The sequence below is a fragment of the Coleofasciculus sp. D1-CHI-01 genome, from assembly GCF_040218875.1.
Classification (GTDB): domain Bacteria; phylum Cyanobacteriota; class Cyanobacteriia; order Cyanobacteriales; family Coleofasciculaceae; genus Coleofasciculus.
In genome coordinates this window covers 1-108,232 of sequence record NZ_JAVJQP010000076.1, presented here as the reverse complement: position 1 = coordinate 108,232, position 108,232 = coordinate 1, and the positions used below count along the sequence as shown (strand labels likewise).

The 108,232-nt window shown below is 45.7% G+C and carries 93 protein-coding genes, 1 tRNA gene and 1 pseudogene; 33 read left to right on the top strand and 62 right to left on the bottom strand.

What is annotated here, in order from left to right; all coding sequences use genetic code 11:
• Positions 1-238: 238 nt before the first annotated feature.
• The 8 genes from RIB93_RS14110 to RIB93_RS14075 form a co-directional block, all read right to left on the bottom strand.
• Positions 239-823, bottom strand: a complete 585-nt coding sequence (locus RIB93_RS14110) for a thioredoxin family protein (protein WP_446373389.1) — start codon at positions 821-823, stop codon at positions 239-241.
• 211 nt (positions 824-1,034) lie between these two features.
• Positions 1,035-1,784 carry a response regulator transcription factor gene (locus RIB93_RS14105; RefSeq protein ID WP_446373388.1) on the bottom strand — a complete coding sequence of 250 codons (750 nt, stop codon included), beginning with the start codon at positions 1,782-1,784 and terminating at the stop codon, positions 1,035-1,037.
• A 372-nt stretch (positions 1,785-2,156) separates the two neighbouring features.
• The gene (locus RIB93_RS14100) at positions 2,157-4,280 is read right to left on the bottom strand and encodes a tetratricopeptide repeat protein (protein ID WP_446373387.1); all 2,124 of its coding nucleotides are present in this window, start codon (positions 4,278-4,280) and stop codon (positions 2,157-2,159) included.
• A 150-nt stretch (positions 4,281-4,430) separates the two neighbouring features.
• Positions 4,431-5,303: a pentapeptide repeat-containing protein gene (locus tag RIB93_RS14095; RefSeq protein WP_446373386.1), complete on the bottom strand. Its 873-nt coding sequence runs from the start codon at positions 5,301-5,303 to the stop codon at positions 4,431-4,433.
• Positions 5,304-5,699: 396 nt separating this feature from the next.
• The gene (locus tag RIB93_RS14090) at positions 5,700-6,305 is read right to left on the bottom strand and encodes a glutathione S-transferase family protein (RefSeq protein ID WP_446373385.1); all 606 of its coding nucleotides are present in this window, start codon (positions 6,303-6,305) and stop codon (positions 5,700-5,702) included.
• Entirely contained in the window at positions 6,302-6,670 is a 369-nt protein-coding gene (locus RIB93_RS14085) for a type II toxin-antitoxin system VapC family toxin (RefSeq protein ID WP_446373384.1), read from the bottom strand. The genes RIB93_RS14090 and RIB93_RS14085 overlap by 4 nt, the downstream gene beginning before the upstream one ends.
• Positions 6,654-6,932: a hypothetical protein gene (locus tag RIB93_RS14080; protein WP_446373383.1), complete on the bottom strand. Its 279-nt coding sequence runs from the start codon at positions 6,930-6,932 to the stop codon at positions 6,654-6,656. Before RIB93_RS14080 ends, RIB93_RS14085 begins: the two co-directional genes overlap by 17 nt.
• Positions 6,933-6,957: 25 nt before the next feature.
• Entirely contained in the window at positions 6,958-7,113 is a 156-nt protein-coding gene (locus tag RIB93_RS14075; RefSeq protein ID WP_446373382.1) for a hypothetical protein, read from the bottom strand.
• Between the two features lie 284 nt (positions 7,114-7,397).
• Here RIB93_RS14075 and RIB93_RS14070 point away from each other — a divergent pair, with 284 nt between their 5' ends.
• Complete coding sequence (locus RIB93_RS14070) at positions 7,398-9,017, top strand: Nif11-like leader peptide family natural product precursor (protein WP_446373381.1); 1,620 nt, start codon at positions 7,398-7,400, stop codon at positions 9,015-9,017.
• 205 nt (positions 9,018-9,222) lie between these two features.
• Here RIB93_RS14070 and RIB93_RS14065 read toward each other — a convergent pair whose 3' ends face one another.
• The 3 genes from RIB93_RS14065 to RIB93_RS14055 form a co-directional block, all read right to left on the bottom strand.
• A complete protein-coding gene (locus tag RIB93_RS14065; RefSeq protein ID WP_446373380.1) occupies positions 9,223-9,396 on the bottom strand; it encodes a hypothetical protein in 174 nt (57 codons plus the stop codon).
• Positions 9,397-9,553: 157 nt separating this feature from the next.
• Positions 9,554-11,236: a dihydroxy-acid dehydratase gene (gene ilvD / locus RIB93_RS14060; protein WP_446373391.1), complete on the bottom strand. Its 1,683-nt coding sequence runs from the start codon at positions 11,234-11,236 to the stop codon at positions 9,554-9,556.
• A 52-nt stretch (positions 11,237-11,288) separates the two neighbouring features.
• Positions 11,289-11,537, bottom strand: coding sequence for a hypothetical protein (locus RIB93_RS14055; protein WP_446373379.1), 249 nt, complete (start codon positions 11,535-11,537; stop codon positions 11,289-11,291).
• Between the two features lie 53 nt (positions 11,538-11,590).
• Between RIB93_RS14055 and RIB93_RS14050 the strand changes: the two genes are divergently transcribed.
• On the top strand, positions 11,591-12,472 hold the full coding sequence (locus RIB93_RS14050; protein WP_446373378.1) for a pentapeptide repeat-containing protein: 882 nt from the start codon (positions 11,591-11,593) through the stop codon (positions 12,470-12,472).
• Between the two features lie 217 nt (positions 12,473-12,689).
• A complete protein-coding gene (locus RIB93_RS14045) occupies positions 12,690-13,970 on the top strand; it encodes an ABC transporter substrate-binding protein (protein ID WP_446373377.1) in 1,281 nt (426 codons plus the stop codon).
• 334 nt (positions 13,971-14,304) lie between these two features.
• Here RIB93_RS14045 and RIB93_RS14040 read toward each other — a convergent pair whose 3' ends face one another.
• The 8 genes from RIB93_RS14040 to htpG all read right to left on the bottom strand — a co-directional run bounded on the left by RIB93_RS14040 (position 14,305) and on the right by htpG (position 28,345).
• Positions 14,305-15,633, bottom strand: a complete 1,329-nt coding sequence (locus tag RIB93_RS14040) for a bifunctional folylpolyglutamate synthase/dihydrofolate synthase (protein ID WP_446373376.1) — start codon at positions 15,631-15,633, stop codon at positions 14,305-14,307.
• Between the two features lie 194 nt (positions 15,634-15,827).
• Positions 15,828-16,469, bottom strand: coding sequence for a pilus assembly FimT family protein (locus RIB93_RS14035; protein ID WP_446373375.1), 642 nt, complete (start codon positions 16,467-16,469; stop codon positions 15,828-15,830).
• Between the two features lie 461 nt (positions 16,470-16,930).
• The gene (locus RIB93_RS14030; protein ID WP_446373374.1) at positions 16,931-17,617 is read right to left on the bottom strand and encodes a prepilin-type N-terminal cleavage/methylation domain-containing protein; all 687 of its coding nucleotides are present in this window, start codon (positions 17,615-17,617) and stop codon (positions 16,931-16,933) included.
• Positions 17,618-17,665: 48 nt separating this feature from the next.
• Positions 17,666-18,724, bottom strand: a complete 1,059-nt coding sequence (gene hpsC, locus RIB93_RS14025) for a hormogonium polysaccharide secretion pseudopilin HpsC (RefSeq protein ID WP_446373373.1) — start codon at positions 18,722-18,724, stop codon at positions 17,666-17,668.
• Positions 18,725-18,787: 63 nt separating this feature from the next.
• Positions 18,788-19,480 carry a hormogonium polysaccharide secretion pseudopilin HpsB gene (hpsB, locus tag RIB93_RS14020; RefSeq protein WP_446373372.1) on the bottom strand — a complete coding sequence of 231 codons (693 nt, stop codon included), beginning with the start codon at positions 19,478-19,480 and terminating at the stop codon, positions 18,788-18,790.
• 43 nt (positions 19,481-19,523) lie between these two features.
• Positions 19,524-25,397, bottom strand: a complete 5,874-nt coding sequence (hpsA, locus tag RIB93_RS14015) for a hormogonium polysaccharide biosynthesis protein HpsA (protein WP_446373371.1) — start codon at positions 25,395-25,397, stop codon at positions 19,524-19,526.
• Between the two features lie 520 nt (positions 25,398-25,917).
• On the bottom strand, positions 25,918-26,154 hold the full coding sequence (gene rpmB, locus RIB93_RS14010; protein WP_446373370.1) for a 50S ribosomal protein L28: 237 nt from the start codon (positions 26,152-26,154) through the stop codon (positions 25,918-25,920).
• A 199-nt stretch (positions 26,155-26,353) separates the two neighbouring features.
• Positions 26,354-28,345, bottom strand: coding sequence for a molecular chaperone HtpG (htpG, locus tag RIB93_RS14005; RefSeq protein ID WP_446373369.1), 1,992 nt, complete (start codon positions 28,343-28,345; stop codon positions 26,354-26,356).
• A 121-nt stretch (positions 28,346-28,466) separates the two neighbouring features.
• Here htpG and RIB93_RS14000 point away from each other — a divergent pair, with 121 nt between their 5' ends.
• On the top strand, positions 28,467-28,649 hold the full coding sequence (locus RIB93_RS14000) for a hypothetical protein (protein ID WP_446373368.1): 183 nt from the start codon (positions 28,467-28,469) through the stop codon (positions 28,647-28,649).
• 662 nt (positions 28,650-29,311) lie between these two features.
• On the opposite strand, the gene RIB93_RS13995 is transcribed toward RIB93_RS14000, so the two are convergent.
• The gene (locus RIB93_RS13995) at positions 29,312-30,220 is read right to left on the bottom strand and encodes a sulfotransferase family protein (RefSeq protein ID WP_446373367.1); all 909 of its coding nucleotides are present in this window, start codon (positions 30,218-30,220) and stop codon (positions 29,312-29,314) included.
• Positions 30,165-30,416 (bottom strand): hypothetical protein, encoded by a 252-nt coding sequence (locus RIB93_RS13990; protein WP_446373366.1) that lies wholly within the window; start codon positions 30,414-30,416, stop codon positions 30,165-30,167. Before RIB93_RS13990 ends, RIB93_RS13995 begins: the two co-directional genes overlap by 56 nt.
• Here RIB93_RS13990 and RIB93_RS13985 point away from each other — a divergent pair.
• Entirely contained in the window at positions 30,403-31,563 is a 1,161-nt protein-coding gene (locus tag RIB93_RS13985; RefSeq protein WP_446373365.1) for a glycosyltransferase, read from the top strand. The genes RIB93_RS13990 and RIB93_RS13985 overlap by 14 nt on opposite strands.
• A 40-nt stretch (positions 31,564-31,603) precedes the next feature.
• Here the strand turns inward: RIB93_RS13985 and RIB93_RS13980 are convergent, their stop codons facing one another.
• From RIB93_RS13980 to RIB93_RS13925, 12 genes are all read right to left on the bottom strand, one after another.
• Complete coding sequence (locus RIB93_RS13980) at positions 31,604-32,545, bottom strand: glycosyltransferase (protein WP_446373364.1); 942 nt, start codon at positions 32,543-32,545, stop codon at positions 31,604-31,606.
• Between the two features lie 35 nt (positions 32,546-32,580).
• A complete protein-coding gene (locus tag RIB93_RS13975; protein ID WP_446373363.1) occupies positions 32,581-33,573 on the bottom strand; it encodes a glycosyltransferase in 993 nt (330 codons plus the stop codon).
• A gap of 12 nt (positions 33,574-33,585) precedes the next feature.
• A complete protein-coding gene (gene hpsE / locus RIB93_RS13970) occupies positions 33,586-34,536 on the bottom strand; it encodes a hormogonium polysaccharide biosynthesis glycosyltransferase HpsE (protein ID WP_446373362.1) in 951 nt (316 codons plus the stop codon).
• Positions 34,537-35,042: 506 nt separating this feature from the next.
• A complete protein-coding gene (locus RIB93_RS13965; RefSeq protein WP_446373361.1) occupies positions 35,043-35,969 on the bottom strand; it encodes a sulfotransferase family protein in 927 nt (308 codons plus the stop codon).
• 18 nt (positions 35,970-35,987) lie between these two features.
• Positions 35,988-37,094 carry a glycosyltransferase family 4 protein gene (locus RIB93_RS13960; protein ID WP_446373360.1) on the bottom strand — a complete coding sequence of 369 codons (1,107 nt, stop codon included), beginning with the start codon at positions 37,092-37,094 and terminating at the stop codon, positions 35,988-35,990.
• Between the two features lie 42 nt (positions 37,095-37,136).
• Positions 37,137-38,108, bottom strand: a complete 972-nt coding sequence (locus RIB93_RS13955; RefSeq protein WP_446373359.1) for a glycosyltransferase — start codon at positions 38,106-38,108, stop codon at positions 37,137-37,139.
• Between the two features lie 33 nt (positions 38,109-38,141).
• Entirely contained in the window at positions 38,142-39,122 is a 981-nt protein-coding gene (locus RIB93_RS13950) for a glycosyltransferase (protein WP_446373358.1), read from the bottom strand.
• A 40-nt stretch (positions 39,123-39,162) separates the two neighbouring features.
• A complete protein-coding gene (locus RIB93_RS13945; protein WP_446373357.1) occupies positions 39,163-40,293 on the bottom strand; it encodes a glycosyltransferase family 4 protein in 1,131 nt (376 codons plus the stop codon).
• Between the two features lie 14 nt (positions 40,294-40,307).
• Positions 40,308-41,255 carry a hormogonium polysaccharide biosynthesis glycosyltransferase HpsE gene (gene hpsE, locus RIB93_RS13940; RefSeq protein ID WP_446373390.1) on the bottom strand — a complete coding sequence of 316 codons (948 nt, stop codon included), beginning with the start codon at positions 41,253-41,255 and terminating at the stop codon, positions 40,308-40,310.
• 199 nt (positions 41,256-41,454) lie between these two features.
• Positions 41,455-42,438: a hormogonium polysaccharide biosynthesis glycosyltransferase HpsE gene (gene hpsE, locus RIB93_RS13935; RefSeq protein WP_446373356.1), complete on the bottom strand. Its 984-nt coding sequence runs from the start codon at positions 42,436-42,438 to the stop codon at positions 41,455-41,457.
• Between the two features lie 235 nt (positions 42,439-42,673).
• Positions 42,674-45,337 (bottom strand): ATP-dependent chaperone ClpB, encoded by a 2,664-nt coding sequence (gene clpB, locus RIB93_RS13930; RefSeq protein WP_446373355.1) that lies wholly within the window; start codon positions 45,335-45,337, stop codon positions 42,674-42,676.
• Between the two features lie 280 nt (positions 45,338-45,617).
• Positions 45,618-46,892, bottom strand: a complete 1,275-nt coding sequence (locus RIB93_RS13925) for a dihydroorotase (protein ID WP_446373354.1) — start codon at positions 46,890-46,892, stop codon at positions 45,618-45,620.
• Positions 46,893-47,283: 391 nt separating this feature from the next.
• On the opposite strand from RIB93_RS13925, the gene RIB93_RS13920 reads away from it, so the two are divergent.
• Positions 47,284-47,481 carry a hypothetical protein gene (locus RIB93_RS13920; RefSeq protein WP_446373353.1) on the top strand — a complete coding sequence of 66 codons (198 nt, stop codon included), beginning with the start codon at positions 47,284-47,286 and terminating at the stop codon, positions 47,479-47,481.
• 11 nt (positions 47,482-47,492) lie between these two features.
• Here RIB93_RS13920 and RIB93_RS13915 read toward each other — a convergent pair whose 3' ends face one another.
• The 3 genes from RIB93_RS13915 to RIB93_RS13905 all read right to left on the bottom strand — a co-directional run bounded on the left by RIB93_RS13915 (position 47,493) and on the right by RIB93_RS13905 (position 50,614).
• On the bottom strand, positions 47,493-47,819 hold the full coding sequence (locus RIB93_RS13915) for a hypothetical protein (RefSeq protein WP_446373352.1): 327 nt from the start codon (positions 47,817-47,819) through the stop codon (positions 47,493-47,495).
• The gene (locus tag RIB93_RS13910) at positions 47,764-49,344 is read right to left on the bottom strand and encodes an NAD(P)H-hydrate dehydratase (protein ID WP_446373351.1); all 1,581 of its coding nucleotides are present in this window, start codon (positions 49,342-49,344) and stop codon (positions 47,764-47,766) included. The genes RIB93_RS13915 and RIB93_RS13910 overlap by 56 nt, the downstream gene beginning before the upstream one ends.
• 163 nt (positions 49,345-49,507) lie before the next feature.
• A complete protein-coding gene (locus RIB93_RS13905; RefSeq protein ID WP_446373350.1) occupies positions 49,508-50,614 on the bottom strand; it encodes a DNA methyltransferase in 1,107 nt (368 codons plus the stop codon).
• A 102-nt stretch (positions 50,615-50,716) separates the two neighbouring features.
• Between RIB93_RS13905 and RIB93_RS13900 the strand changes: the two genes are divergently transcribed.
• Together RIB93_RS13900 and RIB93_RS13895 are read left to right on the top strand one after the other, a co-directional pair.
• Entirely contained in the window at positions 50,717-50,971 is a 255-nt protein-coding gene (locus tag RIB93_RS13900) for a helix-turn-helix domain-containing protein (protein WP_446373349.1), read from the top strand.
• On the top strand, positions 50,971-51,867 hold the full coding sequence (locus RIB93_RS13895) for a hypothetical protein (RefSeq protein ID WP_446373348.1): 897 nt from the start codon (positions 50,971-50,973) through the stop codon (positions 51,865-51,867). Before RIB93_RS13900 ends, RIB93_RS13895 begins: the two co-directional genes overlap by 1 nt.
• A gap of 196 nt (positions 51,868-52,063) precedes the next feature.
• Here the strand turns inward: RIB93_RS13895 and RIB93_RS13890 are convergent, their stop codons facing one another.
• The gene (locus RIB93_RS13890; RefSeq protein WP_446373347.1) at positions 52,064-53,203 is read right to left on the bottom strand and encodes a glycosyltransferase WbsX family protein; all 1,140 of its coding nucleotides are present in this window, start codon (positions 53,201-53,203) and stop codon (positions 52,064-52,066) included.
• 123 nt (positions 53,204-53,326) lie between these two features.
• Here RIB93_RS13890 and RIB93_RS13885 point away from each other — a divergent pair, with 123 nt between their 5' ends.
• Entirely contained in the window at positions 53,327-54,355 is a 1,029-nt protein-coding gene (locus tag RIB93_RS13885; protein WP_446373346.1) for a permease, read from the top strand.
• A gap of 50 nt (positions 54,356-54,405) precedes the next feature.
• On the opposite strand, the gene RIB93_RS13880 is transcribed toward RIB93_RS13885, so the two are convergent.
• A complete protein-coding gene (locus RIB93_RS13880; protein ID WP_446373345.1) occupies positions 54,406-54,567 on the bottom strand; it encodes a hypothetical protein in 162 nt (53 codons plus the stop codon).
• On the opposite strand from RIB93_RS13880, the gene RIB93_RS13875 reads away from it, so the two are divergent.
• A complete protein-coding gene (locus tag RIB93_RS13875) occupies positions 54,553-55,314 on the top strand; it encodes a TIGR03943 family putative permease subunit (RefSeq protein ID WP_446373344.1) in 762 nt (253 codons plus the stop codon). The genes RIB93_RS13880 and RIB93_RS13875 overlap by 15 nt on opposite strands.
• A 175-nt stretch (positions 55,315-55,489) precedes the next feature.
• The gene (locus RIB93_RS13870) at positions 55,490-56,521 is read left to right on the top strand and encodes a sodium:calcium antiporter (protein ID WP_446373343.1); all 1,032 of its coding nucleotides are present in this window, start codon (positions 55,490-55,492) and stop codon (positions 56,519-56,521) included.
• Positions 56,522-56,609: 88 nt separating this feature from the next.
• Here the strand turns inward: RIB93_RS13870 and RIB93_RS13865 are convergent, their stop codons facing one another.
• Complete coding sequence (locus RIB93_RS13865; RefSeq protein WP_446373342.1) at positions 56,610-57,212, bottom strand: superoxide dismutase family protein; 603 nt, start codon at positions 57,210-57,212, stop codon at positions 56,610-56,612.
• Between the two features lie 77 nt (positions 57,213-57,289).
• A complete protein-coding gene (locus RIB93_RS13860; RefSeq protein ID WP_446373341.1) occupies positions 57,290-58,249 on the bottom strand; it encodes an outer-membrane lipoprotein carrier protein LolA in 960 nt (319 codons plus the stop codon).
• A gap of 113 nt (positions 58,250-58,362) precedes the next feature.
• Between RIB93_RS13860 and uvrB the strand changes: the two genes are divergently transcribed.
• The 6 genes and pseudogenes from uvrB (at position 58,363) to RIB93_RS13830 (ending at position 66,501) form a co-directional block, all read left to right on the top strand.
• Complete coding sequence (uvrB, locus tag RIB93_RS13855) at positions 58,363-60,360, top strand: excinuclease ABC subunit UvrB (protein WP_446373340.1); 1,998 nt, start codon at positions 58,363-58,365, stop codon at positions 60,358-60,360.
• Positions 60,361-60,961: 601 nt separating this feature from the next.
• A complete protein-coding gene (locus tag RIB93_RS13850; RefSeq protein WP_446373339.1) occupies positions 60,962-63,673 on the top strand; it encodes an AAA domain-containing protein in 2,712 nt (903 codons plus the stop codon).
• A gap of 23 nt (positions 63,674-63,696) precedes the next feature.
• Positions 63,697-64,077, top strand: coding sequence for an AAA domain-containing protein (locus RIB93_RS13845; RefSeq protein WP_446373338.1), 381 nt, complete (start codon positions 63,697-63,699; stop codon positions 64,075-64,077).
• Positions 64,078-64,108: 31 nt separating this feature from the next.
• Positions 64,109-65,566 (top strand): phospholipase D-like domain-containing protein, encoded by a 1,458-nt coding sequence (locus tag RIB93_RS13840; protein ID WP_446373337.1) that lies wholly within the window; start codon positions 64,109-64,111, stop codon positions 65,564-65,566.
• Positions 65,567-65,613: 47 nt separating this feature from the next.
• A pseudogene (locus tag RIB93_RS13835) lies at positions 65,614-65,748 on the top strand (transposase); the annotation flags it as partial.
• 297 nt (positions 65,749-66,045) lie between these two features.
• A complete protein-coding gene (locus tag RIB93_RS13830) occupies positions 66,046-66,501 on the top strand; it encodes a pentapeptide repeat-containing protein (RefSeq protein ID WP_446373336.1) in 456 nt (151 codons plus the stop codon).
• A gap of 55 nt (positions 66,502-66,556) precedes the next feature.
• On the opposite strand, the gene RIB93_RS13825 is transcribed toward RIB93_RS13830, so the two are convergent.
• The 5 genes from RIB93_RS13825 to RIB93_RS13805 all read right to left on the bottom strand — a co-directional run bounded on the left by RIB93_RS13825 (position 66,557) and on the right by RIB93_RS13805 (position 70,492).
• Complete coding sequence (locus RIB93_RS13825; protein WP_446373335.1) at positions 66,557-67,417, bottom strand: class I SAM-dependent methyltransferase; 861 nt, start codon at positions 67,415-67,417, stop codon at positions 66,557-66,559.
• A gap of 47 nt (positions 67,418-67,464) precedes the next feature.
• Positions 67,465-67,812 carry an aspartate 1-decarboxylase gene (panD, locus tag RIB93_RS13820; protein ID WP_446373334.1) on the bottom strand — a complete coding sequence of 116 codons (348 nt, stop codon included), beginning with the start codon at positions 67,810-67,812 and terminating at the stop codon, positions 67,465-67,467.
• Between the two features lie 177 nt (positions 67,813-67,989).
• Positions 67,990-68,352 (bottom strand): response regulator, encoded by a 363-nt coding sequence (locus RIB93_RS13815; protein ID WP_446346262.1) that lies wholly within the window; start codon positions 68,350-68,352, stop codon positions 67,990-67,992.
• 442 nt (positions 68,353-68,794) lie between these two features.
• Positions 68,795-69,349 (bottom strand): hypothetical protein, encoded by a 555-nt coding sequence (locus tag RIB93_RS13810; RefSeq protein WP_446373333.1) that lies wholly within the window; start codon positions 69,347-69,349, stop codon positions 68,795-68,797.
• A 153-nt stretch (positions 69,350-69,502) separates the two neighbouring features.
• Complete coding sequence (locus RIB93_RS13805) at positions 69,503-70,492, bottom strand: hypothetical protein (RefSeq protein WP_446373332.1); 990 nt, start codon at positions 70,490-70,492, stop codon at positions 69,503-69,505.
• Positions 70,493-71,104: 612 nt separating this feature from the next.
• Here RIB93_RS13805 and RIB93_RS13800 point away from each other — a divergent pair.
• Positions 71,105-72,511, top strand: a complete 1,407-nt coding sequence (locus tag RIB93_RS13800) for a hypothetical protein (protein WP_446373331.1) — start codon at positions 71,105-71,107, stop codon at positions 72,509-72,511.
• A gap of 91 nt (positions 72,512-72,602) precedes the next feature.
• Here the strand turns inward: RIB93_RS13800 and thrS are convergent, their stop codons facing one another.
• On the bottom strand, positions 72,603-74,432 hold the full coding sequence (thrS, locus tag RIB93_RS13795) for a threonine--tRNA ligase (RefSeq protein ID WP_446373330.1): 1,830 nt from the start codon (positions 74,430-74,432) through the stop codon (positions 72,603-72,605).
• 162 nt (positions 74,433-74,594) lie between these two features.
• On the opposite strand from thrS, the gene RIB93_RS13790 reads away from it, so the two are divergent.
• Both RIB93_RS13790 and RIB93_RS13785 read left to right on the top strand, forming a co-directional pair.
• Positions 74,595-74,960, top strand: coding sequence for a DUF2605 domain-containing protein (locus RIB93_RS13790; protein ID WP_446373329.1), 366 nt, complete (start codon positions 74,595-74,597; stop codon positions 74,958-74,960).
• Between the two features lie 117 nt (positions 74,961-75,077).
• Positions 75,078-75,392 (top strand): DUF2973 domain-containing protein, encoded by a 315-nt coding sequence (locus RIB93_RS13785; RefSeq protein ID WP_446373328.1) that lies wholly within the window; start codon positions 75,078-75,080, stop codon positions 75,390-75,392.
• A 229-nt stretch (positions 75,393-75,621) separates the two neighbouring features.
• Here the strand turns inward: RIB93_RS13785 and RIB93_RS13780 are convergent, their stop codons facing one another.
• The 3 genes from RIB93_RS13780 to cofG all read right to left on the bottom strand — a co-directional run bounded on the left by RIB93_RS13780 (position 75,622) and on the right by cofG (position 78,566).
• Positions 75,622-75,996: a zf-TFIIB domain-containing protein gene (locus RIB93_RS13780; protein WP_446373327.1), complete on the bottom strand. Its 375-nt coding sequence runs from the start codon at positions 75,994-75,996 to the stop codon at positions 75,622-75,624.
• 506 nt (positions 75,997-76,502) lie between these two features.
• Entirely contained in the window at positions 76,503-77,417 is a 915-nt protein-coding gene (locus RIB93_RS13775; protein WP_446373326.1) for a hypothetical protein, read from the bottom strand.
• Between the two features lie 141 nt (positions 77,418-77,558).
• Complete coding sequence (gene cofG, locus RIB93_RS13770) at positions 77,559-78,566, bottom strand: 7,8-didemethyl-8-hydroxy-5-deazariboflavin synthase subunit CofG (RefSeq protein WP_446373325.1); 1,008 nt, start codon at positions 78,564-78,566, stop codon at positions 77,559-77,561.
• A gap of 121 nt (positions 78,567-78,687) precedes the next feature.
• Here cofG and RIB93_RS13765 point away from each other — a divergent pair, with 121 nt between their 5' ends.
• Positions 78,688-79,176: a hypothetical protein gene (locus tag RIB93_RS13765; RefSeq protein WP_446373324.1), complete on the top strand. Its 489-nt coding sequence runs from the start codon at positions 78,688-78,690 to the stop codon at positions 79,174-79,176.
• A 403-nt stretch (positions 79,177-79,579) separates the two neighbouring features.
• Here the strand turns inward: RIB93_RS13765 and RIB93_RS13760 are convergent, their stop codons facing one another.
• The 4 genes from RIB93_RS13760 to RIB93_RS13745 all read right to left on the bottom strand — a co-directional run bounded on the left by RIB93_RS13760 (position 79,580) and on the right by RIB93_RS13745 (position 84,396).
• Positions 79,580-80,242: an HAD-IA family hydrolase gene (locus RIB93_RS13760; RefSeq protein ID WP_446373323.1), complete on the bottom strand. Its 663-nt coding sequence runs from the start codon at positions 80,240-80,242 to the stop codon at positions 79,580-79,582.
• Between the two features lie 158 nt (positions 80,243-80,400).
• Positions 80,401-81,600 carry an NAD(P)/FAD-dependent oxidoreductase gene (locus RIB93_RS13755; protein WP_446373322.1) on the bottom strand — a complete coding sequence of 400 codons (1,200 nt, stop codon included), beginning with the start codon at positions 81,598-81,600 and terminating at the stop codon, positions 80,401-80,403.
• Between the two features lie 94 nt (positions 81,601-81,694).
• Positions 81,695-82,165 (bottom strand): YlqD family protein, encoded by a 471-nt coding sequence (locus RIB93_RS13750; protein ID WP_006099879.1) that lies wholly within the window; start codon positions 82,163-82,165, stop codon positions 81,695-81,697.
• Positions 82,166-82,362: 197 nt separating this feature from the next.
• Complete coding sequence (locus RIB93_RS13745) at positions 82,363-84,396, bottom strand: AMP-dependent synthetase/ligase (RefSeq protein WP_446373321.1); 2,034 nt, start codon at positions 84,394-84,396, stop codon at positions 82,363-82,365.
• A 258-nt stretch (positions 84,397-84,654) separates the two neighbouring features.
• Here RIB93_RS13745 and RIB93_RS13740 point away from each other — a divergent pair, with 258 nt between their 5' ends.
• Entirely contained in the window at positions 84,655-85,746 is a 1,092-nt protein-coding gene (locus RIB93_RS13740) for a response regulator transcription factor (RefSeq protein WP_446373320.1), read from the top strand.
• Between the two features lie 267 nt (positions 85,747-86,013).
• Here the strand turns inward: RIB93_RS13740 and RIB93_RS13735 are convergent, their stop codons facing one another.
• On the bottom strand, positions 86,014-86,493 hold the full coding sequence (locus RIB93_RS13735) for a BON domain-containing protein (protein ID WP_446373319.1): 480 nt from the start codon (positions 86,491-86,493) through the stop codon (positions 86,014-86,016).
• A 183-nt stretch (positions 86,494-86,676) separates the two neighbouring features.
• Positions 86,677-89,784 carry an MFS transporter gene (locus RIB93_RS13730; protein WP_446373318.1) on the bottom strand — a complete coding sequence of 1,036 codons (3,108 nt, stop codon included), beginning with the start codon at positions 89,782-89,784 and terminating at the stop codon, positions 86,677-86,679.
• Positions 89,785-90,072: 288 nt separating this feature from the next.
• Between RIB93_RS13730 and RIB93_RS13725 the strand changes: the two genes are divergently transcribed.
• The gene (locus tag RIB93_RS13725; protein WP_446373317.1) at positions 90,073-90,657 is read left to right on the top strand and encodes a TIGR04376 family protein; all 585 of its coding nucleotides are present in this window, start codon (positions 90,073-90,075) and stop codon (positions 90,655-90,657) included.
• 284 nt (positions 90,658-90,941) lie between these two features.
• On the opposite strand, the gene RIB93_RS13720 is transcribed toward RIB93_RS13725, so the two are convergent.
• A complete protein-coding gene (locus RIB93_RS13720; RefSeq protein WP_446373316.1) occupies positions 90,942-91,268 on the bottom strand; it encodes a hypothetical protein in 327 nt (108 codons plus the stop codon).
• A gap of 42 nt (positions 91,269-91,310) precedes the next feature.
• Here RIB93_RS13720 and RIB93_RS13715 point away from each other — a divergent pair, with 42 nt between their 5' ends.
• A complete protein-coding gene (locus RIB93_RS13715; protein WP_446373315.1) occupies positions 91,311-91,706 on the top strand; it encodes a PPC domain-containing DNA-binding protein in 396 nt (131 codons plus the stop codon).
• Between the two features lie 144 nt (positions 91,707-91,850).
• On the opposite strand, the gene RIB93_RS13710 is transcribed toward RIB93_RS13715, so the two are convergent.
• The gene (locus tag RIB93_RS13710; RefSeq protein ID WP_446339977.1) at positions 91,851-92,060 is read right to left on the bottom strand and encodes a hypothetical protein; all 210 of its coding nucleotides are present in this window, start codon (positions 92,058-92,060) and stop codon (positions 91,851-91,853) included.
• Positions 92,061-92,470: 410 nt separating this feature from the next.
• Between RIB93_RS13710 and RIB93_RS13705 the strand changes: the two genes are divergently transcribed.
• The 3 genes from RIB93_RS13705 (at position 92,471) to tatC (ending at position 95,878) form a co-directional block, all read left to right on the top strand.
• The gene (locus RIB93_RS13705) at positions 92,471-94,240 is read left to right on the top strand and encodes an ABC transporter ATP-binding protein (RefSeq protein WP_446373314.1); all 1,770 of its coding nucleotides are present in this window, start codon (positions 92,471-92,473) and stop codon (positions 94,238-94,240) included.
• Between the two features lie 75 nt (positions 94,241-94,315).
• Entirely contained in the window at positions 94,316-94,744 is a 429-nt protein-coding gene (gene ccmS, locus RIB93_RS13700; protein WP_446373313.1) for a beta-carboxysome assembly chaperone CcmS, read from the top strand.
• Between the two features lie 363 nt (positions 94,745-95,107).
• Positions 95,108-95,878, top strand: coding sequence for a twin-arginine translocase subunit TatC (gene tatC / locus RIB93_RS13695; RefSeq protein ID WP_446373312.1), 771 nt, complete (start codon positions 95,108-95,110; stop codon positions 95,876-95,878).
• 127 nt (positions 95,879-96,005) lie between these two features.
• Here tatC and RIB93_RS13690 read toward each other — a convergent pair whose 3' ends face one another.
• The 4 genes from RIB93_RS13690 to RIB93_RS13675 form a co-directional block, all read right to left on the bottom strand.
• Entirely contained in the window at positions 96,006-97,406 is a 1,401-nt protein-coding gene (locus RIB93_RS13690) for a DICT sensory domain-containing protein (protein WP_446373311.1), read from the bottom strand.
• 179 nt (positions 97,407-97,585) lie between these two features.
• On the bottom strand, positions 97,586-99,091 hold the full coding sequence (locus tag RIB93_RS13685; protein ID WP_446373310.1) for a UDP-N-acetylmuramoyl-L-alanyl-D-glutamate--2,6-diaminopimelate ligase: 1,506 nt from the start codon (positions 99,089-99,091) through the stop codon (positions 97,586-97,588).
• A 233-nt stretch (positions 99,092-99,324) separates the two neighbouring features.
• Entirely contained in the window at positions 99,325-99,588 is a 264-nt protein-coding gene (locus tag RIB93_RS13680) for a glutaredoxin family protein (protein WP_446373309.1), read from the bottom strand.
• Between the two features lie 154 nt (positions 99,589-99,742).
• Positions 99,743-99,816, bottom strand: a tRNA-Arg gene (locus tag RIB93_RS13675).
• 445 nt (positions 99,817-100,261) lie between these two features.
• Between RIB93_RS13675 and RIB93_RS13670 the strand changes: the two genes are divergently transcribed.
• The 3 genes from RIB93_RS13670 (at position 100,262) to RIB93_RS13660 (ending at position 103,141) form a co-directional block, all read left to right on the top strand.
• Positions 100,262-100,921 carry an Npun_F0813 family protein gene (locus RIB93_RS13670; protein ID WP_006099605.1) on the top strand — a complete coding sequence of 220 codons (660 nt, stop codon included), beginning with the start codon at positions 100,262-100,264 and terminating at the stop codon, positions 100,919-100,921.
• Between the two features lie 135 nt (positions 100,922-101,056).
• A complete protein-coding gene (locus RIB93_RS13665; protein WP_446373308.1) occupies positions 101,057-102,097 on the top strand; it encodes a hypothetical protein in 1,041 nt (346 codons plus the stop codon).
• A 9-nt stretch (positions 102,098-102,106) separates the two neighbouring features.
• Positions 102,107-103,141 carry a hypothetical protein gene (locus RIB93_RS13660; protein ID WP_446373307.1) on the top strand — a complete coding sequence of 345 codons (1,035 nt, stop codon included), beginning with the start codon at positions 102,107-102,109 and terminating at the stop codon, positions 103,139-103,141.
• Between the two features lie 22 nt (positions 103,142-103,163).
• Here RIB93_RS13660 and RIB93_RS13655 read toward each other — a convergent pair whose 3' ends face one another.
• Positions 103,164-103,376, bottom strand: coding sequence for a hypothetical protein (locus RIB93_RS13655; RefSeq protein ID WP_446373306.1), 213 nt, complete (start codon positions 103,374-103,376; stop codon positions 103,164-103,166).
• A gap of 38 nt (positions 103,377-103,414) precedes the next feature.
• On the opposite strand from RIB93_RS13655, the gene bchI reads away from it, so the two are divergent.
• The 3 genes from bchI (at position 103,415) to RIB93_RS13640 (ending at position 106,995) form a co-directional block, all read left to right on the top strand.
• Positions 103,415-104,509, top strand: a complete 1,095-nt coding sequence (bchI, locus tag RIB93_RS13650) for a magnesium chelatase ATPase subunit I (protein WP_446373305.1) — start codon at positions 103,415-103,417, stop codon at positions 104,507-104,509.
• 198 nt (positions 104,510-104,707) lie between these two features.
• The gene (locus tag RIB93_RS13645; RefSeq protein WP_446373304.1) at positions 104,708-105,490 is read left to right on the top strand and encodes an ABC transporter ATP-binding protein; all 783 of its coding nucleotides are present in this window, start codon (positions 104,708-104,710) and stop codon (positions 105,488-105,490) included.
• Between the two features lie 95 nt (positions 105,491-105,585).
• Positions 105,586-106,995, top strand: a complete 1,410-nt coding sequence (locus tag RIB93_RS13640; protein WP_446373303.1) for an MlaD family protein — start codon at positions 105,586-105,588, stop codon at positions 106,993-106,995.
• The last annotated feature ends 1,237 nt before the right edge of the window (positions 106,996-108,232 follow it).

Sequence of the window (108,232 nt, the reverse complement as noted above, 5' to 3'; positions counted from 1 at the left end):
TGGGGTAGGGCGGGTTTTGCAGAAAGGTTATTGGTTTGTGGGTTAAGTTTGTCCCTAAACCCGCCCCTACAAATGAAACCTACCCTAATCCCAACCTCAAAGGGGATAACAAAATCTATCGGATTTTCAACCGCGATCGCACGCCAAAGATGTAGGGGCGGGTTTAGGGATTACATCAGGAAACCTACCTTAAATTCAACAACAAAACCCGCCCTAATCCCAACCTCTAAATTGATCATTAAGCGCCATAGTACGCAGGTTCATTCCCCGGCTTCCATTTGATATTGCAGCCGATACTAGGCTTTTGCTCTTCACTGACGGGAGACTGCGCCAATACCGCATCGATCGCGGATCGCAGATCCTTACCTGTCACAGGTTGATCATTCCCTGGGCGGCTATCGTCGAATTGTCCCCGGTAGACGAGTTTGCGATCGCGATCGAACACAAAGAAGTCTGGCGTACAGGCGGCTGTATAGGCTTTAGCCGTTTCCTGGCTTTCGTCATAACACAAAGAAAACGTCAATCCTAATTCTTTTGCCATTTCCTTTAACTTCTCAGGCGCATCGTCTGGGTGAGTCGTAGCATCATTGGCGCTAATTGCTACAATCCCCAGATCCGCATCCTGATAGTCTCGACCTAGTTTGGCTAATTCTCCCTGTACATGCTTGACAAATGGACAATGACGGCACAGAAATATCATCACTAATCCCTGTTTCCCCGCAAACCTGTCTAAGGAAATCGTTTCGCCCGATACCACATCGGGTAACTGGAATTCTGGGGCTTTTGTGCCTAAAGGTAACATGGTTGAGGCAGTTCGCGCCATGATTTTAAACTCCTTTACTAATTAGAGGATTGGATTGTTGGATATACAGGCGGGGAGAGGGAACGGGAAAAAACGATAAGCGTGAAACCTGCCCCACCATTAATCAGGGCGGGTTTTGAATAAACGCGATCATCCATCGCAACAGGAAAATTTCTAAACCCGCCCCTACAGACAAATAATGGTGCGTCTCAACACGTCTCCAATCCCCAATCTATTCTGCTTTTGCTGAGTTGGATGATCCCGCCTCGGCGGTTTCTTCAGTATTGGGTAACTCCAGACAGTATCCCGCACCGTATACTGTTTTAATATATTGGGGATGACGGGGATCAGGTTCGAGTTTGGTTCTCAGGTGGCGAACATGAACACGAATTGTTTCAATATCGTCATCTGGATCATATCCCCAGACTTCTTTGAGAATTTCACTGGGAGAAACCGTTTGACCATGACGCTGTAACAAGCAGTGTAGCAGTTCAAATTCCAGGTGGGTTAATTTGACCGTCTGATTAAACCAAATCGTCTCAAACCGTTCTGGAATCAGGGTCAAAGGACCATAGTTGAGGATTTCCGTATGCTTGGCGGCTTGGGGAATGCGGTCAGTACGTCGCAGTAAGGCGCGTACCCGTGCTAGCATTTCTTCGAGTTCAAAGGGTTTAGTCAGATAATCGTCCGCACCAGCATTAAACCCTTCCACCTTATCCTGCGTTTGACCCAACGCTGTCAACATCAACACGGGAATATCCGTGGTGCGTTCATCCCGACGCAACCGTTGGCAAACGGTAAAGCCATCGACTCGAGGGAGCATTAAGTCTAGCATGATCAGGTCGGGCTGGAGTTGCAGCGCTAGCGCCTGACCTTTGATACCATCGGGTGCTTGGTGAACTTCGTATCCTGCCATTTCTAGGTTAATGGAGACAAGTTCTGAGATTGCGGGATCGTCATCGATTAAAAGGATTCTATGCATCACTAAGTGGTTACTAATAGGACTTGTTAAGGTTGGATAAGAACTGTCACAGAAAACTACAGATACTGTACCGATTATAAGCGCTGATTCTAAACTACTTGTGAAGAAAATGGAAATTTTCTGTTTTTTTTAGGGAAATAAGGTATAATATAGGGTTAATTTTTAAACATATCCTGTTTCGGGCGTCGGTCAAGTAGACTCATTGGTACAGAAGACGCCAGATATAGCAATTTCTGGTTTGATGCGATACATCGTTAAGGGCGCAAGCTTTGCGCCCCTACATTGCCCCTAATTAATAAAAAATTATTCACTACTTATTAGATGTGAATTTAATTTAAGATATCGCTAATTTTCTCTGAATAAGACTTGAGTTCACTCCTCAGTTTCTTCCTTGTCATCTTTACTGGCTGGCTGGCGCTGGGATGGTTTTTTCAACTTCTCAAGTTCACGCTGAGTTTGGTCTTTCCCTCGCTTCGCTTCTTTGTAATCAGGTTGATATTTCAAAGCGTTTTCATAAGAGGTCAAGGCTTCGTTGTATCGCTTCAGGCTAAATAGGGCATTAGCGCGACTATTCCAGGCTTGGTAATGGCTGCGCTTATGGGCAACAGCTTGGTTATAAGCCGCGATCGCGTCTTGGTATTGTTGCAATGTATAGAAGACATTCCCCCGGTTATACCAGGCTTGCTCAGAATTGGGTCTCAGTTTCACCGCCTTCTCGTAAGCCGTTAACGCTTCATCATAACGCTGCAATTGATGCAACGCCCAAGCCCAACCATACCAAGCCTCATAACTGTTGGGCTGAAGTTTAACCGCTTGTTCAAACGCGGCTAAAGCCTCTTGATACTGATCTAAATTATTCAAAATACTACCCTGACTGTACCACGCCCGGTAAAAATCCGGCTGGAACTGAACCGCTTGCTGATAAGAGTCCACCGCTTCACGGTGTTTGTTTAAATTGACAAAGGCATTCCCCCGTTGATACCAGGATTCAGCGAAATCGGGCTTATGTTCTACGGCTTTGTCATAAGATTTAAGCGCCTCTTCGTACTGTTGTAAATTATGCAATGCCCAGCCGCGCCGATACCAGGCTGAGGCATAATTGGGTTGAATCTCTAACGCTTTATCGTAAGACGCGATCGCAGCCGAATAGCGCTGTAACTTCATCTGTATCATGCCGCGACGTTCCCAGGTTTCCACGTCATCGGGTTGCAGTTTCGTTACCTGATCAAACGCACTAATCGCCGCTTCATAACGCTGCAATGCAACTAACGCTTCTCCTCGCCCTTTCCACGCCTCTGGATACTCACGCTGAATTTGAATCGCCTGATCATAAGCATCCAACGCCGCTTCAGCCTTACCCAATGCCAAAAGCGCATCCCCTTGACCCAGCCAAGCTTCAGCATAGTCCGGTTGCAGTTCAACCGCACGATTATAAGCGCTGAGGGCATCCTCATACCGCCTCAACTCCAGCAGTGTTTCACCTCGGTTATAGGATTGGGTAGCATTGGTCGAATTAATCCAGTTAATAATCGCCACTGTCGCCCCTCCCCCACCAGCCATTACCGCCATGGCAATTAAGAGGACAACTATAAGTTTCTTCCGTTTAGAAGATTGAGTAACAGGTGACGACGGGGAAGCCGCGCCTAAAGCCACTGTCGCCTTCGTGGGTTGAGTCAAGTCATCCAACGCCTGCAGAGCCGCCTCCGCCGAGGGATAGCGTTCGCGAAAATCGTAGCGGATCATCTTATCCAGAACCTTCGCCAACTCTGGGGAAACCGACGTGCGATCGCGCCAGCAAATTTCTCCACTGTCGGGATCAACGGGCAGTTCCTGAGGCGCTACACCGGTTAACGCCTGAATCCCGACAATTCCCACCGCATAGATATCACTACTCAAACGGGGATTCCCATTCGCTTGTTCACTGGGTCGATATCCCGGCGTACCAATCGCCACCGTAAAGCTAGAGGATTTTCCCTGCACTATCTGAGTGCTAACTTGTTTAACCGCGCCAAAATCAATTAGGACTAACTTGCGATCGGATTTACGCCGGATCAGGTTGTGGGGATTAATATCTCGGTGAATCACATGATGCTGATGAACAAACGCTAATATAGTCAGGATTTCCTGCAACAGATCAATCACCTGCTGATCTGACCAGGATGTTCCCGGCGTCAATTCCTGACTCAGATTATCCCCTTCAACCAGTTCCTGCACCAAATAGAACTCTTGACTCTCTTCAAAATAGGCAAATAGCTGCGGAATTTGCTGATGATGTCCCAACTGATGCAGGATTTTGGCTTCCGTTTCAAACAAACGCCGCGCCGTCTGCAACGTAAACGGGTCAGTCGCTTGGGGTTTGAGTTGCTTCACCACACAATCGCGATCGCTGGGCAAGTGGTGATCGTGGGCGACAAATGTAGCACCAAACCCACCTTGTCCCAGTTGCCGCACTATATTATAGCGTCCACCAATTGTTTGTCCGAGAGCCAAGTTCATTGGTTTTATCAAGCCAATCCCAGCATTGCCATGCAGTAATGATATGATTGATTCTTACACAAAATTTTGCCAATCCCTTCCCCTACCTCCCCCAGCTCCCCCTGCTCCCAGACGTAGCATGCTACGTCTCTACATGGCTCCCCCTGCTCCCTACCTCCCAGCCAATTTCTGAATTCCATGACACTGATGTAACTCCCCATTGGGCATCGTTGTACCGCTTAAATTCGCTTTTTCCAGATTTGTCTGACTCAAAGAAGCCCCTTGTAAGTTAGCGCCACTGAGAGTCGCCTCACTCAAATTTGCTTCCTGCAAGTTGGCATCACGGAAGTCTGTCCAACGTAAGTTAGCCTTACTTAAATTGACCCGACTCAGATTCGCCCCTTGTAAGTTTTCTCTCTTGAGATTAACACCGCTTAAATCCACTCCGGCGAGAGAGACATCAGGCGCAATTAAGTAAGCACCCCCTTGTTGAGGAGCAAACGCTTCAGGAAAACAAGTTTGCAGATTGTACAAACTGCATTGCCACTTAACTTGCTCCAGATTTGCCTCACTTAAATCAGCTTCAAATAAATAACTGCGACTCAGATTGCTGCGACTGAGATTAGCGCCAATTAACAGAGAACCCCGCAGATCCGCGCCCAATAGGTTAACCTGGCAGAGGTTAGCACCATTGAGATCAGCACCCATCAACCGGGCAAAACTTAAATTAGCCCCAGTTAAATCCACACCCGTCAACGTGGCAAAACTCAAATCAGCCGCCACTAAATTCGCTCCCATCAAATCAGCACCACTCAAGTCAGCACCTCGCAGATTTGCTCTTTGCAAGTCAACTCCCTGCAAATTGGCATTATGCAGGGTAGCGCGGCTCAAGTTAGCCTGGACTAATGTCGTTTGGCTCAGGTTGGCATGAGTTAAATCTACTGCTCTCAGAGTCGCACCTATCAGGTTGACTCCATTGACGTCGATGAGAAAAAAATCTCGTTCGCCTGCTTGGTATCTATTCAATAGCTCATCAGGGTTCATCTGCATCTACCTTTATGTTTGGCTAACCCTTAGTCGTCTCGTTGCTAAGTTTGTACAGCCAATGCCGATTTGTTCTCTACAAACAATTGAAAGGCTGAGTAGAGAGCTTCAACGAGGGTTAATAGATCGGATGCTTTGGCGGCATTCACAGCAACTTGACAAACTTGAGTCGTGACTTATTTGCAAGTAGATGCGCTGACCTGATTTATTTTCTCGACAGATCAATCTCAATCATAGTATTAATTTCAAGATTAGGAACCAACCTAACCAAATCTATTCAAGTTTCCTCCCCTTGATAAGGGGAGGGTTAGGGTGGGGTCAGATCAAGGTATTGCAGAGTTTTTAGCTCGAATTATAGCGAAGACAGCGCAACTACGAACTTGATTGTTACATGGGTTACTTATTTGGGGTGATGGGAATATGTCCCGGTTGAACCGTAACCCGTTCTAACCAACTCAGGATGGCGGGAAATTTGCTTAAATCAAAGCCGCCTTCATCCGCAACATGAGTATAGGCAAACAAGCCAATATCCGCTATGGTATAGCGATCGCCGACAAAAAATCGATGCTTTTGTAAGTGAGTCTCCATAACAGTGAGCGCCGCGTAACCCGGTTGGCGTTTTTGGGCGAGTGCTTGCTGATACTCCTCAATCTTTCCCAAGATAGAAATCCAATATCTAGAAGTGGCGATATAGGGTTCGTGGCTATATTGTTCAAAAAATAACCATTGGAGTACTTTTGCTTGTTGCCAAGGATCATCAGGTAGAAATGGTGTCCCGTTGCTCAGATAACATAAAATGGCATTGGATTCTGCCAGAAATTTACCCGGTTCAACTTCTAACACAGGAACTCGTCCATTGAGATTTTTGGGTATAAATTCAGGAGTTCGGCTTTCTCCTTGTAATATATTCACGTTTACCCGCTCAAACGGAATTCCCAGTTGAGCCAGTAACAAACGTACCTTATAGCAGTTGCCAGACGGCAAAAAATCGTATAATTTCATCTTTCAAAAGGATTTAATAACTGTAATTCCTCAATCCATTGAAAGTCATTTACATTCCGGGTCACTAATATAAGATTATGTGTTAGAGCTGTTCCTGCGATAATGGCATCTCCTACCGTCATGCGTCTCATTTGGCGTAGTGCTACAGCTTGATTCAAAACAGGCTGCGAAATTGGCAAGACTAACGCTACCGCAAAAAATTCATCCAGAAGTTGGCGCTCTATCTCCGTCAAACGATGATAGCCCAATGTTTCAACGTAACTGAGTGCAGAAACGGCTGACTCATGGTTGGCAATGAATTCACGTAACCAGGTATATTCAGGGCGAGTTGCGTAAATGATAATATTGCTATCCAGCCGCATCATTCGCTCCCCCAGGGCGTTCACGATCCTGTCTGATCTGACGCTGCCATACCAACGGATCGATTTCTGAAAATGCCTGTGACTGTGCTAATTTTTCTAGTATTGCCGCCATTTGTTGCCCACGGCTATGGGTTGTAGTGATTGCCTCTTCGTCTAAAAAAGTAACCAGAACCTGAACAGTGCGATCGCCCTGAAACCACTGATTGACTTCCTCTTGCCATTCAAGTAAATTTCCTTTCAGGATTGCCCGAAATGTATGCATCATGACTACTTGCTTTAAAGGTTGAACTCTATTCTAACTTCAAGGCGTGCGATCGCTCTTTATTGAATAGTAGTGAATCGGCTTCTGTATTATGGGGATGGGGAAATAACCAAAGGGTAAAAACGCGATCGCGCCGTTTGTAGTAGGTACGCTTAGTGCCTCCTCTCGATTCCCTGGATGCCAACCTCCCACCCAGACAGCCATAGAGCCGATACGGGATTAGGGGAAAAGTAAAGTGCGATTGTGGGTTGTTTGTAGGGGAAGGCTAGGGAGGGGTTAACATTTCACTTCTGTCAACCGTCCCCAAAATAACAATTGAAAACTCTAAATCTGTTCACAATGAACATTATGCCAGGAAAGCAACAAAACCATAATCCAATAGGTTTAAGAGTTGTTAAAAGCTATTGAATAGTGATGGAATTCAGGTAAAATTTTCTCTTTATAAGAATGACGACCTGGATAAGTGAGATGACAACCACAAAAGCCTTGCAATTTATGCGGAGAACCGCAGAAGACGAACAGCTACAGCAACACCTAGGGGAAGTGCTAGGGGTTGGCGATGGCGATATTAGTAGTCAGTTTGAACTAGACCCCGCAGAAGCCGAAGCCTTGACGGGCGATCGCGCTCCTTTAGTCGTCAAGTTAGCAGCCCAGCAGGGGTTTAATTTTTCCGTTGACGATTTAAGAACTGTTGTTGATGCGTTTGGGCGATATCAGTTAGGAGAACTATCTGAAGCAGAGTTCTCGCAACGCATTGGATTATCCAACCTCGATCAAGGAACAAAAGAGAGTATTCCCTCGATTAAAAAGACATTAGAATTTGTCTATCGGGGAACTCGCTATCAACGAATTAATGGGAAACTCGTTCCTGTTATCCAACCCACTAATTCTACGCCCAGTGTTCTGCAATTTATGCAAAAGACATCGGAAGATCAGGGCTTACAGCAACAATTAGCGACAGTGTTGGGGGTTGGCGATGGGGATATCAGTAGTCAAATGGAACTCGATTCTCAAGAAGCCGAAGCCTTGACAGGCGATCGCGCCCCCTTAGTTGTCAAGTTTGCCGCCCAACAAGGGTTTAATTTTTCCGTTGAAGACTTAAGAACAACGGTAGATGCGTTTCAACAGTATCAATCAGGCGAAATATCGGCTAACGATTTCTCAAAGATTATTTGTGTATCTAACCTCGACAAAGGGACAAAAGAAAGTATCTCGTCAATTACCAAGACATTAGACTATGTATATCGGGGGACTCGTTATAAACGCATTAATGGCAAGCTAGTCCCCGTACATGAATCGGTGGATTCTACACCCAATGTTCTGCAATTTATGCAGAAAACGGCTGACGATCCCGAAGTTAAACAAAAATTAGGAGCATTATTGGGAGTCGGTGACGGCGACATAAGTAGCTATTCCGAATTGGATCAGCAAGAAGCCGCTGCGTTAATCGGCGATCGCGCCCCGTTAGTGGTAGAATTTGCGGCTCAACATGGGTTTGACTTTTCCGTTGAACAACTCACAACGGTTGTTGATGCCTTTGTGCAATATAAATCCGGAGAACTATCTGATCAGGAGTTAGCTAAAGTTCTGGGCTTGTCTGATCAAGGGATACCAGCAAGTTTACCCTCAATTAAACAAACTCTAGAGTTTGTCTATCGCGGAACTCGTTACCAAAAAATTAATGGACAATTGGTTCCTGTGGAAAAACCAGCAACGACAGTTCCCCAAGTTTTACAGTTTATGCAGAAAACCGCCGAAGATAAACAACTCCAACAACAACTGGGAACATTACTCGGTGTGGGCGATGGAGACATTAGTAGTTATTCAGAACTCGACGCCGCAGAAGCACAAGCCCTCATGAATAACGCCCCGGTGGTGGTGAAGTTTGCCGCCAAACAGGGTTTTGAGTTTTCCAAAGAGGATTTAATTCGGGTTGTTGATGCGTTTGCACAATATCAATCTGGTGAATTATCCGAGAAAGAGTTCTCCAAAATTATTGGCTTTTCCAGTCAAGGAACGAAAGAAAGTTTTCCTCCCCTCAAAAAGCTCGTCAGTTTTCTATCAGGTGGTGCGGGTTCCCCTAACTAATACAAAAAACTGCCAGGGTAATGGGTAAAGGGAGTGTGTTTTCCCCCTTCTCCCTTAACCGAATAGTATTAGATGTAGGGGCGGGTTTTTCTACTATCGTTTCGGTTGCACCCAAATGCAACTAAACCCGCCCCAAAACTCCCCCAGAAAAAACACCGATCTCCAGTGAGGAAATCGGTAGTGTTCATGTCTAGCCAATAGTGAATTAGTCCAAATAGCCCATCAGTTCATCACTCGATTCAGTCGCATTAGCCGCAATCGGACGATTATTCGGTAAAGGCTGAACATCCAGCGCGGTTGAACTTCGATTTCGTCTCGCTAGCGCTTGTTGTGTCTGTGCTTGAGTGCTTTTATTTTTGGTTGTTGTTCTATCTGCCATCATCTATTACTGCTAAATGGGCTTCTAATCCCAAACTCGCTACAAAATATTACAATTGTTTCATAGTTTAACAATTATGTGCGAAAAAAGAAAATTAACCAACCCACCAGCTAACTGTAGAGACGTAGCATGCTACGTCTCTACATTGCCCAAGGAATCACAAATTCAAATCCGTCACCGCACCCATACTACTTGAGGACACTAATTTGGCATACTTCGCCAGCACCCCTTTGGTATACCGGGGTTTGGGCGGTTCCCACTTGGCGCGGCGTTGTTCGAGTTCCTGATCAGATATATTGATCTGTAATAATCGGGCTGGGGAATCAATCGTAATCGAATCCCCCTCTTCGACTAACGCGATCGCACCCCCAACGGCGGCTTCTGGGGCAACATGACCGACTACCATACCATAGGTCCCACCAGAAAAGCGACCATCGGTAATTAATCCTACCGAATCCCCTAATCCTGCACCAATAATTGCTGAGGTTGGCGCTAGCATTTCCCGCATTCCCGGACCCCCTTTTGGTCCCTCATAACGCACCACAATTACATCTCCAGCCTGAATTTTACCCGCCAAAATTGCATCCAAACAGGCTTCCTCGGATTCAAACACACGCGCAGAACCTGTGATTTGGGAGGTTTTCACGCCTGTAATCTTCGCCACCGCACCTTCGGTTGCCAAATTTCCTTTTAAAATCGCCAAATGTCCTTGGCTATACATGGGATTATCCCAGGAACGAATCACATCTTGATCGGCTGGTGGTTCCTCAGGTACATCGGCTAATACTTCAGCCACGGTTTTCCCGGTAATAGTTAATGCCTCACCGTGTAATAAATCATGAACCAGCAGCATTTTCATCACTTGAGGAATACCGCCAACCTGGTGTAAATTCGTGGTCACATATCTGCCACTGGGTTTAAGATCACACAGCACCGGAACTCTGGCGCGAATGCTTTCAAAGTCGTCCAGAGTTAACTCTACCCCGATCGCACGCGCAATTGCCAGTAAATGCAGTACCGCATTCGTTGATCCACCCACTGCCATAATTACCGAGATGGCATTTTCAAACGCTTGGCGGCTTAATATCTGCTTAGGTAGGAGTTGCTGACGAATCGCATCAACCAGAACAAACGCCGATTTTTCTGTACTGTCGGCTTTTTCGGCATCTTCCGCCGCCATCGTCGAGGAATAGGGTAAACTCATCCCCATGGCTTCAAATGCCGAGGACATAGTATTGGCGGTGAACATCCCCCCACAAGAACCCGCACCGGGACAAGCGTTTCGTTCGACGGCTACCAGTTGTTCTTCTGTAATCTTACCCGCGCTATGTTGTCCCACGGCTTCAAAGGCGCTGACAACAGTTAAATCTTGTCCATCCAGATGTCCGGGTTTAATCGTCCCCCCATAGACAAAAATAGCCGGAATATTCAGCCGCGCGATCGCAATCATCGCCCCAGGCATATTCTTATCACAGCCACCAATTGCCAGCACCCCATCCATACTTTGACCATTACAGACGGTTTCGATGGAGTCGGCAATCACTTCCCGCGACACCAGGGAATATTTCATCCCCTCGGTTCCCATAGAGATACCATCGCTAATCGTAATAGTACCAAAGACTTGCGGCATCGCCCCCGCTTGTTTAAGTCCGGCTTCTGCCCTTAGCGCTAAATCATTGATGCCCATATTACAGGGCGTGATTGTACTATACCCATTCGCTAACCCGACAATCGGCTTAGTAAAATCGCGATCGCTAAAACCGACAGCACGAAGCATGGCACGATTTGGCGAGCGCTGCACACCTTGGGTAACGACTTGACTTCTCCGGTTGTCTGACATTGGCTTACTTTCCTTCGTTATTTGTCTTATGTCATTTGTCATTTGTCATTTGTTAGGGAACAGGGAACAGGGAACAGGGAATAGGGAATAGGGAATAGGGTAATGGGCTATAGAAATTTTGTCTCCCATCTCCCCCATCTCCCCCATCTCCCCCCGCTCCCCCTGCTCCCCCCGCTCCCCCAGCTCCCCCTGCTCCCCCCGCTCCCCCAGCTCCCCCTGCTCCCCCCGCTCCCCCCGCTCCCCCTGCTCCCCCCGCTCCCCCTGCTCCCCCCGCTCCCCATCTACAGGACAATTTCTTCATTATCACTCACGACTCACCAATCATGAATCCCTTACGGTAAACTTGATGACTTAATGCCTTTGATGCACATCTACCTAGGCAATCAAAACACGATTATGGATGCCGATGAACTGCTGAGACGATATGCAGTAGGGGAACGGGACTTCAGACGAGTTAATCTTAGAAACGCCTCCCTGATTGGTGCTGATTTGACTCATGCCAACCTGCGAGGATCAGACTTAAGCCAAAGTAATCTGACTGGGGCGTCTCTCAAACTTGTCAACTTTCGAGAAGCGAATCTCACTCACGCCACCTTACGTGGCGCAGATTTGGTCGAAGCGAACCTAATTTCGAGTAACTTAACCCAAGCTAATCTTAGTCAAGCCAACTTAATCAATGCCAGTTTGCGAGCATCTACCTTGAATGGTGCTAATCTCAGTCGTGCCAATCTGTCGGAAGCCATTCTCAGTGAGGCAATCATGCGGGAAGCTAACTTAAATCAGGCAAAATTGATAGACGCTTCACTCAGTCGCACCAATCTCTCTTATGCTACATTAATTAGCGCCAATTTAGAAAAGGCGAATTTGACGAATGCGATTCTCCTAGAAACAAACTTAAAACAGGCAAATCTGAACAAAGCCCTGTTACATGGTGCTAACTTTACCCAGGCAGACTTAACTGAAGTGGATTTAAGTCAGGCTCGGCTTAATGGCGTTAACTTGACCAGAGCGATACTCATTGGGGCTAAACTCAGAGGCGTAAGTATTTGTTGGACAACCCTACGAGGTGCTAATCTTAGCAAAGCTAATTTATATCGCGCCAAACTATGCTGGTCTAATTTAACTGAAGCAATTTTACTAGAAACCGTTTTACTCGATGCCAATATGGATCAGGTGAACCTACGCGGTGCGACATTAACCGGGGCAATATTACCCGATGGATCAAGTTATGAGTGAGGGAAGGGAACAGGAAACAGGGAACAAGGGATTAATTTTTTTCGACAACTCTTAACTCAGATGACAAAATTAATGTCCAGGAGTAGGGTGGGCACTGCCCACCGGGTTGATAACCAAATAAGCATTTTAGTCCATTTTAATGGACTTAAGCTTTGAGCCAAGAACTTGAGTTCTTGGCGGATGATGTGGGAGTCTTAAAATGGTGTAATATCTCAATATGATTCGGATCAAAACCTGGAAACAATTTGGACTATTTGCCCTGTTGGGATGGCTGTTAAGTTGGCTGGTAAGCTGTAGCCCCGCTCCCGCCCCCTCAGCCGCTGGAGAAATAGAGTTCTGGACGATGCAGCTTCAGCCTCAGTTTACCGAGTATTTTAATCAAGTCATCGGTGACTTTGAAGCCGACAACCCAGACGTAAACGTGCGCTGGGTGGATGTCCCTTGGGCAGAAATGGAGCGTAAAATCTTAACCGCCGTATCCGCAAAAACAGCACCGGATGTGGTTAACTTAAATCCCAGCTTTGCCTCTCAGCTTGCCACTCGTAATGCTTGGTTAGAGTTAGAAGAGACAATCCCTGATGAAATTCGCCAGCAATATTTACCCAAAATCTGGCAAGCGAGTACGATTGATAATCAAAGTTTTGGTATCCCCTGGTATCTAACCACACGGGTAACGATCTACAATCAAGATTTACTTAAGCAAGCCGGAATTAGTCAACCGCCCACAACCTATACTGAACTGGCAGAGGTTGCCCAACAGGTGAAAGATAAGACAGGAAACTATGCCTTTTTTGTCACCTTTGTTCCCGATGATTCCAGTGAAGTGCTGGAATCTTTCGTACAGATGGGTGTGCAGTTAGTCGATGCAGAAGGAAAAGCCGCCTTTAATACGCCTGAAGGAATTGCCGCCTTTAAGTATTGGGTAGACTTGTATCAAAAAGGACTCTTACCACGAGAAGTTCTCACCCAAGGACATCGAAATGCGATTGAATTATATCAAGGGGGAGAGACAGCATTACTAGCATCCGGTGCGGAATTCTTAAAAACCATTGAAACCAACGCCCCCGACATTGCCAAAGTATCAGCGACATCCCCTCAAATTACCGGGGAAACCGGGAAAAAGAATGTGGCGGTAATGAATTTAGTCATTCCACGGGATACAAATATCCCAGAAGACGCCGTAAACTTTGCTCTATTTGTGACAAATACCGAGAATCAGTTGGCGTTTGCTCAAGCCGCAAATGTTTTACCGTCAACCATTGCAGCAGTGGAACAATATCAAGCGCAATTGTCAAGTAATCCGAATGCTTCTCCTGTAGAACAAGCACGGGCGATTAGTGCCAATCAGTTAACAGAGGCGGAGGTATTAGTACCCGCGATGAAGGATTTAAATAAGTTGCAAGCCGCAATTTATGAGAACTTACAAGCAGCAATGTTAGGAGAAAAGGAGGTAGAACAAGCGGTAGCTGATGCTGCCCAGATGTGGGATAGTTTGTAGTAAGGGCTTTAGCCCTTCATCGCTTCAACGTAAGCACTAACCTCAAAATTATACCGGCGCTGAAGCGCAACTACAAACCTACGAACCGAGGAAGTAACCTACCAGATAAAGAGAACCACACAGGACAATTGTCGAATCAGCAGCCGTGGTTGTCGCCGCTTGCAGTCCAGCTTCTAAGTTAGGATAAGTATGACAATGGGTAAGAGTGGGACAAACCGATCGCGCAGCCCAGATGTGGGATAGTTTGTAGTTTGTAGTTTGTAGTAAGGGCTTTAGCCTATCATCGCTCCAACGTAGGGACTAACCTCAAAATTATATCGGCGCTAAAGCGCAACTACAAACCAAGAAAATAACCCACCAGATAAAGAGAACCGCACAGGATAAGGGTAGAATCAGCAGCCGTGGTTGTCGCCGCTTGCAGTCCAGCTTCTAAGTTAGGATAAGTATGACAATGGGTAAGAGTGGGACAAACCGATCGCGCGATCGCACTCAATTCTTCCGGTTCGGCTGAGCTATGATCAGGCACAGGAACCAGGTAAACGCGATCGCCTCCTCGAAGTAATGCCTGAAAAATCCCCTCATGCTCTTTAGTTGAGAGGATTCCCATTACCCAGGTTACAGGCGTATTCAGCGTATCTACATATTGACGCAAACCTGTCGCCGCCGCCGGATTATGAGCGCCATCCACCAATAGGCGATAATTCTTCCATTCAGTCCATTGTAGGCGTCCCAACCATTGCGTCTTTGCCATCCCCGAAACAATAGCAGACTCTGGGATATGCCAGCCTTGGTTAACTAGGGATTGAAAAGTCGCGATCGCTACAGCAGAATTGGTTAACTGAATCTCCCCCAGCAACGACAATGGATAAATTATTCCCGCATAACTCGCCCATAACGGCGCGTCTGCATTTTGATGTAGGGGCGGGTTTAGGGACTTGGGTGTCGCGATTGATGATAACCTTGGTTCAAAACCCGCCCTGACTACAGTTTGCCTGTTGACTTTCTGGGCAGGTTCTACCCAGGTTACCGGACAATTTAACTGCTCAATCCGAGATTGAACAACAGCTTTCGCTTCTGCGGGAAGAGGGGCGATAATCGCCGGACAATTGGTTTTGAGAATACCCGCTTTCTCTGTAGCAATTTGACTCAGCGTCGAACCCAAAACCTGCCAATGTTCCCGACTAATTGAAGTAATAATCGTCGCCAAAGGCTGATCACAGACATTCGTCGCATCCAGACGTCCCCCTAACCCCACCTCAATCACCGCTATATCCACTTGTTGTTGAGCAAAATATAACCAAGCCGCCGCCGTAATCACTTCAAACTGCGTCGGGGAATCTTCCGTATTTGGGGGAATCGCCGCTTGAACTTGTTCCAGCAAGCTTACCAGTTCTGCAGTAGAAATGGGGTGTTGATTGATACAGATTCGTTCTGTCCAATCGATTAAATGAGGAGATGTATAGCGTCCAACCCGATAACCCGCTTCAGTGAGAACCGAGGAAAGATAGGCGCACACGGAACCTTTCCCATTGGTTCCCGCCACATGAATCATCGGGATACGCTGATGGGGATTCCCCAACGCCGCCAGAAGTCGCTGGATGCGTTCTAAGCCCAGATGGACACCAAAACGTTGATAGGGTTGTAGCAGAGAATTAATATCCATACAAATCTTTCTTGCTTCCCTCTCCCCTGGTGGGAGAGGGGCTAGGGGAGAGGGGGTTGTGGCTTAAGTTGACACGGATGAGTGACGTGCGCCCTGTTTTCTAACCGACGTGTACCCTTTTCCATCACCAATGTGCGCCCTTTTAACGGGAGGCGAAGCCTCCCCAAGAACATTCGGCGGAGCCTGGGAACGAGCTAATAACAATACTTATCGCTACTATCCGGTTGCTCATGCTCATGTCCTTTTCGCAATTTTCCCAGTAGTGTAGAAACAATCACACAACGTTTGGCGTCGCCCCCATTTTTGCCCCGTAGAGTCAGCCGCCCTAAAGCCCTGAGTGAGGTTTGTCCACACTTATCGTCAGGTGTACGCACAGGACAACCCTGGTAATTGAACTGAACTCGCCAATAGGGTGATGAACCATCTTTAACCAAGCTGGTTTCATATTTACCTCGATCATTTTTACTTTCGTCAATCACCACATTCGGATCAAAATTGTGCCATAGCCCATTGGTATTGAGTACTGACGCGGGGATGAATTGGTGAGGATCAGCCTGATGAATGGCGAACTGAAAGGCATCCTCTGGGTTTTTGCGAAAACTCACTTGCCAGGTCATTTTATCACGTTTAGCATGACTGTTCGCCTCTTGCATTGCCCAGTAAACTTGATCGCGGGCTTTATTCAAGTGTTGTACATTAGCAAAGCCCAGCCAACCCGGAGCCGCGATCGCACTTAGTATCCCGACCATGACTAGGACTATAATCACTTCTAGGATCGTATGTCCCGCCGTGGCGCTAGGAACGGGTTTTTGGGTTAATTGTTGAGAGTGTAGCATGGTAAATTCACCATTATCGAATTAACGTGTCGGAAGTTCCGTGCTACGATTGAGCAACTCGCTTTTAGGCTGAATCTATTTTTTTGACGTTGTACAGACGTAGCCGACTACGCTGGGAACATGAATTTTGACCTCTTGTGACACCCAACAGCGACGACGCAGACTGAGGTTCTAGACGGCGTAGCGTCCATTCCAGTCCTTAGGCGCACAAGAAGGTGAGCGAGCGGGTTCCTATCCGCAGCCGAAGCATTCCCAGGTGACAACAATATCCGTAATCAGAGCATTTTACTCTCTAATCTGATCAATAATTGGCTACAACTCTCCTAAAATTTGGATGCTCCTCTGGCAACTCCCTTTTGGTATTTTGCGACAAGAATTTTTCTATGAACAGGGGAATGTAAAAAAAGTTAATTTAATGAATCTTTCCTTATATTTTATCGGACTTACACACAGACCCTACACTACAGCGGACAACCTTGGGGATTAGATGTGGAGTCGTATTTCCCTTGACCAATTTCCATTGACCCGATTAAGGTTTTTACGACAACGCAACGGGCTGTAGCCTCCATGGGTTCGCCCGCACTGTTGGGAGCCGTCACCGTAATACCAATACCATTATCAATCTCTGGTTCTTTACCATCAACATTCTCTAGATTGCCTCGATAATCGAAGGTAATTGTTTGTTCATCTGTAAAACTACACGAAGGACTCCCTTTTTCGTTAGTTCCCGCCAGATCAGAACACAGCCGGATTTGTTCATCTTTGACGTCTAACCCTTCTATCAGCGGCTTCCAGGGTATGTTAGCGTCTTCTGTCTCGCTGGGATAAACAGCAATTTGGTGTTCACCGCCTTCAGTTCTAACACTAACGCTGTAGCTGAGATTGTCGAGTTTTGCTTCTTGCTGAGCGTCTTGCATTGCACTAAAGAGGACGTCATTCACTTTTGACACCCGTTGGCGGTTGACAAAAGCCAGCCAACCTGGAGCCGCGATCGCACTGAGAATGGCGATAATTAAGACAACGACGATTATTTCTAGCAACGTGAATCCAGGGTCATCTGGAGCCTGGGATGCGGCTTTCCTCCCCAGAGGCTGAGTTGGGGGGACTGCTTGTTTTCTCCAATTGTTGAATAAGGCTGATTTATTCATGATGTCCTTAGTTGGCTCTGATCAAATAACACCGGATTTAGGTGAACGCTATTGTTTAAACAAGAATCCTCGTCCTTTAATGGTTCTCTCTGCACTGGGAAAGTAGGGGGAGTTTTCACTGTACTCGGCATTTGGCTTAATTCGCGCTAGGGCATTTCCTCGTAAGACAACATGGGCGACTGTGTTTTCTACGTCTACACAAGCATAGAAGCTGGTAAAATCTGCATCAACTGGTGTTTTTAGCTGCTCTTTTGTTGTGCCTTTATCTTCAATTTCTGTGAGTCTGTCACTGTCTATCCCTAGAACCGATGTGCACTTGTCTTCATCAGGCTCAAGATTGTCATCATCAGTTTGGTCAATGTAATCGATTAAAACGCTAGGTGGATTGTTTGTTAGATCATAGTCGCCACCTTTTTCCCAAGCGTTCATTGCCTTTTCAGTTGTTCCCTCCTCCCCTAAATTAAACAGTTTAAATCCAGCATCTATTTCATATCGTTCATCATCAAAATCTAGATAGTTGGGAGTGTCATCTGGTTTAGTTGGATTGTTAGGATTTCTAATGCCATCATGAATTTCAAACCGAGCGATTCTTGCCGCATCAGACCAAGCTGAATCATCACCTTCCCCTTTAATCAGGTAATAAGCCACCAGTGAAAAAACAAAGGCATCATTACATTCAGGTGGCTCTGCTCTCTCGCCTGGAGTTGGACATACTGGGTTATTACGGTTAATCGTCGTATCTCTATGGATTGTCTGGGGTAAGTATTTCCTTGTCCAAAATACTAAAACTGGAGTCGCATCATCTATACTGGGTAGTTCATCTGCAATTTCTCCAACACCCTTCCCATCGTAGATATAAACGGCTTGCTCTAAATCCTGAGCCATGTAGTCTAGGGCAGACTGAATATCTTGTTCTGTCTTTGCCTTGGCTTGCTCTCGGCGGTCTGTGGCAAGGATGTTGATCATAAACCCGAGCAAAGGGGTGATCACCAAAGCCGCTAAGATGATCGCCACTAGGAGTTCTATCAGCGTAAACCCGCCCGATTTTTGGGCTGACCCAGAGCGTTTTCGCTGAGAATTGTGGATAAATTTGAGCCTATTTATCATTTAACTTCCCCTTTGTCAATTCATCGATCTATATCCGATCCTTTTTGCCACGCCTGTGCTACCCTAGCAGTCAATATTTGCTTCGTCACAGATTGTCTGAAATGTTGAACTATCGACTCCGATTTCAGTGGTAATCTGGGCAAGTGGAGCTTGGGTTTTACTCAAACCGATGCCGCCTGTCGCACTCAGTTGGGTTCCCTGGTTGGTGAACCCTTCGACAAAATCTGAGGTAAAGGCATCGGCGCGGTAAACTCGCACTCCCAAGCGATAGCTGGTGTAACGTCGTATGCCTGTGTTTGGTGGAGGTGGAATTTTGCCAATCGCCTGGATAATGAAGTCTTGATAGCCAGTACATTCTTCACCATCCTCAGGGTTATCCACGCAGTACAAGACGGAATCTTGGGGTTGGGGGGAGGCGCAGTATCCAGAGGGGGCACAGTTCAAACTGCCCTGGCTCGGCGGATCAACCTCACTGAAATTACTCCCCTCGCTAAAGGCGTTCTTTAGCTGTTCGTTGTCTGAGTTAGGAACAAACGGGATGTTTCCTGAGTTGACTCCATCAATGTAGGAACTCGCGGCTTGGGTTGCCCGTTCTACCCGTCTGGCTTGCACCCGATTGGCGACTGCCATTGTGATGATCGGTGCTAGTCCAATCATCAAAATCGTGACCACAATAATCGCGATTAACGATTCAATGATGGTAAAGCCAGACTGGGTTGATGGGTTTGCAGGTTGTCGTTGTTTGTGCTGGTTCATGGTTGATTCCCCAATGCTTGATTTTCGCCTCGGGTGTTATTTATTAGGAGTAGGGCGGTTCAGAACAACCGTGTTGCTCACGTAGCCTTTCATTGATAGCTGGTTTATCATTACCAATCACTGTCCCACACAACAAGGTTTCTATCCACGGATCATCGCGCTGGACTTCCTGGAAGAATTCATCCGGATCTCCCGCCGGGGGTGTGGTGAAACGACTGCTAAACAAGTCCGGGATTTGGCTGAGTAAGCCAACATCATATCCAAATCGCCGATTGGGGGGCAAGCTGTAATTTATTTTCCCTTCCGAGTTGCCGGTGGCGTATTTCTGGGGGAAATCAAAAATTCCTCTCTTCTTGTCGAAAAATGTTCCATTATCCAGGAAGGGCTGGAATGGACCCGTTGCCAAGCTACTGCGCTCAAATTCCATCAAGGAACCACTAATGGAAAGGTTTATACCCTCCCAATCTTCTAGGAAGCGGATAAAGCTAGCAATACCCCCATCTGGTTCACCAGGACGTGGTGGGGTATTGCCGACAGCGGCGATTAAGTTCGCTGTTGTTTCTGTTGCTGGCGGTAGCCATTGGGATTTTTCTACTTCTGCGTTAACTGTCGCTCCATTCCAGTCTGCTTGTTGGGCGATCGGTTGATGCAGGTTTAAGACGGGAACCAGGAGCGGCTGATCCTGACTGGTCATTTCAGTTTCAGCGGAGATTGGGAAGGGGACGAATGGATCAGTGCCTCCAGTTACATCAATTTTGTTAAATCCGAGGAAACGACCGCCAATAATTTGCGGAGCATCCGGTGCAGCCTCATATTCAATATTATTCGCTGCCAGACTCCGACCGATAAAGTTCCCAGCCAACTGCACACCTTTTCCAAAAGTCAGTTTGCCACTCTTGACCACCCAGAAAATCTGGTTAGGGTCAACGCCCTGCAACTCCAGTTCAACCCCATCACCAAATGTGAGATTTCCACTATTGACCCGAAGCACAAACATGGCGTCAGCCGTTCCCTTGAGGGTAATCTTTGCGTTAGCGTCAAAAGTCGCAGGCAAGTCGAATACATTGACAGATTTAGGTGAATCCGGATTAGTCTGGGGAGTCGTTTGGGCAGTCAGGGTTCCACCCGCCGGACTAAGTGAACCATCAGGTTTAACGATGGCATCGTCATTGGCAGCCAGAGGATCGAGATTCACCAGTTGACCTCGTAAAGTATTGAGGTTATTTAAAACGGGACATCCTGATCCTGGCGATGAAGCAGGTCTTCCTATTTCCTTGTATCCCTTTGCCAGACAGAATGTATATGCAGTCACAGGCTTAACGCCATCATTCAGATCACTCAAATTAGGAATGGCATCGGTATAAGCTTTATCCACAGAGATTTTGGGGACGAACAACTTGTTCCTCACATACTTGGAATGCTCGTTTTCATCCAGAGGTGTGATGCTGTCACGCGGCTTAAGTAGCCCATAGCTGTCCCAGCTTGTTTCGTAATACAGGGGTTTATTGTTTCTGTTGTGAAGGCGAGTACCCCCTGGATTTGTTATGTTGTTTGTGGTTCCGAACCAGAGGGCATTATCTGCCGTATTGGGAACAGCAGGAAATATACAGCCGTTACCGTTAGGAGCATTACCGCTATTATCCAGTGGGCAAACCGCACCGATGGCTTGAGCCACACGGTTGGTAGGATCAAGTACCAGATTATGGTTAGAGGTGCGGGCAAATGCCACACGGCGAGGATAACGTTGATCGCTTGCCTGCAAAGCCGATTGAGCTGTTGTGCCTGCTCCTAGGTTGGCTACAGTTGCTGCATCAAGGGAAGTAGAACTAGCAACTCTCCCCAACTGATCAATTGTCACGTCTCGCTCAAAAATGTTTGTATCACTAGAATCGCCATCCCCATTTAGGTCTAGACTTACAGTCACTTCATCATCATTTAAATCCCCATCCCCATTCACGTCATAACCAATCACCCAGTCACTCGGCTGACACTCAGAAACCGGGAACTTGCGACAGATTTCCATCGCATATTCGGGGAAATCATCTATGCGCCGCTGAACTGGAGTGACGAAGTTGTTGAAGTAGGAACTGCTGCTATTAGCAGGGGGATTGGCATTCTCATTAGAGTAGGTTGTATCCGAGAATAAGCCCCAATCAAATACATCCCGATTAAAGCTAGAAAGACCGTTGGTGGCGTAGGTGTTGGTATAAAAGCCATTGCGGAGGCGATTATTGATAATGCTTTGATTGCCGACATTACTGTTGACCAGTTCATAGTCTCCCTCATTGCGGAAGCCGAACCGGAAATCCTTAGACAGTAGTGTCATTGAGTCCGCAATCACTGCCACCTGTCGCCATGTATCTCCTGTGGTACATTTGGGCAATCTCGGATCGTTAGGGCGACAAGCGAAGTTTACATCAAGCTCACTGCGCTTGTAAAAATCGTCTCCCCAGTCATCTGGATTGAGATTAATGTCATCAACATCAAACTCTTCTTTGGTGTGAGGATTAAATACCGGTGCCAATCTACCCTGATCATCGACTATGCCATTGTTATTTCGATCCGACCAAGCCCAGAGATAGGCAGGTAGGTTCGTGGCTAAGGTGAGACCTTTTTCTTCTTCCCGGAATGTATCGTCATCATTGCGGGATAGTTCTGCACCGTTGTATAGCAGAATTCCAGTGGGACGACGGGTGGGGTCGAGTTTGTAGTCTACGGCGCTTTCTCGCTGGGCTGCAGTTTTGTTATCTACATCATCACCCGTTAGCTGATTCTCCCTATCCGTTGATATATCGGGCAGTAGGGTACTTAAATCAGCCAAAGCATCATCCCGTGAGGCATAGATAATGCCGCTATTGGGCAGCAAATATTCGGGTTCAGGTCCGTTGATCCCGCCTTGAAAGTCAATACTCTGTCGGCGCAGCTTATCTAAATCAATCTTGGTTGCCCGTACTTCTAGGGGATGGCGTTCTTCTATGCTCAGATCGTAATTGCCCGTTAAGTTAGCGACTGATTCTACTGTCGTTGTTTCTCGATCATCCGCATCAATGGCTTGTACCTGTCGGGCATCGAGGAATGCCACTTCTGCGATCGCTCCGTGGGGAATCCTACTTTCATCAACATCAAGCTTTAGTGTGCCATCTAATATTTGCAAAGCGCAGATAGTGGAATCAATGGCGGCTTGATCCGCCAAGGTTCGATCATCCTTCTGTTTTTGCAGAGCTTTACGCAAGTTTTCATTGACAAAACGCCCGTTGGGAAAGACGATATTGGCTTGGTAGGCTAGGTATTCATTGATGCGACCGGCTGCGTAGTTTTCTGTCCGATCTATCCCACTGAGTAAGCCTTTGCCATCTGGACTTACTGCCTCGGCATTAGCGGTTTTCGTTGGAGGCGGATAGCTAACCCCATTATTTGATTTACCAAACTTACGGTTACCCAGATCTAACTGACCACTGACATCAGGCAAGCCGTCAGGATTTCTGGCAGTGGTGACGTTGGTTGGGTCGTAGTAGCTGCTGATACAAGCAATCGGTTTTTGCTCTGTGTCGTCGCCTTCGTAAATGTCTTGGGCGTAGTGGTAAACAGCCGTTGCCCTCATCCGTAAGTCGCCTTTGGCATATCTTCGGGTGCTGGGGTCAATGGTAACAAGGGGAGTGAAACTCCCTCTTACGGTAGTCGGATCATAAAGATTATTATCCGATAGATCAACTTGATTTGGGTCAGTGCCTAGTGGCGGTAAGGGGGTTTGATCCCACTCTTGATTGGTATTGTCATAAACCTTCAATCCCACTGCCGGCGACATAGGCATCGTATCGGGCCAAACAATTGGGAATTCTTCTATGGCACTGGTTGTCGGATCATCGTAGGTTAGATTTTCCTCAATCTCTGGTGTTTTGGGATCATCATATCTCGGCGGCGGCAAGAATGAGTTTTTCCGCTCATAGACACCAGCACCCGTGATAATCCGCAAGCCTCCGACTGGGTCAAGATTATTATCGGGTTCCTCTGCGGCTGCTTTTTCCCAGAAACCATTCCGTTCGGTGTCACCCACATCCGCCAGGGATTGGATTTGAGAGAAGCGAACCCGGGTATCGTCTGCTCCAATTTCATCTTTATCCCAGACTGTTTCTTCAATCGCCTGCTCTTCTACCTCCCCAGCGTCCGAGTCATACACAACCAATGGCAGATTATTGCCCACCAAGATGCGATCGCCGATATAGTTTTCCTGCTCATCTTGTTCCAGGGTGTCGGGTTCCGTTGCTGGTGGTTTAACTTTATCTCCGGCAGTTTTCAGCTCCACCAACGAATAACCGGCATGAGTCGTACCATCATCGGGCTTGTAAGGGTAGCTCCATTGATCGGGCGGACGTAGATTATCACCTGCACCCACAGGATCGAGGAGGGCATCATCATTTTCTTGTCCTAGGGGAACTTCGACAAAGGGTACTCGTCGGGTTCGGTCTTTAAAGTAAGCAAATAAGGCTTTCTCCCGTGCTGTGGCTTTGTCTTGCTCCTCTTCCCTCACGAGGTCTTTGACGCTGACCGGGTCACTATTGTTATAACCCTCACTACCAGCATCGTTGTTTCCGATCCAAGTCGTGACCAAATTATTCACCCGCCGCGTGAAGGCTTGGCTGTTATAGAGAACCTCTCGGGGTGATGAGTGGGTCGTTGATTGGTTTTGGTCATTTTTTAAATCTTCTACAGGGGCTTTTGTACCCCCGCGATTTTCATCATATAAATGAACTTTAACCGCTCTGGTTGAGCTATAATTCTCTGCCAAAGGTTCCGCGTTAACCAAGTGACCGCCTACGGCAATTTTGCTGTTTTCTTCGTCATAAAAACAAGACTCTGGCGCACTCACCTGGTAAAGCTCAATATGACCCGATTTTGTGGTTGTGGTAAACAAGTTACCATTGGTGATCATCCGCCCATTGAGTTGTAGCGCACTCCCAGCCACCACGGCTAAGTCATCTTCAAAGACAACGGCATTATTCGATAAAGGAATTCGCGCCCGGTCTTGTTGATACTCTAGGGCAGAGAAACCAGACGTCCCCGGTGCTTGTTCTTGAAACTCAAAATCATTAGTCTCTAAACCTAACTCCCCTACCTTCTCAATCGGTACTGTCGCGGTGTAAACAAAGAAGCTCTTCTTCAACTTTGAGCCAGATTTATACCAACCCGCTTGACTGACTAACTTAGCACTGGTGCTAAGAGCGCCCGCGCAACTTGGGTTAGCAAAACCGTCATCCATCGGAGGAGTTCGGGCATCTAAGGGGCTTCTGGCGACTGCAAACGCACCTGTGTCGCGGTCACGAGCTGGGCTACGGAAGACGAGGCTGTAGAGAGTCAAGCTATCGTACTCTCCATCACCATCGGTATCTACAGGAAATCGCCAAGCTGTTGATATCGTTTCCCCTGCTTCTAAGAAATCAGCTTTTTCTTCTTGTGTGATGCCACCCCCAGTAATGTCATAAGCCAAGCGCAGCCGCTGTTCATCGGGGAAGGTAAATTTATCATCATCATTCTTGAGCAAATTGTAAAGCGCGTCATCCGACGGGGTTGCCCGAGGCAGTCGTGGATCTTCAAACAAGATATCCAGTTTCTGCTTTGCCCGATCAATCGCTGGCGCAGCCGATGCCATTACCGCTTCATCCACCCGGTAGTTCCGAGCATTTTTGGCTCGGTCAAAGGAGCGAAATACGATCGCGGTAGTGAGTAGGATCACCACCAAAATCACCATGGTTACCGTAGGTAGGATAAATCCCGCCCCCGCTAAGCCAGAGCGATGGCGCAATACCATCAACCTTCGCAATAGCCAGGTCATGACCCCTTTAGTCAGGGTTCTCGATAGTTTTAGGAGTTGCCGATAGAGTTTTTGAATAACCTTGGCTAGCTTTTTCGGGATTGACATGGTGATTTCCTCTCAAGAGGATAGATAGTTAAACCGAACAACAACGCTTCTCAGGGCGTTCCGTCTGGGTGATTTTGATGATAAGCAATAGCAAGACTTTAATAGTATGTCCGGATGGGGACGAGCCTCCCTTGTATTATGAGACAAAAGCTCTGGGGGCAAGTTCCCTCTGGCGATAGAATTATTTGACCTATTTCAGACGCAGTTCTCACCGATCACCCTGCCTTAATCAGATTGTATCCTAGGGTACACTCTGTCATCATCGGTGAGTTACTAAGCCTAGCTTACCCACTTTGGCGAGAAAAGTGATCATCCTGTTGGGTATTTGTCCTTTGTCCTTGGTTAAGGGTGATGGGGTGATGGGGTGATGTTAGCTTTAGGGGAAGGAATTCTCGGCTTACTTCACATTTGATCGGGGCGGGTTTAGTTGCATCTGGGTGAGGAAAGAAACGATAATGGTCAAACCCGCCCCTACACAATACTCTATCTTTCTCATCTTCCCCACCTTCCCCACGGGAATTTAATAATGATGGAGATTAATCCCTGCTTCCTTTGCCATCGCCTGTAATCCCTTCTTCTCCAGCGTCTTAATTGCCTTTGTCGAAAGTTTCAGTTTCACCCAGCGATTGCCTTCTTGCCACCAGACTCGCTTCGATTGTAAGTTGGCTTGCTGCAATTTTTTGGTGCGGCGGTGAGAGTGGGAGATGGCATAGGCGTTATTTGCCTTCTTTCCCGTTAGTTGACATTTGCGTGACATAATGTGCCTTTAGTTATAGTCCGTATTCCATCATATCTTGGTCAGGGAACAGGGTGTGGGGTGTCGGGTGTGGGGTGTCGGGTGTCGGGTGTGGGGTGTCGGATGTGGCGCAACCTGAGTGTGATGTAGGGGCGGGTTTCACTACTATCTTTTCGGTTGCAACCCTAAGTAACTAAACCCGCCCCGACTGGAACCCAGCCTACCGATTGGTCAACCGAGTCAGTACCTGATTCGACCGTTCCACAAAGGACTTCATTCCTTTCGCGTCAAAGCCTTTTTGTGCCATCAGCGCCAAGTCGTAGACATGCTGACAAATCAGGTTGGCTAATTCCCCACTGGGGGATTGACCCACGCCTTGGACAATAGTCCCCTGACTAATCTCCACTAAGTTCTCAATCAAGGGATGTGCCGTATTCACCACTAAAATATGTTCCTCAGGAAACTGCACCGCTTGCTGCTGCATCAGGGCGGTCATATCTTGCAACCGCCGCAGGGCTTCCGGTAGCAGTACCATGGCTGGGGGTGTTCCTTGGGGGTCATCGGATTTCAGCGCCTGGGTTTTCACATTCACCTTGGGCTTGTTTATCGCTTTCTCAAATAACTCCTTAATCAGTTCGCTGCGGGTTTTATTGGTTTTGGGGTCAACAATATCCGCCGCCTTGTCTTGGTCAACCAAGGTATTATCTAACTCCGAATCTACCCGGGAGAACTTGACATCGGAATATTCTTGTTCCAGGAAACTAATAAAATGGGTGTCAATAAACGAGTCCATAAACAGGACTTCCAATCCCTGATTCTTATGCAGTTCCACGTAAGTGGCTTGGGCGGCTTCGTCGGTGCAGTAGAAGACGTGGTTTTCGTGCTGGGTTTTGTTGCGGTCTAAATACTCTTTCAGCGTAGTATAAATCCGTCCCTGTTCATCTTGATTCAAAGACGCCCCAGCAGAGACATCCTGCCAAACATCCCCAGCTTGAGATTGAACCTCAACTTCAGCCGCTGCGCTTCCCGATTCTTCACCCTGAGGGGGTTCATAAGTGGTGCGATAGAGAATAATATCCTCGACTTGTTTCTTGAACTTGTCGTTATTCAGGGCACCAAACTTGACAAACGTCCCCACATCTTGCCAGCAGCGGATATAGTCTTGCCGTTGTTCCGTGTAAAGCTGATTCAGACGGTCAGCAATTTTCTTGGCAATAAAATCGGCAATCCGGCGCACTGTCCGGTCATTGGTGAGGGCGGAACGGGAGACATTGATGGGAATGTCGGGACTATCTATCACCCCCCGCAGTGGCATCAAGAAGTTAGGAATCACTTCTTCACAGTTGTCGCTGACAAACACCTGATTACAGAACAGTTTAATATGACCCTTGGTCACATCCACATCGGGTTTGAGTTTGGGAAAATAGAGAATTCCATTCAACAAGAAAGGATAATCGGTCTTCAGATGCACCCATAGCAGCGGCTCTTCCTGAAACGGATACAGATAGCGATAAAATTCTAAATAATCCTCATCGCTCAGGTTTTGTGGTGATTGTTTCCACAGTGCCTTATGCTGATTCAGTTCCTCGCCATCGAGCTTAATCGGTACAGGCATGAAGTCGCAGTACTTCTTCACCAGTTGACGAATCCGGGCGGGTTCGACATATTCGACTTCTTCATCTTGCAGGGTCAGAGTGACGGTGGTACCCCGTTGTTGGCGAGAGGATTCTGACAGTTCAAATTGGGGAGAGCCATCACAAGACCAATGTACCGCCTCAGCACCGGCTTGGTAAGAGAGGGTATCAACCTCCACTTTCTTTGCCACCATGAAGCAGGAGTAGAAGCCGAGACCGAAGTGACCGATAATCTGCTGGTCAGCGTCTTTCTGGTATTTCTGGATAAATTCTTCGGCGCTGGAGAAGGCTACCTGGTTAATATATTTTTTCACCTCCTCAGCGGTCATGCCAATTCCGTTATCGGAAACGGAGAGGGTTTGGTTATTTTTATCCAGGGAAATAGTAATTTCTGGTTCCCCCACGTCCCCATCAACTTCCCCAGAGTAGGACACCATCTTCAGCTTCTGGATGGCGTCCACGGCGTTGGAGACGAGTTCCCGCAAGAAGATTTCATGGTCGGTGTAGAGCGACTTCTTGATAATGGGAAAGATATTCTCGGTATGAATCGTAATTTGTCCCTGTTCTAGTACAGTCATAGGTGACACTCTGTAATGGTTCGGGTATTCAGTACGATTGTGTGCGATCGCCCGAATTTTGGGGGAACAGATAGCCCCCGTTCGAGAATACGGATCTCCGCACTTGGGGGAGATGGGGGAGATGGGAGCGGAGGAGCGGGGGAGATGGGGAGCGGGGGAAGCTGGGGGAGCTGGGGGAGCGGGGGAAGCGGGGGAAGCTGGGGGAGATATTAGCTGTTCCGTTATTTCTGCCTTCTTGCAAGAGGAGCAGGGAAGAGATGCAATTTGTTATCCGGACACGACTTTGCTTGGTGGTGGGGAGTAATAACCCAATGATGGGAATTATTCTATTTTTATGCCACATCAAACGCCATTTGATAGACAGTTAAATCTTCTTTTAACCAATTCTTTCTTTTTTTCCTTTCTGTTTGGACTAATCAGAGCTGATTATCCCTGGGCGATCGCACTCAGGTGTGATAACAACGATTCACGACATACCCCTACTACTGACCGTTTCGGTGAAAGTTGTCAAGTCCTGATAACTTAAACCATTCTTTCCCCTTCCGGGGTTTAAATTTTCCAATCAGGTACAGGTCTCAACAAAACGTCATACTTGCTCGTTTTTTACCTCTTTTCCAGAAGAATCTACGAATTTTAAGGGGTTACAGCCATTGTGAGATGAGTGTGCGATTTTCAGGTATAGTATTTATGGTGGGTGCTTTGTGGGTCTCAATAATTCTGACACAGCTAAACCCCTTGAATCTTAGTAGAACTTTGTATAATTTATGGTTTTCGGCTCACGCCCAATGTCCCCTTGGACGCATGTATTTTGTTAAACTTACGATAAAAATCATGACTAAGTATTGACAAAAACACAGATAACACAGAAGGGATGGCACTTTCCTCCAACCCTAAATATTGGAGTTGAGACGACGATGGCAAGATTTGCCAAAGTAGAGGGAAGCGAAGTAAGCGCTACGAACGGCGCTAAACCCCATACCCCAACTCCCGCATCATCGGTGCAATAATAGGCATCACCTGGTTAATCGCCTGACCATTCTTCTGTTTCCACTTATCCGCTTTCGGCTGGGAAACCGTAGTCCAACTGAGACGCCCCTCCTGAATATACTGAAGACTCTCCGGGGACATTTCCCATCCAGTGAACTGACAAAACTGCTCCAATACCGCCTGGGGATCAGCTAAAAGCTCTTCATAAGAAACTCGCATCAACCGTTTCTGCCAATCGGGATTCGCCTGTTCCCACTCCAGCAGATAACGATTATGCTCCACCCAACTCCAGGCACAAATCTCGGCTAATGACTGGTGAACCACCGTTTGCCAACCGGGTGGAATCGGATAACACCAATGGGAAATCGTCGCACCTTCGGGAAACGGTAACGGGCGCTTCCAGAAAACCCCCGAATGCCAACCCTCCATCATCGAAGAAACACAGGCTCTACCATCGCGAACCAGATGAACTAACAAAGCATCCGGAAACATAAGCCGCAGCGCCTCTAAATGAAAGCAATTGGCAACGGTTTTCTCCAAATAGCGCACGGGTTTCCTGAGTAAGCCATAATTAAAGCCATCTCGCCAGCGAGAGAGGCGGCGATGGCGTAGGTTTTCGATTAGCAGTTCCCGCCGAAACGCCTTAATCATGTCCGGGGTACATTCGGCTGGCAAAATATAATCAGTAGGCACAGATAACCGCTGATAGGGAAAAAACTGAAACCATAACGGATCATTCTCTTTATCAAAGGACCAAACCTCTGGTAGGCGTCGAGTGATTTCATACAAATAACTCGACCCTGACCGAGGTGCCGATACAATAAAGACAGGTCTAGACAAACGCGGCTGTAAAACCTGGAAAATGAGGAACTTTATCGCTTTTGACATCAAACGTGATGGGCGATGGGGATAGGTGATAACCGAAGGACTGCATCCGAGTTCCACAAATCGTTTCAATCATTTGCAGCTTATCCTTGCCCAAAAATTCTAACCAATTCACCTGATGATTGCCACGGGGTTGAGACTGCTTAATTAAATAGGTGTTAACTCCATCTCCCCCATCTACCCCTATGGAAAATAACATTATTATCTACCGAGATACGCTCCTACCCTACTCGGAAACATTTATTCCCGCGCAAGTGGAAAACTATGAATCCTACACCGGATTCTACGTCGGAACATCCCGGTGTCGCGGCAGAAACTATCCCCTACCTGCCCAGAGAACCCTCGTGCTCAGCGAGATGGCGAAACTCACCCTAAGACGCAAACTCTTATTTCTGATCACTGGCTTAGGCTATCCGGACTGGTTTCGTCGCCTGAGACAACTCTCACCCCGCCTGATTCATGCCCATTTTGGACCCGATGGCGTTTGGGCATTACCCATGAGGCAACGGCTGAAAGTTCCCTTAATTGTCACCTTCCATGGCTACGATATCACAGTTAATCAGGACAGCGGCGATGATCTCAGTGACATGTTTGGTCCCCATCCCTTAACCCGTGTGTATTTCTGGCGGCGACGGCATTTATTCAAAAAAGCCCACTGTTGTATCGCCGTGTCTGAATTTATTCGCACGAAACTAATTGAAAAAGGCTGTCCCCCGGACAAGATAATTGTTCACTACATTGGCATTGATGTGGATAAGTTTGCCCCTCAGCCCAACCCGTCACGTCAGCCTGTGGTGCTATTCGTCGGGCGACTGGTGGAAAAAAAGGGGTGTCAGTACTTAATTCAGGCAATGGCTCAGGTACAATCAGTACGACCGGATATCGAACTGGTGGTTATTGGTGATGGTGGACTACGCTCAACCCTAGAACAACAAGCTGCCCATTCCCTGAAACGCTATCGCTTTTTAGGGGCGCAACCCTCGGATAGGGTTCGGGATTGGCTGAATCAAGCGATGTTACTTTGTATCCCCAGCGTTACCGACAGTCGCCACAATTGTGAGGGGCTACCCATAACCCTACTCGAAGCCCAAGCCATGGCGGTACCCGTCGTCAGTTCCATTCACGCCGGAATTCCGGAGGCGATTATCCACGGCGAAACCGGTTTCTTGGCTGCCGAAAAAGACTGGCAAGCCCTAGCTGAGAATATCCTGACCTTAGCCAACAACGAACCACTCCGAAAACAGATTGCGATCGCGGGACGCCAACAGGTAGAGCAAAAATTTAACTTAAAGCATAATACCACGAAGTTAGAAGGAATTTACGATCAGATTTTGCAGGAGAGGTGAGGGTGATGGGGATCAAGGGCAGACAATGAACCATCAACCATCACCGTTTCACGTTTTTGAGTAAAGCATACGTCGGTTGAGACGGGAATATCGTCGCTAAAGCAATTTTCAACAGAACAATACTGATTATCTTGGGTCTAAGCAACCAAATCGGATCATGAATTATCACTTGTCCAAAAAAGCGCATAGCTGTTAATCCACGTCGCCGTTCTAAACGACCTTCAATCGCTTTAAAGGTAAAATACTTGTAACGTTCTGCCAGAACCTGCCGTTTAAGATAATCTAAGGGTTCAGGTGCCTGAGCCAAGGCTCGTTCAATCACCCGTAAGCTAGCCGCCTCCATTTTCCAAACATCTGTAGACATGGAGTGAGGAGAAATACGATATAAAATTTGGGCAGAAGGGACACAAACAAATTCATAGGGAGCCGCTAGACGCAACCACATCTCCCAATCTTCTACCGCATTGAGTGACTCATCAAAGCCCCCGACTTCAGCAAATGCCTTGGCTAAGACTAACACATTAGACCCCCCTTCTACGAAGTCTCGCAAAAGCAATTTATTGTAAACATTACCATTAGCAATAATGTGACCCCCTGGACGTAAAAATTGACCCGATTCATCAATCCAATCCGTCCAACTATAAGCCACACCCGCTTGCGGATTCGCTTCTAACGCTTTGATTTGGGCTTCTAGTTTATCCGCTCTCCACAGGTCATCGGCATCAATGAAGGAGATATACTTTCCGGTGGCTTGGGAAATCCCCCGATTCCGACTGGCGGCTAAACCAGCATTGGCATAAGAAAACACGTTTAAACGGGAGTCATTAATCTGGGAAATGACGGATAAGGTGTTATCGGTAGACCCATCATTAATCACCATCAGTTCAAAATCAGCAACGGTTTGCTGCAATACCGATTCAATGGTTTGTTTAATTGTTTTTTCACCATTAAAAACTGGAATAATTATTGATACCAATGGCATAGTTATGTTGCTCCTTGTGTCAATTTTAGGGACAGTCAGGACGGGTCTGAACGCAGGTATCCGTATAAAGCATGAACCTCAGCCAACTTGCCCAACTTGGTAAGCAATGCTTGTGCTTGCTGGGGAGGTAAGAGAGTCACAATGGTCATTCTCAACATCACTTTCACCAGTACTCGTGCTTGGAGAAGAGACGGATCATTACTGAGTGCTATCCAGATAAATCGAGCTGCTGTTAATCCCCGTTGACGACTAGATGGTCGTTCTAAAGCATCGACAACCAAACATTTATAACGGTTAGAAATAATATCCCTCCTCAGAGATTTTATCGATTCAGGAGCCTGATCTAGGGCTTTAGCTATCACGTTTTTAAACCCTTTTTCTTGGCGTTCAACGTTATTCGACCAGGAATTCGAGAACAGGGATTTCCGATATAAAACTTGCGGTTTTGGCACCACAATAAACGGATAGCAGGCTGCCAATCGTAGCCACATATCCCAATCCTGACCGCCCACTAGGGATTCGTCAAAATTACCCACTTTTTCCAGGGCTTGCCGGCGGATCAATGGATTAGAACCACTGCCAATAAAATCAATCAACAATAGCTTGGCTTGCACATCACCACTGGCACTAATATAAGTTCCTCGACGCCAAAATTGACCCTTTTCATCGACCCAATTTGTCCAACTATACGCCACGGCTACTTCAGGATGCGACTGTAGTGCTTGCAATTGGGCATCTAGCTTATCGGCTGTCCACAGATCATCGGCGTCGAGAAATGCCAAATAGTCACCGGTAGCTTTTTCAATTCCCCGATTGCGGCTTTTTTGGGGACCTGCATTGGGATAAGAGAATACCTTAATTCGAGGATCAGGGATATTAGAAACAATTTCTAAGGTTGAATCTTGAGACCCATCATTGATGACAATGAGTTCAAAATCTGAAAAGGTTTGCTCTAAAACCGATTGAATTGTTTCGCGAATGGTTACTTCAGCATTGTAAACGGGAATAATTACAGAAATTACTGGCATAATTCACTTCAATTAATTAGATATATTTTTTCTCCATAAATAAAAAGGACTGAGAAAGCCCCCCCAGAAAAATTCAAGCTCACAAGCCTTGATCAGATCCCGTTTTACCTGCCATCGATATTTAATAATGTAGCTGATCAGGCGACGCAAGTTACCAAGCAGCGTTCGGATAAAAATCACAGGTTTTTGCCAAGGAGTGGCATTAATCATTCGCAGTTGACATGTCGCTAACCCACACCCCCGTGAAATAGACAGTAAATAATCCCGTTCTAATCGCCAGCGCGGTATTTGATGATAGGTATGCAAATCGGGATGATACCAAATTTCCCACCCAGCTTTATACATGTACAGTAAGGGTTCATAATCATCCCCCTGTATCATCACTCCCGGTAATTTACCTGTTAATGTGGGACGCGGCGGCACCGTTTCACACCAGGCTTTTTTCCGCACCACTAATGAAGCCGCTGGCGGTAATCTCAAATTTTGCGGTTCAAATTGATGGGGCGTAGAACCATGTTCGCGAATCGCTAAAAAGGCTTGGATGCGTTGAAAGTTTTCCGGCGGTTCAACTTCAAACTCCCCATGAATTTGCCCACTAAACGCACCGACTCGGGGATGTTCCTGGGCAAATGAATAGGCTTGGGCTATCCAATCGGGATTGGGTATGTTATCATCATCTAAAAATCCAATGAGTTCCCCCTGTGCCTCTTGTACCGCCCGTAATCTGGCAAAAGCGGCACCCTGTTCCGGTTCGAGGATATAGGTTAAAGGAACACTGGGTAACCAATTCCCTTGATACTCCTGCACCACTTGAGCGGTATTATCGGTACTATTATTATCAACAACAATAATTTCCCAGGAAATCTGGTCTAAACCCGCTTGCTGTCGCAGTTTATCCAGCAACTTCGGCAAACGGCTGGCACCATTATAAGTCGGAATAGCTACCGTGAAGTCTATAGACATTGTTCTGGTGTCTCCCGTGACATAACGTTCAGGGTGATGATTGGGTTGGGGCTACTGAAATAGCCATTGCGGTACAGGTACCGTTTTAACGGTTTCAAAGCCTTTAATCTAGTAAGTTTTAGCTAACTTGAGCTTTCAGCCGGACATTTATTTCCTGGCGTCCAAGTCAGCCAAATTCGGTTTACTTGTTAGTCGTTAGTGCTGATGCGCTGATGGCGATCGCATCGCAAATCCGAACGTTTCGTATATATTTTGGCATAGATATGATACTCTGCCTAATGTTAACTCTAACTGAATATTAGCTGAATTCGGGAGACATTTTAGTAAAATTTTGATAAAGATTTTTTGCGAAACCGGATCAATGTACCGCGTCGGGTTTAGGCGAATTTACTACCCCGGCTTACTACTTAAAGGTGAGGAAGTTATCCGCACAAAGGATATGCTATGAATAATGATTACAGTATAACTGTTCTGAATGCCTTTTGTACAGGGGGATTGAGATGCTCTTACCCTACCCCATCTGCGGATTTTTCTACCCACTGAGGATAATTGACAACCGAGAGTCGTTCCCGGACATAATCCTGTTGCGGCTGATCGAAAACCTGGTAGAATTTCCGGGAATTGGCATTGTGAATCGGTTTGTAAACTTGGGCTTTCCAGGATTCATTGTCTAAGACGACCTGTTTTGCCACGGTTTGATACCCTTGCAGCATCGTTTCATGATAGTCGATGCCAATAAATGCGGCTAGGTCTTGCAGTACGGCTTCAGGTTTCGCGACTAACGTTTCATAGCTGACCCGTTTATGATTCGGTTTATGTAATTGTCGTTGAGTCAAATGAATTGACCATATCCATTGCTGAATACAGGCATCTAAACTATGGCGATAGCGCTCTCCCCAATTGGCATAGGTATTAATGGCTTCATACATGGAGGCAATCACATCCTCCCCGTTGCGAACCAGATGAATAAATTTCGGGTCGGGGACATATTTTTCAATAATGTCGATATAACTCAAATGATGGGGGGATTTTTCTAACCAATAGGGTTTCTGCTGTTCTAAGGCTAAGGTATCCAAGATTTCAATAAACGCCTGGGTTTTTTGCTTCATCCACCGACCTCGCCAGGGGAAGCTTTTCCTAAACTCTGAGCGACCAATTGTGTCGATAAATTTATTCACTCGCAATCTAAACTTTGGCGAGGCAATCCCTAATCCTACCCGACAATCGCTGATTAAGTTTTCCAGTCGGTCTTGGAGCGTCAGCGGCGGTTGACCAAATAACCGACGCTCTAGCTGTTGGGTTAAATCTAAAAAGAATTGAGTTTCTGGAAACGACGCGATTTGAGGATGAGCCGCTAATAGGGTTTGTAATAAGGTTGTGCCGGAACGGGGACATCCAACTAGAAAGAGTCGCGATTTAATCAAGTTAACCATTGCCGTATCAATAATCGTTTAATGTCTCAGATTCATTGCCATTTGATAGACGGCTAGGGTTTTCTTGCCGATCCCATTCCAATCGAGTTGATCGCAAACCTTAATCACAGACTCGCTCAGCTCATCCAGATTAACATGCTTGCTTTTTTCCAGTGCCTTAATTAATCCTTGTTCATCCTCTGGATCATATAACAAGGTATCCGCGTATTTCATCGTTTCGGGAATCCCTCCGAGTCGAGGCGCGATAATCGGTTTGGCGTAAGACATTGCCAAAATTAAACTACTAGAGTTTAAGATTTTATCAAAGGGTAAAATCACCAGATTGGCGGCACTAAAAAAAAGATGGAGTTTACTATTGTCGATGTATTCGGGATAGAGGCGAATGGTATTTATCCCTTCCACCTGTTGATTGAGTTTATTTTTATAGGCTTCATCTTGAGGCTTACCCGCAATGACAAGTAAACTATCATCCCTATTCCAGTTTTGCCATGCCTGAATTAATTTCTCTATCCCTTTATAGGGTCTAAGCAAGCCAAAATGGAGGTAAATTCGCCCAGTTCCCGGTAATCCCAATTCTGCTCTCGCTTGGATGGAATCAATCAGAGGATGATAAACATCCCGATAATGTCCAATCGGTATCGCTGTCGCTTTTGTCGGAGCAAAGCCATACAGTTGAGCCACAGAGTCTAACGTCGATTGGCTATGAAAAATGAGCCGATCAACCCATTGAGCAACCCAGCTTCTCGTCCAACGTTCTAACCGAGGAAATTTAGACTCATGAGCCATGGCATTATGCACCGTCCAAACAATTTTAACACCAGCCAAACGAGTACAAATAATATCCAGGATAAATTTTAGCGATCGCCACAATTGCTTCAGTTGAGAAGAACTCTCAATATACTCATGAATCCAATGAAGATGAACAACCTGATAGGAATTTTGGGGATTTTTCCAGGCTGGAATCACAGCCGCCCGAAATATAGGAAAGGTTTTGACATAGGGATAGCGCCAAAAATCAACAGTTACACCCTGCTTTTCTAATGCCGCCGCTAGAAGGCTTTGATAGGGATTTGGATACCGAAAATCCGGCATGATTAAAATATGGAGGCTTGGTGAATTATTCAATTTCATCCCCAGAACTGATTGAACTATCGTCTACAGTTTAAATTATTTTTGCTCTGATGAAAGAACTGACCCGCCATGTTTTGAAAATAACCGAGCCTGGTGTGGCGGCAGTAGGAGCCATAAGATAATTTTAAGCAAGATGACAACCATTAATTTTTTTCGCTGCCACAGCAGATGAGGATAAGCGCTAATAGTATACCAGTAATACTGGGCAGCTAGCCAACCTTTATGGCGATTCGGCAAACCCTCAAGTGCTTTAAAGGTTAAATACTGGTAAAGCTTAGCTAGGCTTTGTTTTTTGAGGTGCTGTAGGGAATCAGGGGCTTGAGCAAAGGCTTTCTCAATTACTTTTAAACATTCTTTGGCTTGGGTTTGAATATTAGACGAAATTGAATACCCTGAAATCCGATATAAATTATGGGGGTATGGCACAACGGTAAAAGGATAGCGTGCGGCTAGGCGCAACCACATATCCCAATCCTCAGACCCCCAGAGTGACTCATCAAAGCAACCAATTTCCTGCAATGCTTTGCGGCGAATTAACGGGTTTGAGCCATTGTGTAAAAAATTAGTCACTAATAGTTTGGCATAAACATCTCCAGTCTCAGCAATCCGCTCATCTGGATATAAAAATTGACCGGATTCATTGATATAATCTGTCCAACTATAAGCAACCGCCGCTTGAGGATTAGCGTGCAAAGCGTTTAATTGAGCCTCTAATTTATCCGGCGTCCAGAGATCATCTGCATCGAGAAACGAAATAAACTCACCAGTGGCGTGGTCAAGACCTCGATTGCGACTCACGGCTGGTCCCCTGTTGGTATAGGAGAAGACTTGGATCTTGGGAGAATTAAAACTCTCAATTATGTCTAAGGTTTTATCTTGAGATCCATCATTAATGACAATAATTTCAAAATCTTGAAAGGTTTGGTTTAAGACGGATTGAATCGTTTCTTTAATGGTTATTTCTCCGTTAAAAACTGGAACAATCACCGATATACTTGGCATATTCATTTTCTATTTATAAAATTAATACTACTGACGAAATTAAGAGAATTTCAAATAACCTAATAAACTTGTAGTATTAAAAATCCGATTAAATTTCGTCAACAATCGTTGCGTCTGTTGAGACGGTAACATCAGGGTTAGGGCAATCTTAAATAATACCTTCCCCAAAACCCGTGTTCCCAGCAGAGACGGATCATTTCTGAGTGCTAACCCAATAAATCGTGCAGCAGCTAGACTGTTGGCTCGGCTAGGAATCCCTTCCAGAGCTTTACTCGTCAGATATTTGTAAAGATTAGCCAGAGTTAGCCGTTTCAAATTCTGTAAGGATTCAGGAACTTGCGTGAACGCTCGTTCAATCATGATTAAACAGCCTTCTTCCTGCTTGAAAACGTCAGAGGAGGCTGAACTGGGAGAGATTCGATATAAAACTTGAGGAGATGGCACCGCCACGAAATCATAGGAGGACGCCAATCTTAGCCACATATCCCAATCTTCCCCATGAGTCAGGGACTCTTCAAATCCCCCCATTTCCACTAACGCCGTTCGACGAATTAAGGGGTTAGAACCATTTTCCAAAAAATTAATAACTAAGAGGGTTTTGTAGACATCACCATTCAACTGAACGTAAAACCCTCGACGTAGTAGTTTACCCCTTTCATCAATAGAATTTGTCCAGCTATAAGCCACAGCCGCTTGCGGATTGGTTTGCAGCGCATTAAATTGAGATTCAAGTTTATCCGGAGTCCATAAGTCATCAGCATCAATAAAAGAAATATAGTCTCCAACTGCATGAAAAATTCCCCGGTTGCGACTGACCGTCGGTCCAGCGTTAGGGTAAGAAAATAGGCGAATTCGAGGGTCTGGGATACGTTCAACAATCTCCAATGTCGCATCTTGAGACCCATCGTTGATGATAATTAACTCAAGGTCAGTAAAAGTTTGGTTTAAAACCGATTGAATCGTTTCTTTTATGGTTTTTGCCGCATTGTAGGCTGGAATAACGACTGATATTTTTGGCATAGATCTTAAGTTTATTCATCAATAAACTAAGGATAAGCGTTCATTTGTTAACAAGGTTTAGCATGATTTGCTCAACCCCGTTCACGGTTCTATCCAAGTTGAAGTGTTCTACAATATGGTTACGGCATCGCTGAGACAAAGTTGGGTCTGTTTCACGCCACTTTATCAGTTTGGTCAGTACAGTTGATAAATCCTGTTCATTCCCTGGCTCAAACAAGCCAACTTTAAATTCTCCCGTTAAAATTTCGGGAATTCCTCCAGTACAACTGCCGATAACTGGCGTACCACAAGCCATTGATTCAATAATTGATCGCCCGAATGGTTCAGAATCTAGACTCGGTAGAACGGTAACATCACTAATTGGATAAACCCAAGTTGGATTTTCTAGATGTCCGGTAAATTTAATCGCTGTTTTTATTCCTAGTTTATCGGCAATTCTTTCCAGATGGTTTTGATAATGTAAATCTTCAAGATAAGGTTTTCCTGCTATTAACAAAATAGCATTGATCCCTGATTTTAAGACCCGAGAAAACCCACGAATTAGAGTTTCTAATCCCTTGGATTTATCCAGTCTTCCCACATACGCTATTACTTTTGTGCCTTGATCAATGCCCCATTGATTCTTAACTATAGACGAGCTTTCGGCTGGAGTGAATAAGGTCGGCTTAATTCCATTATAAACTACGGCTATTTTTTTTTCGGGAAATCCTTGATTAACCCAATCCTGTTTCGTTTGATGGGAAATCGCAATAAATTGCTTGACCAGTTTAAGACCCAATCTCCATTTTTTATACATCGTTGGTGGAGGTGGGTGGCGGAGGTGACACAGGAGAGGAATCGTTTTGAATAACGCTAAAGCGCTAGCAAAAAGACTGTCATGGTACTGATTAATATAGACAATATCCCCAGGGATATTATAGATTTTGACGAGGTTATTCCATAAACGGAATAGGACGTGAGTTGTTAGAGATTGATCATGACTGATTTTAAATCTGTTGATTTGAATGATTTGATCACAAAACTTCTGATAATCGGGGAGTAAATCTCCTTTTTCAGCATAAAGTAGATGAATATGATGTCCCCGCTGATATAAACTATAGCAAATATCCAGTGTACTTCGTTCTTTGCCACCAAGTCTTGATGGGTTGTCTTCTAAAACTATAACATGCATCGTTTACATCAACCTTATATTTTGTATTTTCTAAATAAAAAAAAGCAACTGATTAAACTTCCCCAAAAAAACTCCATTTCACAGGCAGCAACGAGATTGGTTTTAAGTTGATTTCGATATTTGGCGACATGAAAGACAACTCGACGTAAATTTCCTAGAAATGTGCGGATAAAAATTATGGGTTTTTGCCAAGCCTTGGCATTGATCATCCGCAATTGACATGTGGCTAAACCACAACCCCGACAAATAAAGAGTAAATAATTCCGTTCTAATCGCCAGTGGGGGATTTGATGATAGGTATGCAAATCAGGATGATACCAAATTTCCCATCCAGCTTTATATATGTACAGTAAGGGTTCATAATCATCCCCCTGTATCATTACTCCGGGTAATTTACCTGTTAATGTGGGACGCGACGGTACAGTTTCACACCAGGCTTTTTTCCGCACCACTAATGAAGCCGCTGGCGGTAATCTTAAATTTTGCGGTTCAAATTGATGGGGGGTGGAACCATGTTCTCGAATGGCTAAAAAGGCTTGGATGCGTTGAAAATTTTCCGGCGGTTCGACTTCAAAGTCCCCATGAATTTGCCCACTAAATGCACCGGCTTGGGGATGTTCTTGGGCAAATGAATACGCTTGGGCTATCCAGTCTGGATTGGGTAAGTTATCATCATCTAAAAATCCAATCAGTTCCCCCTGTGCTTCTTGTACTGCCCGTAATCTGGCAAACGCCGCCCCTTGTTCCGGTTCCAGGATGTAGGTTAAGGGAACACCAGGTAGCCAGTTCCCTTGATACTCCTGCACTACTTGGGCAGTATTATCGCTACTGTTATTATCAATAACAATAATTTCCCAGTAAATCTGGTCTAAACCTGTTTGCTGTCGCAGTTTCTCAAACAGCTTCGGCAAACGGCTGGCACCATTATAGGTAGGAATCGCTACTGTGAAGTCTACAGACATTGTTCTGTCATTAGTCATTTTTCATTGGTCTTATGTCATTGGTCATTCGTCGCAGAATGCTGGTAATCCTTTGGGGCGGGTTTAGTTATATTAGGGTGCAAAGCAAAGGTTAGTGGTAAAACCCGCCCCTACAATTTCCCCATCTTCCCCATCTTCCCTTAATCAAGCAGTATTTAGGGGTCAGTTTATTTATACCCAGCTACTTACCTTTCAGGGTAATGATTTGGTTCGGGCGACTAAAATAACCATTCTTGTATAAATAAAATGGACTCTCTAAACTACTCAAAACGAGTTGCCTTTGACAAGCGGCGACTAAATCGGATTGAATTTTACCCTGATATTTAAGGCTGTGAATAATGAGTTTCCGCAAATCGTTAACCGTATAGGCAAAAAAGAGGAAGGGGCGTTGCCAAGGCTTGACGCTTAACATGCGGGTGACAAAACGGCTGAGTCCAATCCCGCGCATAAAAGGAATTAAATAGTCTCGCTGTAAGCGTTTCTGGGGGATTTTATGGTTGATTTCCATGGCTGGGTTATACCAAATTTCCCAGCCGTTGAGCTGCATATAACATAACATTTCTAAGTCTTCCCCAGTGAGCATATTTCCCTGAATTCTGCCTGTTAAAATCAGTTGACTGGGAACACTGTCGAGGTACGCTTGTTTACGAATTACCAGTCCGGCTGACGGGGGTAATAGCTTTTGACGGGGTTCGTAGCGAAATGGTTCCTCACCGCGTTCTGCGATCGCTAAAAAAGGTAAGATAGGTCGTAAGCTGTCTGGAGGCGGTACTTCAAAGTCTGGGTGGATTTGACTGCCATACGCCCCCGCCTGGGGATAGGCTTGAGCAAAGGCAACGGCGGCAGCCACCCAGTTGAGGGCGGGAATGTTATCATCGTCTAAAAAGCCAATCAGGGGGGCTTGGGCTTCCTGAACGGCTAATTGTCGGGCAAATCCTGCCCCTTGTCTTGCTTCAACGCAGTATCGTAGGGGTATGTCGGGAGACCAGTTTTCCTGATAAGCTTTAACAATCTCAGCCGTATTATCGGTACTGTTGTTATCAATAACGATAACTTCCCAGCGCATCGATTCTGTACCTGTTTGGCGGCGCAGTTGTTCTAATACTTCGGGGATTCGGCTTCCGCCATTATACGTGGGAATCGCGACGGTGAAGATGAGAGACATAACAAGTCAAACGTTAAAGGTCAAAAGTCAAATGTCACTTTTGCCTAGTTGAGAAGACAATCGGTTTAAGTGTTTGTAGTTAGTGTTGAGGCACTGATGGCGCTAAATCGCTTACTACGAACGTTTAAGGTTTTTTAGAGATGCCCCTGTCCTGGATTCTGCTCCTAACTGAATAGTAGCGGAATTCGGGAGAGATTTTCCTAAAACTTTAATGAAGATTTTTTACGAAACCTGTTCAATGTACCGATTGCGGTTCCGGCAAATTTACCGCCTCCTTTTTCTCAAAGGTGAGGGCGTTATCCACACAATGAACGAGGATTGTATCTCCCGCCCCAAATGTATTTTCCAATAACTTGGTGGCAATTGGGTTTTCGAGTTGCCGTTGGATTGCCCGTTTCAGAGGACGCGCCCCATAGACGGGATCATACCCGACATTCACCACATAGTCTTGCGCCGTCGATGACAGTTCAATGGAGATTTTCTGATCCGCTAACAACCGTTCAATCCGTTTGAGTTGAATCTCGACAATTTGCCGCAGTTCCTTGCGCGTCAGGGTATGGAAGATGATGATATCATCGACACGGTTGACGAATTCGGGGCGAAATTGCTTTCTTAATGCATCGGTGACTCGCTTCCGCATCTCCTCATATTGGGCATCATCTCCCGCTACATTCAGGATATGATCACTGCCAATATTACTGGTCATGACAATAATCGTATTGCGGAAATCCACGGTTCGCCCTTGGGAGTCGGTGATGCGTCCGTCGTCAAGGACTTGTAATAAAATGTTAAATACATCTCGGTGTGCTTTTTCCACTTCATCCAGCAATACCACCGAGTAAGGGCGGCGGCGAATGGCTTCGGTGAGTTGTCCCCCTTCTTCATAACCCACATATCCGGGAGGCGCACCCACCAAGCGGGAAACGGCGTGTTTCTCCATATACTCGGACATATCAATCCGGACTAAAGCCTCCTCACTGTCAAAAAGGAACTGTGCCAACGCCCGCGCCAATTCCGTTTTACCCACCCCTGTGGGTCCCAAGAAGAGGAATGAACCGATGGGGCGTCCGGGATCTTTCATTCCCGCCCTAGCGCGACGAATGGCGGCGGCGACGGCTTCTACGGCTTCCCCTTGTCCAATCACCCGTTTGTGCAAATGTCCTTCTAGCTGCAACAGTTTCTGGCGTTCCGACTCCAGCAGCCGTTTTACGGGAATCCCTGTCCACTTGGCGACAATTTCGGCAATATCGGCTTCGGTGACTTGTTCCCGGAGTAAGGCGGAACCCTTTGCTTGGAGTTCCAGCATCATCGTCTCTTTTGCCTCGCGATCGTGCTGGAGTACTTCTAATTGTCCATACTTAAGCTGGGCAGCTTGGTTTAGGTCATAGGCGCGTTCAGCCTGCTCAATTTTAACCCGGAGTTGGTCTTCTTCTTTTTTCAGGTCGTTAATTTCTTCTAAAAGTTGTTTTTCCGATTGCCATTGTCCGTTAAGCTGTTGGTGATTGGTTTCGAGTTGCTCAATTTCTTGCTCTATCCGGTCTAACCGTTCCTGAGACGACTGATAGGCACTACTAACGGCGGCGACACCCTGACGCTGACTTTCGGCTTCTAGGGATAGCTTTTCCATCTTTAGCTGCATCAGCCTGCGATCAATCGCTTCGAGTTCCACGGGTTTGGAGGTAATCTCCATTTTCAGCTTAGCGGCGGCTTCATCGACTAAATCAATGGCTTTATCGGGTAAAAAGCGATCGCTAATATACCGATTCGATAGCGTCGCGGCGGCGACTAAGGCGGAGTCGGTAATGGTTACATTATGGTGAACTTCGTAGCGTTCTTTAAGTCCCCGTAAAATAGAAATAGTATTGTCCACCGTCGGCTGTCGCACCAGTACCTGTTGAAACCGTCGTTCCAAGGCGGCGTCTTTTTCAATATGCTTGCGGTACTCATCTAAAGTTGTCGCCCCAATACAGCGCAATTCGCCTCGCGCTAGCATGGGTTTGAGTAAATTCCCGGCATCCATTGTCCCTTGACCTGATCCGGTACCGACAACGGTGTGCAATTCATCAATAAATAGGACAATATGCCCATCGGACTGGGTTACTTCCCGTAAGACGGCGCGGAGTCTGTCTTCAAATTCCCCTCGATATTTCGCCCCAGCAATTAAACTTCCCATATCCAGGGAAATCAACTGGCGTTCTTTGAGAGATTCTGGCACATCTCCATTAATTATCCGTTGTGCCAATCCTTCTGCGATCGCGGTTTTACCGACACCAGGTTCGCCAATGAGTACCGGGTTATTTTTAGAACGTCGGGATAAGACTTGCACCACCCGACGAATCTCTTCATCCCGCCCAATTACCGGATCAAGTTTCCCTGCTTTGGCTTGTTCGGTCAAATCCCGCCCAAATTTCTCTAGCGCTTCATAGCGGGATTCTGGACTTTGATCGGTGACTTTTTGCGAACCCCGAATTGCTTTAATTGCGGCTTCGAGTTTGGGACTATCCAGGTCAAACCCTTTAAACAAACGGCGTCCAATCCGTTCATCGGCGGCTAATCCCAAGAGTAAATGTTCAACCGCAATATAATCATCTTCCAGGGCGACTCGGGCGGCTTCGGCATTATCCAGCATAATATCCAAGCCTCGCCCCAGGTAGAGTTGATCCACATTATTCACCTTGGCTTGGCGGTTGGCGAAGGCTTCCAATTGCTGCTTAAACGTCGGCACATCCACCGTCACCCGTGATAGAATCCGGGCGGCTAACCCCTCTTGTTCCACGAGTGCGATCGCCACATGTTCAACTTCTAGCTGTTGATTGCGACAGCGGCGGGCAACGTCTTGGGATTTAACGATCGCTTCCCAGGCTTTGTCGGTAAATTTGCTGGCGTCGGTGGGCTGCATGAGTGGTTATCTGCTTATCGAGTCTTGATTGAATAGTATCTCCCAGTGGCAGTATAACAATCTACTCTCGATCTGGTTCCCCTTCTCCCCACGGATCGGAGTTGGGGTTAGGGGATGAGGGGGAAATTTTGAGCAGTAGATAGACATAGCTGAAAACCTTACCAGCATTGCTTTTCGACCTTAAGTTGACACCAATGAACGTCGGTGCGCCCCTACGGTTTCCGGGCGTGAGATTATAATGAAGGGTTGTCTACAGACAGATGGTTGTTCAAGGATAAAATTACATCAGTCCTGACCAAGTTTGAACCGTGCGCCCCCTAAGTTTTTTCCCAAACCACGGTGTATTCCTAGAGAGGGATTTCAGGGTATCTTGTGCCACTGTCCAACTCTGCTGCGGGTTAAATAACACCAGTTCGGCGGGTTGCTCATTGGCTATCTTGGCGGGGGATTGACCTAGACAAGACGCTGGATTTGTGCTAATAGTTTGCCACAGTTGCAATGCTGAACATACGCCCGTTTCCACTAAATATTGCCAAAGTAAGGGTAACGCTAACTCTAAACCAATAACTCCCGGTGGCGCTTCGGCAAAGGCAACGGTTTTCTCTTCGTAGCTGTAGGGTGTATGGTCAATGGCAATAGCATCAATCACGCCATCCCGAATGCCTTCAATGAGGGCGATGCGGTCATCGGGATTGCCTAATGGGGGATCGAGGCGTAAATTGGGATTATAATTACTTACATCTTGAGTATCTAGTAGCAAATGCATCCAAGAGGTGCTGGCAGTAACTGGGACGCCTCGTGCTTTCGCCTCTTGAATCAATTCCACACCACGACAAGTTGAGATACGCATCAAATGAACCGGAGTCGCGATCGCACTCACCACTTCTATGATGGCAGATAATGCGGCTGATTCTGACATGGCGGGATTTCCGGGGATACCAAAACGGATAGAATTCGCCCCTTCGCGCATCACCCCATTTCCCTTTAACTTCGGGTCACACGCCCATAACGCCACAGGAATTGGCAACGGGCGCAGGTATTCTAACACTCGCCGCAGTAAAGCCAGATTCGATAAAGGACGCCCATCAGCAAAACCCACGACGCCGGCGGCGGCTAACTCAGCTAGTTCTGTCATCTGTTGTCCTTCCACCCCCTGGGTTATCGCCCCCCAGTAATACAGGTGAGGGGAAGATTGGCTGGGATGGGAACGTTCCTGCTGGCGCACAGGGGCAAGTCCAGAAGGATTATCTAACGGCGGTACGGTATCCGGCAAAATGGCTAGTCGGGTAAAGCCTCCCGCCGTCGCCGCCGCCAGCAGTGATGCCCACGTTTCTCGTTCCTCATATCCGGGTTCCCCCGAATGACTGTAAAGATCAACTAAGCCAGTCCCTAAAATTAGACCTTGGCAATCCCGCACCACCGTATCACTTGACCACTCCGCAATTTTCGGTGCAACAGCCTTGATGATGCCGTCTGTAATTAGCACATCAGCGAGTTGGTCGGTTCCAGACACCGGATCTAAAATCCGGACTTGTTGCAGTAGTTCATTAGTCATGGGAAACACACAATTGGGGATTTAAAGACGGAGGGTTCAGTTGGTCTTTTTTCGGTTGCCACAACAGCGAAATACTGGACAAATCAGAATTCCCCGGATTGGACAATTGTTGCTTGTTGAACAAAGTCAAAAATATTAGCCGTGCGGAGACTATTTGTCAAGGCAAGTGTTCAAGACAAACCCAATAATCGAGTGACAAATACTCAGGAGCAAGAATGGCTTACCTTGTTTGTAGACCCAAAGCTATGGCAAGAGAAGACCGATAAATGGATGAACCTTCCGGAAAGCTAATGCTGTAAACACTTCTGGAGTAGAGAATTTCGTCTAGCGGCTATAGACTTTATTAAAAGTTCACACAATCTGGAGTTTTATCCTGCCACAGTCTTTGTATTTGAATCTCTTATCTCTCTATTTGGTCATTCGTCATACTCGCTTTCATCGAGAAGCAAGCTACGTCATTCGTCATTGGTCATTTGTCATTGGTCATTCGTCATTGGTCATTTGTCATTGGTCATTCGTCATTGGTCATTTGTCCTTGGTCGAAGAATTCTGGCACTCCGTTGGGGCGGGTTTAGTTATATCAGGGTGAAAACCTTCCCGTTAATGGTAAAACCCGCCCCTACAACTTTCAAAACTCTTCCCATCTTCCCCATCTCCCCCATCTTCCCCATCTCCCCCATCTCCCCCATCTCCCCCATCTCCCCCATCTTCCCCATCTCCCCCATCTCCCTCATCTTCCCCATCTCCCTCATCTCCCCCATCTCCCCCATCTTCCCCATCTCCCCCATCTCCCCCATCTTCCCCATCTCCCCCATCTCCCTCATCTTCCCCATCTCCCCCATCTCCCCCATCTCCCCCATCTCCCCCATCTCTACCCTCTACCCTCTTGAAGCACGGGCATGAGATACTCTGACAAGGTAAAAGCATCCACGCCCAACTCGGTGCGTTCCTGTGCCGCTAAAATTCCCGCTTGGGCGTGCCACCAAGCTGCCGCCGCGACGGTGGCGTCTAGAGGAAATTTAGCTGTAGCTGGCTGTGCGACTAAACCGCCAATCAGCCCCGTAAGAACATCCCCACTCCCACCACGGGCTAGGGCGGGTGTACTGTCTGGCACCAACCAAACCGATCCCTGAGAATTCGCGATCGCACTTCTGGCTCCTTTTAATAAAATCACAGATCGACTCAATTGAGATGCCTTTTGCACCGCACTGACGCGATTAGGAAGTAACTCAGCCGAATCGGGAAATAACCGCTTAAACTCACCCACATGAGGCGTTAACACCGTCGCCCCCTGACGCCGGATTAACGTGGGAATCGTTTTCAGTTCTGCCAAACTATTTAAGCCATCAGCGTCTAAAATCAGGGGACAATCCACCCCCATTAATCCTTGTACCAAAGACTTCCCATCCAGCGTCAAACCCGGACCACAGGCGATCGCACTAAATTTACTTAAGTTTACAGAATCAGGCAGTTGTACGATCGCGCCACTGTTCGTTTCCGGACACCCAATCACCAGCGATTCGGGGACATGACTGACTAATAATGGTTTCAGCGATTCCGGAACCGCCACAGACAGCATTCCCACCCCAGACGCCCGCGCCCCCAGTGCGGTTAAAATAGCACCGCCAGAATATTGGGTTGAGCCACAAATCAGCAGCAGATGCCCTTCCTTATACTTATAAGTAGCGGCTGGACGTTTTAGCGGCAGACAATCCCGCACCATAGAGGATGTCACCCGCATAAGTCCCGGTGATTGACCCAAAACTGTCCAAATATCTGCCAAGGGAATACCGAAATCAACTAACTCCGCCTCCCCCAGATAATCCAATCCTTGATCTTGTAAAAATGCCTGCTTCCATAACCCCAAGCAGAATGTGCGACTTGCCCGAATCGCTGTACCCAAGACTTCCCCAGTATCCGTGTGAATTCCAGAGGGTAAATCGATACTGAGGATAGGTTGGGAAAGTTGATTCAATTGTTTAACCATATCCGCCAGATTTCCTTCGAGCGATCGCGTTTGCCCAAATCCGAACAATCCATCAATAATTAAATCACAATCCAGCAACGGCTGAATCTGCTCATAAAAGGGAATCCCCAAACTCTCCGCATACTGAGCATGTTGGGAGGTTAATTCCTTCAGCTTCTGAATCGGACGGTAAATCAGCACCTCGAAGCCCTGACACTGTAACTCCCGCGCCACCACCAACGCATCACCGCCATTATGTCCTGGACCGACTAACACGCCCACGCGCCGTGTTTGCGGATAGGGATAAAGGGTTTGAATCCGCCTCGCCATCAACCCCGCTACTTTTTCCATCAACGCCGCCACAGGCATTCCCGCCTCAAAGATACGCCCTTCAATCTTGCCCATCTGTTCGGCGGTGACTACGATTTGTTCAATTTGTTCGCGTCGCTTTGTCGGTTGCACAGCAGTTATTTCCCATTTCACCATCTTTGATTATTGCGTCGTCAGACATGGATTTGCATCAGTCTCCTGAAAGATGAGCAACGTGCCAAATCCAATTCCCCAACCCCCTTACCTGAATAAAAGGATGCATATCACCTTTGTCGGTTGGGTTGAGGTACGTAGGCGGAGCCTTCTCGAAGAGTAACCATCACAGAAATTCCGGGAACAGAAACGAATTAATCCGCTCGTACTCTTGTTCCAACCGTGCTTTCGCCAATTGATAATAATCCGAATTAACTTCTGCACTATAACACCGCCGCCCCTTTCGTAACGACACTATGGCAGCTGAACACATCCCGCCAAACGGTTCCCACACCACATCACCCGAATCGCTAGTCGCCAGAATAATCAATTCAATTAAACGTAAAGGCTTCTGATTCCCATGAAGGCATTTTGCCTGCCGATTTTTCAGGCGTTCCTTACCCCGAACTGCTGGTTCCGACCAAACATTCGTAATTCCATGACTATGATGCCATTTAGCTCGCATTTTTGACCATTGTTCCGCCGTAACTGGCGATTTACCATCAATGGAAAAGTAAGGAATTGCTGTCGGTTGACCATAGCGATTAGCGTAAGTGACAATCAGTTCTATCATGTCGGGTGGCGGGAAATACCACAAATGATCTTTGGTAAAATATTTACGAGTCGCCGCATTTTTGACCCCACAAGCCTCATTCGTTTTACTCAGAGGAAGTCCAGTCCGAAGCCACTCATAACGCAGCCACTGCTGCATCGGTAATTGATAACCATCACCCGTCTGAAGTTGCACTTCTCGCACATAATGTACGCAAACTTCAGTCACAATCGGAAAACGGCGTATTGTCTTACTATTTACATTGCCAGCAATATGGGCAACACCTTTATCCCAAACATTCACAGAACGGTATTGCCAACCCTCCTTGACCAAAATCGGATGAACGGTAGCCCAACCAATTTCACTACACCAAAACCACAACGTTGTCTCTGGTAAACAATAGCGTGACCAAGCCTTAATATGAGGCGTATACCAATCAGCTAAATCTGTTGGTGTTGGCGGATCACCTGGAAAAAGTCCTAGTCCATAAGCACCATCTGAAATGATAACCGTTGGCGCTTGCCAAGCCCAATAGCGGGTCAACACATCAGCCTGTTCAATTTGCACTGAATCGATAACGGTGGTAGATACAGCAGAGGTTGGGGATGTGAGTTCTGATGGCTCATTCCACCGATGATTAAGCTGTCCTGAGTTGTCCGTACCATACCCTATATGACTCACAATTCGTTGTCCTCTGCTCAAGTTTCACCATAACACCCCTCAATAGTCTATTTTGGACTATTCTAAAACCGACTATATCATCAAGTGGGGATGTAAACTCAGATGGAAAAGTCTATTTGTACAAAAGAATATGCCCTATTTCTGAGTCACCTCCGCTCAGCCAGAAAAGCCGCAGGATTGACACAAGCACAAATTGCTCAATCCCTCCAGCAAACTCAGTCATTTGTGAGTAAATGTGAACGGGGTGAAAGACGTATAGATATTGTGGAACTCCGTGCATTTTGTCAAGCCATGGGAATTTCTTTGAGTGACTTTATTCAACATCTTGAAATCACGTTACAGGAAATAGAGCGGTAATGCGTTATCAGGAAGCTCTGGAAATGGCTACGGCTGCTTTACTCAGGTTGAGAGGGCATACTATAGATGTTCTTACCGTCTCAAGACCTAGGGATATTCAGGGAGCTATAGAGCTATCCAAAATCGTCAGTAAACTATCACCGATCATTGGCAATCTCCTAGAATATGCTATCACCCGACACTTGAATGAGACAGGAAACTGGCAAGAGGACTCTCAGTGGATACGACAAGATCCCGGCTTTCCTGATCTGATTCTCAGCGGTATACCCGATATACAACCCGGTATTGAGGTCAAGACTTGGTTTCCATTATCCACTGAAATAACAGCTCGATTTCGGGATAGCCAAACTCACTTTTCAGCCAATCAGGTAAAAGTCGTGATAGTCTGCTGGATGCTGGAATATGTCCTCGCTGGTCAACCCAAAATTGTTGACATTTGGGTAGGAGATGCTCTAGAAATCGCCAAAACCCGTGACAATCATTATCATAATCCTCCCTCCTATGTGGTAATGGAACCAGAAGATACCCGTCAACGTACTCGTAATCTTCAACAAACAAACTGCCATGGCTATAAATTTCAGGGAACAGAGGAGCAATTTAATCAAGCGATGCACTTGATTCAGGACTGGGGAGATAAGGCACAGCAATATCGTCCTGATCCAGATTATCAAAGGCGTATCCGTCAACTGACAGGGAGTTTTCCCTACCGTCTTGATACCAATTTTGCCAAGATGGATAGAATTAATTTACCCAGTTTAGAAACCTTTAAAGCTCATGTTTTAAACTCAATATATACTGGGCATTCAATTCAGTCATGGATCAGGGCAATAAACTCACGCGATCGCACCGTCTTGCAACAATTAGTTGACCCCTCAGCCCCAATGCCTATTGAGTAATACCAATTGGGTTGAGATAAATTGATTGATCAGGGCGAATCGTACCATTATCTGCTGCCAGAGATTCAGAGTAGAGACGTTCCGCCGGAACATCTTATACCAAATCCGGGTTAGCTACCCCCGTAATAACCTAGTCCGCCTGCGCGGACTAGGTTTGTGTAGCTGTGACTTCCAGTCGCCGATTATGATTTGAGTTTCAACTGTAAATTTCATCGCGAATAACCTCTAAAAATGCCTTGCCAAATTTCAGATCCGGTTCCAAATAATTCCCTTCCGCCCATTCATTCCACGAACGGATAAAAATTAGCCGCTTTTCAAATTCCCGTTCCGATACCGTTTCAATTGCCTCTTGCAGATGAACTCTAAATAAATCCGGCGTTGATTTGAGAAACACCAACCCATAGATACCTGTTCTCGGCGTGTTATCCCAATTCGGAAAGATACAGGGATAAGTGACAAAATACGGGTGACTTCCCTTAAACGCACACTGGATCGCTTTTTCATAAGAGTAAAGTAGCGGATAATCCGAAAACTGTTTATATTTTTGGTAGAACCTCCGGGATGAGAATGTGCTAAACTTTTGCTTAACTTTAGTTAAACTCCGCTTCTCTGGTAAAATTCGGGCTGAAGCCTGCGTAAAAACATAATCCGGATTAATAATAACAGACGCATCAAACCCATTAGCTTCAGGAAACCAGTATTCATGTCGGGCAACTCCAATGAAATAGAGTCCCTTTAACCCAGATTTAATCGCTAAATCTCTCCAACAGTCCGTAAATTGTTTCGGATCTGGCAACTCCTCCGGATTATAAACCAAAAATAGAGGTTTACCCTCAACCGTGATATAACGGGGATCAGTAAACGCCTCCAAGAGGGTATAAAAATGAGTCGTATAATCTGCCAAACCAGGGTAAGTTTGCTCAATTAAAACCCGATCCGGACAACCATGCCAAATCCCCGTCCAAGTTTGATTTGCCCAAGCTAGACAAAACGGAAAATTCGGCTCACCTGATTTTAAGACCTGATTAAACGGTCGTTCTAAAACCCGCTTACCCGCAAACCAATAATGCCAATAACAAAACCCTTCAATTCCATACGCCCTTGCCATATCCACTTGTGCTTGTCGGGCTTCGGGTAAACGCAAGTCGTAAAATCCTAAATCAGCCGGAATTTTAGGTTGGTCATGTCCGGGAAATAAAGGCTTGGCTTTGGCAACATTTGTCCATTCTGTAAACCCTTTTCCCCAGGCTTGATCATTTTCCGGAATCGGATGAAATTGGGGCAGATAAAACGCAATTAGACGGGCTTTTGCTGCTTCTAAGGGGTTGGTTATCATTTTTGTTGTACTGTGAATGGTATTAATTCTCCCTTGATCCCCGTTTGACTCACGCCCTGGAAACTATCTGATACAATAGCGCTTACGTGTAAAAAGACCCGCGATCGCGAAACGCTTAAACGCATGAGTCAGTTAAACAACGCCTTTACCCTTTTCTTGAGTTTGCTGGTCGAGGCAATCCCATTTTTACTCATTGGCGTCTTATTTTCCGGCTTGCTGCTTTTATTCGTCGATGAGGGACGACTGATTGCGTCTTTACCCAAGAACCCCTTCCTGGGTGCGGTTGTGGGGAGTTGTGCGGGATTTTTCTTCCCGGTGTGTGAATGTGGAAATGTGCCTGTGTCCCGGCGGTTGCTGCTACAAGGCGCACCTGTATCGGTGTCTATCGGGTTTTTGCTAGCCGCCCCGACAATTAACCCGATTGTAATTTGGTCAACCTGGGTCGCGTTTCGAGATCAGCCGGAAATTGTCGTCCTACGAGTCTTGTTTTCCCTGGGTATTGCTATTGTTATCGGTTGCGTCTTCAGCGTTCAGAAAGATATGCGCCCTTTGTTGCAACAGGCTGTCACCCGTTCCATGGTGCTTCCCAGAGAATGCGAGGTCAAACCTTCTGTGCAACAGGAACCCCAACCCGCCCTGCTGCAATCGGGTACATTTTTACTGGGTCAACCGGGAACACCTGTGCGGATGGATGCGACAGTTCTGCAAGCCTCACTCGCCGCTACCCCCGCCCGGAAACCGTGGTCCGATCGCTGGCGTTTGTTCTTAGACAATACCGTGCAAGAGTTACGGGAGTTAGGCGCGGTGCTAATTATTGGGAGTGCGATCGCGGCTACGATTCAAGTCGCCGTTCCCCGTGAAATTATCCTCAGTTTGGGTTCGGGTCCTATCACCTCAATTCTGGCGATGATGCTATTAGCCGCCGTCGTTTCTATATGTTCAACGGTTGACTCTTTCTTCGCCCTCGCCTTTGCTTCAACCTTTACCAGTGGTTCATTGTTAGCCTTTTTGGTATTTGGTCCAATGATAGACATCAAGGCGATCGGTTTAATGTTCTCCGTCTTTAAAGCTAGGACAATTTTTTACCTATTTGCCCTCGCCGCCCAATTAACCTTTTTGCTCACCTTAATGGTTAACTTGCATCTGAGTTAGTTAGAAAGTTTTGAATGTGTAGGGGCGGGTTTCACCGATAACACTTCGGCTCAAACCACTAACTTAACTAAACCCGCCCCGACTAAATTTTGAATGAAGGAATTATTGGACGAATGACCAATGACAAATGACCAATGACAAATGACCAATGACCAATGACCAATGACCAATGACCAATGACCAATGACCAATGACCAATGATTAAAAAACAACGTCTTTTACTCCCCATCCTTGATATTATCACCCTAGGCATCTGGGGGATTTTGTTGATTCAATACTGGGTCAGTGGCGAATTACAGTTACTCATTCACCCGAATTACTTTGCCTTAGTTCTAGGAACTGGGATACTTTTGCTAGTGCTGGCGGTGTTAAAAGCCATTCAAGTCATCGGTCAATTACCACCCCGAAATCCCAAAACAATGCCGATGATGCAGCATATTAGCTGGTTTCCACCGGGTTGGAGTACAGGATTGCTGCTAGCCACGGCAATTCTAGGGTTATTAGTAGAACCCAAAGTCTTTACCAGCCAGACAGCAATTCAACGCGGTGTGATGGAATCCTTAACCGCCACCCGCACCCAGCCTCAATCCTTTCGCAGCGCCAGCAAACCCGAAGCGCGATCGCTGATTGAATGGATTCGCACCCTGAGTGTTTATCCGGAACCTGATGAATATGCGGGTCAAGCAGTTAATGTTAAAGGGTTTGTGGTTTATCCCCAAAACCTATCCTCGAACTATTTATTAGTAACTCGCTTTGTGATTACCTGCTGTGCAGCGGATGCTTATCCAGTCAGTTTACCCGTGAAACTTCCGGGAAATCGTCAGGCGTATCAACCGGATAATTGGATACAAGTTAAAGGAAAAATGATTACAGAAACATTACAAGATAAACGGCAATTGGTGATTGAAGCCAGTGAGGTAAAAAAAGTTCCTGAACCCGATAATCCCTACTATTATTAATTATCCTTGGACTATACAAGGATAACGCTCATTTTTCGCTTTCTGAGCTTATTCAAGCTAAACCGTCTAAATGAGCGATACTGGGAGTACACTACACCGTGTCATTGCGGTGGCAGAGATACGTCCTTAAATTTCTGAAAAACTTTAGGGTTCTTGTAACGGTTGTAACGGAAAAATGTTATTTTTTTGGTTTTTAGTTCTAATCGGTGCTGTGCTGGCAGCCCATTGGGGAGCAGATCACTTAGCTGAACCGCTCAAGAAGCTGCGGAAACAGTGGGGATTGTCAGAAGCAGCAGGGGCGGCTTTCGTTGCCCTGGCTACGGCTAGTCCAGAATTCGGTACTAATGCCGTCAGCGCAGTTCGCGGTCTTTCTGACATTGGACTGGGCAATTTACTCGGTTCTAATATTATTTCTGTTCCAGCGATCATTACCACCGCCTACATTGCTTCTCAATGGGGTTCTGGTAGCAAAAGAACGAATAGTGAACATTCATCAAATAGGGCAGATAGCACCTATGACTATCAGCGAAAAAAGCGCGTAATGCGTGTTAAACGGGAGGCGTTGACTGTGCAAGCACTCCCCTATCTGGCAGTTATCGCCCTAGCTGCCTTGCTGACTATCCCCAAACCTTGGCGTGGTCTTCAGCCCATTGACGGCTATATTATGCTAGCCGCTTACTTCGCTTACTTGGCACAGGCAATCCTGCGTAAGCGTCAACGAGGCAAAGAGGTGAAATGGAGTAAGAAACAAATTACTCTCGCTGTTATGGGTATCGCCTTGCTTTGTCTTGGTGCTTACTTTACGGTCATGGCTACAGAAAATATTGTCTCAGCTTTAGGCATTTCCAAGTTAATCGGTGGACTCTTTATTACATCAACTATGAGCATTGCACCTGAAGTATTTTCGACTTGGAGTTTGGCAAAAAGTGGGCAAATTACGGCTGCGGTTACAGGCGTGATTGCTGACAACACGGCGACAATGACTCTCGCCTTTTTTCCGCTGGCACTGGTGACATTGCCTGTAGAAAACTTTCTCTTGTATTCAGTCAACCTGGGTTTTGTTGCGTTACTGGGAGTGGTATACGCTGCCGCAATCAAATTTGGTTCTGAAAAACGGAGCTTTGAACTTTGGGAGGTGTTAGCGCTTAATGGAGTTTATGTCGCTTATCTAGCTGTGATGCTTTTCGGTATACTTAACGTTACCTAGAGCACCCGTCTAGTAATCGGATCATCTACTTAAATACTAGACCGACGCTCTAGAGCTGCTCACAACCTAGTTGAGTTTTTCCCAACTCCTAGGAATCAGTCACCTCAATAATTCCACAACCAACTCGTCCGCCAGCATTACCCGTCGGCTGACCAAAATCATCAGGTTTTTCATGAAGAATTACCGACAGATTACCGATCGCATACTTCCCTTCAGTAAACGTAAGTCGCTCAACAGTTAGGCTTTTTGACCCCGTACCATCTTCAGCAATCGTAATATTGCCTAAATCTCCCGCATGAGCATTTTCAAACCCATCTTCGGTAATTAATCCATGGTTTACATCATCGGGATTAAAATGACCCCCAGCCGCCTTTCCTTGCTCCGCACAATTCCCTGTTTCATGGATGTGGAAAGCGTGTTCTCCCGATGGCGCATTGGTCATCATTACTTCAATTAACATCGCATCCCCCGTTGTCGTAAACTCAGCCTCTCCCAAGACTTCTGCGGGATCGCTGGTGCTATTGATAGTTGCGGTAGCGATGCTAGCTTGTTGTTCCGTGACTTCTTCTTGGGGTTCGGTTACAGGTTGCTCAGTTACCGTGTTGGTTTGCTGACAGCCAGATACAAACAGTAGTAGGCTGAAAAAAAACGCGATCGCACTAATTCTCAAGGGTTTATTAATCCAGTTCATAGCCAGTTCAGTTGTAATCGACTTCAAGTTGAATCAAAATAGTTAAATACCAACTCTTAATAATCTTCAGACATTCCCTAAAAAATGTCAATTTCCATAGATTCCACTTGAGTGACCCCGGCTGGCGGATAAAAGGTAAAAGTATCAGCAGCAACAATAGGAGATGGCACACGGCGAATAATCTTTTCGGTCATCTTGATATCCATTCCGTCCGCTTTCCCACTAATTTGAAGCTGCTCAACTGCGGCTGTATTGGGTTCCACCAAAAATGTGAACGTAAATCCGGCTTGGCGATCCTTATAGCGATAGGCATAGTAGTCTTGTCCCTCTAAATTTAGAATATTACCCTGCAATGGCATATCATCTTCCGCCTTAAAAACCGATTCAAGCTGATCAATCACTCCCTCTGCCGTCACTACACCGTCAGCAAAGGCTTGCCTAAAAGGAGCCGACATTTCTAGAAATAACATCGAAGAAAAGCCAATCAAAAAGCTATCATTCGACTGATTAAAACCTTCATAGTCCATAACCGTGTATTGCTTTAACTCCGGGTTATAAATCCATACCTGATCACCATCAGAAATCACAATATAACTCGGTTGGGCAAATCCACCTGACTCAGGTGTAGAAATTTCGGTGCGAAACTGCTGAGGAGATTGGGCAATGGTTTTAATCAACACCGAAAATTGCCCTGTAAAACCCTGTGCCTCAAAACTGAATTGCATTTCGGATTCAGTTTGATAGCGTTCAGCTTGAATGAAATTAGCAACCGTTTTAGCTAAAAGACTGACATCAAGTTCATCCGTCAAGGGACGGCTCATTCCTGGTGTCGGATTCGACTGAGTAAGTTGATTGGGTGATTCTGAGAGAGGGACTTGAATATCCCTCGATGTAGACCTGACCAGCACCTCCTCTTCCCCGTTAGCAGTCGCTATACTAAATAATGTCCCGTTTTGGTTGATAGAGGGAAGGATACCCCAGACATTCACCGTGGCAGTTATGCCGAAAATCGTAATGGCTTTTTGCAGTCGGTTCATTGTAAAAGTTAATCGTTATTCCTTTTACCCTAAACCAAAGCAGGCATCATGAATGATGAATTTTCTATTCCCTGTTCCCCGTTCCCTATTCCCCGTTCCCTGTTCCCTGACCAATGATACCCTTTGATCTGCAAGCCCCCTTTGAAGCTAAGGGCGACCAACCCCAAGCCATTTCCCGCCTGACAACCTCTCTGCAAGCGGGAAACCGTTTCCAAACCCTCCTCGGTGCGACGGGAACAGGTAAAACCTATACTGTCGCCAAAGTCATCGAACAGACGGGCAAACCGACTCTGGTACTGGCACACAATAAAACCTTAGCCGCCCAACTCTGTAACGAGTTACGGGAGTTCTTTCCCCAGAATGCGGTGGAGTATTTTGTCTCCTACTACGACTACTACCAACCAGAAGCCTATATTCCCGTCAGTGATACCTATATTGAGAAAAGCGCCGCCATTAACGATGAAATCGACATGCTGCGCCACTCCGCCACGCGATCGCTCTTTGAAAGGCGCGATGTGATTGTGGTAGCCTCGATTAGCTGTATTTATGGCTTGGGTATCCCCTCAGAATACCTGAAAGCCGCGATTCCCCTGCGAGTGGGTACAGAATTAGATCAACGTCAACTCCTGCGAAATTTAGCCTCCGTTCAATATTCCCGCAATGACATCGAAATGGGGCGAGGGCGGTTCCGCGTCAAGGGAGATGTGCTAGAAATTGGTCCGGCTTACGAAGACCGAATTATTCGCGTCGAATTCTTTGGTGATGAGATTGATGCTATCCGCTATGTTGACCCCGTGACAGGTGGAATTATCCAAAGTCTCAACGCCCTCAATATCTACCCCGCCCGCCACTTTGTTACCCCCGATGAACGACTAGAGGAAGCCTGTGAAGCCATCGAAACAGAACTCCACGAACAAATGTCCCAGTTACAAGAAGCTGGCAAATTACTCGAAGCCCAACGATTAGACCAACGCAGCCGCTATGATCTAGAACTCTTGCGCGAAGTCGGATATTGTAATGGTGTAGAAAACTATTCCCGTCACCTCGCCGGACGCAGGGCGGGGGAACCGCCAGAATGTTTAATTGATTACTTCCCCAAAGATTGGTTATTAGTCGTGGATGAATCTCACGTCACCGTACCCCAAATTCGGGGGATGTACAATGGCGACCAAGCCCGGAAGCGGGTATTAATTGACCATGGGTTTCGCTTACCCAGTGCAGCAGATAATCGTCCCCTGAAAGCCGAAGAATTTTGGACAAAAGTTAACCAATGTATCTTTGTTTCCGCGACTCCTGGAGATTGGGAAATTGAACAGTCCCAAGACCAAGTGGTGGAACAAGTGATTCGTCCCACCGGGGTGGTTGACCCAGAAATCTTTGTCCGTCCCACTGAAGGTCAAGTGGATGACTTATTGGCTGAAATTCAGGAACGCGCATCCAAAAAAGAACGGGTACTGGTGACAACCTTAACCAAGCGCATGGCGGAAGATTTAACCGAATATTTACAGGATCGCGGCATTCGCGTCCGCTACTTACATTCGGAAATTAATTCAATTGAACGAATTGAGATTTTGCAAGCATTGCGGGAGGGTGATTTTGATGTACTTATTGGCGTGAATTTGTTGCGGGAGGGATTAGATTTACCGGAAGTATCTCTGGTGGCTATTTTAGATGCCGATAAGGAAGGATTCCTCCGGGCAGCACGTTCCTTGATTCAAACCATTGGTCGGGCGGCGCGTCATGTCCAGGGACAAGCAATTCTCTATGCTGATAATCTTACCGATAGCATGGCAAAAGCCATTGATGAGACAGAACGGCGTCGGGGAATTCAATTGGCATATAACCGGATGCATGGGATTACTCCGCAACCGATTGTCAAGAAATCCAGTAATGCGATTCTGGCATTTTTAGATGTATCGCGGCGGTTGAATCATCAACAGTTGGCAAAGGTTTCTGAACAAGTAGAAGATTTACCCTTAGAACAGATTCCTGAGGTAATTAGTCAACTAGAAGCCCAGATGAAAGAAGCGGCGAAGAATCTAGAATTTGAGCAAGCCGCCCAGTATCGCGATAAAATTAAGCATCTGCGGGATAAATTGGTGGGTCGGTGAAATGGTTATACCTGGCAAGGTTAGAGTCTGTCATTCTGAGTCCTGAGCGAAGCGAAGGAACTGAAGCGGAGTGAAGAATCTCACCCGATGTTTCGCTGCACTCTGTTCGATCCAGTATGACAAAAGCTCAATTTGTGACCATAAACAGTATAAACAATATGATCCTCCAATTCATCATCATCATCGACGTTCAATTCGCCTGAAATCATAATGACTATAATCAGGCGGGGGCTTATAGTCTTGACAAATTACCACAAATATTTGTAATCACAAGGATAACCAATGTGTACCTCATCATCCATATACTGTATAGCATTGTCATAGATTAAGTTATAATATAGAAATTCGTGACTCCTTAGTTTGCGATCGCGACTTAGCGATAACGGGTCATTATACCCTCTACTGGAGGAATATAAGTAATTAGTCAAGTCACTAAAGCGGTCAAATATCAGTATGTATACCTATTTGAAAAATCAGTATTTTTCCGGTGTCTCTTTACCTGATCAGACTCTAAGATTTTTTTAGATGCCAATATTAAACCCATAACGCAAATAGGTAATCGGTTCCCCTATCAAATTTACAACTAAGCAAGACAATTCTAATGATTGACGAGATAATTGGTGGTAAATATAATCTTAAAGCAGAGCTGGGTAGAGGTGGCACAGGGATCGTCTATTTGGCAAAGGAGTTACAAACTCGACAATATTATGCCATCAAAACAATTTCCACAGAAGACAAACACGCGCTTAAGCTTTTAAAGCGAGAAACTGACACTCTCAAACGGTTAAGTCACGACAGCATAGTTAAGTTTGTTGATGATGGGTATGAAGATAGCCATAAGCTTGTTTATTTGGTTTTAGAATATCTTGAAGGTGAAGGCATTCAGAGGTATTTTGAGCGGGGAGTTGCGCTAAAAACTAAAATTGATTTATTTTTGCAAATTTTAGATGCCGTTAGTCATGCTCACTCTAAAAATGTCATTCACAGAGATATAAAACCAGACAACATCATGGTGGTGGAGATAGGTGAACTCCCAGTCGCTAAGATTTTAGATTTTGGCATTTCTATCATTACCACTACCCTCCTGACCAATACGATAAGCAGCTATCATACACCTTTATTTGCTCCGCTTGAGCAAAGGGAATTAAAAGGGGTTTCTAGAGACTCTGATATATATTCCTTGGCAATGACATACCTTTATCTATTGTCTACTGAGAAGGCAAGGGATAAATTTAGAGAAGAGCAAAATAAAGAAGTTCTCTATGAATCTACAACAACTACTTTGAATAGTGCTAGTCAATTAAGTAATTCTTTGATCGATGTTTTGCGGCGAGCTACAGAAGTTGAACGAGAGAATAGACCCAAAATTGATGAAATTAGGAAAGTTCTGGCTAGTCTCAAGTCAGAAGTGTCTGAAAAATTGACTATAGTATTTGGTATAACCTCTGCTCTCAAACGAAAAATATCAGACTTTAATCAACTTGATTCCCATCCCCTCAAAGTTAAAAAATATATAGAAGATAAATTAAAGAATGATTCAGGCACAATATATATTCAAAAAATTCAAGGCAAGACTAATAAAGACAACAGGCTAACTGTGGAAATAGGAGTAGATTCAACTTCTGATATATTCAGGGGTTTTATTGACAAAGATCGTCCACTGAACATTATCTTATTTGACCAACTCGCTTTTATAAATCCCCAATCGTCAGAAAGACTTTTTGAGAATGGAGTAGCTGTTAGAGTTGAGCCAATTATAGATGTAAGCGGGAATGGCAAGTCGGGGGATGACCTAAGTGACTTGATCAACGATATTCTACAGAAATATCAACAAATTATCAATGAAAAAGAAGGAAAAGCGACTGTAGATTCTACCTTTAGTTTATGGCAAAATGTTATCGATATTGAAACCAAAATAGTCAATGAAAGAAAGCAAAGTTTTGCTTACTCTAGTTATGAGTATGACAAAGATAAGCAAAGATTAATCATTTCGTTAACTCAACCCATCTCTTTAGACGAATTAGAAAAAATTACGTCGCCGCCGTTACCTGTAACAATTTCCGTTAAGAAACAATCACCGCCTTACACTACAAGCCAATGGTCGGTGGGAGATATCATTGATGGCGAACAGTCAAAAAATGGCGACCTTGTAGAAAAACTGTATATCAGTATTGGAGATTTTTGCAATCCTGATTTGTTTGAAGCACTCCAGAAACAAGGACATATTGAAACTAACTTTAAAGCAGAAGAATCGCAAATTCAACGCCGACGCAAAGCACTTCGAGCAATCAGGTACAGTGATTCCGAAAATACCAATTTGTTCAAAATTCTAGCAGAACCTGATAAATCACCGCCTGTAGAGCCTTTAGCGATTCATCAATTTTTTAATCAGCAATTAGACAGTTCGCAGCAAAACGCTGTCTGTAAGGCATTGGCAACCGAAGATATATTTTTAATCCAAGGTCCACCAGGAACAGGTAAAACCTCTGTAATCATGGAAATAATCAGGCAAATTTTGAGCCGCCATCCTAAAGATCAGATACTCATCTCTTCTCAATCCAATATTGCTGTAGATAATGTACTCACTCGACTGTCTAAAATTAACAGTGAACAGCAGCACATCCGGTTACTGAGAATCGGAAGAGAAGAAAAAATTGAGGATGAGGCTAGACAGTTTGAAATAGAGAAAGCGATTAATGAATGGCAGAAAAAGATTCGGGAAAACTCGGCAGCTCATTGGCAAAAGTATGAATCTCAGCACGAAAAAATGCTGTTAGGAGTCAAGAAATTATCTAATATAGAATCAATTAGAAAACTGAGAGAACAAGTTGGACAGATTTCTAACCGAATTACCCAAGCGGTCAATCTTGTTAATTCCGAGCTGATTATATCTCCGGTCAATAATGAGGTTCAGTTAGCCGCAGAAGATGCTTGTGAATTAATTTATGAGAAGCTATTACTCGATGAAAAGATTCTTAATTTAATTAAAGATTATGTGGATAAATTTGGTATAGAATTTCCGGAAAAGCAGCAGCTCTTAAATTGGATAGAACAAGAATACAGCCGATTACAAACTATTTTGGGTGATAGTAATGAAAAGTATGAGAAGTTTGTCAAACTTAAGGAGCTAAAGGAAGAGTGGAATGAACGGCTCCAGCGAAAGCAACGTGACTTAGTTCCTATGTTTCTGGATGGTGTTAACGTAATCGGCGCAACTTGCTTGGGAGTTGCTAATCTTAAAGATATTAAATTTGACTGGGTAATCGTAGACGAAGCCGGAAGATCCACGGCTCCGGAAACATTGAAAAGATAGAGCAAGACTGTCAGTCAAGTGGTGTGCAAAAAACGGTTGGTGTCATCGCTGGTTATGCCTCCCAAATTAGTACTTTGGAAACTGTCGTTGCCACCAATGACCAAAATATTTGGAAAAATTTACACATAGTGGTTCACACAGTTGATGCTTTTCAAGGTAGGGAGTGTGACATTATTATCTATGATTTGGTAAGAAGTAATAAAAAGAAAAAGCTGGGATTTACGTCGGATTATAGGCGATTAAATGTCGCCTTATCTCGCGCCCAGCAACTCTTGATTATAGTCGGCAATGATGTAATGGCTTACGAAGGCAAAGCACCTAAAAAACTGCCAAATCCATTCCAAAAACTGATTGAATATATTGACATTAACGCAATAATATGCTACCTTAATACGTTTGAGTGAATTTATCTGGTAATTAAGGTGGATTTTAATAATGACTGATGTTAATATTGCAGATTTTGAACAAAAAATTAGAAAGTATCATTCACTACCAGAAGCAGTGATCATTGACCATAAAGTTATTGGTTATCCTTTCTATCGACTAATTCTTGATTTAACTTATTTGGCGAATAGAAGTTTAGAAGTCCAAGAAGAGTTTGTGCTTAAAGGGATCACCTATGGTTTAGCACAGAGAAGTGAATTGGCTTATTTTTTGGGAGTTGACGATCATTTCGTCGAAAAAGTTCTATCAGAGCTAATTTCTAAACAATTAGTGACTAAGGCAGATAAATTAAACGTTACTGAACTAGGAATAAAAACCCTTGAACAGCAGCGAGTACTAGATACTGTTTCCGAGACAAAAGAATTCTACATTGATGCGATTAATGGAAAACTCTATGATAATTTTAATGTTAAAAAAATTAATAAAAATAACGACAACAGCCTTAAACAGTTTATTTCTCGACCAAGAAAAGGTCATGTAGAGGATATCGTAGATTACTATGATGAAATTCAAGGCGTCTTAAGCTTAGAAAGTAGACGGGAGCAAGTTGAACTCATACAGGTCAACAAAATTGAAAAAGCATACACAGAATGGCATGAAATTATTCTGGTTTTCTATAAAAACAATCCCGATGATGACGAGGTAGGCTATGAAACTTTTTCTAGAGGCAGCATCCAGACTGACTACAGAGAAAGTATAGAGAAACTCTATACTCAGGGTCAAAAGGTTCTTAATGACATACTTAGATTCGACCGAAGTAATGATGAAGAAAAGGTACAAATTGAACAGTCAGATGATTTGATAGCTGGTATCCACAAAGATGATATCGAAACGGTTAATCGACTTCAAGTTAAAATCAAAGCTCTCAATGATTCAGACTTGTTTGTTGAAAGTAAAGTAAAATCAATCAACAAGCAAAAGAAAGTCTTAAAAGAAGAGCTTGCGACAAAAACAAAGCAAAGCAAAATCACAGATATTATCCACACTTATGAACACCGAAATTATCTATTTAAAGCGTTACAAGAAGCTCAACATAGAGTCATGATAGTTTCGCCGTGGATACGTCGCAATGTAGTTAACAAATATTTTTTATCAATCTTAGAGGATAGTTTAAAGCGCCATGTCAATGTTCATATTTTATACGGAATAAAGCAAAAAAGTGGTCGGGGTCAGCCAAATGATGATTCTGCTATAAAAAAACTTGATAAATTGGCTAGTTACTATAAAAACCTGAGATTTGAAAAAGTTAAAAATACTCACCGAAAGATTTTGGTATGTGATGATAGCTTCGGTATAGTAACGAGTTTTAATTTCCTATCGTTTCGAGCTGATCCTAGTCTTACTTATCGAGACGAGTTAGGTGCTATTTTGACAGATAAAGACACGATTGAAAAACTTTTTAATAGTGGACTTTCATTGTGTGAAGGCAACAGCAGACATTCAAGATAATTATTTAAGCTATGAGACTCTCGTCCTTCGGGTAACTGCCATAAAATTTGTGGCAACGTAATTATTATGATCATATTATCCGTAATGAAAAAACGCTCAACATTTTGAGGTAATATATAATTGACAATCCATTGCGTTGGGAAAATGATCAATTACATCCAAACAACCCATCAAAATGGTAATTATTCTGTAGGGATTTGGTTTCCAAATCCTTATCTAAATCCTTGCGGTGGTGTGGGAATCCGGGGTTGGGAATCCGGGGTTGGGAAATCGGGGTTGGGAAATCGGGGTTGGGAATCCGGAATTGAGGGGTTTGGAGGGTTTGGAGACCAAACCCCTACGTCAATTCAAAATGTTTCGATATTATTTTTTAAATGTATAATGTCCTAATTATAACGTAAAATTTAATCAACCACAGATGCAACTCAACCCGCCCAGACCAAATTTTCAGTAGTAGAACCTAAAAAACCTGACGTGATATGAAACCCCTAAACTTAATTATTCCACTATTACTTGTTAGTACGTCTGCCTGTATGGGCGTGACTGTCGAAGAGACTAGCGCCGAAATGCAGGCAAGGATAGCCAAAGCGAGAGATTGCGCTGGCTGTGACTTGAGTAAGATTGATCTCAATGGTGCAGACTTAAGCGGTGCTAATCTCAAGGAGGCTATATTAGATGGTGCTGATCTGAGTAATGCCAATTTAGCAGAAGCGGATTTGAGTGGTGCGTCTCTAGATGGTGCGAATTTGAATGGAACAAACTTCAATAGTGCCAACTTGAAAGGGGCTAATTTAAGTAATGCGTCGCTAATTAGCACAAACTTAGTTAACGCCAATTTACGCAAAGCCAAGATTAAAACCGCCAATGTCTATCTCACAAATTTTTGTGGAGCGACTATGCCAAATGGTAGTCGCTCTATGCAAGGCTGTAGTTAACCGAAATTAACTGAATCGTTAGCGCTTGTTACCAAAAATTGAAACTCTTACAGTTTTACCAGTGATTAACCTGGGCAATTTGCAAAGCGGAAAGATAGGACGTTTTGATTCTTCCTGTACAGGTTCTCTCTAATACGTCTCTCAAACCGGAAAATAAGGACATTCGTTGCCGCGACTCTAACTTTATGTAGGGTGATATTGTACTCAAAAGTGTCAAATACTCATCAATACTATGAGTCGTATGACAAACTAACTGTTCTGACAAAAAATTATGGAATAAACCTGAGTTGGTAAAATCTTGTTCAATTTCTTTCAGGTTGGCTTGATGGGTTTCTATCGAGCCATATCTGGCAAATTTGGGAATAGATGGCGCTTGAGTTTGATAAACTTCATCGAATTGATGACAAATTTCATCATTGGGGTGCGGCGGTGTATTCCACAACATAATTATAGAGCCCTTGTTTTGCAAAGCCTCAGCCGATTTTTGCACCCTAATTTCAGGTGCAACCCAATGCATTGAAGTCGCCGCAAGAATAGCGTTGAATCGCCCAGGTTCTAGCTGCCATTCTTCAAAGGTTGTATTGATAATCTCCACATTGGGATAGGCTGAACAGTTGCTTTTGGCAAGTTTGCACGCGGCTGGGCTTGGCTCAAGACAAACCATGGAGAAGCCTAATTCAGCAAATTCTACAGTGGCAATTCCTGGACCACATCCTATTTCTAGAATGGTAGCTTTAGCGGGAAGTCGAGCTAACTTAACAGCGCGATGGATTAGGGTTTTAGGATAGCGTGGTCGGGCTTGATCATAGACATTGGCGACATCACTGTACCAGTGTTTTCGTTGTTCTAAGGTATAGGCGTCTTTGATGCCACTACACCATACTTTGACTGATGCCGAATCTTTATCTGTCATCATACCCAATCTGTCATCATACCCATAATACCCAGGTGCGGTTAAAAAAACTACAATGGATTGTTGGATTCATCCACTTTGACGACTTTGGGATGATGTAAAAGCGCTTCTTCCGGTGTCATCTGAGCGTAAGCAATTACAATCACGTTGTCTCCAACCGCGTTCAGACGAGCCGCCGGACCATTTAAACAGATGACACGACTTCCCCATTCCCCAGGAATGGTGTAGGTTTCCAATCGGGAACCATTATTCACATTGACAACCTGTACTTTTTCGTAAGGCAAAATATTTGCCGCTTTTAGGAGTTCCTCATCAATGGTAATTGAGCCATCATAGTGCAGGCAGGCATCGGTTACTTTTACCCGATGCAACTTGCTTTTAAACATGGTAATCAGCATTTGAAAAAAATAACTCTAATTAAATTTTACAATATCTTTATATTTATTGACGTACCCGTTTACCTACCAATAGTAAATAGATGAGTTAATTTTTTTTCAATTCCTGTTGCCCGTTCCTTGTGACACCTGTTCCCTAAAAATGGGATGCACCCATCGGAGTCTTACGCCAAACTAAAATTATGCCATTGCCAATTTCACCGCACGATTGAGTTGCTCTTGGGAAAAAGGCTTCGTTAAATAAGCTTTAGCTCCCTGTTTCATGCCCCAAAGACGGTCAATTTCTTGATTTTTAGAGGAACAAATTATAATAGGAATGTTAGCTGTTGCCGGATGACCTTTAAGTTTTCGACACAACTCAAAACCACTCATTCCTGGCATGACAACATCTGTAATAATCACATCGGGTTTTTTGTTAGTTGCGTGAGTCACCGCCTCTTTGGGCTTAGACACTCGGATAACGGTGTGACCCCCTTCGTGCAGGTAGTTCTCGATCAGATCCATCTGACTGGCGTTGTCTTCAACTAGTAAAACTGTACTCATGTTGGCTGATTCCTATTCAGAAAAGTAGGGACAAGTGAAACCTTAGCCTCGTGATTAAAGGGTAGGATTATGTGATCTCGCGATCGCAGCATCAGTTTTCCACTCAGCCGTTTGGCTTGCGCCTGTGAATCGTTACCGACTAGAGTTGTAACCGGACAAGTGTAAAATGCAACCTGAGATTAACACGCCTACTGTTTCCATAGCGCCTCGTCTGCTGCGTTTGGCTCGCTTAAAAATGAAGATGCATTCCCAAATGAAGAGGTAATGGTTTAGGCTTCAACTGACAATCATAGCATTGGATAATCTTTGAGTGGAAGGGCATTTACGAATCTATTACAAAAAGTGATCCGATCGTCCTTTGTCCTTTGTCCTTGATCATTGATCAGGGGTTGAGGAGCGTTTACAAAACTTAATATCGTTAAGTTTATTTAGACTGACGGATTTAACTATCTTGCAAGAGTTCATCGATTAAAGATTGCAAGTCATCAATAGAGAGCGCCTCAGTTTCCGGGGCTGACTCTGTGTCCAGGTTAGCAGACGACTGGTGACGCGATCGCTGAATTAACCCTTTGAGGTGATCCTTGAGTTGCTCCCTCATTGACTCAGTTGTGGCAATAATCTGCGTTACCTGCTTGTCGGTTAAGCTAGAGGGTTCCTTCATCCCATCAATTAATTTTTTCAAGGCGTAAAACACTTGCATTAAAAAGGCTTGCAACCTTTGGTCAACCTTGAGTGAACCCTGCTGTCGAATCAAATTAACACAATCCACCAAGCATAAACCTGCTTGATGAATCCCTTGGATATGAAGCGGACTAATTGGCAGCAGGTTAGCCCCCCCTACGATACCACAACGAGTCGCGTGGCAGAGTTCATTCATTTGGTCTGGGTCTTTGAGCGTCCTTCGCAGATGCAGCAAATACTGCTCAATGAGTTGCAGGTGTGCTTCGGCAGCCTCAAGGTAGTAGCCTTTTATTTGCTGTAGCTGTTCTGGCTGCATAAAGAATGTCCTTGCTAGATGCCGGATTTTTCGTCGGGTATAGCATTGTGGCTAGGAATAAAGTCTTGTCTATCCCTTGAGCAAAAAAATAATCTTACTCTAACTTTTAGAGCAGGTCAATCGCTAATTTATGTTAAGAAATGACGATTTAGCTTATGATAATTCACGGTGCTTGACATTGCTTTTCTTGGTCAATACAGTCTGCCAATTCATTCCCGACGATACCGACCTCGGACTCCCCCCAGTTATGATCAGTGAAACCAATCGCACCCCTAAATAGCGGAGTTTTTCCGGTTTTAGGTATGGCGTCAGGGAGTTCCATCCTTCTCGGCGAACTTTCCGCACATAAAACAGAAGGCTGCGGAAAAAATCCTGAAATCGTCTTCCCCAATAGGCTTTCTGAATTCCGCCTGGATCAAGTCGTATATTATGGGGATTGTAGTTATTTCGATTTAAGGGATTCAGTTTCGTCAGTCCTTCGGTTTGAGCAAACTGCTGGTATGTAATCCCCTCTTTTCGGGATTGGGGGTGAGTGTGGGGATAAATCCATTCCCATACTGCCCAATCCAGACTAGAAAACAAAAATTCTGGCACATCTTTAGTCACCTGACAATATTTTAAGCGAATCCCGATGGGAATTTCTGCCCAAGGTCCATGCTGCCACACAAAATCAGGATCAAAAAATGCTTTAAAGGCAAAATCTTTTTCATTTATCCTCAGACGAGCCACCCGACCAATCATTCCCGCTCCAGCCATTTCTACTTCAATTTTCATGGCTTGGGTAAAGAGGGGAGACGGGCAGTACTCTCCTTCTTTTTTGATCATAATTATCCTTTTGGTATTGTGTTTTAGCCGGAGTCTGACTCGTTTGAGAGAAAATGTTGTGCGCTCCCCTTCCTGAACAGTCCCCCGTACATATCGGGCTAAATGGTCGAGAAATTGTCTAATTTCCCGCGCTCCAATTCCGTTGTTTAAATCAATGAATGTTGAATCAGGAGTATAAAAGTATAATCGTGTCTGACCCAATTCCTGACGGGCATGTTGGCAGAGACGATAGAACTGACTAGGCGGTAACAGTTCCTGCTGGGCTTGCCAAAGGATAGAAGTTAAGGGAGATGCATTCACGGGAGGGCGATCGCTCATAGAAGCTAAGTTCGTAGTTGCGCTGTCTTCGCTATAAACGCTTAAATCAGTGTTATTCAGGTTGATATACTATGATCATCGCTCAAAAATAGCCAAGTTGGGGATTGGGATCGCTTGCCTCTTCAGTCGTTGGGATAGAAGCCAGATGGGTTGGACACAGGGAACAGGACATGCCTTATCCAGCCATTGTCCGAATTCAATCCTTCACCATAACCAATTTAAAATTCTCTTTTGAGAAACTCAGCCAATTGGCGCATATCCAATCAAACATCTGGCTGAGGTAAAATCAGCGAAAAACCCTTCACAATTGAAAATAAAGCTAATGGTATCACATTATGGCAACAACAATCCGAAAAACGTCCTATTTCGTTGAAAGCTGCTCATCCCAAGTTAGATTTATTGGTGGTAAAGCCTTTGAATGGAGAAATAAGAGACTGAATTCAAAACCATGCCTAACTAGCCAACGAAGGCTTAAAACCATGTCCCGGAGCGCAGCGAAGAGTCAACACTCAAAACGTTCCTACTTTGCCTTTCTTTTCCTGGTAAATAGCTGTTTAAGCTGTATAGAGTTATAATAGCACCTTTAAAATCCCAATGAGTTAAGTTTACATTATGAACTTTGATAAGAATTATCAGAAATGTTTGGATAAGCTCATCTGGGCAACCCATCAGCTCGACGTTAAAGTTGCCCAATCACAGCTTGCGAATCTTGCCAAAATCATCGTACAAACGATGATGGGTCCCTGGCGCTATTTTCATTCCATCGAACATATTTTAGAGGTCGGTGGCTCTACGGACGCCATTGAAGTTCTGGCGGCTTTATTTCACGATATTATCTACGTGCAAGTTGATGGGAGTATTCCGTTTAACCTGACGCCTTATCTTGCTCCTTTTATTGAAGAGGAGAGAGGGAAGTTTTTTGTCCGCACCGATAATCCAGGTGAACACGATATCATTTTTGAGCTAGTCGCTACCCTTTTTAAAGTTGCGCCAGCAGAGGAATTATTTCCCTTTACTGGACAAAATGAGTTTTTAAGTGCGATTGTTACCGCTAAACTCCTAGAGCCTGTTTTGACACCAGCATTGATAGTGCAGGTTGTGGCTTGTATTGAAGCCACTATTCCCTTCCGCACGCCATCTGATTTTGGGTTAAGCCCTAGCGAAGAATTATATCAGTCTTTGAAATCGATCAATCAGCGATTTAATCTTAACTTAACCAGTGCTGAACTCCTAGAAAGCGTGAAGCGTTCAGTGCGGCTGGCGAACCGAGATGTTGGTGGATTTGCTCATCCGAGTTCGGCTGTTTTCTTATCTAACACCTGGAATTTATTACCGGAAACGAACCATAATCTGAAAAAATCAGGGTCGTATACGGTGCGGGATTATCGATTTGCTATCCAAAAAATGGCAGTGTTCATGAAATTTCTGAACGCCGAACTGATTTTTCGGCAATTCCGAGGAGAACCTAATGATTTCATTTATCTCCAGTTTGTCGAGCAAGCTCGCCGGAATTTAGAAGTGGCGCGGCTTTATTTAGACAGTAAATTGGTGGCGAATGGGATTTTAGAAGCCTTGTCATTGCGTTTAGGTTCAGATGTTCCCTTAACCCTTATGATGGGAGAGTTTGGGGATGAACCGAGTTCAATCGGTCATTTGGGCGATTATTTTCCCACACTAATTAATCCGCATCGCCCGAAAACGCTTCTAGAACGGGAAGTGTGGAAATTATTGGAGGAGGGACGCGCTCAAAGCATTTCGTTTGATTTTCAAACCTCTCCCCTGACGAGCTTTGTGGTTCAGTACATTGGATTTGAGGGGATTTGCCAGATGTGGCACGATACCCAGGAGTTTTTTCAAGGAAAAATAACGTCGGAAGAATTTTTAGCCCGTTGTGATGCTGATCTAGTGAACATTATTATCGATGGGGTAGCTAAACTTTTGGAAAAGCGAAAAGTTGCCTTATGTAGTCTCTATAAACCGTTATCGATGAATGGGGTTAGACAATTACAACATGATTAGGCATCCGTATCTATTTTTTCCAGATATCCAAACCTTGTAGAGACGTTGCATGCAACGTCTCTACATTTTAAAAGGAGGGTGACAACAACACCTAAAAATTCTGGCGGTTAGCGATCGCACTCTCCATTCTCTCCACTACCTGCGCCACTGGAATCGCGCCTAAGTCTTGGGATTGCTTCCCAGCCTCGCGAGTCCGTACACTAAGACTATCAGACTCAACCTCCTTCGCCCCGACAACCGCCATCACCGGGATTTTTGCCTTCTCGCCATTGCGGATCATCTTCGGTAAGCGATCGCCACTGGTATCGACTTCGACGCGAACTCCCACCAGGCGCATTTTCTGTGCCACTTCCTTGGCAAACGTTAACTGTTCATCACTCACGGGTAACAGTCGCGCTTGCACGGGGGCTAACCAGAAGGGGAAGTCTCCCGCATACTCCTCAATCAAAATCCCAATTAACCGTTCCAATGAGCCAAAGGGCGCACGATGAATCATCACAGGGCGCTGGCGTGTGCCATCTTCTGCCACATACTCTAAGTTAAATCGCTCTGGCAGGTTATAGTCCACCTGTACTGTCCCCAATTGCCACTCGCGATCTAAAGCGTCATGGAACATGAAATCCAGCTTCGGACCATAAAACGCGGCTTCGCCAATGCCTTCAAAATGACCCATTCCCAGGGTTTCCACTGCCCGACGAATGGCGTTTTCTGACTTATTCCACGCCTCATCTGACCCAATATATTTGTCTTGGTTGGGGTCACGGAAACTTAAACGGGCTTTAAAATCTTGCAACCCTAGAGTGTTAAACACGGATAGGGTTAAGTCAACCACCCGCAAGAACTCATCATCCAGTTGTTCGGGGGTGACAAACAGATGAGCATCATCTTGGGTAAAGCCGCGAACTCGGGTTAATCCGCCTAGTTCCCCGGATTGTTCATACCGATAAACCGTGCCAAACTCCGCGAGACGCATGGGCAAATCTCGGTAGGAACGCAGTTCATGCTTATAGATTTGTACATGAAATGGGCAGTTCATGGCTTTCAGGACAAAGCCTTCGGCTTCTGAGTCTCCCATCATTGGGAACAAGTCTTCTTTATATTTCTGCCAATGTCCCGAAGTCTTAAACAACTCCACGCGACCAATATGCGGGGTGACTACAGGCTGATAGCCGCGCTTAATTTGCTCCTGTTTGAGGAAGTCTTCTAAGGTACTCCGCAGGATTGTCCCTTTGGGTGTCCACAAGGGCAATCCGGGTCCTACGGGGTCGGATAAAATAAACAGTCCTAGGTCTTTGCCCAGCTTGCGATGATCACGCTTGAGGGCTTCTTGTTTGCGCCGCTTATATTCAGTTAGTTGTTCCGGCGTCTCCCAGGCGGTGCCGTAAATTCGCTGAAGTTGCGCCTTATTTGCATCACCGCGCCAGTATGCGCCAGCGACACTTTCTAGGTCAATTGCTTTGGGATGAATGTCACCTGTGGTTTCGACATGGGGTCCGGCGCACAAGTCCCACCAATCTTCTCCGAGGTGGTATAGGGTGATTGGGTCTTCTAAGTCTTGGAGGATTTCTAGTTTGTAGGGTTCACCGAGTTCTTTGATCCGACGTTCGGCTTCTTCGCGGCTGACTTCTTCCCGAATCAGGGGGAGTTTACGCTTGAGGATTTTCACCATCTCTTTTTTGATGGCTTTTAAGTCTTGCTCGGTAAAGGGTTCGGGTTTGGCGAAGTCGTAATAAAAGCCATTCTCAATCCACGGACCAATCGTCACCTGTGTCCCCGGAAACAGCTTCTGTACCGCCATCGCCATGACATGAGAGGCGGTATGGCGAATTTTTTTCAGGGTCTCAGATTCACTGGTCCGAGGCAAATGAATTTTTTCGGGTTTTTGGGGGGCTTCGACGTTGGACATGGGTGACTGTGCCATTGAGTTGAGGTTGAAAGCAGTTAACGGTTTCCCTGGTTCCTTTTCTCCATTCCATGATACTCACCTTCTTGAACCAATGCAGGTTGCCGAGTTGGTTGCGTATTGTAAAGAATTGTAACTAGCGTTAAGATAAATTAACAGATGAATTAGCGCTTAAGATTCATGCCTCAGTCTCAGCCCCACGAGCAAGACCTGCTCAAGTCGATACTACAACCCCTGTTGGATGATTTCCAATATTGGTTTTCGCGATCGCGTTCGTTACTCGAAGCTGAGGAGATCAGCTTTTTAAGCCGACAGCAGCAGAGGGATTTACTGGAGAGAGTCAAAACCGCCCAACGGGAAGTCAATGCGGCGGTAACATTATTTCAAGCAACGGATGGTCAAGTGGGGATTGAACCCGCTACATTAGTGCCATGGCATCGGTTAGTCAACGAGTGTTGGCAAGTCGGGATGCGCTGGCGCTCATTGAAATCGGGAGAATCCGAGTCGGAGATTTCTGGAAATGTCAATATTGAGCCGAGAGAGTGATCAAATTTATGCCTAGGTTTGATAAGCTAAACGGATTACAGATAAAAAGGTAATTTCAAAGACCCACCCTAAGATAATCGATTAACAGATCAACGGTTTAGTCTGGAGGATGATGCCATGTTACACCTACTATACATAATTGCCTTTACCGTTATTGCATTTCTCGCGATCGGGAATTTGATTCGCAGTTTACTGAACTTGAGTATAGATGCTCAACGGCATTACGCACCTGCGGGAAAGGCTTCATTTGCCGCATCTAGTTCTAGCAATACTCGTGTCCCCCATCCAGAACTGTTGGATGATACCGGGAATCCGACAAGTGAACCACTGCTGGTCATGAAATCCATGACTGTTGAAGACGCCCGCACCCAGCTTGATGCTTTATATAATGCTTCCCCTAGCAACAGCATTGATAAGTCGGAAGACGTTTAGTGCAGATGCAGATAACCTAGCCAGATAACGTAAAGGCTATTTTAAAGGCGGGTTGAAGCAACAGTTAGCTGTCCTTATGATTCAGCCTTCAAAACCCGCCAAGCTACTTTATGTTTATATTGGTCTATCTACTTAACGTCGTAACGTCGTAACGTCGTTATTTTGATGATTCGCCAATATCGATAACCCCGATGACTCCCACCAGTCCGGAAATATTGATCAGCCCTGATCATCGTCGTTCCCCACTGAAGATTCCTTTGAAGATATCCTGAATATCTTCCTGTTTATAATCCTTAAATTCCCCAGCATCAAACCAGATACCATAACAGATTGGGCATTTTTCGTACCAAATATGGGACTGTTTTAGGTCAACCATTTTGGTCATTTTTGCTTTGCATTTCGGGCAATTAATATCTTCAATGGCATTAAATTTACTGCCGATTTTGGGATCACCCGTATCGATTGCTTCAGAACCCTCTATTTGCTTGAGAGTTTGAGCTTCTTGAGAATCAAACCAAATGCCATTACAATCAGCGCATCGGTCTACTTCAACATCAGCATAAACTACAGGTTCCAGGTTTCCTTGACATTTAGGACATTTCATTGAGGTCATTTTTCAACCATTCCATTCGGGATTCTTTTAAGATGGTTGTAGTTTAGCAATTTTATGGGCAACCTATAGAGTTTTATTTTTAAAAGTTAACGAAAATAAATCATAAGTAATAAGTAATAATTCGTCGGCGTGGGTTTTAGCCACAATTGTAGGGGCGGGTTTAGCCATAATTGTAGGGGCGGGTTTAGCCACAATTGTAGGGGCGGGTTTAGCCACAATTGTAGGGGCGGGTTTAGGGACTGTAGGGGCGGGTTTAGGGACTAAGGTCAGCTATTGTTGAAATAACGGAAAAACAAAACCCGCCCTCCCCACCGATAAATGAAAAACAAAACCCGCCCTCCCCACCGATAAATGAAAAACAAAACCCGCCCTCCCCACCGATAAATGAAAAACAAAACCCGCCCTGGCTTACCAATAAATGCGATAACGGGTTGAGATTAGGAAGGAACAGAGAACAGGGAACAGTTGTTAACATTTCTTAGTACAGCGGACAGAATTTATGTCCAGGTACTTATGCTTCCGTTCACTGTTACCTGATTAAGACTACCCAGCCATTTAGTTCTTGGCACACGATAGGGTTTAAATGTCAAGGGTTCTAAACCACCAAACCTAACCAAGTGAGCCAGAAAATGTAACGTTCCGGCTAGAATATCACTCCGTTGGGGTTGTACAATATTGCTTAAATTCAATTGATCTGGAGATTGCCAAACGTCCTTCATTGATGCCACAATATCTGGAGCATTGGATAAGCGCACGAATAAAAAGACAACTTGAGCCATTTTTGCTTCAACAACCGCTGGGTTTTGGAGTTTATTTCCTTGGAACGTTCCGCCAAAACGCTGTTGGATAAATGTTTTCACCTGCTGGGAATAAGTCGTCGAATTATAGTCTGCAATCCCTTGAGAAACCGATTGATAGCGACCCGAATTAATTAGAGTTCCGATAACACAAGCCGCTACATCGGCAGTATAATCAGAATCTCTGGCAAAGCGAGTTAAGGCTTCCGATAAGCTTTTGACCGCTAGGGTTTCGTATTGCGTCCGATAAACAATAATTGCTGAACCAATATCACCCGCCCACGCTGTATGATCTGCTGTCCATTGGGTCAAATCTGACCATTGAACACCAGGTTGATTAATTTGGTCAGACAGGGAGGCGAGAAAATGACCAAGGTCTGTGGTTTCTCCACTTAACAAGACATCCCTATTTAATTTTCCCTGAAATTCTCCTTGAATATAGTTTTGGTGATATCCTGTGGCGGTATTCCATAGCCCGGTTGTATAATTTTTTCGGGTATAGCCGCGCAAAATATTGGCGATTTGATATGCTGATTTATTAGAATTTTTCTGTTCAACGTTTCGGATAAATTCTAAGGCTGTTTCAAGTTGAGACATAATTTTGTCATTTGTCATAAGCTGTCACGCATTTAAATTGGGTATTAGTAGCGAGCGCTCAATACAGTGAGCAAGATGCTCACACTACGACAAGGATTTCGTCATTGTTGATATTAAGGTTTGAATGCCGAATAGCTTACTCACTTCGCGAGAAACAAGCTACATCATTTGTTCTTTGTTGATTAGAAAATCGCTTCCCCGTTGGATGTCATCAAATCGTTTATTCAAAACGGCTTGTTGTAATCGTGGGGACAACCAATCATTATACTGCGGATAAACGGGTAAGCGTGGTACGAGATGCCATCCGGCTGGTTCAATACTATTTTGTAATCGCTGAATTTGAGGATGGGGATAATCGGGATTCACCTCGTCTTTGGGTCCAATTCCGCCTAAATCACTCGCGCCTGCGGCTAAACAAGCGAGTAACCATTGGTTATCTGGGACTAAATTAGGCGGAATTTGCAGGGTGATATCGGCAGGTAAAATTTGGCGGGCTTTGCCTATGACTTGGGGTAACTGTTGCGGATCAAATGCGGGGGCTTGCCAATGTTGTTGATCACCGGGACTATGAGGTTGTAAGATCACTTCTTGGATATGACCATACTGATCATGAAGCTGCGCGATCGCATCCAAGGTTTCCCACCAATCCGCACTTGTCTCACCAATCCCCAACAATAGCCCAGTGGTAAACGGAATCTGTAATTCCCCCGCCCAAACAAGCTGTTGTAGCCGTACCTGGGGTATCTTACTGGGTGCATGACGGTGAACGGTTTCCTGGAGTTGAGGTGTAATCTGTTCCAGCATTAACCCCATTGACACATTTACCGACTTTAGCGATCGCATCTCCTCAAACTGCAACGGTCCACCATTAGTATGGGGGAGAAATCCCATTGATAGGGCAAGTTCACATAGATCATAAATTCGCTGGAACCAAGCTTGACGCCGTGGCGAATGGGGATGCACTTCACCACTCAGGATGAGAATTTCACAAATTCCTTGAGGTTGAAGCTGTTTTAAGAGATGATCAGCCTCAGTTAGAGTCAACCATGAACTTTGACCCGGATCAGCGCGAAAATTACAGTAGCTACAACGGTTAAAGCATTCGTAGGTCGGAACCAGCGTGTAAGCGGGACTATAGGTAATGATTCGAGAATCGCTAATTGCCATTGTGGATGACGTAAAACCTGATGTGAGTGCGACGTAGAGTTGAAAGCTTCATTTTACCGTTGCTCCTCATAGTCTGAAAACCTTATGCGGTTCTGATGATGGCATATCCCTCCAACAACTCTTGGATGGCATCACATTATCCGGTCCTGGGATTAATGTGGAGAATGATCAGACACCGTTCGATTTATTTACGAACCAGTCTAGTGGCGCTTCTGAAAACACTTTACTTTTCGAGATCGCTGGTTTTGCCCCTGAAAACGTGTTTGGTATTTATAAAGCAGATAACCCCAGTTTCCGAGTTCCGATCTTTATTGGAGACAATGACCTAGGAGATGCAGCCAGCGTATTCTTCTTAGCTGATAACAGCGTCGGTGTTAGCACTTTGGCATTCCCACCTGAAGTCCCACCTGTAGCTGATCCTAACTTCCAAATCTACGAAGATTTTGGCAACATGTTTGGTTATTACCTGACAAATCCACTAGGCGAAACCTTCTTCAGCGAGGATCGGCTCAACACAAATAACGCGGCTCAGGGTCTCATTTTTCAGGGCGATGATCAAACAGTACTACAGGCGTCGGGACGTCAACCAGGTGTATTTAGGGGCTGCTGAATAAGTCTTGTGGTGAGGGGGAGCTGGGGAAGCTGGGGACGCTGGGGTAGCTGGGGGAGAAAGGGTACATTTTAACTGAGCAAGGTGAAGCCATACTTATGAAGGATGCTACCCCATTTTCTTGCACTTTATCCACTGTCAATATGGCTCAAAGTATTGATAGCTAAGGGTTTCGGCTTTGTGCAGCAAGCCCTATTTAGCGACAATGAATTCATCATTGCTTTCGAGGATAAACTTGTTGGGGGTCTATAGTCTTCTTCCGCAAGATCCCCGACTTCTCCAAGAAGTCGGGGATCTATATACACCTGGTTGGTAGGGGCGGGTTTGACTACTAACATTTTTTGTCACCTAAATGTGACTAAACCCGCCCTGACGAATGACGAATGACATAAACAAATGACGATTAAATCTCAGCCATATCTTGGGAACGCTCCAACCAAATCGCTCTCAATCCCGCCGCTTTAGCCCCCTGATAATCCTCCCGCAAACTATCACCAATATGCCATGCTTGTGAAGGTTCACACTCATAGTTCTGTAAGGCGCGAGTAAAAATTTGGGGATCAGGTTTAGCCACCCCTGCTTCTGTAGAAATGGTGATTGAACTGAAAAATTCATCCAGATTCAGGGCTTTTAGCACTAAGTAAAGGCGAGAATCAAAATTTGACAAAACACCTAGCTTAATATCAACTCGCCGCCACGCCTCCAGCGCTGGGATAACGTCTGGATAAATAAACCAGGGTTCGGCTGTGGCAAAGTGGGTGTAAAGGTGGTCAAAAAAATCGGTAAAGTCGGCAAACTGTTCCAGAACACCGACTTTTTGGAACGTGCGAAGGGCAATCACGCGCCACCATTCAAATTCACATTGAGGAATCTCTTGAGAGTCTGTGTCGGGAAAAACTAAGGGATCAGTCGCAGCAAAAGCCTGGAAAAAGGCATCGTTAACCAGTTTCGGTGGTACATTCACATTAAACTGGCGAGCGATCGCACTGTAAACCTGACCGACACTTCCGCGCACCCCAAATAATGTACCGACGGCATCGAGTAAAATGACTTTGGGATTGGTCATTTGTCATTCGTTATTTGTCATTTGTCTTATTGTTCTCCCACTTGATCGGGGCGGGTTTAGTTCAATTAAGGGTTTTCTCCTCAATGTTATCGGTAAAACCCGCCCCTACATCCCTCGTGCGCTATGCCCTCTTTCCAAAGTGAAGAGTCAAAATGTTCTTACCCCTCATGTTTTAGCAGATTCAATAAAGGTTGTGCCATCCAATTTAAACCAACTTTGAGCTGATGGTCTAGGGTGGGCATACGATAAAGATAGGCAAGACGCCGCGCTAGGTGGGCGAAGACCCCATCAAGTTTTAATCCTAACCCAGTCAGTGTCGCGTTGTCTGTCCCTAATGTCATCATCTCGCCTAAATGCTGGTAGCGGAAGGGGAGTAAGGGACGCCCGGTTAGAGATGCCCAAATATTCCAAGCAGCGTAATCGGCTTGCTGGAAGGCAGATTGAGCCGTATTGGGGACTTGTTGACCGGTGATGTCTCGACAATCGGCTAGATCCCCTAAAGCATAAAGTTCGGGATGATCCACCACTTGTAGGGTTGGGGTGATCATGAGTTGACCCCGGTGGTTTTGTTTAAAGGGGAGCGATCGCACGACGGGGGCGACTGTGGTGCCAACAGTCCATAACACGATATCAACCGGAATGGTATCTACCTGTCCTTTGTAAAGTAGAGAAATAGTATCGGCGCTGATCGCCTCTACTGAGGTGTCTAGGTCAATCCATACCTTTCGCTCATTTAAAGCCTGTTGTGAGGCTTCACGGTTAAATTCGGGAGAGGTTTTCAGAATCATCTCACCCTGTTCAATTAACCGGATGCGTCCGCGTTCTCCTAACCGTTCAGCGAGTTTGCAGGCGAGTTCCACGCCACTATATCCACCACCGACAACCGCGACACGGATTTTTTCCGTATCAGATTCTTCGAGAATCCGTAACCGTTCTTCTAAACGATAAGCATCTGCGATCGCCCGAAAGGGAATGGCATGTTCAGCCACACCGGGGACGCTTTCCATCGGTGTAACTCCACCTAAGGATAAGACTAGGCGATCGTAAGCAAACTCTACGCCATCCTGCAATTGTACCCGCTGTTGCTCACTATCAATCCCCATCACCGTCGCTTGGGTGAAGCGTACCCCAGTATTTGCCAGGAGTTCTTCAAAGGGTGGGGCAATTTCCCAGGTTTGCAGTTCACCTGTCAGGAGTTCGTACAGCAGGGGCATAAATACGAAGCGATCGCTTTGATCAACGAGTATAATTTCTGGCTGCTGTGACGTTTCCCAAGGGAGTTGGCTTAAGCGCAGGGCAGTATAAAGCCCCCCAAAGCCTCCACCGAGAATACATAATCGGGTTGTTTGGTCACTCATTATTGAATGGGCGGATTATCCGTGGTAGGGGAACTTCCTTCCAGGATAGCAAGAGGCAGTGTAGAGACGTAGCATGCTACGTCTCTACACCACGTTAGATATCGCCGCGAATTTCTTCGACTACACCATCTCGTAGGAGAATTTCGACCTGCATTTTGCGAACCAGGTTATCTCCGGCTTCAACGCGGAAGAAGCTTTCGATCTGACCTTGATTGACTTCTTGGTCAAGTTCGAGCATCTGTACCTGTTGAAGTTGCTGGAGTTGCTGGTTTTTTTGCTCTAGCAGCTCACTTTTCTTTTGATTGACCTGCAATTGAATACTTTCGATTTGCTGCTTGACTTGAGGACCCGGAGGATTCACACTTTGCTTTTGAATTTCCGCGATCGCCCGTTGCCCTTGCATGTCCAACTGTTGAAGTTGAGAGTCCAGTTGGTTAATTTGTCCCTGGAGTTGTTGTTGTACCTCCTCCTTCCAGCGGGGTGTGACAATGGCTTTAATATTAACCGGTCGCTTCAAGAGTAGGTTGGATTGAGATTCTTTGGATTGAGATTCTTCTGTAGGCATATAGGTATTTCTCAGTAGGTCGTTCCTTTCTGACTTCAATACGGCAGTTTGGGCAATGGCGTGGGACTTATTGCCTCCCCCAATCCCCCACCGCAAGTTAAAAAGGTAAGGGTTAATCCGACTAACAGGATAACCCAAAGTTTAGGGGCATAATCATGTTAAGAGCCACAGGCAACTTGCCAGCAGACTCTTTCACCCTATTTCCCCGCAATAGGGGCGAACATCCCGTTAATGATATCGCGATATCGTTGAGTAACAACGAGTCGCCGGATTTTCAGTGTTTGAGTCATCATGCCATTTTCTATGGAAAAGGGTTCTAAAATCAGCGCAAATTGACCAATTCGATCATCAGGGCGATAGCCCGGTCGATTTTTGACTTCCCGGTTCAATTCTTGCCGGAATAGGTTCTGCACCTCTTTACTTTTCAGCTCAATACCCGTCCGGAACGACTCGCTGTCCTCGTTCGTATCGGAGTTGGGCAAGTTTAGGGTAACATTTTCAGCGGCTGCCCACTGTTGCAGGGCGTCTAGATTCGGCACAATTAACGCACCGAGCGATCGCTGATCTTGACCCACTAGCATAATTTGTTCGATATAGGGACTTCGCAGACAGGCATCTTCAATCGGTTGCGGCTCGATATTTTCGCCGTTGGTCAATACGATGGTATCTTTTGCCCGTCCTGTCAAGACTAAATCATGGTTGGGCGTCACCCATCCTAAATCTCCGGTATCAAACCATCCCTCGGAGTCAATGGCTTTTGCCGTTGCCTCTGGGTTTTTATAATACCCTTGCATCACTTGGGGTCCTTTGACCAAAACTAACCCCTGTTCGCCTGTGGGTAAGGGTTTCCGGGTTTCGGGATCAACAATGCGAATCTGGGTTCCGGGCATGGGAAGTCCGGAGGAACGGCGCAGATTCCGTTCCATCCGGCGAACGTTCGTCACAGGAGAGGTTTCGGTGAGTCCATACCCCACCAGAATCTCAATCCCGGCAATTTCAAAGAAGTTTTCTAAATGCATTGCCAGGGAACCCCCACCACTGATAATGGTTTTGATTTGACCCCCGGTTGCCGCCCGCACGGTTTGATAAATGAGTTTGTCGGCTAATTTATGGGCGGGTAATAGGAGTGAGGCTTGGATGCTGGCGCTAAGACGTTCTAGGGGACTAGGATTAAGCTGGTTCAAGTCTAACCCTTGAGCGATTCGCCGCGCTTTAATATAACGCTGACTGATATCCAGTAAGGTGAACACTAATTTTTGCTTGTTCGGTGGTTGCTCCCGAAACTGCTTTTGCACCCCATCATAAATCGATTCCCACAGCCGAGGAACGCCGATCATGTAGATGGGTTTAAAGGCTTTGAGATCGGCTTTGACATGGCGAATCGTGGTGTAAATTTGGGTACATCCTTGGGAGAGGAGGAAGTATTCAACGGTGCGTTCGTAGACATGCCACGTCGGTAAAATACTTAAGACGCGATCGCCCGGTTTGGGTTGGAGGACGATACCAAATGTAGTCACTTGATGCAACAGGTTACCATGGGTTAACATCACACCCTTGGGTTTCCCGGTGGTGCCGGAGGTGTACATTAAGGTGGCGAGGGTTTGACGGGTCGTCTGAATCGGTTGTAGAGTTGCGTTTGAACCCAGACTCATCACCTCAGAGAAATTAAGCACCTTGAGTTTGTCTTCAGCAGGTGGTTCTTCATCGGAGAGTAGGATCACAAACTGAATCGGCAACTCGTCAAGATGAGGTTTGAGTTTGGTCAGTGTCTTGGTATCTTCGACAACTAAAGCAATGCTACCACTGTGTTCTAAGATATACCGCAATTCTTTGGGATCAGCTTGGGCGCTACGAACCACATTTGCCGCCCCAGCTGTCATGATCCCCTGATCCGCAATCAGCCAACGGGGGCTGTTATCGGCAATTAAGGCGATACGGGGAGGAAGTTCCGAGGACTCTTGTTCCGCTTGGATCACCGGATTATCAAACAGGGTTTGTAATCCCGCCGCCAATTGTTGAATCTGGCGCACCAACTGAGTGTACGTGAAGATCACCTCGGGTTGGGTGTGAGGATCTCTGAGGGCAATAATCTGTCCAAATCGCTGCGCCGCGATCGACCAAATTTCTGGCAGAGACTGGATAGAGGAGTAGTCAACTAAGGAGTGGAGCAGGTTACGCTCCTGGGGACTCATCGACAACGACATAGAATTAGTTGGTTTTGTGTTTAACATCTATTACAATCGCTTACAATCGCTGGTTTTTTTACCATACTCTTTTGAAGTGAGGCAGAATAGGGGTTTCAGGTGGACAGAATCTCTTCTGTCTGCCATTATCGCGTCTTCCTATCCCCCATCTTTCCACCTCCTGAAAAATTGTCACAAATGATGTAGGCAAGGCGTGGGTTTCAATAGGGGAGGAATTTCCTGCTTAAAAATCGGGGGATATTACAGGAAGATTCAGGATCATCTATTGCACAAAAGGGAAAAAAAATGAAACTTTTGGTTATTGAGGACAATCAAACTTTAGCCAAAACCATTGTGGCAGGGTTAACTCAACAAAATTATGTTGTTGATCTGGCGTATGATGGCGAGACAGGATTGGACAATGCTTTAGCCTATAACTATGATTTGATTCTGCTTGATATTAATTTGCCTCATCTGGATAGTATTAGTCTTTGTCGCCGTTTAAGACAAGCGGGAAATACCAGTCCAATTGTTCTACTGAGTGCATCAGCTGCAACGCAAGATATGGTGGCGGGATTAGATGCAGGCGCTGATGATTATATTATTAAACCCTGTCCTGTTGAGGGGCTAGCGGCTCGAGTTCGGGCATTACTCAGACGTAACCGGGATGCTAGTACACCAACGTTGCAATGGGGAAACTTGGAAATCGATCCGAGTACTTGTGAAGTAACCTGTCAGGGACAACCCTTGCGTCTATCTCCCAAAGAATATGGTCTTTTATATTTGTTAATGTCCTCTCCAACCCGGATATTTAGTCAAGATTATATTATCGAAAAACTTTGGACGTTTGGAGATCTACCAAACCGGGAAACGGTTAAGGCACATGTTAAAGGATTACGACGCAAGCTCAAAAAAGCGGGTGCAAGTGACATTATTGAAACTGTGTATGGGTTCGGCTATCGTTTGAAGGATCTCTGTGAACTGCAAACGGCGTCCTCTAAGCTTAACCCCATTCTGGAAAGGTTTGTGGCAATGCGCCAGATGGAGTATTTGATCCTTAATCCCGATTTAACGATTCGCGAGATTTCTGATCAGGCTCACCAGTTTTGTGATTTTCCCGAAAAATTAACCATTGGCAAATCGGTCTGCATTAGTTTTCCAGAGTTGATTGGTTTAGACGATATATTATTGGATATTTTGGCAGGAAAAACAGAAGATTTTAGGCTCGAAGGTGTGGCGCGTTCTCATAATCCGCAGCGACCGGAGTATATTGATATTTATAGTATGAATGTTGATAATCAGTTATTTATCCTACTTGAAGATGTATCTCCGGAAATGAGCTGGAGACAAACCGTTACTCAACAAGAAAATGAAACCTATCTTTTATTGGGATTTTAATCTGAATGTCCCGTTTTATCAGACGCCCTTTATAGGTTGGACTCTGGGAACGTAGGCTCTCACCTTATCGTACTCGCCTAGGAGAACCCGAAGGGTAGAGTAACCTAACCAGCGTGGGTTAGTCTGTTGGGTTTCGCTTACGCTCAAAAGGGGTTTACTGACTTGCAATCTGCTATAAAAAATTGGTCTTGTGGGATAGAACAAGACCAATTTAAGACAGAAAAACTCCGTTTGAGATTAACGGAATATTTGTTCATTTAAGATTGATTAAGAGGGAATATCTTCCAGGGCTAAATCGAAAGTAATCTCGTGAACACCAGGAATATCTTTGATCTTTTCAACGATCTTACGAGCCGTTGCTTGGTCTTTAACCGTTCCGGTGAGTCGAACCGCACCACTCGAAACGCCAGCAACTAGGTTCTCAGAAATATCGGATTCAATTTTATCCTGAATCTGAGAATCAGTGAGTTCCTTTCCACCTCGGCTCGATTCAACATATTCAATGCCTTGATACTGACTCCCTGCTGCAGAGGTGGTCACCTTTTCATTATTGGTTTGTTGACTGCTTTGAGAGGAATCAACAGCAGCTTGCGGGGGGGCAGCGAAAGCAGGAAAAGCACTATTAAATGTAAAGATGGCAACACCCAGCAGCATCATCGCTGAGCGAAACAGGCGATTCGGCTTCACGAGAACAAGGCTGGCGATCGCCAAGGTAGCGATGATCATTAATAAATTGATCATATCCATAGTTATCATTTTCTCCGTACACTACAGCTAACATTACCGACTGCTGCGAAAACAGGCGTCATTCTACAGTCATAAATTACTTTTCTATCCAAAGATAGATACGAAATTAAGGAAACCGGGATATGGAAAACCCCTGGAGACGCGCCCTGACGTAGAGACGTTGCATGCAACGTCTCTACATCTTCAAGCAACACCTAAAGCGCCTGCACCTGCGGAAGCTAACGCGGAAACCAGCGCTGTGCCAAAGAGCCACCAAGCAGCCGTCGCAGCGGCTTTGCGAGTTTCTTCGGCTTGGCGTTGTGTTTGATGCTTGACCTGTTCTAGGCGCAGTTGGGCTTGTTGTTGAATCCGTTCTGCCCGTTGTAGCAAACGAGTGCGAACCTGCTCAATTTGACCAATCATCCGATTAGCATCGGCTTCGGAGATATCATCACGGGAACTGATAATCGCGACTAGGGTATCCCGATCAAACTGAGACAAGCGATCGCGGAGTGCATCAAACCCAGCTTCTGGGTCATCAAACAACGTCCGCACATCTTGCTTGATGCCATCATAATTCAGTTCAGGACGTTCTAAGCTATTCAGGTAGTCGCGAATGCGCTCAAAAATACCGTCAATAATCGACTGGATGCGATATTGCACCGTCCGAATTTGGGCGATCGCTTGGTCGCGCACCTTGAGGATTTGATCGGCAATCTGGTTAACATCCTCTTCTGAGATATCCTCCCGTTGGGATAACAACGCCACCAATGTCGAGCGATCAAAGTGGGACAAGCGTTCTTGTAGACTCGACATCCCAGAACCGGGTTCACTCAGCAGTAGTTGCATATCCCGCTTAATTCCTTCGGGATTCAGTTCCTCTTTACCCGTCGAACGTAAGTAATCCTCAAAAGCGGCTTGGAAATCTTGGGCGGTTTCCTGAGTGCGTAGCGCCCAGCGTCGGGGGGCTTTGGCGATACGGCGCAGGGTAGAAAACACTTGCTCAATGATCTGATTAACCTCTTGTTCACTCAGATCATCTCGTTGGGCGAGTAACTGTACCAGGGTATCGCGATCCATTGAGGCTAACCGCTTTCTGATTAAGCGGGTTCCATGCTGTGGATCATCCAGCAGTTTGGTCAAATCACGCTGAATCCCGTCTGGATTGAGTTCTGGCTTCCCGGTGTTCCGCAGATATTCAGCGATCGCGGACATGGTTTTGTCGTATTGCTCTTTTGTTGTATCTGCCATTTTTTGGGGGATACTGCGAACACGAGTCCACGTCCGTTCAACCTGATCGATAGTTTGGTTAATTTGGCTTTCACTCAGATCTTGACGCTGATTTAACAGTTGTACCAACGTATCCCGGTCAAAGCGTTCAGCGCGTTTACGCAGCAGCAGCCATCCCGCTTGAGGTTCATCTAAGAGTAATTTGAGTTCCTGTTCAATGGCTTGAGGATTCAGTTGATCTTTACCCGTGTTACTCAAAACAGACTGAACCTTCATCCACTGGGCTTCAACTTTTGCCTTCAGCGCCTCTTGGGTTTCTCTGGCTGTATCCAAAACGCGATCGCGGGCTTTTTCCATCTCAACGATTACCGCTTCCCCTTCAATCGGGGTTAAATCTTGGCGTTGTTCGACCAACCGCTCAAATAATGGACGATCAAACTGAGCCAGACGATTGCTCAGGTGTTCATAATCTGCATCTGGATCATGGAGAATCTCCCTAATATTCAGTTGAATCTTCTCAGGCGTGAGTGCTTCCTTGGGCGTGGATAGGAAATATTGCTCCATCGCGGCTAATAGTGCGATCGCCTCACCTCGTTCTCTAGCTGCGATCGCTACAGATAATACCTCTAAGCGAATAATATCCAACCAGGTCGCAATTTCTCTGATCCGTTCTTCAGTAAAAACACCCCGTTGTGCCAACAAATCAGCAAAATCTGACCGATTGAGCTGCTCTAATTCCTGTACCACACTGGCAGGGTCAGCTTCTGGATCATAGAGTACATCTCGGAATTCCCGCTCCAATGTAGGTCGATGCATCTGCCAAGAATATTTATTGAGCAGATAATTTTCCACATCGGCTCGCACCGTACTGTAGGATTCATCCTGAGTCCCACCACGGATCTGAGCGGAAACTTGACCAACCTGTTCAGTAACTTGGCTTCTTGCGTTTTTAAGCTGACCGACAATTTTCTCCATATCTAAGTCTGATATATCCACACGTCCCATCACCATGCCCATCAGACTATGTATACCTGTGGATGCAGCTTGAGCCAGAGGTCCTGGATTTTGGGCTTTGCGGCGCTTGCGTACTTCTGTGACTAAATCATCGAGCTTCTCGGTAAACTCATCACTAACGAGCTGATCCGGCGTAGCGGACTGAAGGTACTCCCTAAATTCTGCCATAGCATCTCTAGAAGAAGGCAACCGATTCACCGTTTTCTTCCAGACGGCTTCAAGTTGGTCAACAATTCGATTCACATCCCGTGGCGGTAAATCGCTGCGGCTACTTACTAAATCAATAAATGTCTGCCGATTAATATCACGCAGGCTGTCACTACCAGCAATTTCTTGTAAATTTGGGTCATTGATTAAGTCTTCTAATTCCGTCCGAATCTTTTGCAGATTCAGTTCTGGAGGTCGTATCGCCTGAATATAATCTTCTAAGTTCTCGCGAATCGTCTCCGGGTCAATTGCAGAACCCAGTTCTCGACGTACCGCCGCCGCCGTTGCTTCTGCGGTTTGCACCACCTCTTTTTGGACGGCGCTACCGCCAATTGCGGCTGTGGCGGTGCCTAAAATGGCTTGAAAACCAGAGGTAGCGGTACTAATTACTGATCCGATCAAAGAACCAACCGTTGTTGAACTGACCCAAACAAGTAACGAAAAGTACGTTGCCCAAATCACCAACCCGACAATCGCACCCAAGCCTGGATCATTTAGTAGGCTTAATTCTATGGCAAATAGACAGGCAAAAAATAGCGCCAAGGTTACGCTGATTAACGTTGCTAATCCTAATGCTGTACCAACCTTGCGAATTGTCCCCTGCACCGTCTCTGAGGATTTCTGATTTGACGATGATGAGTCTGAGCCTCCAGCAAAGGAAATTCCCAACGCCACACCCAGATTGGTTAAGAGCATCTGGAACGCAAACGCTAAAACCACACCGGCAATCAATGTGGTAAAAAATTGGGGTCCGTCAAAAATCAGCGCGGCATCTTCGACGGTATCGAGTTCTGGCTCTATCGGTATCTGTGCTACCCAAGTTACCCAACTCATGAGTCCTAGTCCCACACTCTCAACCATAATGTTCTTCCTCGTTGTTTCGGTTGTGTTAACGATGACCGGAATAGGATTACCTACTCAAAGGCAAATCCTCCTGTCTTTCTGTCAGAATCGTTGTCTAAAGGCTTAAAATCATCTCCCCAAGGGGTGAAATCCATGGGCAAATTGCAAATTTATGCCCACCGATAGAGTAATTTGCAAATTGGTTTTGAGTTTTGAGTTATCTCCCTCATCTTTCCCAGCTCCCTGACATCCAAAGGATGAGGTAGCATATTAGCGAAGCGCACGGGTATTAGGAGTCAGTCAGAAGTGGGTTTATTTGAGGATCTCAATCGCTTTCTGGAAAATCGCCTAGATGAATTTCTCCGCAACAATCCCCATTTAGAGTTACAGGCACTCGAAGAACAGTTACGGGAACAAGAAGAAGACACACTAAAGCTCATTGCTGACTTGCAACTTCAGCAAAAGCGCCTACAGGAGGAAATATTAGGAGTTGCCCAAGAGATTCAGCGTTGGCACGAACGGATGAATAAGGCTCAATCGAAAGGCAGACCTGATTTAGCCCAAGCCGCTCAACAACGAGAAGCTACGCTTTTGCATCAAGGGAATCAACTCTGGGGCAAGATGGAAGGGGTTAAACAGCGAATTGCTCAGACTAAAGCATTACAGCGTCAGATTCAAACCCGCCGCAATGAAGTTCATACCAAAGCCAGAGAAGCAGAAGCTGCCCGCACTCAAGCCCAAGCTCAATCTCAATCTCAGTGGCAGAAATCGGCTTGGAACCAGAGTTCAAACTACAACATTGGAGCAGGTGTAGACCCCTTAGAGACTCAATTTCAGCGCTGGGAGACTGATGAAGAGTTGGATCAAATGAAACGAAATATGGGGCGCTGAGGGGTTTCCCTCCCATTAGATATCGGTAACATAGATAATAGAAGTTGTAGGGGCGACCCGCCGCATTTAATTGACACCACCCAACCTTTAATTTGATCGGGTCGCCCCCAGCCCGGTATCGGTAATTATCTAACACCACGTACATTTGCAATTGGGCGAGTCGATATAGGTTAATTCTTACACAGCCTACTATGTGCAGCGACTCGCCCCTACACTCGCCCCTACACTCGCCCCTACACTCGCCCCTACAACTGAGATGATTCCGAGAATCCCGACAATCTTGATCATGGATTCCCTGATGAACGGCGAGGAATCGTAAAGGAAATCGAACGAGGCGGTTTAGGTAGTGATGTGGATGATGATGGATTAAGCACCGTCGAGTTAGATGCTGGATTGGCACTCTCCACCGAGGGAGACTGAGTTTGATGGCTTGAGAGTTGTCTGGGTTGTAGAGAAATAGACCAACCTGGCGATTTACCGTAGTTAGACGCGATCGCGAGTAACGCTCCTGCCAAAATGAATACTGGCATGGGTAGGATAAAATCGCTCATCCACTGGGACAATTCTATTAGGCTAAATACTACCACAAAGGTGGTAATTACAACTCTCATCGCTCTGACTTAAAACTAGCGCTGCCGCCATCATCATACACCATGCAAATTTTTGCGATTCGCTTAAAACCAAATGACGATTTAAAGGCAAGTTTAGGGCATTTCGTCAAACAGCACCAGATTGAAGCTGGGTTTATGATTACGGCTGTGGGTAGCCTCAAACAAGCCACCCTGCGCTTTGCAGGTCAAAATTATGCTCAAGCCTTCAAGCGGCGCTTCGAGATTGTTTCCCTCGTTGGCACTCTGTCAATCCATGGTATCCACTTACACATTGCTCTGTCGGATAAAAAAGGAAAGACAATCGGAGGGCATCTTCTAGAGGGATGTATCATCTATACGACGGCTGAAATTATTATGGGCGTCAGCGATGATTTAATCTTTTTGAGAACGATGGATGAAACGACGGGATATAAAGAGCTAGACATCAAACTTAAATAAACTTTACTGTACGACCAGCCGAAATTTGTATTCCTCAAATCCAGCCAAATCACTCTATCACAGTCGTTTAGGATCATAAACTCAAAACGGATGAGCTTCACGCTCACTCAGATAGTCACTGAAAGCCGATTGAAAAATAAAAAACTATCCTTCACCTAGAATTAGCTGAAGCGTTCGATGCGCTTCTTGTAGGGTTTGGAGTTCGGAATTAAACTTCCATAAATAGGGTTTAACTCTATTACCCCCCACAATAGCAGGTTCCCAAGCCGTCAATTGCCATCCTTGCTCAGTTGCAGTCAGGCAATAATCAATTCGGGGAGGAATAATCGAGGGGTTGGCGTTAGTAATCATCATTGCTTGCTCGTAATACCCTGTAAGTGGTCAAAAAATTTGTGATTGAGGGTAAGGAAGCGATCGCCTATAGCTTACTGGTGATGCCCTGAGTCCTATCAATCATCATGCCACCCCTTTCTGGAGATGGTAAGCCTTACCCGCAATCTTTATCGAAATATCATAATTAAATTGGAACAAAACACGAGGTTATGGGGGGTTGCCGAAGTCTCTGTGAAATTGAGCTTCATACAACCTTCACATAACTCGGTCAAGTAAATATACTTATCTTACGGATTCTCAGAAAATAGGCAAGAGGGGAGATGGGGGAGTTATCAGTTATCAGTGAGCAGTTATCAGTTATCAGGAGATGGGGGTGATGGGGAAGATGGGGGAGATATGACGAATGACAAATGACAAATGACAAATGACAAATGACAAATGACAAATCACCACTCAAACGCCTATTTGCCTACGGTCATAACTATCGCACGGAAATCAGGCAGGCGATCGCGTGTTCGATTCTGAATAAAATCTTTGACTTAGCGCCACCCGCTTTAATTGGTGCGGCGGTGGATGTGGTGGTTCAGAAAGAAGATTCTCTCATCGCCCAACTCGGCGTCACTGATATCTTCACTCAACTGTTGATTCTGGCGGGGCTGAGTCTGATCATCTGGGGATTAGAATCCCTGTTTGAATATGCCTACAGCCGACTCTGGCGCAATCTGGCACAGACGATTCAGCATGATTTGCGCTTAGATGCTTACGCCCACTTACAATCGTTAGACTTGGCTTATTTTGAGGATAGGAGTACGGGTCGGTTGATGTCGATTCTCAACGATGATATCAACCAACTGGAACGCTTTCTAGATGTTGGCGCGAATGAAATTCTCCAGGTATCTACAACCGTTGTGATTATTGGTGTCGCCTTCTTAATTCTGGCACCTGGCGTGGCTTGGATGGCGCTTCTACCCATGCCGTTTATTCTCTGGGGTTCCATCGCTTTTCAGCGCCGCCTTGCCCCCCGTTATGCTGAGGTTCGGGAAAAGGTGAGTTTACTCAATGGGCAATTGGCAAATAATTTGACCGGAATCACCACAATTAAAAGCTTTACGGCGGAAGCGTATGAAATCCAGCGCATCAGCGCCCAAAGTGAAGCCTATCGCCAAAGTAACCGTCGCGCGATCGCACTCTCGGCGGCGTTTGTGCCATTAATTCGTATCCTCATCTTATTGGGCTTTATCGGAATTCTTATCTATGGGGGGATGGAAGCCGTAGCTGGGAGATTAGCCGTCGGTACCTATAGCGTGTTAGTATTTCTCACGCAACGCTTACTGTGGCCCCTCACCCGATTAGGACAAACCCTTGATCTCTATCAACGAGCGATGGCGTCTACAACCAGGGTGATGAATTTGTTAGATACACCGATTACGATGCATTCAGGCGAGATTTCCTTACCTGTAACTCAGGTGCGGGGTGAATTAGCGTTAAAAAATATTACCTTTTCCTACCAGGGACGCCATCCTGTGATAAAAAATCTTTCCCTGCATATTCCAGCGGGAAAAACCATTGCCATTGTCGGTGCGACGGGTTCCGGGAAAAGTACCCTAGTCAAGTTATTATTGAGACTCTATGAAGTCCAAGACGGAACCATAACCCTAGATGGAATTGACCTGCGTCAGCTTCAGTTAGCTGATTTACGCCAAGCCATTGGTTTAGTTAGCCAAGATGTATTTTTGTTTCATGGCACAGTGCGGGAAAATATTACTTATGGTAGTTTTAATGTCACGCTATCTGAGGTAGAAGCCGCCGCCGAAATTGCCGAAGCCGATGAATTTATCTGCCAACTCCCCCAAAGCTACGACACAATTATCGGGGAGAGAGGACAAAAGTTATCCGGTGGACAACAGCAGCGACTAGCAATTGCCCGTGCTATCTTAAAAAATCCCCCGGTGCTGATCCTCGATGAAGCCACCTCCGCCGTGGATAATGAGACAGAAGCCGCCATTCAGCGATCGCTAGAGAAGATTACCCAAAACCGAACCACGATCGCGATCGCTCATCGCTTGTCTACAGTACGCAATGCTGATTGTATTTATGTTATGGATAAAGGTAAATTAGTTGAACAAGGCACCCATGAAGAATTACTGGCACAACAAGCTATTTATGCGATGCTTTGGCGTGTTCAGTCTGGTGTTAAATAAGTCATTAGTCATTAGTCATTAGTCATTAGTCATTAGTCATTAGTCATTAGTCATTGGGGATTGTCAACCATGATTATGTTCAGTAAACCTCAGCCGAATAAGCCAGAGAAGCAGTGGAAAGTTAAGCTAAATCAGTTTGCTAAAAAACATAGTAAGGAACTGGCGGCGCTGTCATGGGGACTCTTTCTAGAGAAGGGCGAAAGCGACGAAACGATAGGAATTGACCTGAAACCTAGACCCCATTTTGTCTATTGTCCCAAAGCAGCGCTGGAAAAACTGAATCAAAAGGTTGAGAACTATCTTCAGGAAATGATAGGTATTGTCAATGCTCACCAACCGGATAAAGAAGTTTTAATGATTGGAATTGGTAATGACCAAATTAAATTAATTCATTTTGAACCGGAATCTCCGCCTCCAGTGTGTTTTGAGGAACTGGGTAAAGATGTAGATACTTTACTCGGAGAGTTAGAACAGCGTTTGAGTGAATTTGGTATTCGTCCTTAGTTGTCATTCGTCATTTGTCTTTTGTCATTTGTCCTTTGTTGAAAACTGCTTGCACTCTGTCGGGGCGGGTTTAGGGATATCAGGGTCAAAACCAAACGTTAGCGGTAAAACCCGCCCCTACAATAGACGTTCCAATTGCTTCCCCATCTCCCTCATCTGACACACCGAGCGTGTTACCGAGCGTGTTACTGAGCGAAGCCGAAGTAAGCCGAGGTAAGCGATGCCCTGAGCTTGTCGAAGGGTCGAGGCGAGGTATTCCCCATCTCCCTTATCTCCCCCAGCCCCTCCGCCCCTCCGCTCCCCTGCATCCTCATCTCGCGATCGGTACAATAGTCAACAAACTACCATCCAACTTTGCCAACTATGACGCCTGACGTAGAAACGTTACCCCAGCAACCCGACACCAGTGAAACCGACAACCTCGACGAACTTCCCAATGATGTCGAGATGTCACTGTTTGATCACTTAGAAGAGTTGCGGCGGCGGATTTTTTATTCGCTGCTGGCTGTAGCCGTTGGTGCTATTGGCTGCTTTGTGGCGGTTAAATACATTGTCCAGTTATTGGAAATCCCGGCTCAAGGCGTTAAGTTTTTGCAATTAGCTCCCGGTGAATACTTCTTTGTATCCATAAAAGTAGCGGGTTACAGTGGTTTGCTAGTGGCGACGCCTTTCATTCTTTACCAAGTGATTCAGTTTGTCTTACCTGGGCTGACTCGCCGCGAACGACGCTTGATTGCACCTGTGGTTTTAGGATCAAGTATTCTGTTTTTCGTCGGGTTAGCATTTTCCTACATTGCTTTAATTCCCGCCGCGCTGAAATTCTTTATTAGTTACGGCGCTGATGTAGTTGAGCAAGCTTGGTCAATTGAACGGTATTTTGAATTTGTCCTGCTGCTCATGTTCAGCACGGGGATAGCTTTTCAAGTACCAATTATTCAAATTCTATTGGGAAATTTAGGTATTGTTTCATCCTCTCAAATGCTTTCTGGTTGGCGGATTGTTATTTTAGGTGCAGTGATTCTCGGTGCTGTACTAACTCCTTCCACTGATCCTCTGACTCAAAGCTTACTCGCTGGTGCTGTCATCGGTCTTTACTTCGGTGGAATTGGTATGGTTAAGCTGTCAGGCAAGTGATTGAGTTCGTAGTTTGTAGTACGGGCTTTAGCCTGTTACAATTCTGGGTTGACTACTAGCGTAACAGCGATAGTTCAGGAATTGACCAAAAGTGAGGTAAAACTTGCCAGTATTTTTACAACCTGTCTCATTGAGCATCACCAACAACAGGCAATAATACTTTAAATGTCGATCCTTTCCCTACTTGACTGGTTACCGAAATCGAACCTCCACAACGTAATAATAATTGCTGCACAATGGTCAATCCCAAACCCGCTCCCATTTCTTCCCCAGGAATGGGGCGTCCTCGATAAAAACTATCAAAAATCTTGGGAATTTCACTGGCTGCAATTCCGTTTCCTGTATCAGTAAATGCCAACTGAACATATTCCCCCTGAAGACTTCCCAGTACCCTCACTTGACCTCCGGCGGGAGTAAATTTGAGACTATTGTGCAGTAAATTAATGGCGATTTGCCGTAACCAGGTTTCTAAACAGGAAACGCTGGGTAGATCAGCCGGGATCGTATAACCGACTTGAATTCCTTTCTCTTGAGCCAATGGTTGATAGGTACTCACCACACCGGGAATAATTTCTGCCAATTCCACGACAGATTTGACTCCCGCTTGGGGTTCATCGGCTTCAACTAAATCCAACAATCCCACAATTAATGAATTTTGCCGATCGCATTCACTATTGAGAAGCTGTAGGTAACGTTGACGCTGGGCGAGTTTGAGTTGAGGCGATTCCAAGAGACTCAGCGCTGTTTTCATATTCGTTAATGGAGTTTTCAGTTCCTGCGCCACTCGCCGTAGGAGTTCGTCTTTATGGCTGAGGTGATGGGTTAATTGGGTAATGGCGCTATCCTGTCCCGATTCAGCCATTGTTCCTGACTGGAGAATTTCCGCCGTTCGTTGTAATTGTTTAACTAATACCTGGGTGATTAACGTCTTCTCATCTGTTGCTTGAACCAAGGAAAATCGGTTGTCCGCTCCAGCAAGTAGATCATCAGGCGTACTATCCGCGATCGCAATACTTCCTCTGAGCCCCTGCAACACCCGATAGATCACTCGTCGTTCAAATGTACAAATAGCCAGCCATGACTGAGACTGATGAGAAGTTTCTCCCTCAGGTAGCTGATATGCCACAATCAGAGTGGTCAATTGCTCAGACAGAACTAATAAAAACGATTCGCGTTTAAGCTGGCTTCCGGCGGCTAGCTGAATTGGGAACAGTTGAGCATCCGAGTTAACGGCTGGGTCATCCTGAATCGCGATCGCATCAGAGACTTCACCAACACAGTTACACCAATAGAGGGTTTGCGGAATACCCCTCTGTTGTCGATACCGCCACAGTTCCTCCCGCCACCCGGCGACAGATGGGGACTTCACCCAGATTGTGGCGGGGATTTTTTCTTCAATCAGGACATCAACCATAGCTCCAATCAAGGTTTTGAGTCCCACTGGACTGATTGAGAGAGACTGAGGTGTTGTCAAATTATCCAGCGCTAGCTGGTAAAGGGACAAATCCGGTGTCGGTGGTGGGTTCATTAGGGTGCGGGGTTGTGGGGGAGTTATCAGTTATCAGTTATCAGTTATCAGTTATCAGGAGATGGGGGAGATTGTGTAGGGGCGGGTTTTACTACTATCTTTTTGGTTACACCCAGATGTAACTAAACCCGCCCCGACTTCACGTAATGACAAATGAATGACCAATGACCAATGACAAATCAACTAAATCGGCGTTCTAGAGCCTCTCGCGCTTGTTCACGGTCATCGAAGTTGATTTTTTCCGTTCCTAATATTTGATAGTCTTCGTGACCTTTTCCGGCAATTAACACCCCATCACCCGGTTTGGCGTCTAAGATAGCAGTGCGAATCGCTGTGGCGCGATCGCTAATTACGATTGGCTCTACAGTCGCTGGAATCCCTTCTAAGATATCTTGAATAATCCGTTCTGGGTCTTCAGTACGAGGATTATCGGAGGTCACCACGGCGACATCGGCTAATTCTGCACCAATTTTTCCCATCTTCGGACGCTTGGTGCGATCGCGATCGCCTCCACATCCAAATACGCAAATCATTCTCCCCTGAATAAAGGGTCGGGAGGCTTTGAGCAGGTTCTCTAAACTATCTGGTGTATGGGCATAATCGACAATTACGCTAATATCCTGATCCGGTTGAAGTTGCACCCGTTCCATCCGCCCCGGTACTCCCGGAAATTGGTTTAAGGCGGTGACTACTGTTTTTAGATCTAACCCTAAATTTAACACTGCACCAACGGCAGCTAACACGTTGGACAAATTGTACTGACCCACCAGGGGAGAATTGAACGTCACTTCACCCATTGGCGTATGCAGCGTTCCTTTAACACCAATTAGTGTATAAGTCAAGTCACTCGTATACAAATCTGCCGAGGAATCTTGAACCGAGTAACTCCAAGTGCGATCGCGTCCAACTTTTTCGATTAAGCGCTTACCATACGGATCATCGGCATTAATAATTGCTTTGCCGTGGAGATAATCGGAATTAAACAATAATGCCTTTGCCGCGAAATAATCCTCCATATCGCGGTGGAAATCCAAATGGTCTTGGGTGAGATTGGTAAATACAGCGACATCAAACTCACAGCCTAACACCCGACCTTGTGCCAAGGCATGGGAACTGACTTCCATCACCCCTAACTCACAGCCTGCTGCTACGGCTGAATGTAACTGCTGTTGCAATTCTACGGGAAACGGTGTGGTGTGAACCGCCGTTTGGGAAAATCCTTGCCATCGGGCATAAAGGGTACCAAAAAGGGCAGTGGGACGCTGGGCTTGGGTGAGGAGAAATTCAATTAGATGGGTGGTAGTAGTTTTGCCATTCGTACCCGTGACACCCACTAACTGAAGCTGGCGGGTGGGGTAGTTATAGAACGCCGTCGCTGCTTGGGCGCAGGCGACTGTCATATCAGTGGCACAAATAATACAGGGCGGTTCAGCATCAGGTTTTGGCTGAGGTGGGTGTTTTTGTGCCGCTGGGGGAGAAATTAACGCCGCGACAGCACCAGAGGCGATCGCACTTTGCCAAAAGTCTCCACCATCGACACGGGTTCCGGGCATACCAATAAACAAATTGCCAGGTTGACAGGCGTGGGAATTTGTACAGATTCCTGTGATTTGGGCATCAAGTGCTGGATGATTCGGCATTTCCACCACGTTAGGAATTGCCCTTAGTAAGTCATGTAGCTTCATGTCAATCAACTCCTCACGACGAGAGGCATAGGGGGCCAAGGAGAACTTCAGATTAGCACTCCTGTTGCTTGGTATGATTACACAGACGCGATCGCTATCAGGCTAAACCGATTAAATCCCTTAAACTGCGAGGTCGAAACCAAAAGACGCTAATTTACAGTGTATTGGGACAAAAACCCCAGCTCCAACCTCAACCCGATTCGTATAACCAGTCGGCTGCTGTTCTTTCCGGCTTACAAATATTTCTGTAACATTTTCTCTAACTGCGGCACACTCAAACGGGGTGAAGGGCGAGGAAGCGGTGTTTCTTTGCCGTCTTTGTGATAACACAGCACTGGTACTTGATATTGATAAGCTTGGAACCAATCGTCCCGCTGGGTAATGTCCCGCACCTCTAGCTGAAAATCTAACGTTTGAGTCTGTTCGAGCTTTTCTTGTAACCCTTCGCACAGGTGGCAACCCGGTTTGCTGTACAAAATTAAGGTGTCATTCGTCATTGGTTATTGGTCAACAGCATCTAGAGTAATGAAGATGGAGCAGTTTTGAGTGGGAGCGGTTTGGATTAATACCCAACTCCCGGACGGCGTCCGGCTGGGTTTCGCTAACGCTAACATCCACCTGTGTCCCATCACCTTTTCCCCAATTTTAGAGCGCCCTCGGTAGGACTCGAACCCACGGCCAAAGGATTAGAAATCCCTTGCTCTATCCACCTGAGCTACGAGGGCATAGATTTATAATACAAAAATTAAACCCCTAACTGGCAAGATTCATTGTAGTGCAGGGTAGCAGAAATCTAGGATATCGTTGATGATTGTAACATTGTAACCGACATTGGTTGTTGCATGTGCGAGGTGTTTGCCCCAATATTTGAGGAAACTAAAGACTCAAGTAGCTTGAGGTCAAGGTAAACTACTATAGACCAACATAGATAATGGATCAAAACTTGTGTCAACTATCGCACTCATACCTTGGGGCATGGATGAGGTATCCAGCCGCGACAAACATATAAGTTGTCAGTTTAGGAGATTGGCTCACAAACTGGATGGGCTTCTGTGTGACTCGCCCAAGTCCCAGACAAAATAGACAAAATAGACAAGATAGATGGTTAATTAGATTACAGCTCGTCCTGTAGCACCACCCTAGCCCGGTCAGGAGTCATTTGCCAGTGTTATGTTTATTCTGAAAAGGCAGGATGTTGAAATTTCTAGCATTCAGCACCCGAAGCGAGAGCAGCAAATCCCGATTCTCAGTTATCAAGGGCAAACCTTTCGCTTGATCAGCGTGTTTCGCGCTCATCAGGAAGAAGAAGCTCGCTCCTTCTGGCGAGATTTGACAGATAATCAGGGAAAAGCTTGTGTTTTACTAGAAGAACCTGACCGCTTTAGTGTGTGGGGAAAAATTCGTCTAGAGCAATTAGGTACAGAAGGCGGTCCGGATACCAAAATTGCTCCCTATACCCAAGCCTGTCTCCTACTGCTGCAAACAGTTTACCTGGATGTTGAAGATTTACTTGGAAATAGGCAAGCGGGATTGTTTCAGAAGGATATCACGGATGTCTTCCAACAGTGGCATTTTCCCCAAGCCGATTCGCCGGAAGCCGTGAATCACTTACTGACTGTTGATCCGCTCAACACCCTACAAGTTCCACCATGGGAAGAACACCATCTGATCACCCTATTGCAGGAACTCTATCGCTTGGGGAAGGAATACTTTGGCAATGCGAATTTTGCCGAAGGAGTGGGCGATATCTTGCAGGATATGCCAGCAAATGAGCAAAGTCAGTTTATGGAGTGGCTCAAATCCTCTCCCCTAGGAAAGTTGTGGCAATAATGGAACGTCAAGGATAAATAAATGTATCATGGATGGTTGCCAAGATGGAATTTTAGGACATCAGCCGCTAAGTTTATAAATAAGTATTGCTTACGTAATTGCCATTGTTAGAGATTTCAAAATAAAGAAAGCATTATGAGCAGCTCTGTAGATAAGTCATCTGGAACTCAATCCCTACTCACAGGTCAGAATATTGTCTATCTAGGAATTGGGTGGGCAGTAGTGTCTATGCTGTTTTTTCTACTGTTTAGCGTCAAACCACCGGGAGAAGAGTATCCCTTTTGGTACTCCTTTAGCACTTATGTCCTAGAGTGTTTGCCCTTTTTGGGAGCTGCTTTACTCTGCTATAGAAATTGGCGTAGCCCTCAGATTGCCAGTGGACGCAATGTCTGGCTGGGAATTGGTTTAGGTATGCTTTTTTACTTTATCGCCAACTTGATATTTGGCGTATGGGAGTTATACTTTGGTCTTGACCCCGATGTATCCCCTGCCGATTTCTTTTACGTGATTTCTTATATCTGTATTGGTTGGGGCATGATTTTAGCCGTTCTGCCGAGGCGCTTAAATTTAGAGTGGAAGCAGTGGGTAACGGTGGGATTAATCGCTGCTTTGGGGATTGCTTTAGCGGTTTGGGTTTTATTAGCTCCTCCTGTAGCCGTAGAGTCAGAGGCTGACAATTCTGTCTTGCCAACAACTGAGTCAGCAACAGCGACAGTATCCCCCCGATTGGTGGCTTCTCTTTCACTACAGGTGGCAGTTAGCCCAACTGAAGCTGCCGCAACGACTGAAGCTGAGGTTCCTGAAACTGGCAAGTTGCCCGGTTGGGTTATTTCCCTGGATCAAGCCCTGAGTCCTTTATCAAAAACGTTGAATTTTGTATACATCGTTTTTGATGTCTTCCTACTCATCATTGCGTCAACACTTTTGTTAGCATTTTGGGGGGGGCGCTTTGCCCAATCATGGCGCATGATTGCCGCAGCAACATTTTCCCTATACATTGCGGATATGGGGTTTAAAGCTTATGGCACTCTGGCTCAGGCTCGTGGTCAGGACTATGAAAGTGGGGGTCTCCTAGATGTCTTCTTTATATTTAGTGCCTTACTTTTTGCCATAGGCGCTGCCCTGGAATATGACGTATCCAGTCGTTCTCGTCGCGGTTCACGTCGGCGAACTTAAAAATTAGCTATGAGTCCAAGAAAACTAACTGAAACCGATAAAAAAAATATTTTGAACTTGTATCGACAGCCAGAAGAGACAACCTCAACCCTGGCTGATCGTTATGGTGTCAGTAATTCAACGATTAGCCGCCTGCTCAAAAGCACGTTGTTGGAGTCGGACTATGAAGCCCTCATCCAGCAAAAGCGAGCTAATCGCACGCCAGGGTCAGGGACATCAGCGACGAAGCCAAAACCCAAGCTAGTGGAGCGGATTGAACCTAAATCGTTGTCGGTTTCTCCCTCTCCCCAACTTTCGATAGAATCGGAAGAGGAAGAATCAGAAGACGAAGAATCAGAAGACGAAGAATCAGGATTTGAGTATCCCAATCAACGTCGGCGGCGCAAACGTTCTTCTGTAACTGATCAATCTGATGCAGAATCCCAGGCAAAACAAGGTGAGTTGCCTCTGGAGTTTAATCGAACAGAAACTCCAAGGGATACAGAAGACGCAGGAGATCTGCTTGAAGACATGGATCAGGCAGAAACCAGCAACCTAAAGGATTTGTTGGATGAAGATTTAATGGATTTAGACGAGGATTTAGACAAGGATTTAGATGAAGATTTAGATGAGGATTTAGATGAGGATTTTGAGGAGGATTGGGACGAGGACGAGGACGAGGAAGATAGTGCTATTCCAAAACCTTTGACGACGACTCATGTTCCCAGGGGGGCAAATATTCAAGTCTTACCCCTGTCGGAAGCTTCTTTTCCGAAACCCTGCTATTTAGTGATAGACCGAGCAGCCGAGTTAATTGCGCGACCTCTGCGAGAATTTAGTGACTTGGGAGGTATTCCGGCTGAGGAAGTCCAGCAACAAACTTTGCCAGTTTTTGATAATCATAGGGTTGCACGACGCTTTTCTAACCGTTCCCAGCGTGTGATTAAAGTGCCTGATGGGAAAATGTTGCAGAAAACCTGTTCTTATTTACAAGCTAAAGGCATTACCCGCCTTTTGATTGATGGTCAGGTCTATTCATTGTTAACCGCATCTTTATTTGAATAGGGGCAGATTTTGTCAGTTGTCGTCATTCGTCATTTGTCATTCGTCCTTTGTAAGGAAGCAGGTAACAGGGAAGGTAGAGTTTTGAGTTAACTTCCTCATCTCCCCTATCTCCCCTATCTCCCCCATCTCCCCCATCTTCCCCAGCTCCCCCAGCTCCCCCAGCTCCCCCAGCTTCCCCTGCTTCCCCTGCTTCCCCTGCTCCTCCTTCTCCCAGAAGGTTCCATCGGTGTGGCACAATAAAAGGCGTGATTTATCGGTTATCAGGTAATCAAAGTGAGTCTGACTGCCCAAGCCCCTAAGACTGCTCGTCGCGTCGTTTTTCCGTTTACCGCCATCGTAGGTCAAGCAGAAATGAAGCTGGCTCTCCTGCTGAATGTCATTGACCCCAAAATTGGTGGAGTAATGATTATGGGCGATCGCGGTACGGGTAAGTCCACCACCATTCGGGCGTTGGCTGACTTGTTGCCGGAAATTGAAGTGGTTGCCGACGATCCCTTCAATAGCGATCCCAACGAACCCGACTGGATGAATAGTAATGGAGGAGTACAATCTGATTCAACCGTAAAGAAAAAAGTGCCGATGGTTGATCTGCCCTTGGGCGCAACCGAAGACCGAGTGTGCGGCACGATTGATATTGAAAAGGCATTAGCCGAAGGGGTGAAAGCCTTTGAACCCGGACTGTTAGCTAAAGCTAATCGCGGTATCCTCTATGTCGATGAAGTGAATCTACTTGACGATCACCTCGTTGATGTGCTACTCGACTCGGCAGCTAGTGGTTGGAATACCGTCGAACGAGAAGGCATTTCCATTCGCCATCCGGCTCGTTTTGTGTTGGTGGGTTCTGGCAACCCGGAAGAAGGAGAACTGCGTCCGCAACTCCTGGATCGTTTCGGCATGCACGCGGAAATCCGCACTGTCAAAGAGCCAACGCTGCGGGTAAAAATTGTGGAGGAACGCGCCGCGTTTGACAAAAATCCCTTGGATTACATCAAAGAACACCAAGAAGTCCAAGAGACATTGCAGCAGCAAATCGTCACCGCCCAGGCGCAACTACCCCAAGTTGAAATGGACTATGACATGCGGGTGAATATTTCTGAGGTTTGCTCAGAATTGGATGTCGATGGATTGCGAGGGGATATTGTCACTAACCGTGCTGCCAAAGCCCTGGCTGCTTTTGAAGGGCGCACGGAAGTCACAGTCGATGATATTCGTCGGGTGATTACGTTATGCTTGCGTCACCGCTTGCGGAAAGACCCCTTGGAGTCGATTGACTCAGGCTATAAGGTGCAAAAAGCCTTCTGTCGTGTATTTGGGTTGGAGGCAGAATCAGAAGCAGATTCAGCCATGGCAGCGAGTGCTTCTCGTTAAGGTGGGTTGGGGGTGTATTCCCCCACTCCGGGGACAGCTTCACTCTGATCCCTTCACCCTTTCTCTATCCCCCCTTGCACTGCTTTGAATTCCCTTTTTTCCTTATAGATCCCCCTCTTCCCTTCAGATCCCCCTTCCGTCCCCCTTCAAAAGGGGGAGACCACTGGAACATTGCTTCCCCAACTCCCCTTAACCAATATGAAAGAACCACTGATTGAACTAAAGGGAGTCTCCAAGTCCTTTGGGGGTAACGTCATCCTGGATAATGTTGATCTGACGATTTATCAGGGTGAAGCCTTAGGTATCATTGGACCCTCTGGGACGGGTAAGTCTACGATTCTACGCATGATGGCGGGTTTAATGCCCCTGGATGGGGGTGAAATCTATGTGCAAGGACAAAAGCGTTCGGGTTTAATTGAAGATGCCAAAGACCCAATTGGCATCGGTATGGTATTCCAACAATCGGCTCTGTTTGACTCCCTCAGTATCCGTGAAAATGTGGGGTTTTTCCTCTACCAGCATTCTAAACTGTCTGATGATCGCATTCGGGAATTAGTAGATGAGAAGCTAGAGATGGTGGGGTTACCCGGAATTGCCGATCAGTATCCGGCTGAACTTTCAGGCGGGATGCGTCGGCGAGTGAGTTTTGCCCGGGCGATTATGACGAACCCCGATCATCCCCAAGATAACCCGGAAATTTTACTTTATGACGAACCCACGGCTGGACTTGATCCGATCGCTTCTACTGTAATTGAGGATTTAGTCCGTCAACTTCAATGTGTTGAAGGCGGATGTAAGACTTATGTAATGGTCACTCACCAAGATAGTACAATTCGCCGTACCGCTGACCGAGTTGTGTTTCTCTACAAAGGCAAGGTACAGTGGCAAGGTTCTATCGGCGAGATTGATACAACCGATAATCCTCTGGTGCGACAATTTTTCAGTGCCAGTACCAGCGGACCAATTCAGGTGGTTGGTTAGGATAGGAGCAAGGGCTTCATCGGTCATTTGCCATTGTCATCTATCCAGGCAAATGCCCGTCAATTTACCACATAAGGGTACAGTGAGGAGAAACCATGCGATCGCGAACCATTCGAGAAGGCTCCGTTGGCTTATTAATTCTAGTTGGATTAGCCGTGCTTGCTGGCTTGGCGATTTGGATTCGGGGTTGGAAGTTTGGCGATCGCAGTTACAGCTTTGTGGTCAACTTTCCTAACGTCGCCGGGATGAAAGAAGGAGCCACCGTGCGCTACCGGGGGGTTGATGTGGGCAACATTACTGATATTCAAGCCACAACCAACGGCGTTGATGTCACCATCGAAATTGCATCAGAAGACTTAGTGATCCCAGAAGATGTTGCCATTGAAGCCAATCAATCGGGTTTAATTGGTGAAACCTCGGTAGATATTAATCCACTCCGGGAATTGTCCTCTGATATCCAGTCGATGGAACCTCGGAGTTCTGAATGTAATTCGGATGTGATTATTTGTAGTGGTGAGCAGATTCAGGGTGAGATTGGGGTTAGCTTTATTGAACTTCTCCGCAATACTGAGCGCTTAACCACCATCTATACCGATCCGCAATTTTTTAATAACATCAACACTCTTGCCCAAAATGCCTCCCTCGCCGCCAGTGGTATCGCTCAACTTGCGGGTGAATTATCCTTATTATCGCGTTCCGTGCGTCAAGAAGTCAGCGGATTTTCTCAGGCGTCTGATGCGATTACCACAGCGGCTACCCAGACAACTCAACGCATTGGCGATACAGCGGATCAATTTAGTCAGACAGCCGTTCAACTCAATCGATTAATTGCCTCAACTAATGATTTAGTCACCAGAAATCGAGCAGTTTTAGTCGGAACGTTAACCAGTGTGGGTCAAACCAGCGAACAGTTGGGCGTTCTGTTAAGCGATTTGAGACCAACCCTAGAAAATGTCAACACGACGATTGATTTAGTGAATACTCAAGTTGATCAAGCGGATGTCAGCACCATCATTGAAAACGTCGAAACCGCCTCCGAAAACTTAGTTGCCCTCTCCGCTAATGCGGCTGAGTTATCTGCTGACTTACGCGATATATCCAATTCCCTGGACAGTCCCAGCACGGCTATCGTCTTGCAACAGCTATTAGATTCAGCACGGGTAACCTTTGAAAATACGCAAAAGATTACATCGGATTTGGAAGATTTAACGGGTGATCCGGCGTTCCGTCAAAATCTCAAAGAGTTAGTCAATGGACTTAGTGAACTTCTTTCTTCCACGGAACAATTGGAACAGCAAATTGAGGTAGCACAAGTCGTAGAAGCCGCCAGTGCTGAAATTACAACGGCGGCGGTTCAGGTAGTGGATCAATCCCGTGAGCTTAATCCAAAATCCATTGAGGAGGAGTTGGCTCAGTCTAAACATAAACTGAATCACCATCACCATATCCTGGAAAAATTGCCGCCAACTCCTAAAAAGTCAGTGGCGGATAATGATAGCCAGTAGGGTGAGGATAACCCAGTGTAATCCAGGATATTTAACAGCTTTAGTTAGTACGCTAAATCATTTGAGACAATAGGTTAGTTAACTACAATCCTAAACAATGTTTACCTTCGGCTGAAGACTTACCTGATTCTGATGATACACCAGTGGACAACGAATTACAAAATTTAGTGATTAGGGCGGGTTTCGTTGTTGAATTTGAGGTGGGTTAGTTCATTTAATTCCTAAACCCGCCCCTACACCTTTTGGGTGCGATCGCGCGTTTAAATCAGATAGGTTTTCTTGTCCGGTTTACGGTTAATCTATCAATTGAATATTGAGAAAAAAATCTAACGTAGGGGCGGGTTTAGGGACAAACTCAACAAGACCAACCCATAACCTTTCTACAAAACCCGCCCTGTCCCCACCTCTCGCAAAAACGCTCTCTATCATTCCCATGTTACCCGGATATCTTCCGGTAGCGATCGCGGTTTAAAATCAGGTGGGTTTTGTTATTGGGTTTGAGGTTAACCGAAAAATTTAGGTTGTGATTAGGGCGGGTTTCGTTGTTGAATTTGAGGTGGGTTAGTTCATTTAATCCCTAAACCCGCCCCTACAGCTTTTGGGTGCGATCGCGCTTTTCAATCATCTAGATTTTCTTGTCCGGTTTCCGGTTAACCTATCAATTGGATATTGGCGCAAAAAATCTAACATAGGGGCGGGTTTAGGGACAAATTTAACAAGACCAACCAATAACTTTTCTACAAAACCCGCCCTGTCCCAACCTCTCGCCCAAACCCTCTCTATCCTACCCATGTTACCCCGAAAGCCCCTACACCTTTTGGGTGCGATCGCGCTTTGAAATCATCTAGGTTTTCTTGTCCGGTTTCCGGTTAACCTATCAATCGGATATTGAGATAAAAATCTGACGTAGGGGCGGGTTTAGGGACAAATTCAACCGACCAACCCATAACTTTTCTACAAAACCCGCCCTGTCCCAACCTCTCGCCCAAACCCTCTCTATCCTACCCATTTTACCCGGATATCTTCCGGTAGCGATCGCGGTTTAAAATCAGGTGGGTTTTGTTATTGGGTTTGAGGTTAACCGAAAAATTTAGGTTGTGATTAGGGCGGGTTTCGTTGTTGAATTTGAGGTGGGTTAGTTCATTTAATTCCTAAACCCGCCCCTACACCTTTTGGGTGCGATCGCGCGTTTAAATCAGATAGGTTTTCTTGTCCGGTTTACGGTTAATCTATCAAT

Coding starts and splice junctions, on each gene's coding strand:
- RIB93_RS14110 (WP_446373389.1), bottom strand. CDS start 823: ATGGCGCGAACTGCCTCAACCATGTTACCTTTAGGCACAAAAGCCCCA.
- RIB93_RS14105 (WP_446373388.1), bottom strand. CDS start 1,784: ATGCATAGAATCCTTTTAATCGATGACGATCCCGCAATCTCAGAACTT.
- RIB93_RS14100 (WP_446373387.1), bottom strand. CDS start 4,280: ATGAACTTGGCTCTCGGACAAACAATTGGTGGACGCTATAATATAGTG.
- RIB93_RS14095 (WP_446373386.1), bottom strand. CDS start 5,303: ATGAACCCTGATGAGCTATTGAATAGATACCAAGCAGGCGAACGAGAT.
- RIB93_RS14090 (WP_446373385.1), bottom strand. CDS start 6,305: ATGAAATTATACGATTTTTTGCCGTCTGGCAACTGCTATAAGGTACGT.
- RIB93_RS14085 (WP_446373384.1), bottom strand. CDS start 6,670: ATGATGCGGCTGGATAGCAATATTATCATTTACGCAACTCGCCCTGAA.
- RIB93_RS14080 (WP_446373383.1), bottom strand. CDS start 6,932: ATGATGCATACATTTCGGGCAATCCTGAAAGGAAATTTACTTGAATGG.
- RIB93_RS14070 (WP_446373381.1), top strand. CDS start 7,398: ATGACAACCACAAAAGCCTTGCAATTTATGCGGAGAACCGCAGAAGAC.
- RIB93_RS14065 (WP_446373380.1), bottom strand. CDS start 9,396: ATGGCAGATAGAACAACAACCAAAAATAAAAGCACTCAAGCACAGACA.
- ilvD (WP_446373391.1), bottom strand. CDS start 11,236: ATGTCAGACAACCGGAGAAGTCAAGTCGTTACCCAAGGTGTGCAGCGC.
- RIB93_RS14055 (WP_446373379.1), bottom strand. CDS start 11,537: ATGAAGAAATTGTCCTGTAGATGGGGAGCGGGGGGAGCAGGGGGAGCG.
- RIB93_RS14050 (WP_446373378.1), top strand. CDS start 11,591: ATGCCTTTGATGCACATCTACCTAGGCAATCAAAACACGATTATGGAT.
- RIB93_RS14045 (WP_446373377.1), top strand. CDS start 12,690: ATGATTCGGATCAAAACCTGGAAACAATTTGGACTATTTGCCCTGTTG.
- RIB93_RS14040 (WP_446373376.1), bottom strand. CDS start 15,633: ATGGATATTAATTCTCTGCTACAACCCTATCAACGTTTTGGTGTCCAT.
- RIB93_RS14035 (WP_446373375.1), bottom strand. CDS start 16,469: ATGCTACACTCTCAACAATTAACCCAAAAACCCGTTCCTAGCGCCACG.
- RIB93_RS14030 (WP_446373374.1), bottom strand. CDS start 17,617: ATGAATAAATCAGCCTTATTCAACAATTGGAGAAAACAAGCAGTCCCC.
- hpsC (WP_446373373.1), bottom strand. CDS start 18,724: ATGATAAATAGGCTCAAATTTATCCACAATTCTCAGCGAAAACGCTCT.
- hpsB (WP_446373372.1), bottom strand. CDS start 19,480: ATGAACCAGCACAAACAACGACAACCTGCAAACCCATCAACCCAGTCT.
- hpsA (WP_446373371.1), bottom strand. CDS start 25,397: ATGTCAATCCCGAAAAAGCTAGCCAAGGTTATTCAAAAACTCTATCGG.
- rpmB (WP_446373370.1), bottom strand. CDS start 26,154: ATGTCACGCAAATGTCAACTAACGGGAAAGAAGGCAAATAACGCCTAT.
- htpG (WP_446373369.1), bottom strand. CDS start 28,345: ATGACTGTACTAGAACAGGGACAAATTACGATTCATACCGAGAATATC.
- RIB93_RS14000 (WP_446373368.1), top strand. CDS start 28,467: ATGGGAGCGGAGGAGCGGGGGAGATGGGGAGCGGGGGAAGCTGGGGGA.
- RIB93_RS13995 (WP_446373367.1), bottom strand. CDS start 30,220: ATGTCAAAAGCGATAAAGTTCCTCATTTTCCAGGTTTTACAGCCGCGT.
- RIB93_RS13985 (WP_446373365.1), top strand. CDS start 30,403: ATGGAAAATAACATTATTATCTACCGAGATACGCTCCTACCCTACTCG.
- RIB93_RS13990 (WP_446373366.1), bottom strand. CDS start 30,416: ATGTTATTTTCCATAGGGGTAGATGGGGGAGATGGAGTTAACACCTAT.
- RIB93_RS13980 (WP_446373364.1), bottom strand. CDS start 32,545: ATGCCATTGGTATCAATAATTATTCCAGTTTTTAATGGTGAAAAAACA.
- RIB93_RS13975 (WP_446373363.1), bottom strand. CDS start 33,573: ATGCCAGTAATTTCTGTAATTATTCCCGTTTACAATGCTGAAGTAACC.
- hpsE (WP_446373362.1), bottom strand. CDS start 34,536: ATGTCTATAGACTTCACGGTAGCTATTCCGACTTATAATGGTGCCAGC.
- RIB93_RS13965 (WP_446373361.1), bottom strand. CDS start 35,969: ATGGTTAACTTGATTAAATCGCGACTCTTTCTAGTTGGATGTCCCCGT.
- RIB93_RS13955 (WP_446373359.1), bottom strand. CDS start 38,108: ATGAATATGCCAAGTATATCGGTGATTGTTCCAGTTTTTAACGGAGAA.
- RIB93_RS13950 (WP_446373358.1), bottom strand. CDS start 39,122: ATGCCAAAAATATCAGTCGTTATTCCAGCCTACAATGCGGCAAAAACC.
- RIB93_RS13945 (WP_446373357.1), bottom strand. CDS start 40,293: ATGCATGTTATAGTTTTAGAAGACAACCCATCAAGACTTGGTGGCAAA.
- hpsE (WP_446373390.1), bottom strand. CDS start 41,255: ATGTCTGTAGACTTCACAGTAGCGATTCCTACCTATAATGGTGCCAGC.
- hpsE (WP_446373356.1), bottom strand. CDS start 42,438: ATGTCTCTCATCTTCACCGTCGCGATTCCCACGTATAATGGCGGAAGC.
- clpB (WP_446373355.1), bottom strand. CDS start 45,337: ATGCAGCCCACCGACGCCAGCAAATTTACCGACAAAGCCTGGGAAGCG.
- RIB93_RS13925 (WP_446373354.1), bottom strand. CDS start 46,892: ATGACTAATGAACTACTGCAACAAGTCCGGATTTTAGATCCGGTGTCT.
- RIB93_RS13915 (WP_446373352.1), bottom strand. CDS start 47,819: ATGCTTTTACCTTGTCAGAGTATCTCATGCCCGTGCTTCAAGAGGGTA.
- RIB93_RS13910 (WP_446373351.1), bottom strand. CDS start 49,344: ATGGTGAAATGGGAAATAACTGCTGTGCAACCGACAAAGCGACGCGAA.
- RIB93_RS13900 (WP_446373349.1), top strand. CDS start 50,717: ATGGAAAAGTCTATTTGTACAAAAGAATATGCCCTATTTCTGAGTCAC.
- RIB93_RS13895 (WP_446373348.1), top strand. CDS start 50,971: ATGCGTTATCAGGAAGCTCTGGAAATGGCTACGGCTGCTTTACTCAGG.
- RIB93_RS13890 (WP_446373347.1), bottom strand. CDS start 53,203: ATGATAACCAACCCCTTAGAAGCAGCAAAAGCCCGTCTAATTGCGTTT.
- RIB93_RS13885 (WP_446373346.1), top strand. CDS start 53,327: ATGAGTCAGTTAAACAACGCCTTTACCCTTTTCTTGAGTTTGCTGGTC.
- RIB93_RS13875 (WP_446373344.1), top strand. CDS start 54,553: ATGATTAAAAAACAACGTCTTTTACTCCCCATCCTTGATATTATCACC.
- RIB93_RS13870 (WP_446373343.1), top strand. CDS start 55,490: ATGTTATTTTTTTGGTTTTTAGTTCTAATCGGTGCTGTGCTGGCAGCC.
- RIB93_RS13865 (WP_446373342.1), bottom strand. CDS start 57,212: ATGAACTGGATTAATAAACCCTTGAGAATTAGTGCGATCGCGTTTTTT.
- RIB93_RS13860 (WP_446373341.1), bottom strand. CDS start 58,249: ATGAACCGACTGCAAAAAGCCATTACGATTTTCGGCATAACTGCCACG.
- uvrB (WP_446373340.1), top strand. CDS start 58,363: ATGATACCCTTTGATCTGCAAGCCCCCTTTGAAGCTAAGGGCGACCAA.
- RIB93_RS13850 (WP_446373339.1), top strand. CDS start 60,962: ATGATTGACGAGATAATTGGTGGTAAATATAATCTTAAAGCAGAGCTG.
- RIB93_RS13840 (WP_446373337.1), top strand. CDS start 64,109: ATGACTGATGTTAATATTGCAGATTTTGAACAAAAAATTAGAAAGTAT.
- RIB93_RS13830 (WP_446373336.1), top strand. CDS start 66,046: ATGAAACCCCTAAACTTAATTATTCCACTATTACTTGTTAGTACGTCT.
- RIB93_RS13825 (WP_446373335.1), bottom strand. CDS start 67,417: ATGATGACAGATAAAGATTCGGCATCAGTCAAAGTATGGTGTAGTGGC.
- panD (WP_446373334.1), bottom strand. CDS start 67,812: ATGCTGATTACCATGTTTAAAAGCAAGTTGCATCGGGTAAAAGTAACC.
- RIB93_RS13815 (WP_446346262.1), bottom strand. CDS start 68,352: ATGAGTACAGTTTTACTAGTTGAAGACAACGCCAGTCAGATGGATCTG.
- RIB93_RS13810 (WP_446373333.1), bottom strand. CDS start 69,349: ATGCAGCCAGAACAGCTACAGCAAATAAAAGGCTACTACCTTGAGGCT.
- RIB93_RS13805 (WP_446373332.1), bottom strand. CDS start 70,492: ATGAGCGATCGCCCTCCCGTGAATGCATCTCCCTTAACTTCTATCCTT.
- RIB93_RS13800 (WP_446373331.1), top strand. CDS start 71,105: ATGAACTTTGATAAGAATTATCAGAAATGTTTGGATAAGCTCATCTGG.
- thrS (WP_446373330.1), bottom strand. CDS start 74,432: ATGGCACAGTCACCCATGTCCAACGTCGAAGCCCCCCAAAAACCCGAA.
- RIB93_RS13790 (WP_446373329.1), top strand. CDS start 74,595: ATGCCTCAGTCTCAGCCCCACGAGCAAGACCTGCTCAAGTCGATACTA.
- RIB93_RS13785 (WP_446373328.1), top strand. CDS start 75,078: ATGTTACACCTACTATACATAATTGCCTTTACCGTTATTGCATTTCTC.
- RIB93_RS13780 (WP_446373327.1), bottom strand. CDS start 75,996: ATGAAATGTCCTAAATGTCAAGGAAACCTGGAACCTGTAGTTTATGCT.
- RIB93_RS13775 (WP_446373326.1), bottom strand. CDS start 77,417: ATGACAAATGACAAAATTATGTCTCAACTTGAAACAGCCTTAGAATTT.
- cofG (WP_446373325.1), bottom strand. CDS start 78,566: ATGGCAATTAGCGATTCTCGAATCATTACCTATAGTCCCGCTTACACG.
- RIB93_RS13760 (WP_446373323.1), bottom strand. CDS start 80,242: ATGACCAATCCCAAAGTCATTTTACTCGATGCCGTCGGTACATTATTT.
- RIB93_RS13755 (WP_446373322.1), bottom strand. CDS start 81,600: ATGAGTGACCAAACAACCCGATTATGTATTCTCGGTGGAGGCTTTGGG.
- RIB93_RS13750 (WP_006099879.1), bottom strand. CDS start 82,165: ATGCCTACAGAAGAATCTCAATCCAAAGAATCTCAATCCAACCTACTC.
- RIB93_RS13745 (WP_446373321.1), bottom strand. CDS start 84,396: ATGTTAAACACAAAACCAACTAATTCTATGTCGTTGTCGATGAGTCCC.
- RIB93_RS13740 (WP_446373320.1), top strand. CDS start 84,655: ATGAAACTTTTGGTTATTGAGGACAATCAAACTTTAGCCAAAACCATT.
- RIB93_RS13735 (WP_446373319.1), bottom strand. CDS start 86,493: ATGGATATGATCAATTTATTAATGATCATCGCTACCTTGGCGATCGCC.
- RIB93_RS13730 (WP_446373318.1), bottom strand. CDS start 89,784: ATGGTTGAGAGTGTGGGACTAGGACTCATGAGTTGGGTAACTTGGGTA.
- RIB93_RS13720 (WP_446373316.1), bottom strand. CDS start 91,268: ATGAGAGTTGTAATTACCACCTTTGTGGTAGTATTTAGCCTAATAGAA.
- RIB93_RS13715 (WP_446373315.1), top strand. CDS start 91,311: ATGCAAATTTTTGCGATTCGCTTAAAACCAAATGACGATTTAAAGGCA.
- RIB93_RS13710 (WP_446339977.1), bottom strand. CDS start 92,060: ATGATGATTACTAACGCCAACCCCTCGATTATTCCTCCCCGAATTGAT.
- RIB93_RS13705 (WP_446373314.1), top strand. CDS start 92,471: ATGACAAATGACAAATCACCACTCAAACGCCTATTTGCCTACGGTCAT.
- ccmS (WP_446373313.1), top strand. CDS start 94,316: ATGTTCAGTAAACCTCAGCCGAATAAGCCAGAGAAGCAGTGGAAAGTT.
- tatC (WP_446373312.1), top strand. CDS start 95,108: ATGACGCCTGACGTAGAAACGTTACCCCAGCAACCCGACACCAGTGAA.
- RIB93_RS13690 (WP_446373311.1), bottom strand. CDS start 97,406: ATGAACCCACCACCGACACCGGATTTGTCCCTTTACCAGCTAGCGCTG.
- RIB93_RS13685 (WP_446373310.1), bottom strand. CDS start 99,091: ATGAAGCTACATGACTTACTAAGGGCAATTCCTAACGTGGTGGAAATG.
- RIB93_RS13680 (WP_446373309.1), bottom strand. CDS start 99,588: ATGACGAATGACACCTTAATTTTGTACAGCAAACCGGGTTGCCACCTG.
- RIB93_RS13670 (WP_006099605.1), top strand. CDS start 100,262: ATGTTTATTCTGAAAAGGCAGGATGTTGAAATTTCTAGCATTCAGCAC.
- RIB93_RS13665 (WP_446373308.1), top strand. CDS start 101,057: ATGAGCAGCTCTGTAGATAAGTCATCTGGAACTCAATCCCTACTCACA.
- RIB93_RS13660 (WP_446373307.1), top strand. CDS start 102,107: ATGAGTCCAAGAAAACTAACTGAAACCGATAAAAAAAATATTTTGAAC.
- RIB93_RS13645 (WP_446373304.1), top strand. CDS start 104,708: ATGAAAGAACCACTGATTGAACTAAAGGGAGTCTCCAAGTCCTTTGGG.
- RIB93_RS13640 (WP_446373303.1), top strand. CDS start 105,586: ATGCGATCGCGAACCATTCGAGAAGGCTCCGTTGGCTTATTAATTCTA.